90 protein-coding genes and 3 pseudogenes (2 of these 93 only partly in view) are annotated in these 115343 nt (G+C 71.0%); 50 read left to right on the top strand and 43 right to left on the bottom strand.

Annotated elements, in window-relative coordinates; all coding sequences use genetic code 11:
* From sbnB to POL72_RS45715, 8 genes and pseudogenes are all read left to right on the top strand, one after another.
* Nucleotides 1–700: the 3' portion of a 2,3-diaminopropionate biosynthesis protein SbnB gene (sbnB, locus tag POL72_RS45755; protein ID WP_272103216.1), read on the top strand. 290 nt of this gene lie to the left of the window's left edge; 700 of the gene's 990 nt are visible here — the last part of the coding sequence; its start codon lies beyond the left edge, outside the window; the stop codon is at nucleotides 698–700.
* A 46-nt stretch (nucleotides 701–746) separates the two neighbouring features.
* Nucleotides 747–2759 (top strand): annotated as a pseudogene (locus tag POL72_RS52090) (AMP-binding protein); the annotation flags it as partial.
* 214 nt (nucleotides 2760–2973) lie between these two features.
* Complete coding sequence (locus POL72_RS45740; protein ID WP_272103870.1) at nucleotides 2974–13257, top strand: non-ribosomal peptide synthetase; 10284 nt, start codon at nucleotides 2974–2976, stop codon at nucleotides 13255–13257.
* A 106-nt stretch (nucleotides 13258–13363) separates the two neighbouring features.
* On the top strand, nucleotides 13364–13954 hold the full coding sequence (locus POL72_RS45735) for a cysteine hydrolase family protein (protein WP_272103213.1): 591 nt from the start codon (nucleotides 13364–13366) through the stop codon (nucleotides 13952–13954).
* An 88-nt stretch (nucleotides 13955–14042) separates the two neighbouring features.
* Nucleotides 14043–15071: a hydrogenase expression/formation protein HypE gene (gene hypE / locus POL72_RS45730; protein WP_272103212.1), complete on the top strand. Its 1029-nt coding sequence runs from the start codon at nucleotides 14043–14045 to the stop codon at nucleotides 15069–15071.
* Entirely contained in the window at nucleotides 15043–17424 is a 2382-nt protein-coding gene (gene hypF / locus POL72_RS45725) for a carbamoyltransferase HypF (protein ID WP_272103211.1), read from the top strand. Before hypE ends, hypF begins: the two co-directional genes overlap by 29 nt.
* Nucleotides 17421–19064 carry a cyclic peptide export ABC transporter gene (locus POL72_RS45720; RefSeq protein ID WP_272103210.1) on the top strand — a complete coding sequence of 548 codons (1644 nt, stop codon included), beginning with the start codon at nucleotides 17421–17423 and terminating at the stop codon, nucleotides 19062–19064. The genes hypF and POL72_RS45720 overlap by 4 nt, the downstream gene beginning before the upstream one ends.
* A 50-nt stretch (nucleotides 19065–19114) precedes the next feature.
* Entirely contained in the window at nucleotides 19115–19753 is a 639-nt protein-coding gene (locus POL72_RS45715; RefSeq protein WP_272103209.1) for a glutathione S-transferase family protein, read from the top strand.
* Between the two features lie 65 nt (nucleotides 19754–19818).
* Here POL72_RS45715 and POL72_RS45710 read toward each other — a convergent pair whose 3' ends face one another.
* Nucleotides 19819–20379 carry a dihydrofolate reductase family protein gene (locus POL72_RS45710; RefSeq protein ID WP_272103208.1) on the bottom strand — a complete coding sequence of 187 codons (561 nt, stop codon included), beginning with the start codon at nucleotides 20377–20379 and terminating at the stop codon, nucleotides 19819–19821.
* 98 nt (nucleotides 20380–20477) lie between these two features.
* Here POL72_RS45710 and POL72_RS45705 point away from each other — a divergent pair, with 98 nt between their 5' ends.
* The gene (locus POL72_RS45705) at nucleotides 20478–21128 is read left to right on the top strand and encodes a winged helix-turn-helix transcriptional regulator (RefSeq protein WP_272103207.1); all 651 of its coding nucleotides are present in this window, start codon (nucleotides 20478–20480) and stop codon (nucleotides 21126–21128) included.
* A gap of 84 nt (nucleotides 21129–21212) precedes the next feature.
* Here POL72_RS45705 and POL72_RS45700 read toward each other — a convergent pair whose 3' ends face one another.
* On the bottom strand, nucleotides 21213–22781 hold the full coding sequence (locus POL72_RS45700; RefSeq protein ID WP_272103206.1) for a serine/threonine-protein kinase: 1569 nt from the start codon (nucleotides 22779–22781) through the stop codon (nucleotides 21213–21215).
* A gap of 252 nt (nucleotides 22782–23033) precedes the next feature.
* Complete coding sequence (gene glgX, locus POL72_RS45695) at nucleotides 23034–25358, bottom strand: glycogen debranching protein GlgX (RefSeq protein ID WP_272103205.1); 2325 nt, start codon at nucleotides 25356–25358, stop codon at nucleotides 23034–23036.
* 289 nt (nucleotides 25359–25647) lie between these two features.
* Here glgX and POL72_RS45690 point away from each other — a divergent pair, with 289 nt between their 5' ends.
* Nucleotides 25648–27300, top strand: coding sequence for a 4-alpha-glucanotransferase (locus POL72_RS45690; RefSeq protein WP_272103204.1), 1653 nt, complete (start codon nucleotides 25648–25650; stop codon nucleotides 27298–27300).
* A gap of 230 nt (nucleotides 27301–27530) precedes the next feature.
* Nucleotides 27531–28838, top strand: a complete 1308-nt coding sequence (locus POL72_RS45685) for an ammonium transporter (RefSeq protein ID WP_272103203.1) — start codon at nucleotides 27531–27533, stop codon at nucleotides 28836–28838.
* Between the two features lie 93 nt (nucleotides 28839–28931).
* On the opposite strand, the gene POL72_RS45680 is transcribed toward POL72_RS45685, so the two are convergent.
* From POL72_RS45680 to POL72_RS45630, 11 genes are all read right to left on the bottom strand, one after another.
* Nucleotides 28932–29636: a hypothetical protein gene (locus POL72_RS45680; protein WP_272103202.1), complete on the bottom strand. Its 705-nt coding sequence runs from the start codon at nucleotides 29634–29636 to the stop codon at nucleotides 28932–28934.
* Between the two features lie 120 nt (nucleotides 29637–29756).
* The gene (locus POL72_RS45675; RefSeq protein WP_272103201.1) at nucleotides 29757–30071 is read right to left on the bottom strand and encodes a hypothetical protein; all 315 of its coding nucleotides are present in this window, start codon (nucleotides 30069–30071) and stop codon (nucleotides 29757–29759) included.
* Nucleotides 30002–30469 carry a hypothetical protein gene (locus POL72_RS45670; protein WP_272103200.1) on the bottom strand — a complete coding sequence of 156 codons (468 nt, stop codon included), beginning with the start codon at nucleotides 30467–30469 and terminating at the stop codon, nucleotides 30002–30004. The genes POL72_RS45675 and POL72_RS45670 overlap by 70 nt, the downstream gene beginning before the upstream one ends.
* A 308-nt stretch (nucleotides 30470–30777) precedes the next feature.
* The gene (locus POL72_RS45665) at nucleotides 30778–32046 is read right to left on the bottom strand and encodes a hydroxymethylglutaryl-CoA reductase, degradative (RefSeq protein ID WP_272103199.1); all 1269 of its coding nucleotides are present in this window, start codon (nucleotides 32044–32046) and stop codon (nucleotides 30778–30780) included.
* Nucleotides 32047–32409: 363 nt separating this feature from the next.
* Nucleotides 32410–33516 carry a phytoene/squalene synthase family protein gene (locus tag POL72_RS45660; protein WP_272103198.1) on the bottom strand — a complete coding sequence of 369 codons (1107 nt, stop codon included), beginning with the start codon at nucleotides 33514–33516 and terminating at the stop codon, nucleotides 32410–32412.
* A gap of 579 nt (nucleotides 33517–34095) precedes the next feature.
* Entirely contained in the window at nucleotides 34096–36066 is a 1971-nt protein-coding gene (locus POL72_RS45655) for a squalene/oxidosqualene cyclase (protein ID WP_272103197.1), read from the bottom strand.
* Nucleotides 36053–37048 carry a Rieske 2Fe-2S domain-containing protein gene (locus POL72_RS45650; protein WP_272103196.1) on the bottom strand — a complete coding sequence of 332 codons (996 nt, stop codon included), beginning with the start codon at nucleotides 37046–37048 and terminating at the stop codon, nucleotides 36053–36055. Before POL72_RS45650 ends, POL72_RS45655 begins: the two co-directional genes overlap by 14 nt.
* On the bottom strand, nucleotides 37045–38172 hold the full coding sequence (locus tag POL72_RS45645; RefSeq protein ID WP_272103195.1) for a Rieske 2Fe-2S domain-containing protein: 1128 nt from the start codon (nucleotides 38170–38172) through the stop codon (nucleotides 37045–37047). The genes POL72_RS45650 and POL72_RS45645 overlap by 4 nt, the downstream gene beginning before the upstream one ends.
* Nucleotides 38169–39215 (bottom strand): NAD-dependent epimerase/dehydratase family protein, encoded by a 1047-nt coding sequence (locus tag POL72_RS45640; protein ID WP_272103194.1) that lies wholly within the window; start codon nucleotides 39213–39215, stop codon nucleotides 38169–38171. Before POL72_RS45640 ends, POL72_RS45645 begins: the two co-directional genes overlap by 4 nt.
* Nucleotides 39215–39799: a class I SAM-dependent methyltransferase gene (locus POL72_RS45635; protein WP_272103193.1), complete on the bottom strand. Its 585-nt coding sequence runs from the start codon at nucleotides 39797–39799 to the stop codon at nucleotides 39215–39217. The genes POL72_RS45640 and POL72_RS45635 overlap by 1 nt, the downstream gene beginning before the upstream one ends.
* Before the next feature lie 148 nt (nucleotides 39800–39947).
* Nucleotides 39948–40373 carry a YybH family protein gene (locus POL72_RS45630; protein ID WP_272103192.1) on the bottom strand — a complete coding sequence of 142 codons (426 nt, stop codon included), beginning with the start codon at nucleotides 40371–40373 and terminating at the stop codon, nucleotides 39948–39950.
* Between the two features lie 848 nt (nucleotides 40374–41221).
* Here POL72_RS45630 and POL72_RS45625 point away from each other — a divergent pair.
* From POL72_RS45625 to POL72_RS45610, 4 genes are all read left to right on the top strand, one after another.
* Nucleotides 41222–41830 carry a DUF6431 domain-containing protein gene (locus POL72_RS45625; protein WP_272097401.1) on the top strand — a complete coding sequence of 203 codons (609 nt, stop codon included), beginning with the start codon at nucleotides 41222–41224 and terminating at the stop codon, nucleotides 41828–41830.
* Nucleotides 41831–41956: 126 nt separating this feature from the next.
* On the top strand, nucleotides 41957–43306 hold the full coding sequence (locus POL72_RS45620; RefSeq protein ID WP_272097400.1) for a DDE-type integrase/transposase/recombinase: 1350 nt from the start codon (nucleotides 41957–41959) through the stop codon (nucleotides 43304–43306).
* Nucleotides 43303–44118 carry an ExeA family protein gene (locus POL72_RS45615; RefSeq protein ID WP_272097399.1) on the top strand — a complete coding sequence of 272 codons (816 nt, stop codon included), beginning with the start codon at nucleotides 43303–43305 and terminating at the stop codon, nucleotides 44116–44118. The genes POL72_RS45620 and POL72_RS45615 overlap by 4 nt, the downstream gene beginning before the upstream one ends.
* On the top strand, nucleotides 44115–44372 hold the full coding sequence (locus tag POL72_RS45610) for a hypothetical protein (protein WP_272097398.1): 258 nt from the start codon (nucleotides 44115–44117) through the stop codon (nucleotides 44370–44372). The genes POL72_RS45615 and POL72_RS45610 overlap by 4 nt, the downstream gene beginning before the upstream one ends.
* Here the strand turns inward: POL72_RS45610 and POL72_RS52085 are convergent.
* The 7 genes and pseudogenes from POL72_RS52085 to POL72_RS45575 all read right to left on the bottom strand — a co-directional run bounded on the left by POL72_RS52085 (nucleotide 44321) and on the right by POL72_RS45575 (nucleotide 52820).
* A complete protein-coding gene (locus POL72_RS52085) occupies nucleotides 44321–45508 on the bottom strand; it encodes an FAD-dependent oxidoreductase (RefSeq protein ID WP_373372324.1) in 1188 nt (395 codons plus the stop codon). The two genes, POL72_RS45610 and POL72_RS52085, sit on opposite strands and share 52 nt — an antisense overlap.
* A gap of 536 nt (nucleotides 45509–46044) precedes the next feature.
* Complete coding sequence (locus POL72_RS45600; RefSeq protein WP_272103190.1) at nucleotides 46045–46236, bottom strand: RsbRD N-terminal domain-containing protein; 192 nt, start codon at nucleotides 46234–46236, stop codon at nucleotides 46045–46047.
* An 841-nt stretch (nucleotides 46237–47077) separates the two neighbouring features.
* Nucleotides 47078–48600: pseudogene (gene tnpC / locus POL72_RS45590) on the bottom strand (IS66 family transposase).
* Between the two features lie 13 nt (nucleotides 48601–48613).
* Nucleotides 48614–48715 (bottom strand): annotated as a pseudogene (gene tnpB, locus POL72_RS52080) (IS66 family insertion sequence element accessory protein TnpB); the annotation flags it as partial.
* Nucleotides 48716–48735: 20 nt separating this feature from the next.
* Nucleotides 48736–48879, bottom strand: coding sequence for a hypothetical protein (locus POL72_RS45585; protein ID WP_272103189.1), 144 nt, complete (start codon nucleotides 48877–48879; stop codon nucleotides 48736–48738).
* A gap of 776 nt (nucleotides 48880–49655) precedes the next feature.
* Entirely contained in the window at nucleotides 49656–50375 is a 720-nt protein-coding gene (locus POL72_RS45580) for a serine/threonine-protein kinase (RefSeq protein WP_272103188.1), read from the bottom strand.
* Between the two features lie 264 nt (nucleotides 50376–50639).
* Nucleotides 50640–52820, bottom strand: coding sequence for a substrate-binding domain-containing protein (locus POL72_RS45575; protein WP_272103187.1), 2181 nt, complete (start codon nucleotides 52818–52820; stop codon nucleotides 50640–50642).
* A 229-nt stretch (nucleotides 52821–53049) separates the two neighbouring features.
* Between POL72_RS45575 and POL72_RS45570 the strand changes: the two genes are divergently transcribed.
* The 7 genes from POL72_RS45570 to POL72_RS45540 all read left to right on the top strand — a co-directional run bounded on the left by POL72_RS45570 (nucleotide 53050) and on the right by POL72_RS45540 (nucleotide 60719).
* Nucleotides 53050–54111, top strand: coding sequence for a hypothetical protein (locus tag POL72_RS45570; RefSeq protein WP_272103186.1), 1062 nt, complete (start codon nucleotides 53050–53052; stop codon nucleotides 54109–54111).
* A 35-nt stretch (nucleotides 54112–54146) separates the two neighbouring features.
* Nucleotides 54147–54716 (top strand): RNA polymerase sigma factor, encoded by a 570-nt coding sequence (locus POL72_RS45565; protein ID WP_272103185.1) that lies wholly within the window; start codon nucleotides 54147–54149, stop codon nucleotides 54714–54716.
* Nucleotides 54713–55474, top strand: a complete 762-nt coding sequence (locus POL72_RS45560; RefSeq protein ID WP_272103184.1) for a hypothetical protein — start codon at nucleotides 54713–54715, stop codon at nucleotides 55472–55474. Before POL72_RS45565 ends, POL72_RS45560 begins: the two co-directional genes overlap by 4 nt.
* Before the next feature lie 529 nt (nucleotides 55475–56003).
* Nucleotides 56004–57998 (top strand): hypothetical protein, encoded by a 1995-nt coding sequence (locus POL72_RS45555; RefSeq protein ID WP_272103183.1) that lies wholly within the window; start codon nucleotides 56004–56006, stop codon nucleotides 57996–57998.
* A 225-nt stretch (nucleotides 57999–58223) separates the two neighbouring features.
* Nucleotides 58224–58790 (top strand): NADPH-dependent FMN reductase, encoded by a 567-nt coding sequence (gene ssuE / locus POL72_RS45550; protein WP_272103182.1) that lies wholly within the window; start codon nucleotides 58224–58226, stop codon nucleotides 58788–58790.
* Nucleotides 58791–58801: 11 nt separating this feature from the next.
* Entirely contained in the window at nucleotides 58802–59938 is a 1137-nt protein-coding gene (locus POL72_RS45545) for a sigma 54-interacting transcriptional regulator (protein WP_272103181.1), read from the top strand.
* Nucleotides 59939–60239: 301 nt separating this feature from the next.
* The gene (locus POL72_RS45540; protein ID WP_272103180.1) at nucleotides 60240–60719 is read left to right on the top strand and encodes a hypothetical protein; all 480 of its coding nucleotides are present in this window, start codon (nucleotides 60240–60242) and stop codon (nucleotides 60717–60719) included.
* A 49-nt stretch (nucleotides 60720–60768) separates the two neighbouring features.
* Here POL72_RS45540 and POL72_RS45535 read toward each other — a convergent pair whose 3' ends face one another.
* Nucleotides 60769–61278 (bottom strand): hypothetical protein, encoded by a 510-nt coding sequence (locus tag POL72_RS45535; RefSeq protein ID WP_272103179.1) that lies wholly within the window; start codon nucleotides 61276–61278, stop codon nucleotides 60769–60771.
* A gap of 260 nt (nucleotides 61279–61538) precedes the next feature.
* On the opposite strand from POL72_RS45535, the gene trxA reads away from it, so the two are divergent.
* The gene (gene trxA / locus POL72_RS45530) at nucleotides 61539–61931 is read left to right on the top strand and encodes a thioredoxin (RefSeq protein ID WP_272103178.1); all 393 of its coding nucleotides are present in this window, start codon (nucleotides 61539–61541) and stop codon (nucleotides 61929–61931) included.
* Here trxA and POL72_RS45525 read toward each other — a convergent pair.
* The 5 genes from POL72_RS45525 to POL72_RS45505 form a co-directional block, all read right to left on the bottom strand.
* Nucleotides 61928–62344 (bottom strand): GFA family protein, encoded by a 417-nt coding sequence (locus POL72_RS45525; protein WP_272103177.1) that lies wholly within the window; start codon nucleotides 62342–62344, stop codon nucleotides 61928–61930. The genes trxA and POL72_RS45525 overlap by 4 nt on opposite strands.
* A gap of 96 nt (nucleotides 62345–62440) precedes the next feature.
* Nucleotides 62441–62833, bottom strand: coding sequence for a ribosomal maturation YjgA family protein (locus POL72_RS45520; RefSeq protein ID WP_272103176.1), 393 nt, complete (start codon nucleotides 62831–62833; stop codon nucleotides 62441–62443).
* Nucleotides 62834–63005: 172 nt separating this feature from the next.
* A complete protein-coding gene (locus POL72_RS45515; RefSeq protein ID WP_272103175.1) occupies nucleotides 63006–63551 on the bottom strand; it encodes a hypothetical protein in 546 nt (181 codons plus the stop codon).
* Nucleotides 63541–64083 carry an RNA polymerase sigma factor gene (locus POL72_RS45510; protein WP_272103174.1) on the bottom strand — a complete coding sequence of 181 codons (543 nt, stop codon included), beginning with the start codon at nucleotides 64081–64083 and terminating at the stop codon, nucleotides 63541–63543. Before POL72_RS45510 ends, POL72_RS45515 begins: the two co-directional genes overlap by 11 nt.
* Before the next feature lie 13 nt (nucleotides 64084–64096).
* Nucleotides 64097–64228: a hypothetical protein gene (locus POL72_RS45505; protein WP_272103173.1), complete on the bottom strand. Its 132-nt coding sequence runs from the start codon at nucleotides 64226–64228 to the stop codon at nucleotides 64097–64099.
* Nucleotides 64229–64463: 235 nt separating this feature from the next.
* On the opposite strand from POL72_RS45505, the gene POL72_RS45500 reads away from it, so the two are divergent.
* Nucleotides 64464–65954 (top strand): L,D-transpeptidase, encoded by a 1491-nt coding sequence (locus POL72_RS45500; RefSeq protein ID WP_272103172.1) that lies wholly within the window; start codon nucleotides 64464–64466, stop codon nucleotides 65952–65954.
* A 49-nt stretch (nucleotides 65955–66003) separates the two neighbouring features.
* Here POL72_RS45500 and POL72_RS45495 read toward each other — a convergent pair whose 3' ends face one another.
* The gene (locus tag POL72_RS45495; RefSeq protein ID WP_272103171.1) at nucleotides 66004–66879 is read right to left on the bottom strand and encodes an STAS domain-containing protein; all 876 of its coding nucleotides are present in this window, start codon (nucleotides 66877–66879) and stop codon (nucleotides 66004–66006) included.
* Between the two features lie 154 nt (nucleotides 66880–67033).
* Here POL72_RS45495 and POL72_RS45490 point away from each other — a divergent pair, with 154 nt between their 5' ends.
* Together POL72_RS45490 and POL72_RS45485 are read left to right on the top strand one after the other, a co-directional pair.
* Entirely contained in the window at nucleotides 67034–67723 is a 690-nt protein-coding gene (locus tag POL72_RS45490) for an NUDIX hydrolase (RefSeq protein WP_272103170.1), read from the top strand.
* A gap of 305 nt (nucleotides 67724–68028) precedes the next feature.
* Complete coding sequence (locus POL72_RS45485) at nucleotides 68029–68859, top strand: protein phosphatase 2C domain-containing protein (RefSeq protein ID WP_272103867.1); 831 nt, start codon at nucleotides 68029–68031, stop codon at nucleotides 68857–68859.
* Nucleotides 68860–69010: 151 nt separating this feature from the next.
* Here POL72_RS45485 and POL72_RS50820 read toward each other — a convergent pair whose 3' ends face one another.
* Nucleotides 69011–69181 (bottom strand): hypothetical protein, encoded by a 171-nt coding sequence (locus POL72_RS50820; protein ID WP_276598051.1) that lies wholly within the window; start codon nucleotides 69179–69181, stop codon nucleotides 69011–69013.
* 151 nt (nucleotides 69182–69332) lie between these two features.
* Here POL72_RS50820 and POL72_RS45480 point away from each other — a divergent pair, with 151 nt between their 5' ends.
* The 3 genes from POL72_RS45480 to POL72_RS45470 are packed head-to-tail and all read left to right on the top strand — an operon-like array spanning nucleotide 69333 to nucleotide 72873.
* A complete protein-coding gene (locus POL72_RS45480; RefSeq protein WP_276598050.1) occupies nucleotides 69333–70931 on the top strand; it encodes a hypothetical protein in 1599 nt (532 codons plus the stop codon).
* A 56-nt stretch (nucleotides 70932–70987) separates the two neighbouring features.
* Entirely contained in the window at nucleotides 70988–72034 is a 1047-nt protein-coding gene (locus POL72_RS45475; RefSeq protein WP_272103169.1) for a cysteine hydrolase family protein, read from the top strand.
* Between the two features lie 14 nt (nucleotides 72035–72048).
* Entirely contained in the window at nucleotides 72049–72873 is an 825-nt protein-coding gene (locus POL72_RS45470; RefSeq protein WP_272103168.1) for a hypothetical protein, read from the top strand.
* An 85-nt stretch (nucleotides 72874–72958) separates the two neighbouring features.
* Here POL72_RS45470 and POL72_RS45465 read toward each other — a convergent pair whose 3' ends face one another.
* Nucleotides 72959–73927 carry a hypothetical protein gene (locus tag POL72_RS45465; protein WP_272103167.1) on the bottom strand — a complete coding sequence of 323 codons (969 nt, stop codon included), beginning with the start codon at nucleotides 73925–73927 and terminating at the stop codon, nucleotides 72959–72961.
* A gap of 270 nt (nucleotides 73928–74197) precedes the next feature.
* Between POL72_RS45465 and POL72_RS45460 the strand changes: the two genes are divergently transcribed.
* The 3 genes from POL72_RS45460 to POL72_RS45450 all read left to right on the top strand — a co-directional run bounded on the left by POL72_RS45460 (nucleotide 74198) and on the right by POL72_RS45450 (nucleotide 77474).
* Nucleotides 74198–75685 carry a D-arabinono-1,4-lactone oxidase gene (locus POL72_RS45460; protein ID WP_272103166.1) on the top strand — a complete coding sequence of 496 codons (1488 nt, stop codon included), beginning with the start codon at nucleotides 74198–74200 and terminating at the stop codon, nucleotides 75683–75685.
* 168 nt (nucleotides 75686–75853) lie between these two features.
* On the top strand, nucleotides 75854–76399 hold the full coding sequence (locus POL72_RS45455; RefSeq protein WP_272103165.1) for an NUDIX hydrolase: 546 nt from the start codon (nucleotides 75854–75856) through the stop codon (nucleotides 76397–76399).
* 121 nt (nucleotides 76400–76520) lie between these two features.
* Nucleotides 76521–77474 (top strand): Uma2 family endonuclease, encoded by a 954-nt coding sequence (locus POL72_RS45450; RefSeq protein WP_272103164.1) that lies wholly within the window; start codon nucleotides 76521–76523, stop codon nucleotides 77472–77474.
* A 52-nt stretch (nucleotides 77475–77526) separates the two neighbouring features.
* Here POL72_RS45450 and arfB read toward each other — a convergent pair whose 3' ends face one another.
* Nucleotides 77527–77958 carry an alternative ribosome rescue aminoacyl-tRNA hydrolase ArfB gene (gene arfB, locus POL72_RS45445; protein ID WP_272103163.1) on the bottom strand — a complete coding sequence of 144 codons (432 nt, stop codon included), beginning with the start codon at nucleotides 77956–77958 and terminating at the stop codon, nucleotides 77527–77529.
* 128 nt (nucleotides 77959–78086) lie between these two features.
* On the opposite strand from arfB, the gene POL72_RS45440 reads away from it, so the two are divergent.
* Nucleotides 78087–79646, top strand: coding sequence for an SLC13 family permease (locus tag POL72_RS45440; RefSeq protein ID WP_272103162.1), 1560 nt, complete (start codon nucleotides 78087–78089; stop codon nucleotides 79644–79646).
* An 84-nt stretch (nucleotides 79647–79730) separates the two neighbouring features.
* On the opposite strand, the gene POL72_RS45435 is transcribed toward POL72_RS45440, so the two are convergent.
* From POL72_RS45435 to POL72_RS45415, 5 genes are all read right to left on the bottom strand, one after another.
* Entirely contained in the window at nucleotides 79731–80135 is a 405-nt protein-coding gene (locus POL72_RS45435; RefSeq protein ID WP_272103161.1) for a hypothetical protein, read from the bottom strand.
* Nucleotides 80136–80360: 225 nt separating this feature from the next.
* Nucleotides 80361–81179: an SRPBCC family protein gene (locus tag POL72_RS45430; RefSeq protein ID WP_272103160.1), complete on the bottom strand. Its 819-nt coding sequence runs from the start codon at nucleotides 81177–81179 to the stop codon at nucleotides 80361–80363.
* Nucleotides 81170–81784 (bottom strand): ArsR/SmtB family transcription factor, encoded by a 615-nt coding sequence (locus tag POL72_RS45425; RefSeq protein ID WP_272103159.1) that lies wholly within the window; start codon nucleotides 81782–81784, stop codon nucleotides 81170–81172. Before POL72_RS45425 ends, POL72_RS45430 begins: the two co-directional genes overlap by 10 nt.
* A 112-nt stretch (nucleotides 81785–81896) precedes the next feature.
* Nucleotides 81897–82721, bottom strand: a complete 825-nt coding sequence (locus POL72_RS45420) for an N-formylglutamate amidohydrolase (protein WP_272103158.1) — start codon at nucleotides 82719–82721, stop codon at nucleotides 81897–81899.
* Between the two features lie 81 nt (nucleotides 82722–82802).
* The gene (locus POL72_RS45415) at nucleotides 82803–83339 is read right to left on the bottom strand and encodes an RNA polymerase sigma factor (protein WP_272103157.1); all 537 of its coding nucleotides are present in this window, start codon (nucleotides 83337–83339) and stop codon (nucleotides 82803–82805) included.
* A 100-nt stretch (nucleotides 83340–83439) separates the two neighbouring features.
* Here POL72_RS45415 and POL72_RS45410 point away from each other — a divergent pair, with 100 nt between their 5' ends.
* Entirely contained in the window at nucleotides 83440–83811 is a 372-nt protein-coding gene (locus POL72_RS45410; protein ID WP_272103156.1) for a thioredoxin family protein, read from the top strand.
* Nucleotides 83812–83900: 89 nt separating this feature from the next.
* On the opposite strand, the gene POL72_RS45405 is transcribed toward POL72_RS45410, so the two are convergent.
* Nucleotides 83901–84296 (bottom strand): hypothetical protein, encoded by a 396-nt coding sequence (locus tag POL72_RS45405; protein WP_272103155.1) that lies wholly within the window; start codon nucleotides 84294–84296, stop codon nucleotides 83901–83903.
* A 285-nt stretch (nucleotides 84297–84581) separates the two neighbouring features.
* Between POL72_RS45405 and rarD the strand changes: the two genes are divergently transcribed.
* On the top strand, nucleotides 84582–85508 hold the full coding sequence (gene rarD / locus POL72_RS45400) for an EamA family transporter RarD (protein WP_272103154.1): 927 nt from the start codon (nucleotides 84582–84584) through the stop codon (nucleotides 85506–85508).
* Between the two features lie 81 nt (nucleotides 85509–85589).
* Here rarD and POL72_RS45395 read toward each other — a convergent pair whose 3' ends face one another.
* Entirely contained in the window at nucleotides 85590–86504 is a 915-nt protein-coding gene (locus tag POL72_RS45395) for an inositol monophosphatase family protein (RefSeq protein WP_272103153.1), read from the bottom strand.
* A 128-nt stretch (nucleotides 86505–86632) separates the two neighbouring features.
* Here POL72_RS45395 and POL72_RS45390 point away from each other — a divergent pair, with 128 nt between their 5' ends.
* Nucleotides 86633–86848 carry a hypothetical protein gene (locus tag POL72_RS45390; protein WP_272103152.1) on the top strand — a complete coding sequence of 72 codons (216 nt, stop codon included), beginning with the start codon at nucleotides 86633–86635 and terminating at the stop codon, nucleotides 86846–86848.
* A gap of 312 nt (nucleotides 86849–87160) precedes the next feature.
* Nucleotides 87161–88228: a lysylphosphatidylglycerol synthase domain-containing protein gene (locus tag POL72_RS45385; protein WP_272103151.1), complete on the top strand. Its 1068-nt coding sequence runs from the start codon at nucleotides 87161–87163 to the stop codon at nucleotides 88226–88228.
* A gap of 49 nt (nucleotides 88229–88277) precedes the next feature.
* Here the strand turns inward: POL72_RS45385 and POL72_RS45380 are convergent, their stop codons facing one another.
* Entirely contained in the window at nucleotides 88278–88556 is a 279-nt protein-coding gene (locus POL72_RS45380) for a hypothetical protein (protein WP_272103150.1), read from the bottom strand.
* A gap of 437 nt (nucleotides 88557–88993) precedes the next feature.
* Here POL72_RS45380 and POL72_RS45375 point away from each other — a divergent pair, with 437 nt between their 5' ends.
* On the top strand, nucleotides 88994–92512 hold the full coding sequence (locus POL72_RS45375; protein ID WP_272103149.1) for a CHAT domain-containing tetratricopeptide repeat protein: 3519 nt from the start codon (nucleotides 88994–88996) through the stop codon (nucleotides 92510–92512).
* A 17-nt stretch (nucleotides 92513–92529) separates the two neighbouring features.
* The gene (locus tag POL72_RS45370; protein WP_272103148.1) at nucleotides 92530–93000 is read left to right on the top strand and encodes a hypothetical protein; all 471 of its coding nucleotides are present in this window, start codon (nucleotides 92530–92532) and stop codon (nucleotides 92998–93000) included.
* A gap of 103 nt (nucleotides 93001–93103) precedes the next feature.
* Here POL72_RS45370 and POL72_RS45365 read toward each other — a convergent pair whose 3' ends face one another.
* Entirely contained in the window at nucleotides 93104–93922 is an 819-nt protein-coding gene (locus POL72_RS45365; RefSeq protein ID WP_272103147.1) for a Uma2 family endonuclease, read from the bottom strand.
* Between the two features lie 797 nt (nucleotides 93923–94719).
* Between POL72_RS45365 and pepN the strand changes: the two genes are divergently transcribed.
* Both pepN and POL72_RS45355 read left to right on the top strand, forming a co-directional pair.
* The gene (pepN, locus tag POL72_RS45360; protein ID WP_272103146.1) at nucleotides 94720–97335 is read left to right on the top strand and encodes an aminopeptidase N; all 2616 of its coding nucleotides are present in this window, start codon (nucleotides 94720–94722) and stop codon (nucleotides 97333–97335) included.
* A 35-nt stretch (nucleotides 97336–97370) separates the two neighbouring features.
* Entirely contained in the window at nucleotides 97371–98018 is a 648-nt protein-coding gene (locus tag POL72_RS45355) for a class I SAM-dependent methyltransferase (protein ID WP_272103145.1), read from the top strand.
* A gap of 275 nt (nucleotides 98019–98293) precedes the next feature.
* Here the strand turns inward: POL72_RS45355 and POL72_RS45350 are convergent, their stop codons facing one another.
* Nucleotides 98294–98893 (bottom strand): hypothetical protein, encoded by a 600-nt coding sequence (locus tag POL72_RS45350; RefSeq protein ID WP_272103144.1) that lies wholly within the window; start codon nucleotides 98891–98893, stop codon nucleotides 98294–98296.
* On the opposite strand from POL72_RS45350, the gene POL72_RS45345 reads away from it, so the two are divergent.
* From POL72_RS45345 to POL72_RS45325, 5 genes are all read left to right on the top strand, one after another.
* Nucleotides 98882–99859 (top strand): hypothetical protein, encoded by a 978-nt coding sequence (locus tag POL72_RS45345; RefSeq protein WP_272103143.1) that lies wholly within the window; start codon nucleotides 98882–98884, stop codon nucleotides 99857–99859. The two genes, POL72_RS45350 and POL72_RS45345, sit on opposite strands and share 12 nt — an antisense overlap.
* Nucleotides 99860–99893: 34 nt before the next feature.
* Nucleotides 99894–101093 carry a phosphatidylserine decarboxylase gene (locus tag POL72_RS45340; protein WP_272103142.1) on the top strand — a complete coding sequence of 400 codons (1200 nt, stop codon included), beginning with the start codon at nucleotides 99894–99896 and terminating at the stop codon, nucleotides 101091–101093.
* 237 nt (nucleotides 101094–101330) lie between these two features.
* Complete coding sequence (locus tag POL72_RS45335; protein WP_272103141.1) at nucleotides 101331–101861, top strand: hypothetical protein; 531 nt, start codon at nucleotides 101331–101333, stop codon at nucleotides 101859–101861.
* 81 nt (nucleotides 101862–101942) lie between these two features.
* Nucleotides 101943–103571: a tyrosinase family protein gene (locus POL72_RS45330; RefSeq protein WP_272103140.1), complete on the top strand. Its 1629-nt coding sequence runs from the start codon at nucleotides 101943–101945 to the stop codon at nucleotides 103569–103571.
* A 224-nt stretch (nucleotides 103572–103795) separates the two neighbouring features.
* Nucleotides 103796–104377, top strand: coding sequence for an AidA/PixA family protein (locus POL72_RS45325; protein WP_272103139.1), 582 nt, complete (start codon nucleotides 103796–103798; stop codon nucleotides 104375–104377).
* A 474-nt stretch (nucleotides 104378–104851) separates the two neighbouring features.
* Here the strand turns inward: POL72_RS45325 and POL72_RS45320 are convergent, their stop codons facing one another.
* Nucleotides 104852–105292 carry a CBS domain-containing protein gene (locus POL72_RS45320; RefSeq protein ID WP_272103138.1) on the bottom strand — a complete coding sequence of 147 codons (441 nt, stop codon included), beginning with the start codon at nucleotides 105290–105292 and terminating at the stop codon, nucleotides 104852–104854.
* 204 nt (nucleotides 105293–105496) lie between these two features.
* Between POL72_RS45320 and POL72_RS45315 the strand changes: the two genes are divergently transcribed.
* Together POL72_RS45315 and POL72_RS45310 are read left to right on the top strand one after the other, a co-directional pair.
* Nucleotides 105497–106030, top strand: a complete 534-nt coding sequence (locus POL72_RS45315; RefSeq protein WP_272103137.1) for a GNAT family N-acetyltransferase — start codon at nucleotides 105497–105499, stop codon at nucleotides 106028–106030.
* 976 nt (nucleotides 106031–107006) lie between these two features.
* On the top strand, nucleotides 107007–111029 hold the full coding sequence (locus tag POL72_RS45310) for a serine/threonine-protein kinase (protein ID WP_272103136.1): 4023 nt from the start codon (nucleotides 107007–107009) through the stop codon (nucleotides 111027–111029).
* Nucleotides 111030–111050: 21 nt separating this feature from the next.
* On the opposite strand, the gene POL72_RS45305 is transcribed toward POL72_RS45310, so the two are convergent.
* A complete protein-coding gene (locus POL72_RS45305; protein ID WP_272103135.1) occupies nucleotides 111051–113966 on the bottom strand; it encodes a PQQ-dependent sugar dehydrogenase in 2916 nt (971 codons plus the stop codon).
* A gap of 721 nt (nucleotides 113967–114687) precedes the next feature.
* On the opposite strand from POL72_RS45305, the gene POL72_RS45300 reads away from it, so the two are divergent.
* Both POL72_RS45300 and POL72_RS45295 read left to right on the top strand, forming a co-directional pair.
* A complete protein-coding gene (locus tag POL72_RS45300) occupies nucleotides 114688–115212 on the top strand; it encodes a hypothetical protein (RefSeq protein WP_044964684.1) in 525 nt (174 codons plus the stop codon).
* Nucleotides 115193–115343: the start of a hypothetical protein gene (locus POL72_RS45295; protein ID WP_272103134.1), read on the top strand. Its footprint extends 227 nt past the window's final position; the window shows 151 of its 378 coding nt (coding positions 1–151); the start codon lies at nucleotides 115193–115195; the stop codon falls past the right edge of the window. Before POL72_RS45300 ends, POL72_RS45295 begins: the two co-directional genes overlap by 20 nt.

Raw genomic sequence — 115343 nt, 5'->3', positions numbered from 1 at the left:
CTATCCGTTCGCGTGCCTCGAGGGCTCGATCATCTCGGCGGCGCGCACCGCGGCGTCGGCGGTCTCGGCCGCGGCGGCGCTCTCCGGGGGGCGGCGCGCGGGCACGCTCGGCATCGTCGGGACGGGGCTCATCGCGCGGTACGTTGTGTCCTTCCTGTCGCGCCTCGGCTGGGAGATCCCGGAGGTGCTCCTGTTCGACACGAACCCCGCGGAGCCGGAGCGGTTCCGCGAGGTCGCCTTCGCGCCGGAGCGGCGCCGCGAGGTCCATGTGGCGAAGGACCTGGAGTCGGTGGTGCGGCGGAGCGATCTCCTCGTCTTCACGACCTCGGCCGCCACGCCGCACGTCCACGATCCGGGCTGGTTCTCGCACGCTCCGGTGGTGCTGCACCTGTCCCTGCGCGACCTGTCGCCGCGCGTCGTCCTCTCCTCGTTCAACGTGGTGGACAGCGTAGAGCACGTGATGAGCGCCGGGACGTCGCTGCACCTCGCAGAGCAGGAGTCCGGCGGGCGCGAGTTCGTGACGGGGACGCTCGCCCAGGTGCTCCTCGGGCAGCGCACGGCGCCGCGGACGAAGCCGATCGTGTTCTCGCCGTTCGGCATGGGGACGCTCGACCTCGCCGTGGCGAGGTGGGCTTACGCGCGCGCCGAGGCGGCAGGCGACGTGGTGTGGATCGACCACTTCTTCGACATGACGCGCTGACGCCAGGCGGGCTTCGCAGAGGGCGACAGGGCGCTGGAGAGCTTCGATGAACGGTGATGTGTTGTTGGGCGATCTGGATCGCTGCGAGACCCTCGTGGATCTCCTCCGGCTGCGCGCGGAGGCCCAGGGCGACGCCCTCGCCTTCCGGTTCCTGACCACCGGAGACGTGGACGGCGGCTCCGAGGAGTGGACGTATCGGGATCTCCACCTCCGCGCGATGGGCATCGCCGCGTCGCTGCAGGCGGCGGGGGCCGCCGCGGACCGCGCGCTGCTCCTCTACGCGCCCGGGCTCGACTTCATCGCGGCGTTCATGGGCTGCGTCTACGCCGGGGTCGTCGCCGTCCCGACGTACCCGCCGAACCCGGCGCAGCTGGATCGCACCCTGCCGCGCCTCCGCGCGATCGCCCGCGACGCCGGCGCGAGGTTCGTGCTGACGACCGGGCTGATCGCCTCGCTCTCGGAGGCCCTGCGAGCGCAGGCGCCCGAGCTCTCGGAGCTCCGCTGGATCGCGACGGACGCGCTCGAGCCCGGGGCGGCCTCGGCGTGGCGCGCGCCGGACATCTCGGGGGAGACGCTCGCGTTCCTCCAGTACACGTCGGGCTCCACAGGGCACCCCAAGGGGGTGATGGTGAGCCACGCGAACGTGATCGCCAACGAGCGCGCCATCCGCGCCGGCTTCGAGCACGACGCGGGCTCGTCGGGCGTGGGGTGGCTGCCGCTCTTCCACGACATGGGGCTCATCGGGAACGTGCTGCAGCCGATCTTCGTCGGCTTTCCCTGCACGCACATGTCGCCGCTCGCCTTCCTGGAGAGGCCGCTCCGGTGGCTCAAGGCGATCTCCCATTTCCGCGCCACGACGAGCGGCGGGCCGAACTTCGCGTACGACCTCTGCGCGCGCAAGGCGACCCGCGAGGATCTGGCGGCGCTCGACCTGCGCTCGTGGACGGTGGCGTTCAACGGCGCGGAGCCGATCCGCGCCGAGACGCTGGACCGGTTCGCGGCGGCGTTCGCGCCCTGCGGCTTCCGCCGGGAGGCGTTCTACCCGTGCTACGGGCTCGCGGAGGCGACGCTGTTCGCCTCCGGGGGCCTCCGCGACGCGCAGCCCGCCAGCGTGAGCGTCGACGCCGGCGCGCTCGCGCGAGGGGTCTCGCTCCCGGTGGAGCCGGCCGCCGCGGGGGCGCGGCGGCTCGTGTCGTCCGGGGCGCCCCGGGCGCGCGTCGCCGTCGTGTCGCCGGAGCGCGGAGAGCGCGTCGCGGACGGGCAGATCGGCGAGATCTGGATCGCCGGCCCGAGCGTCGCGGGGGGGTACTGGGGCCGCGCCGAGGAGACGGCGCGCGCGTTCGGCGCGCGGCTCCAGGGCGACGGCGAGGCGTCGTACCTGCGGACGGGGGATCTCGGCTTCCTCTCGGGAGGCGAGCTGTTCGTCACCGGGCGCATCAAGGACCTCATCGTCATCCGGGGGCGAAACCTGTACCCCGACGACATCGAGCGGACCGTGGAGGCCGCGCACCCGCGCGTTCGCCCGGGCTGCTGCGCGGCGTTCTCGATCGAGGTCGGCGGTGAAGAGCGGCTCGGCGTCGCGGCCGAGCTCGACGGCCGCGGCGGCGACCCGCCGCCGGACGTCGTGGAGGCGCTGCGATCGGCGGTCGCAAGGGAGCACGACGTGCAGCCGCACGCGGTGCTGCTGCTCCGCCCCCGGACCCTGCCGAAGACGTCGAGCGGCAAGGTCCAGCGGCACGCGTGCGCCCAGGGCTTCCGCGAGGGGACGCTCGAGACGCTCGCGGTGTCCGTGGCGCAGCAGGCTCCGGCGCCGGCGCCCGCGGGAGCCGAGGGCGCGCGCGCGGCGGCCGATACGGCGCGGGTGCTGCGCCTCGCGCTGCGCGCGGTGCCCGCCCCGGGGAGGGTGGGCCTGCTCGTCGAGGTGGTGCGCGAGGAGCTCGCCCGGCTCGCGCGGGTGGACCTCGGGAGCGTCACCCCGACCTCGAAGCTGATGGCGCTGGGGCTCGACTCGCTCGCGAGCGTCGAGCTCCAGGCGCGCTTCGAGGAGCTGCTCGGCGCCGCGGTGCCGCCGCAGCTGCTCTGGCAGGCGACGACGGTCGAGGAGCTCTCGGCGGCGCTCTCGGCGGCGGTCGACGCGCCGGCCGCCGGGCCGGCCCCCGCGCCCGCCGCGGCGGACGGCGAGCCGGCGGAGCTCTCGTCGCACCAGCTCCGCCTGTGGTTCTTCTGCCGGTTCGCTCCGGAGAGCCCGCTCTACCACGTGGTGTTCGGCGCGGATCGTCGGGGCGCTCGACGAGGCGCGGCTCGAGGAGAGCCTCGCGGCCGTCGTCCGCCGGCACCCGGCGCTGCGCACGGTGTTCCGCGAGATCGCCGGGGAGCCCCGGCAGATCGTGCTGCCGGAGGTGGCGGTGCCCCTCGCCCGCGTGCGGGTCGACGCCGCGCGCGCCGAGGAGCGCGAGGAGCGCCTGCGCGAGCTCGCCGCGGCGTGGGGCCAGGCGCCGTTCGCGCTCGAGGAGGGGCCGCTCCTCCGGGTGTGCCTGGTCTCGCTCGGCGAGCGCCACCACGTGCTCCTCTTCGCGCAGCACCACCTCGTGACCGACGGCCGGTCGATCGAGGTGCTCGTGCGCGATCTCGCCGCGAGCTACGCCGCGCGCGGCGCCGGCCGCGCGGACGCGCCGCCGCACGCGTACGGGTACGCCGACTACGCGCGCGCGCAGCGGGCCGCGCTCGCGCGCATGGACGCGGCGCGGGCCTACTGGAAGGCGAAGCTCGAGGGGCTGCCACGGCTCGAGCTGGGCGCCGAGCGCAGGCGGGCGGCGGCGTCGCCTTTCGCGGGCGGGACGGTCCGCTTCGCGCTCTCGGCGCCGCACGTCGAGGCGGCGCTCGCCGTGGCCCGCGCAGAAAACGCGACGCTCTTCGTCGCGCTGGCCTCCGTCTACGCGGCGCTGCTCCACCGCTCGACCGGGCAGGAGGACCTCGGGATCGGCGTCGTCGTCGCCAACCGGAGCCGCCCCGAGCACCAGGGGATCGTCGGCTTCTTCGCGAACACGGTCGTCCTGCGCGTGGATCTCGGCGGAAGGCCGACGTACCGCGAGCTCGTCCGCCGCGTGCGCCGGGCGATGGCGGAGGCGATGGAGCACGCCGAGCTGCCGTTCGACGAGGTCGCGCGCGCCGCGGCCCCGGCAGCGGGGCGGGACGGGGAGCGGGACGCGCTGATCCAGGCGAGCTTCGTGCTGGAGAGCGCCTCGGAGCCGCCGGCGGAGGTCGAGGGGGCGCTGTGGCGGCCCGTGCTCTGGGCCCCCGACGGGGCCGTGGAGGGCACGGCGAAGTTCGATCTGGGGCTGAGCGTGGCGCGCCTCCACGGCGAGCTCGCCGCCGCGCTGGAGTTCCGCGCGGATCGCTTCGCGCGCGACGAGATCGAGCGCATGACGGGCCACCTCGGGGAGCTCCTTCGCTCGGCCGGGGCAGAGCCGGACCGCCCGATCGACGAGCTCCGGCTGCTCCCGCCCGAGGAGGAGCGCTACCTGATCGCGGGCTGCAACGACACGGCGGCGGCCTTCCCGCGGGACGCCTGCTTCCACGATCTCTTCAGGGAGCAGGCCTCCCGGACGCCGGCGCGGATCGCCGTCGCGTGCGGCGATCAGCGGCTCTCGTACGCGGAGCTCGACAGCGCCACCGACCGCGTGGCGCGGGCGCTCTCGGCGCGCGGCGTCGGGCCCGATCGCCTGGTCGCCCTGCTGACGCGGCGCGACCTCGACTTCATGCTGCTCGCGCTCGGCGCCTTCAAGGCGGCCGGCGCGTACGTGCCGCTCGATCCCGCGCACCCGGCGCGGCGCAACGCCGACATCCTGGCGCGCGCGGGCGGCCCTCCCCTCCTCGCCGGCGCCGCGATCCCGGGCGCGCTGCTGGACGAGATCGCCGCGGCGGGCGCCGGGGCGCTCGAGGTGCTCCCGGCCGGCGCGCTGCTCGCCGGCGCCGCGGCGGAGCGCGGGGCGCTTCCGGCCGCGCGCGCGGAGCACCTCGCCTACGTCATCTTCACGTCCGGATCGACCGGCGCGCCCAAGGGCGCGATGGTCGAGCACCGGGGGATGCTCAACCACCTCTTCGCGAAGGTGCGCTCCCTCGGGATCGGGCCCGAGGACGTCGTCGCGCAGACAGCGCCCATCACCTTCGACATCTCGGTGTGGCAGCTGCTCTCCCCGCTGCTCGCGGGCGGGACGTGCCGCCTCGTGCCGGACGAGATCGCGACGGACCCCGCGCGGCTGCTCGACGCCGTGGGGGAGCTCGGCATCACCGTCCTGGAGGTCGTGCCGTCGCTCCTGCGCGGGGCGCTCGACGAGCTCGAGGCGCGCCCGGCGTGGCGGCCGCGCCTCGACGGCCTGCGGTGGCTCGTGCTCACGGGCGAGGCGCTCCCCCCCGATCTCGCGCGCAGGTGGCTCGCGCTCTACCCGCGGATCCCGCTGATGAACGCCTACGGCCCGACGGAGTGCTCGGACGACGTCGCCCAGCACGTCATCGCCGAGCCCCCGGCGGAGGACGCGGCGTACGTGCCGATCGGCAGCGCGATCCAGAACACGCAGCTCTACGTGCTGGATCGACGGCGGCAGCCCGTGCCGCTCGGCGTCGCCGGCGAGCTGTACGTGGGCGGCGACGGGGTCGGCCGGGGGTACCTCCTCGACCCGGAGCGCACGGAGGCAGCGTTCCTTCCGGATCCGTTCTCCACAGCGGCGGGGGCGCGCCTCTACCGGACGGGCGATCTGGTGCGTCGGCTGCCCGGCGGCGAGCTCGTGTTCCTGGGGCGCATCGACCACCAGATCAAGCTCCGCGGCTTCCGCATCGAGCTCGGCGAGATCGAGGCGGTCATCGCGCGGTGCGGCGGGATCCGCGATGTCGTCGTCGTCGCGCGCGAGGACGCGCCGGGGGATCCGCGGCTCGTCGCCTACGTGGTCCCCGAAGCGCCGTCCTTCGAGCCGGGTGCCCTCAAGGACCAGCTCTCGTCGCGCCTGCCGGGCTACATGATCCCGGCCGCGTTCGTCGCGCTCGACGCCCTCCCGCTGAGCGCGAATGGCAAGGTGGACCGCAAGGCGCTGCCCGCGCCCGCGTGGAATGCCCCGGGCGAGCTCGCGGCGCAGACGGCGCCGCGCACCGGCCTGGAGCAGGCGATCGGCGAGGTGTGGCGCGCCGTCCTCGGCCTCGATCGGGTCGGCGTCCACGACGACTTCTTCGCGATGGGCGGGCACTCCCTCTCGGCCACGCGCGCGGCGGCCCGCCTGCGCGACGTGCTCGGCGTCGACGTCGGCGTCCGGTCGCTCTTCGAGGCGCCGACCATCGCCCGGCTCGCCGCGCACATCGAGCGGTCGACCCGCGGGGAGGCGCGCCGGGCGCAGGCGCCCCTCGCGCCGGCGGCGCGCTTCGGCGAGGAGGCGCCGCTGTCCTTCGCGCAGCAACGGCTGTGGTTCCTGGATCAGCTCGAGCCCGAGAGCGCCACGTACAACGTGCCCGCGGCGCTCAACCTGCGCGGCGCGCTCGACCTCACGGCGCTCGCGCGCGCGATCGCCGAGGTCGTGCGGCGGCACGAGGTGCTGCGCGCGACGATCCACGCGGTCGACGGCCGCCCCGTCCAGCGCTTCCAGGGCGCTCCGGACGCGTGGCCCCTCCCCCTCGTCGACCTCTCGGAGGTCCCCGCGCGCGATCGGGAAACGACTTTACAAAGCGACGCATCGCGAGAAGCAGCGAGGCCGTTCGACCTGGAGAAGGGGCCCCTCCTGCGCGCGACGCTCTTCCGGCTCGCGCCCGACGAGCACGTGCTGGTCGTCACCCTCCACCACATCGCCTCGGACGGGTGGTCGCTCGGCGTGCTCGCGCACGAGCTCACGGCGGCCTACGCGGCGTTCGCGAGAGGTGCGGCGCCGGCGCTCCGCCCGCTTCCGGTCCAGTACGCCGACTACGCCGCGTGGCAGCGGCAGGAGCTCACGCCGGAGGTGCTGGAGGCAGAGCGGGAGATCTGGCGCCGGCGGCTCGACGGCGCGCCGCCGCTCGACCTCCCGACGGACCGCCCCCGCCCCGCGGCGCGCTCGTCGCGCGGGCGCACGCATCGGTTCGCGCTGCCGCAGGAGCTCGCCGCGGCCCTCCGGCGCCGGAGCCAGGAGCTCGGGGCCACGCTGTTCATGACGCTCCTCGCCGCCTTCGAGGCGCTGCTCCACCGGTACAGCGGCCAGCAGGACTTCTGCGTCGGCACGCCGGTGGCCGGCCGCGGTCGGACCGAGCTCGAGCCGCTCATCGGGCTGTTCGTCAACACCCTTGTCCTGCGCGCGCGGCTCGACGGCGACCCGACCTTCGCGGAGCTCGTCGGCCGCGTGAAGGCGGACGCGCTCGAGGCGTACGCCCACCAGGATCTGCCGTTCGAGGCCGTCGTCGACGCGCTCGCCGTGGAGCGGGATCTCAGCCGGAACCCGCTGTTCCAGGTGATGTTCGCGCTCCAGAACGTGCCACCGCCCGCGCTCGCGCTGCCGGGCGTCGAGGCGTCGCCGGTCCCGCTCGACGTGGAGCGGGCGCGGTTCGATCTCACGCTCTTCCTCACCGAGTCGGGCGACGCGATCGAGGGCGCCCTCGAGTTCGATCTCGACCTGTTCGACCCCGAGACCGCCGCGCGGCTCGCGGGGCACTACGAGACGATCCTCCGCGCCGTGGCCGCGGCCCCGGAGGCGCGGGTCGCCGAGCTCCCGCTCCTCACGGCGGGCGAGCGGCGCGAGCTCCTCATCGCGTGGAACGCGACGAGCGCGCCGCCGCCGCCCGCCGCGTGCCTGCACGAGCTCTTCGACGCGCAGGCCGAGCGGTCGCCCGGGGCCGTGGCCGTGGCGTCCGAGGCCGGCGAGCTCACGTACCGCGAGCTCCGCCGCCGCGCCGACGCGCTCGCCCGGCGGCTGCGCGCGCTCGGCGTGCGGCCGGAGACGCGCGTGGGCCTGTGCGTGCGGCGGACGCTCGACATGGTCGTGGCCCTCTGGGCCATCTTCAAGGCCGGCGGCGTCCACGTGCCGCTCGACCCGGGCTACCCGCGGCAGCGGCTGCAGGTGATCCTGGAGGACGCTGCGGCGCACCTGCTCGTGACCGAGAGCGCGCTGTCGGGGCTCGTGCCGGCAGGGTCGGCCGAGGTGCTCCTGCTCGACGAGATCGTCGCGGGCGCGGAGGACGCGCAGGGCGGGGCGGGCGACGCGCTGCCGGCGGGGCGGCCGGACCAGGCGGCGTACCTCATCTACACCTCCGGCTCGACGGGCCGGCCCAAGGCCGTCGTGATCGAACACCGCCAGGCCGTCGCGCTCGCGTGGTGGGCCAGGCGGACGTTCTCGGATCACGAGCTCGCGGGCGTGCTCGCGTCCACGTCCACGTGCTTCGATCTCTCGGTCTTCGAGCTCGTCGTCCCGCTCTGCTGGGGCGGCAAGATCGTCCTCGCCGACGACGCGCTCGCGCTGCCCGCGCACCGGCGCCGCGACGAGGTCACGCTCGTCAACACGGTGCCCTCCGCCGCGGCGGCGCTCCTCGCGGTGTCGGGCATCCCCGGGTCGGTGCGGACCGTGTGCCTCGCCGGCGAGCCGCTCCGCGCTTCGCTCGCGCGCGACGTGCTCGCGCTGCCGCACGTCGAGTGGCTCCTGAACCTCTACGGCCCCAGCGAGACCACGACGTACTCGACAGGCGCGACAGTGACCGCCGCGGCGCGCCCGACGATCGGCAGGCCCATCGACCACACCCAGGTCTACGTGCTCGACGCGCGGCTGCAGCCGGTGCCCGTCGGCGTCGCCGGGGAGCTCTACATCGCCGGCGCGGGCGTCGCGCGCGGCTACCTGGGGCGCGACGAGCTGACGGCCGAGCGGTTCGTCCCCTGCCCGCTCGAGGAGGCCCACGGCGCGCGGATGTACCGCACCGGCGACCGCGCGCGCTGGCTCGCGAGCGGAGAGCTCGAGTACCTCGGGCGGCTCGATCATCAGGTGAAGATCCGCGGCTTCCGCGTCGAGCCGGCGGAGACCGAGGCCGCGCTCGCGGCGCACCCGGACGTGCGCGAGGCGCTCGTGCTCGCGCGGGACGACGGCCCCTCGGGCCGCTGGCTCGTCGCCTACCTCCTCGTCCGGCGGCCAGTGGACGCGCAGGCGCTGCGGGCGCTCGTCGCCGAGCGGCTGCCGGAGCCGTTCGTCCCGTCCGCCTTCGTCGAGCTCGACGCCTGGCCGCTCAACGCCAACGGCAAGGTGGACAGGAAGGCGCTCCCGGCGCCCAGTCGACCGGAGATCGCGCCGGAGATCGCGGGCGAGGCGCGGCGCGCGCCGGCGACGCCGACCGAGCAGGCCCTCGCGGGCGTCTGGGGCGAGGTGCTCGGCCGCGGCGGCATCGGGACGACCGACGACTTCTTCGCGCTCGGAGGGCACTCCCTCCTCGCGGTCCAGGTGATCGCGCGCGCGCGACGGCTGTTCGGCGTCGATCTGCCGCTGCGCGCCGCGTTCGACGCGCCGACGGTCGCCGCCCTCGCCGAGCGCATCGATCGGGCGAGGCTGGACGGGCGCCGCGGCGCGCCCGAGCCGCTCCGCCCGGCGCCCCGCGGCGGCGACGCGCCGCTGTCCCACGCCCAGCAGCGCCTCTGGTTCATCGAGGCGCTCCAGCCGGGCACGGCGGTCTACAACATGCCGATCGGGGTGCTGCTCCGCGGGCCGCTCGACCGCGCCGCCCTGGAGCGGAGCCTCGATCGGGTGGTCGCGCGCCACGAGGCGCTGCGCACCCGGATCGAGGCGCGCGACGGCCAGCCGTTCCAGGTCGTGCTCCCCGAGGCGCGCCTCGAGCTGCGGCTCGTCGACCTGTCCGCCGTCCCCCGGCACGAGCGGGACCGGGCGGCGCAGCGCGCCGCGGAGGAGGAGGCGCGGCGGCCGTTCGATCTCGCCTCGAGCCTGCCGATCCGCGCGGCGCTGATCCGCCTCTCCGACGAGGCGCACGTGCTGCTCGTCACGGCGCACCACATCGCCTGCGACGGCGGCTCGATCCCCGTCCTGTTCCGCGACCTGTCCGCCTTCTACGAGGCCGCGCGGGCTGGCCACGCGCCGGATCTGCCGCCCCTCCAGGTGCAGTACGCCGACGTCGCGATCTGGCAGCGCGCCCAGGCCGACGCATGGCGGGGGCAGCTCGAGTACTGGAAGCGGCAGCTGTCCGACCTGGAGCCGCTCGAGCTCCCCACCGACAGGCCGCGCGGCAGCGCCCTCTCTCACCGCGGCGACACCGTCCCGGTGAGCCTGCCCGCGCCGCTCGTCGAGGCCCTCCGCGCGCTCGGCAGGCGCGAGGGCGCGACGATGTTCATGGTGCTCCTCGCCGGCTTCGTCGCCCTCCTGCACCGCTACACGGGCCGCGCCGGCGTGGCCGTCGGCTCGCCGGTCTCCGGCCGCACGCAGGTCGAGATGGAGCCGCTCGTCGGCTTCTTCGTGAACCTGCTCGTCCTGCGCGTCCGCGTCGACGACGACCCCACGTTCGTCGAGCTCGTGCGGCGGGTCCGGCAGGCGACGCTCGAGGCCCAGGAGAACCAGGACGTCCCGTTCGAGCAGGTCGTCGACGCCCTTCAGGTCAAGCGCGACCTCGGCCGCACCCCGCTCTTCCAGGCGGCCTTCGCGTTCCAGGGCGCGCCGGAGCGCCCGCGGAGGCTCGGCGACCTCGACGCCTCGCCGTTCGAGGTCGACACGGCGACAGCGAAGTTCGACCTCCTGCTCGCGCTCGAGGAGGACGACAAGGCCGTCTCCGGCGGCATCGAGTTCAGCGCCGACCTGTTCGACAGGGCCACGATCGAGCGCTGGCGGGGCCACCTCGAGGCCCTGCTCGCGGCGAGCGCCGCGCAGCCCGAGCTGCGCGTCGGCGACCTGCCGCTGCTCGGGCGCGACGAGCGCGACCTCGTGGTGCACGCGTTCAGCGGGGGCCGATCGGCGCAGCCCGCCCCGGAGGCCGCGTGCGCGCACCGCCTGTTCGAGGCGCAGGCCAGGGAGGCGCCCGGGCGGGCCGCGCTCCTCTTCGAGGGGGCGACGGTGAGCTACGGCGAGCTCGACCGCCGGGCCAACCAGCTCGCGCACCACCTCCGCGCCCGCGGCGTGCGGCGCGGCGCGCTGGTCGGCGTGTGCCTGCCGCGCTCGCCCAACATGATCGTCGCGCTCCTCGCGGTGCTGAAGGCCGGCGGCGCGTACGTGCCGCTCGACCCGACCTACCCGCGCGATCGGCTCGCCTTCATGATCGAGGACGCGCGCCCCGCGCTGCTCATCGCCGAGCCGGAGCTCCTCGCCGCGCTGCCCGCGGCGCTGCCGCCTGTCGTGCGGCTCGGGGAGAGCGAGCCCGCCTTCCCGCACGAGCGGGCCGACGCCCCCGACGCCGGGTCGCTCCCCGAGGACCTCGCGTACGTCATCTACACCTCCGGCTCGACAGGGCGCCCGAAGGGGGTGCTCATCGAGCACCGCTCGCTCTCCGCGTTCGCCGTTGCGCAGCGCAAGCTGCTCGGCGTCGAGCCGGGGACCCGCGTCCTCCAGTTCACCCGGCTGAGCTTCGACGTCTCCGTGATGGAGATCTTCGTGCCGCTCTCCGCGGGCGGCGTCGTGTGCCTCGCGCGCGCCGAGGCGCTGATGCCCGGGCCCGGGCTCGTCGACCTCCTGCGCGAGCAGCGGATCCAGGTGGCGTCGCTGACCCCCTCGGCGCTCATGGCGGTCGGCTTCGACACGCTCCCGGACCTGCGCGTGCTGTGCGTTGCCGGCGAGGTGTGCCCCGCGGAGCTGCCGCGGCGGTGGGCGCGCGGCCGGCGGTTCGTCAACGGATACGGCCCCACCGAGGCGACGGTGCTCGCGACCGCGGCCGAGTACGCGCCCGACGTCGCGCGGCCCACGATCGGCCGCCCGCTGCCGAACACGCAGACGTACGTGCTCGACCCGCGGGGCCAGCCGGCGCCCGTCGGCATCCCCGGCGAGCTCCACATCGGCGGGATCGGCCTCGCGCGGGGCTACCTGAACCGCGACGACCTCACCGCGGCGCGCTTCGTGCGCGCGGCGTTCCCCGAGGCGCAGGGCGCGCGGCTCTACCGCACGGGCGATCTCGTGCGGTGGCTGCCGAGCGGCGAGATCGACTTCCTCGGCCGGCTCGACGAGCAGGTCAAGATCCGGGGCTTCCGGATCGAGCTCGGCGAGATCGAGGCGGTGCTCGCGTCGCACCCCGACGTGACCGAGGCGGCGGTGGTCACCCGGGAGCACGCCCCGGGCGACGTGCGGCTCGCGGCCTTCTTCATCCCGCGCGGCGGGCGCGCCGCGGCGAGCGAGGCGCTGCGCGGGTACCTGTCCGATCGGCTGCCCGACTACATGGTCCCGCCGGTCATCGCGCCGGTCGAGCGGTGGCCGCAGACCCCGAGCGGCAAGATCGATCGCCGGGCGCTCGCCGCCTCCGTGCCCGCGGCGCTCGCGGCGCTCGCGGGCGGAGCGCGCGTCCCGCCGAGGACCGGGCTCGAGCTCGAGCTCTGCGCGCTGTTCGAGGAGCTCCTCGGCGAGGGCGGCGTCGGCGTGACCGACGACTTCTTCTCGCTCGGCGGGCACTCGCTGCTCGCGGTGCGGCTCATGGCCGAGATCCGCGGGCGCTTCGGCCGCGATCTGCCGCTCACCAGCCTGTTCCGCGCGCCGACCGTGGAGGGCCTCGCGGCGCTCCTGCGCGAGGATCGGGGAGCGCCGCGGGGCCGCGCCTCCGTCGTGGTCCCGCTCCACGAAGGGGGCGCCCGCGCGCCGCTCTTCTTCGTTCACCCCATCGGCGGCAACGTCCTCTGCTACGCGGATCTCGCGCGCGAGCTCGGGCGGGATCGGCCCTTCTACGGCATCCAGGCGTTCGGGCTGGAGACCCCCCCGCGTCCGCTCGCCAGCGTCGGTGAGATGGCCGAGGCGTACTGCGAGGAGCTCCGCCGCGTCCAGCCCGAGGGGCCGTACCTGCTCGGCGGCTGGTCGATGGGCGGCGTGGTGGCGTTCGAGATGGCGCGCGTCCTCGAGCGCGGCGGGCGCAGCGTGGCCGCCGTCGTCCTCGTGGACGCGTACCTCCCCCCGTTCGACGAGCCCGGCGACGACCTCCCGCCGATCGCTCAGTTCGCCGCGGATCTCGCGCGGATCGCGGGCGCGCCGGCCGCCGCGGCGCTCGCCGGGCCGGACGGCGGCGCGGCCGACGCCGCGTGGCTGCTAGCGCGCGCGCAGGAGCTCGGCGCGCTGCCCCGCGGGACGACGCTCGGCGAGCTGGATGCCCTGCTCGACGCCTTCCAGCGGAACGCGGCGCTGCTCGCGCGCTACACCCCCGGCGAGGTCTCGGCCCGCGTGGAGCTCTTCCGCGCCGAGGCCTCGCCGCGCAGGGATCCGCGCCCCGCGTGGGCGAAGTGGGCCCCCGGCCTGCGGAGCCACGTCGCGGCCGGCGACCACTACACGCTGCTCCGCAGACCGCACGTCGGCGCGCTCGCCGAGCGCATCCGGGCCGCGCTGCTCGAGGCGGACCCCGGCGCCCCGCGCGAAGGCGCCGGAGCCGCCCGGCCGCCGGGGTGATCGGCGCTCGCGCCGCCGCGCTTCGCCGCCCTGCCGCGCTCGTTGCCAGGCAAGGGCCTTTGACTGTCTCGTCTCGAATCCATCAACCGAATCCAAGAGGATCATCATGCCCAACATCGCAGTGCTCACCAACGACCTTCAGTACGAGTTCATCGACAAGATGCCGGGAGGTCGCGAGCTCCTCTCCAGGGTGGCGCCGCAGTTCAACATGTTCCTCGGCGCCATCCGCGCCCTGGGGCACGTCGTCGTCCACCTCCAGCTCATCAACGATCCGGCCGATCCGCAGATCCAGCGCCGCTTCCGCGGGAAGGACATCCCGGCGATCAAGGGCACGCCCAACGCCGAGCTGATCAAGGACTTCGTCCATCCGTCCGACATCGTGATGGTCAAGCACCGCGACAGCGGGTTCTACGAGACGCCCCTCGACGACAAGCTGAAGGAGCTCGGCGTCAAGACGATCCTCGTCACGGGCATCCAGACCCAGATCTGCGTGCAGACCACGGCGGCGGACGGCTTCTTCCGCGGGTACAAGGTGTGGGTCCCCGAGGATGGCGTGTTCTCCCTCAAGGAGGAGGACAAGAAGCGCTCCCTCGAGTGGATGGCGTCGTACTGCGCGGCGATCGCCCCCGGCGCGGAGATCATCAAGCGCCTGCGCCAGAGCGACGACCTGCCGAGCCGGGAAGAGCTGCTCGGCTGACACGGCACGACGAGGCCGCGGAGCCGGGCGGCCTCGTCTCTTTCTCGACCCTCACCGCAGCTCTGCGGTGCCAACGCTGGAGCCTCACATGACGAAAGAACACGCGAAAGAGAACGAAGAGGTCGTCCTCGACCACGGGACGGGCGCCCGCCTGAGCCGAGAGCTCGTCGAGCGGATCGCCGCGACGCTCGGCGACACGTACATCGGCGCGATGGAGGACAGCGCGATCCTGGAGGTGCCCACCGGCCGGATCGCCGTCACCACGGACTCGTTCGTGGTCACGCCGCTGTTCTTCGGCAACGGCGATATCGGCAAGGTCGCCGTCTGCGGCACCGTCAACGATCTCGCGGTCAGCGGCGCGAGGCCCCTCTACCTGACCCTGGGCCTCATCATCGAGGCGGGCTTCCCGATCCCCTTGCTCGTCCGAGCCCTCGAGTCGGCGCGCGACGCGGCGAAGGAGGCCGGCGTGAAGATCGTCGCCGGCGACACCAAGGTCGTCGGCAAGGGCGAGGCAGACCGGCTCTTCATGAACACGGCCGGCGTGGGCGTCTTCGAGCGCCCGCCGCTCGTGAGCCGCGCCGTGCGGCCGGGGCACAAGATCATCGTGAGCGGGTATCTCGGCAACCACTCCATCCACCTGCTCTCGGTCCGCGAGGGGCTCGGCTTCGAGAAGCGGGTGCAGAGCGACTGCGCGCCGCTCAACGGGCTCATCGACGCGGTCCTCAAGGGCGTGCCCCAGGGCGCCGTGGCGGCCATCCGCGACGTGACGCGCGGCGGCCTGTGCGCCGTCCTCCACGAGTTCGCCCGCGCGTCGGGCGCCGAGCTCTCCTTCGCGCGCGCGGCGCTGCCCGTGCTGCCGGAGGCGGTCATGGCGGCCGACATGCTCGGCATCAACCTCATCCACCTCGCCAACGAGGGGTGCCTCTGCCTGTTCGTCGAGGCGGACAAGGCGGGCGACGTGCTCGGGATCCTCCGCGCGCACCCCTACGGCCGCAACGCGGCGGTCATCGGGGAGGTCAAGGCCGCGACGGAGCCCGTCGTGTCCATGACCGAGCCCGATGGGACTCAAACCCTGCTCGAGGAGCTTTATGGAGCCGAACTCCCCCGACTCTGCTGACGCGCGGCCGGTGATCGTGACCCGCCGATTCCGGGTCTCGGGCATCGTCCAGGGCGTCGGCTTCCGGCCCTTCGTGCACCGGCTCGCCCGCGCCGTCGGGGCGCGCGGCTGGGTCCTCAACGACTCCCGCGGCGTGCTGCTCGAGCTGCAGGCCGGCGACGAGGCGATCCAGGCGTTCCTGCGCGCGCTCGTCGAGTCGCCGCCGCCGCTCGCCCGGATCACGGGCGTCCGTGAGGAAGCGCTCGCCGAGCCCGCCCCCCGGTACGACGACTTCCAGATCCGCGGCAGCGTGGATCTGCGCAGCACCGACACGCTCATCCCGCCCGACTCGGACGTCTGCGCCGAGTGCCTGCGGGAGCTCAGGGACCCTTCGAACCGCCGCCACCGCTACCCGTTCATCAACTGCACGCATTGCGGGCCGCGCTACTCGATCATCTGCGACATGCCGTACGACCGGCCGCAGACAACGATGAAGAGCTTCCCGATGTGCCCCGCGTGCGCGCACGAGTACGAGGACATCGAGGATCGGCGCTACCACGCGCAGCCGAACGCGTGCCCCGCGTGCGGCCCCCGGCTCACGCTCACCGATCGGCTCGGCGCGCCGATCGAGGCGGAGGACGCGGTGCGCTTCGCCATCGAGCGGCTCCGCGAGGGCGCGCTCTTCGCTGTGAAGAGCCTCGGCGGCTTCCACCTCGTCGCGGACGCGCGCAACGAGGCGGCGGTGCGGGAGCTGCGCCGGCGCAAGCGCCGCGACGCCAAGCCGTTCGCGATCATGGTGGCCGACGCCGAGGCGGCGAGCCGCCATGTCTCGCTCAGCGACCCGGAGCGGGCGCTGCTCGAGAGCCGGCAGCGCCCCATCGTGCTCCTGCGCAGGCGGCCAGGCGCCCTGTCCGAGGCGATCGCCCCGAGGAACCCGAGCTTCGGCGTCATGCTGCCCTCGACGCCGCTGCACTACCTCCTGCTCGAGGACCCGGCGCTCGACGTCCTCGTCATGACGAGCGGGAACCTCTCCGGACACCCCATCGCGTTCGACAACGACACGGCGCTCTCGCAGCTGCGCGACATCGCGGATTACTTCGTCCTGCACGACCGCGATATCCGGACACGCGTCGACGACTCCGTCGTTCGGCTCACGGAGGCGGAGGGGCTCGACGCGCCGCTCGTCTCGTTCATCCGCCGCTCGCGCGGCTATGCGCCGTATCCGATCCACCTCCCGCAGAACGTCGGTGCGGTCGTCGCCCTGGGCGGCGAGCTGAAGACCACCGTCGCCGTCGGCAAGGACAACCAGGTCTTCATCAGCCAGCACATCGGCGATCTCAAGAACGACGCGACGTTCGGCGCGCACATCGACTGTTCGTCGCACGTCCAGCGGCTCCTGTCCGTGCAGACGGACACGGTCGCTTGCGATATGCACCCGGCGTTCCGCTCCACGCGGGCGGCGAAACGCCAGGCTGGCGCGGAGGTCGCGACGGTGCAGCACCACCACGCCCACATGGCCGCCTGCATGGCCGAGAACGGGCTGAACGAGCGGGTGATCGGCGTCATCTTCGACGGCTCCGGCTACGGCCTCGACGACAGCATCTGGGGCGGCGAGTTCCTGGTCGGCGACTACCGTGAATTCGTGCGCGCCGGCCACCTCCGGCCGATGTACCTCCTCGGCGGCGACAAGGCGGTCAAGGAGCCCATCCGCGTCGCGATCTCGCTGCTCGTGGAGACGTTCGGGGACGAGCTCGGCGGGATCCGCGTCCCGGCGCTCATGGACGTCGCGGAGGAGCGCCGCGACGTCTTCGTGAAGATGGCCCAGCGGAGGCTGAACGCGACGGCCACGACGAGCATGGGCCGGCTGTTCGACGGCGTGTCCTCGCTCCTCCGCATCTGCCACGAGGTCGAGTACGAGGCGCAGGCCGCCATCGAGATGGAGGCGCTGCTCGACAGGGACTTCCGGACCGCGCCGCCGCTCCAGTACGGGATAGACGAGCGGGACGGCCGCCTCGTGGTCGACTACCGCCCTCTCGTCCGGGATCTCCTGCGCGCGCTCGACGAGCCGGACGCCACGCCCGCGCACCTCAGCCGCCGGTTCCACTCGACGATCGTGGACGTGATCGCCGCGGTGTGCCTGCGCCTGGCCGATACGTTCGACGTGCGCCGCGTGGTCATGAGCGGCGGAGTCTTCATGAACGAGTTCGTCCTGATCAACGCGCTCCGACGCCTGAAGAGCGAGGGGCTCACCCCGTATTGCCACCGGCTGGTCCCGCCGAACGACGGCGGGATATCGCTCGGCCAGATCCTCGTCGCGGCCGCCCGCGGCCCGTCGGCGCGAGGGGAGCGCCCCACCACCACCGAGCATCCATGAAGCTCCTCGCGTTCGTCGCCGGCTACTCCCGGCGGATCCTCGTCCTCGCGATCCTCGCGGGGGCGCTCTGCGGCGCCTGCAACACGGCGCTCCTCGTGCTGATCAACGAGGCGCTGCAGCGCAAGCGCGGCGCGGTGATGTGGAGCTTCGCCGCTGTGTGCCTGCTGCTCCCGTTCGCCCGCTACCACTCGGAGATCCTGCTCACGCGCCTCAGCCAGGGGGCGCTCTTCGATCTCCGGGTGAAGATCTGCCGGAAGATCCTCGGCGCGCCCCTCCGTCAGATCGAGGAGATCGGCCCGTCACGGGCGCTGACCGCGCTCACGGACGACGTCCCCGTGATCACCACCGCGCTGATGCAGATCCCGATCGTCTGCATCAACCTGGTCATCGTGGTCGGAGGCCTGCTCTACATGGGGTGGATGTCTCCTGTCATGCTGGCCTCGGTGCTGGCGCTCATCGTCCTTGGCATCGTTGGGTATCAGCTCCCGATGAGCCGGGCGACACGGCACTTCCGCCGCGCGCGCGAGGCGACCGAGGAGCTGATGAAGACCTTCCGCGCGCTCACGCGCGGCGTGAAGGAGCTGAAGCTCCACGCGCGGCGCCGCGAGGCGTTCCTCGCGACGTCGCTCGAGGGGGAGGCCGGCGTCGTCCAGGCGAGCAACCTGCGCGGCATGGTCGCGCTCACCGCCGCGAACGGGTGGGGACAGGGGATGGTGTTCACCATCATCGGCGTGACGCTCTTCGTCGTGCCGCTCTTCCAGGAGGCGAGCGCCGAGGCGTCGATCGGCTACGCCCTCGTCCTCCTCTACCTGATGACGCCCATGCAGGTCCTCATCGGCGCGCTCCCGGCCCTGAGCCGGGCGGGCATCGCCGTGCAGAAGGTCGAGGACCTCGGCGCGAGCCTCAAGGTCGAGGCGAGCGGGGCAGAGGCAGGGGCCGCGCTCCCCGAGAGGTGGAAGCGGCTGGAGCTCGCCGGGGTCACGCACGCCTACAGGTCCGAGGGAAAGGACGACACCTTCACGCTGGGCCCCATCCACCTCAGCGTGCGGCGCGGCGAGCTGATCTTCCTCGTCGGCGGCAACGGCAGCGGCAAGACGACCCTCGCGAAGCTGATCGCGGGCCTTTACGCGCCCGAGTCGGGCCAGATCCGGCTCGACGGCGAGGCGATCACCGACCGGAACCGGCAGGCTTACCGGGAGCTCTTCTCGGTGGTGTTCTTCGATTTCCACCTGTTCGAGAGCCTGATCGGGCTCGACTCTCCCGAGCTCACCCAGCGCGCGCGGGGTTACCTCTCTCGCCTGCAGCTCGATCACAAGGTGTCTGTCGAGGGGGGCGTCCTCTCCACGACGTCGCTGTCGCAGGGGCAGAGAAAGCGCCTCGCGCTGCTCACGGCTTACCTGGAAGACCGGCCGGTCTACCTGTTCGACGAGTGGGCGGCGGACCAGGATCCGGTGTTCAAGGACGTCTTCTACCGCCAGATCCTCCCGGAGCTCCGGGCCAGCGGCAAGACGATCCTCGTCATCAGCCACGACGACAGGTACTTCGGGCTGGCGGATCGCGTCCTCAAGATGGACTTCGGCCAGCTCGTGGGCGACGCCCAGGTTACCGTGAGATCGGACGAGACATACGCCAGCGCCTGAGTTAGAAACCGGCGCGTTCGTCGTCCGACGGCGAGCCGACGGGAGGTATCATGGAACCGCTGGTGCTGTATCTTGGTACGAGGACGTATTCGACCTGGTCGCTCCGCGCCTGGCTCGCGCTGAAGCACACCGGCGCTTCGTTCACGGAGGACGTCATCGCCCTTTACCAGCCTGGGTCGCGCGAGGCGCTCCTCCGGCGCTCCCCCTCGGGGCGCGTGCCGGCGCTGCGGCACGGGGACCTCGTCCTCTGGGACTCCCTCGCGATCTGCGAGTATGTCGCCGAGCTCTTCCCCGAGGCGCGGCTGTGGCCGGGCGATCGTGCGGCGCGCGCGCTCGCCCGGTCGGTGTCGAGCGAGATGCACTCCGGGTTCACGGCGCTCCGCAACGCGATGTCCATGGATCTCCGCCGGGAGATCGCCCCGATCGCGCGCGACGCCGCGGTGGACGCGGACATCGACCGTGTGACGTCGATCTGGACCGAGTGCCGGCGGGCCCATGGCCAGAAGGGGGATTACCTCTTCGGGCATTTCACGATCGCCGATGCCATGTTCGCGCCGGTGGTCACGCGCTTCCGCACGTACGCCGTCCCGCTCGCGGGCGCCGCGGCGGCGTACGCCGAGACGATGTGGCAGCACCCTGGCCTCGCGGCGTGGGTCGCGGCTGCACAGACGGAGTCGCTGGCCGGCTAGCTGCTCCGCCCGGTTCAAGGACGGTGCCGGCAGGAGAGGCCGCGGCGCGCCTCCGTCAGGCCCTGTCACACAGTCGCTTCGTACCAGAGCACGACGTTCCCGTTGCTGAAGCTGCGCGTCTTCTTCAGCCGGAGGTCCGCCCTCTCCTTGACCCCCTCGAACAGCGTCCTTCCGCTGCCGAGGACGAGCGCGTTCACCACGATCTGGTACTCGTCGACCAGGCGCGCGTCGGTCAGCTGGGAGACGATGCTGCCGCTCCCCATCACGACCATGTTCGGCCCGGGCTCCGCCTTCAGCTTGCGCACCTCTGTCGCGAGATCGCCCTTGATGAGCCGCGTGTTGTTCCATGACACGCTGTCGAGGGTCCTGGAGAAGACCACCTTCGGCAGGCTGTTCATCCGCTCGGCGACGGCGGGGGCCGCCTCGAGCGCCGCGCGGGTGGGCCAGAAGCTCGCCATGAGCTCGTAGGTGACCCGCCCGAACACGAGCTCTCCTCCGCCGCGCGCGTTCTCCGCGGTGAACGCGCGCCACTCCGCGTCCGCTTTATGTGCCCAGCTCATGTCGCCGTGGCCGTCCGAGAAATAGCCGTCCAGCGAGATCTGGTTGAAGACGGTGAGCTTGCGCATGCTGTTCCTCCTGATGTCCGCTTCTGCGTTAGTCCTATTCTAGGACCATTTGGTCCTCTTTCGCAAGTGATGCGCAAGTGCTGTAGGATGCGGCCGCCATGACCGGTCTGAGAAGCTACGGGGATCCCTGCGGCATCGCGCGAGCGCTCGATCTCGTCGGCGAGCGGTGGGCGCTCCTCATCGTGCGTGAGCTCCTGCTCGGTCCGAAGCGGTTCACGGACCTCCGCGACGGCCTGGCCGGCGCGAGCCCCAACGTGCTGTCGCAGCGCCTCCGCGAGCTCGAGGGCGGCGGCGTCGTGCGGCGGCACAAGGTCGGCGCGCCGACCTACGAGCTCACGGACTGGGGCCGCGAGCTCCATCCGCTGCTCGTGCAGCTCGGCCGCTGGGGCGCGCGATCGCCCGTCCGGCCCGCGGGCGCCTTGAGCGTCGATGCGCTGATGATCGCGCTCGAGGCGACGTTCGTCGCGGGCGAGGCCGCCGATCTCCGCGCGACCTACGAGCTAAGGCTCGGCGAAGAGCGGTTCTCGATCGAGGTCGATCGCGCGACCATCACCATCACGCGAGGCGCTCCGCGCACGCCTGACGCCGTGATCGCGACCGACCCCGCCACGTTGCGGGCGGTCGTCTTCGGGGATCACAAGCTCGCGGACGCGCCGGTAGAGCTCCAGGGCGACAGGCGCATCGCTCGAACGTTCTTCCGCCTCTTCGCTCGGCCACGGTCGACCCCTGGCAGCGCGCCCGCTGGATGACGAGCCGGCCCGACGATCACGGCGCGCCCGAGGCCCCCGCGGGGATTCACCAGGTGGCGCCGAGGTGCCCTTCGCGGTCGACGCTCAGAAGATCGCGCTCTTCCCCGTGCCTGCGTCGGTCGTCCGCTTTCGTGAGGGCGCCTTGCCGGTGCTCACCGGCGCGCCGGACGCGCGTCCGGGGCGCGCCGCGGTCGGCCGCGGCGCGGGCACAGGAGGAGCCGAGACGGGGCGCGCCGCCGCTGACCGCGCCGTGGACGCCGGAGACATCGAGACGGGGCGCGCCGCGGCTGAAATCGGTGCAGGCTCCGGAGGCGCCGGCACGGGGGACGGCGCTGTCGCGGGCACGGCCGCGGGAACCGTCGAGGTCGTGCCCGCCCGGGGCGCCGCGGGCGCCTGCGCCACGAGAGCGCCGCGGCTGGCGGCGAGCACCTCGCCGCTCATCGCCCGCAGCCCGGCGGCGGCTTCCAGGCGCTGCGCGGGCAGCGCGGTGGTGAGCGAGAGCCCCAGCCCGAGCGCCACGACGAGGCCAGCCGCAGCGAGGTGCAGCCGGGTCCGCCGCGCCGGCGCGGCGGGCGCGGGCGCGGTCGCCGCCTCCGAAGCGCCGACCGCGGCAACGAAGGCGGAGATCATCGGCGAGATCGAGGGGAATCGCTCCGCCGGATCGAGCGCGAACGCGCGCGCGAACCACGTCTCCAGCTCCGGCGGCGCGCCGGGGCACAGCGTCGACAGCGGGGGGCGCGCGCCCGCGAGGATAGAGGAGAGCACATCGGCGATGGTGCGGCCGGCGAACGGCTGCTGGCCGGTGAGCGCCACGTGCGCGACCACGGCGAGGGCCCACATGTCGAGCTGCGGATCCGCGTGCCCGTCGCACGTGTGCTCCGGGCTGAGGTAGCCCGGCGTGCCCAGCACCACGCCCTCCGCGGTCTGGCGGGGGAAGTCGGCCGCCAGATCCTGGCGGATCCACTTGGCGATCCCGAAGTCGGCGACCTTGGCCCGCAGGCGCCCGTCGCGCCCCTCGCGGAGCAGGATGTTCGACGGCTTGATGTCGCGGTGCACGATCCCGAGGCCGTGCGCCACCGAGAGCGCCTCTCCGATCTGACGGAGGAGCGCGGCCAGCTCGGCCGCGGGCACCGGCCCGCGCTCGTGGATCAGCTGCCGGAGGGACCGGCCGCGCACGTACTCCATGACGAGGTACGGGCCTGCCTCGGCGTCCTCGCCGGCGTCGTGCACGGTGACGATGAAGTCGGTCTTCCGCCCGAGCTGGGCCGCGACCTGCGCCTCGAAGCGGAAGCGCTCCATCGCGTCGATGGCCAGGTTCTGGCGCGGGAGCACCAGGAACTTGAGCGCAACATCGAAGCGCCGGACGCTGTCGTGCGCGCACCACACCTCGCCCATCGCGCCCTGGCCGAGCGGATGCACGAGCCGGTACCGCCCCGCCACGACGCGGCCCGGAAGGAGCGCGGCGCGCGCCTCGTCCCGCCCTGCGCCGCCCGGAGCTGGAGGACCGAGCGGCGCAGGCTGCCCGCCCAGCGTCGTGGCGTCGCGCGCGGCGTCTCTCGCCGAGGAATCGGGCGGTCGACCCAGGGAGGGCGGCTGCAGCACGCCGGTGATCTTCGTGCCGCCACCGTTTCCCGGACCGGTCGATGCGTCCATGGGACAACGACCTGAGGAGAGGGGTGACGACATGCCCTCAGCGTATCGCGAATGCCGATGCCTTTGAACGGCGAAGACCCCGTCCTCCTCGCGCACGTGCGCCTGTTGGCCCACGCGGCAGCGTCGCGAGGCGCAGCGCTGCTGTACTTGTTGATGGTTGGCGCCGAGGGTACGCGCAGAGGTCCAGGGTAAGCCTTGCGAGCTTGTATGCCTGCTCGTACGACCTCAGCCAGCCGCACAGCGTCGGGACGACTACGCCCGCTGCGCCTTCACCCGCTTGACCTTCTTCTTCTCCTTGCGCTCCAGGAGCCGCAGCACCGCCACGGACCGGTCGACGAGCAGGTAGCGCTCTCCCCCTGCCCTCGCAGGCACCGTACGCGCCGGCTCCCCGGCGGTGCGGGTGTCGATGAGCACCTCCCACCGCTCGCCGAACTCGATCGCGGGCAGCACGAACTCCAGCGGCGAGTGGTTCGCGTTGATGAGCACGAGCAGCGTATCGCCGGAGATCGGCTCGCCGCGCGTCCCGAGCGCCGAGAGGGCGTCGCCCCCGAGCAGATAGCCGATCGCCCGCGCGTTCGGGTGGGTCCAGTCCTCCGGCGTCATCTCGGCGCCGTCGGGGCGGAACCACACGATGTCCTTGAGCCCGCTCCCGTGCACGTAACCGCCCGAGAAGAACATCCGCCGGCGCAGCACAGGCTGGCTCCGGCGCAGGGCGATGAGGCGGCAGGTGAACTCGAAGAGCTGCTTCCGCCGCTCGTCGAGGTCCCAGTCGTGCCAGGAGAGCTCGTTGTCCTGGCAGTAGGCGTTGTTGTTGCCGAGCTGCGTCTTTCCGATCTCGTCGCCGGCGTTGATCATCGGCACCCCCTGCGAGAGGAGGAGCGTCGCGAGGAGATTGCGCTTCTGGCGCTCGCGCAGCTCGACGACAGCGGGGTCGCTGGAAGGGCCCTCGACGCCGTGGTTGTAGCTGTGGTTGTTGTTCGTGCCGTCCCGGTTGCCCTCGCCGTTCGCCTCGTTGTGCTTCTCGTTGTACGAGACGAGATCGTTCAGCGTGAAGCCGTCGTGCGCCGTCACGAAATTGATGCTCGCGTAAGGGCGGCGCCCGCTCGACGCATACAGATCGCTCGACCCGGTGAGCCGATACCCGAGGTCGGCCGCCAGCAGATCCCCCTTCCAGAAGCGGCGCACCGAGTCGCGGTAACGGTCGTTCCACTCCGTCCAGAGGACCGGGAAGTTGGCGACCTGATAGCCACCCTCGCCCACGTCCCACGGCTCCGCGATGAGCTTCGTGCGCGAGAGGACCGGATCCTGGTGGATGATGTCGAAGAACGAGCTCAGGCGATCGAAGTCATGGTGACCGCGGGCGAGCGCCGACGCGAGATCGAAGCGGAAGCCGTCGACGTGCATCTCGGTCACCCAGTACCGCAGGCTGTCCATCACCAGCTGCAGCGTCTGGTAATGACGCGTGTTCACCGTGTTCCCGCAGCCCGTGAAGTCCATGTAGTAGCGCGGGTTGTGCGGCACGAGCCGGTAGTAGGTCCAGTTGTCGATCCCCTTCAGCGAGAGCGTCGGGCCGAGGTGGTTCCCCTCCGCGGTGTGGTTGTACACGACGTCGAGGATCACCTCGATGCCGGCGGCGTGGAGCGCCTTCACCATCGCCTTGAACTCGGTCACCTGCTGACCGAGCCGCCCGCTCGACGAATAGCGGCCCGCGGGCGCGAGGTACGCGAGCGTGTTGTAACCCCAGTAGTTGACGAGCCCGCGCTCCCAGATCTCGCGCTCGCTCGCCATCTCGTGCACGGGGAGCAGCTCGAGCGCCGTCACGCCGAGCTTCTTGAAGTGGGCGATCGCCGCCTCGGAGGCGAGCCCGGCGTAGGTGCCGCGCAGGTTCGCCGGGATGCCCGGGTGCCGCTGGGTGAAGCCCTTGACGTGGACCTCGTAGAGGATCGTGTCCTGCCAGCGCGTCGCCGGCGGCCGGTCGCCGTCCCACGCGAAGCGGTGGTCGACGACGACGGACTTCGGCGCGCCCCAGGCGCTGTCGCGGTGGCAGATCTCCAGGTCGTCGAGCGGGGCCGGCGGGGGCGGCGGCGTGGAGTCCTTCCCGCGCGCCTCGGCGGCGCGGCGATCGCTCGCCGTCTTGCGCCCGCCCTCGCCCTTCTCGGGTGCCGCGCCGTCCCGGCCCGCCTCCTTGGGCCGGCCGGCGCCGCCCTCGGGGTGCCCCCCGCGGTCGTACGCGAAGAGCGGCGCCTTCCAGTTCGGCTCGCTGGCGAGCGCGTACGCGTACGGATCGACGAGGAGCTTCGCCGGGTTGAAGCGCTGCCCGGAGCGCGGGTCGTAGGGCCCGTGCACGCGGTAGCCGTAGAGCTGGCCGGGCTTGAGCCCCGGCACGTAGCCATGGAAGACGTGGGCCGTCCGCTCGGGGAGCTCGATGCGCTCGCGCTCCACGACATCGTCGACGGCCTCGAAGAGGCAGAGCTCGACCTTGGTGGCGGACTGGGAGAACAGCGTGAAGTTGACGCCCTCGCCGTCAAAGACGGCGCCGAGTGGGGTGGGCGTGCCGGGCCATATGCGTCTGGTCATCTGAAAAACCTGTGAAGCCGCCCTATTCGCGAGATCGGCGCCGCTGTCGAGACACAAGCGCGCCCGGCCTGATTTTTCGGCCGCCGCCCCCGGGATCGCCCGGCGCCGGGCCGCTCGGCGGGCCCGCCCTCGCGCCGTGCGCGATGTCGCGGCCCCCTGTGCGAGCTCGGCAGCGGCGGCCGCGGCGGTGGCGGCGGCGCTACCGTACGGTCGCAGAAGGAGCATCCAGGGCGGCGCGACCCGCGATAGACTCCGCCCCTGAACGCCTGGAGCCAAGCGAAAAACGCCCATGTCTTCCCCCTCTGCTGAAAATCAGTCCCAGAGCACGCCGTCCCCTTCCGGTCCCGCTTCCGGCGCGCGCCGCCGCACTGCCGGCGTGACGGTGCCGCTCTTCTCCCTGCGCAGCGATCGCTCGTGGGGCATCGGTGAAATCGGCGATCTCCCCGAGTTCGCCGCGTGGATGCGCACCGCGGGCCTGCGCCTCGTGCAGCTCTTGCCGCTCGGCGAGGTGTCGGGGGGCGAGACGTCGCCGTACATGGCGCTCTCCGCGTTCGGGATCGATCCGATGTTCATCTCGCTGTCCGCCGTCCCCGAGCTCCCCGAGGAGCGGCTCGGCGAGGCGCTCGGGGACGACCTCGGGGCGCTCGATCGGGCGCGGAGCAGCGCGCGCGTCGACTACGATCTCGTCCGCCGCGTGAAGCGGCGGGCGCTGCGCTTCGCCTTCGACGTGTTCGAGCGCGAGCACCACGCGAAGCAGACGCCGCGCGCGGCCGAGCTGGCCGAGTTCGTGAAGCGGCAGTCGGACTGGCTGCCCGACTACGCGCAGTTCCGCGCGTTCAAGGACGCCTTCGAAGGCGTCGCGTGGTGGGACTGGCCCGAGGCGATCCGCGAGCGCAGGCCGGAGGCGCTCGAGTCGCTGCGGCGCGAGCGCGCGCGGGACATCCTCTATTACGAGTACGTCCAGTGGCTCGCGCACGCGCAGTGGGAGGCGGCGCGCGCGGATCTCCGGGGCAAGGGCGTCGAGATCATGGGGGATCTCCCGTTCATGGTGGCGCGCGACAGCGCCGACGTGTGGGCGCACCAGGGCGAGTTTCGGCACGACATGACGGTCGGCGCGCCGCCCGACCAGTTCGACACGGAGGGGCAGCGGTGGGGGCTCCCGCCGTACTTCTGGGCCCGGATGCGCGAGAACGACTTCGCGTGGCTCCGGCGGCGCTGCCGCTACACCGGGCTGCTCTACGACCGGTTCCGCATCGATCACCTGGTCGGCTTCTACCGGACGTACATCTTCCCGGAGCAAGGGCAGACGGCCCCGGAGGGCGAGCGGCCCAGGGCGACCTTCGATCCCGCGGAGGAGCCGGAGCAGCGCGAGCACGGCGATCGGGTCGTGCGGGCGATGCTGGCGGGGGCGGCGGAGACCGGGGCGCAGCTCGTGGCGGAGGATCTCGGCGCGGTGCCGGGGTGGGTCCGGGAGTCGCTCTCGGAGCTCGAGGTGCCCGGCTACAAGGTGCTGATCTGGGAGAAGGACGACGTCGTGTTCCGCGATCCGGCGGAGTATCCGGCGCTCTCGGTGGCCTGCTTCGGGACGCACGACACCGACTCGGTGGTGGTGTGGTGGGAGTCGCGGGACGACCGGGAGCGCGCCGGGGTCCTCGATCTGCCGCAGCTCGCGCCGCGCCGGCAAGAGCTCGGCCCGCAGTTCACGAAGGAGACCCACCGCGCGCTGCTCGACCTGATCCTCGGCTCGAAGAGCGAGCTCGTGCTGCTGCTCCTCCAGGACGTCCTCGCCACGCGCGATCGGATCAACGTCCCGGGGACCGTGGGGCCGCAGAACTGGTCGCTCCGGCTGCCGGCGCCGCCGTCTGCGCTCGATCGGGATCCCGAGGTGCGGGCCGCGCTCGATCGGGTGCGCGAGAGCGTCGAGGCCAGCGGGCGCGGATAACGCGTCATCGCCCGCCGTCTCACGCCCCCTCGGGCCCACCGGCGATATAGTCTCACCAAAAATCCGTCGATCCGCTGTAAGAGCGAGTCGGCCAGCGTGCTGACGGCGGAGGCGCCCACGCGCTGACTCGCTGCGTCGTCGGGGTATGTTTCGTGCAGTCGCGAAGTATATCCCGACGAAACATTCTGGAAAACTGCCTTCTCTTACTGTCGCGGTCGAGGAGGCCACCAGTGAACGAAATCAACGCCTCGGACACCACCTGGCTCCTGGTCTCGTCGGCAATGGTTCTGCTGATGACGCCAGCGCTGGCCCTGTTTTACGGGGGCATGGTCCGAACGAAGAACACGCTCAGCACATTCATGCACAGCTTTTTCGCCATGGGGATCGTGACCCTGGCGTGGGTAACGCTCGGGTACTCGATGGCGTTCGCCGAATCCAAGGGCGGGTTCATTGGCGGCTTCGACTACGCGTTCCTGAACGGCGTTGGCACCGAGCCGCGCGTCGGGACGACGGTGCCTCACCTCCTGTTCATGGCGTTCCAGATGATGTTTGCCATCATCACGCCGGCGCTGATCTCGGGCGCCTATGCGGAGCGCATCAAGTTCTCGTCGTATGTGGTGTTCACGCTGCTCTGGTCGCTCCTCGTCTACAGCCCGATCTGCCACTGGGTCTGGAACCCGGGCGGGTGGCTCCTCGCGCGCGGCGCGCTCGACTTCGCCGGCGGCACCGTCGTTCACCTCGCCTCGGGCGCGAGCGCGCTCGTGATCGCGATCGTGATCGGCAAGCGCAAGGGGTACCCGACGCGCAAGATCGTGCCGCACAACCTCACCATGACGCTGCTCGGCGCCGGCCTCCTGTGGTTCGGCTGGTTCGGCTTCAACGGCGGCTCCTCGCTCGCGGCGAACGGGCTCGCCTCCGTGGCGTTCGTGAACACGCACATCGCCGCGGCGATCGCGGCGCTCGCGTGGGCCCTCATCGAGGCCGTGCGCTTCGGCAAGCCGTCGCTCCTCGGCGTCGCGTCGGGGCTCGTCGCGGGCCTCGTCGCCATCACCCCGGCGGCGGGCTTCGTCGGGCCGATGGCGTCTGTCGCGATCGGGCTCGCCGCGGGCGCCGTGTGCTACGGCGCCGTGATGCTGAAGGGCAAGCTGGGTTATGACGACAGCCTGGACGCGTTCGGCATCCACGGCGTGGGCGGGCTGCTCGGCGCGCTGCTCACCGGCGTGTTCGCCTCCAAGGTGTGGAATTCGGCCGGCCAGGATGGCCTCATCAAGGGCAACTCGGCGCTGCTCACCGAGCAGGCGATCGCGGCCGCGGTCGCGGCGGCTTACGCTGGGGTGGTCACCTTCGTGCTCGTGAAGGGGATCAGCGCGGTGATGGGCTTCCGGGTCGACGAGGAGGTCGAAGACGAGGGCCTCGACGGCGCCCTCCACGGCGAGGAGGCCTACTCGCTCGGCGAGGGCGGCGCTCACGCCGTCGAGAGCGAGCCCCCGGCCGCCAGGCCGGCGGCGGCGCCGGTCCTCGTGCGCGAAAGCGCCTGATCCAGCGCAGCGGAGGCTCGCTCGCGGAGGCCGCCTGGCGGGTGCCAGGCGGCCTTCGTTGTTTTGTCCCCTGCCCTTCCCGGCAGGGAGCGGTCACCTGCAACTGAAGGCGGGCTCGCCGGTCTGCTCGCAGCCGTGGTCGCACGTGACCTTGGCGCACCCGCAGCGACGCAGCCTTCCGCGGTCGCCGTCGGCGCCGTGATCGCAGTCGTCGCTCAACGTGCGGCACTCGTCCTGGCAACGCACTTTCTGCGCGGGCGACGGCGTGCAATCGACGACCGCGGCGCCGCCGGAGGAGGCCGCGTCGCTGCACAGCTCGACGGACGCGACCTGCTCCAGCAGCGGGATGATCCCCCCGATCATGCATTGCGCGTGCGGCTCGCAGACGTGGTCCCGCAGCACCGCCAGCACGCGGACGCGCTGCCCGCTCAGCGCGCGCCAGTCCGGACCGAGCCAGCGCTCGGCGTCCTCGCGCGACAGGATCCTCCCGGCGATGAGGGGCTGTGAGCCCTTCGTCAGCGTCATCGTACCGACCCAGCGCTCACGCGCCGGCGCGTCGCCAGGGCGCTCACCCTCCGTCGGCGGAGACGCCGGCGGCGTGCCGGCGGGCGCGGCGCTCACGGCGGGCGCCGGCGCTGCGACCCGCGCCGCCGGGGCGACCCGCGCCGCCGGCGCCGTCGAGGGGGGCGCGCCCTCCGCGCAGCCCATCGCCCCGGCGCAGCACGCGCCGGCCAGCGCCCGGCGAAGCCATCGCCGCAATCCCGCGACGGGGAGCCGCGGGGCACGCACCGAGTTCATGGAAGGCACGGGTCACCTTACCACGCGTCGGCGTGGACACGCGCCAGGGCGCGCCGGCTGCGGCCGAGCGCCGGTGCGGAGTCAGCTCGCGGCGCAGCCGCTGCCGGGAGAGCTCGAGCGTCAGCTCGCGGCGCGCAGCCACTGCCGGGAGAGCTCGAGCACGCGCGCGTTCTCGGGGATGTCGAGGAAGCTCGGGCGGTGCGCCGCGGGCAGCGCCTCTGCCCGCACGAGCAGCCGCTCGCGCGCGCCGGCGATGACCGCGGACGCGCGCTCCCGGTCGCCCGCCGCGTGCAGCGCCTCTGCATGGACGAGATCCGCCAGCGTGCTCTTGTACCCCGGCGCCGGGCGATCATCCCGATCGCCACCTACCCGACGATCGAGCCGCGCCAGTACCCCGCCTGCACGAAGCTCGCGCGCGCCGCCTCGGCCATGCACAGGCCCGTCCACAGGTCCCCGTCCCTCCACGCCTCGTGGAACGCGAGCGCGATCTGCAGCCATCCGCGCGCGACGGGGTCCCGCTCCGCGACCGGCTCGGTCACCTCGCGCACCCGCCTGGTCAGCGCGTCGGCGAGCCTGAACTCGCCGAGCCGCGCCGCGTAGTAGCTCCCGGCGGCGAGCGCGAACGCCGCCGAGCCGATCCCCTCCGGGGCGAGCTCGACCGCCTGCCGTTGCGCGGAATGCGGCGGTAGCGTCGCTGCCCGTCCGGTGGACGCGGCGCATGGAACGCAGGAACTGCCAGCGCTCCGCCCTGCACCGAACGTCGCTGCGCTGCCCGCCCCCTCGCCCATCGCCTCGCTGTCCCCGAACGTCGCTGCGCTCCCTGCGCCAACCATGGCTGCGCGCGACTACCTCGGCTCGCCGGAACCTGCCGTCGCTCCGGTCGAGCGTTCCAGAGCTGACGCGCCGCTCCGCGCTAACCGTCCGGCCGACGAGCGGCGACACGGGACAGGACGAGACGCATGAGCGGATGGTTTCCTTGAGGGGGAACGTAGTTAATGCGGGGCTCCGCTCCCGTGCGGTGCCACTGATACACCACCGCGACCTGACGCGACGCTGTGAACCTGTGGCGTTTGACGGCGCGCTGAGGGCCGCGCGCCTAGAGCTGCACGAGGTGGCCCCCCAGGGTGGTGCCTGGTCTTGTTCATGTCTCGCCCTCTCCCTGCTGCACCACGCGGGCACCGTCGGCGCGCTCCGGCGCGAACCGCTTGGCCTCGCCCGACGGCGACGCCGCTGCCCCGCCGCTCCCCGCGGCCGCCAGCGCGCGCTTGCGCTCGTGGAGCCGCATGTGGCCCCGCTGGATGCCCTCGCTCGCGAGCGCGCGCAGCGCCGCTAGGTTTGAGGCGAGGCCGACGGAGGCGAGCACCACTGCGAGCTCGCGTGCGCTCTTCGCGCCGACGAGCTGCAGCGCCGCGCGCACCCCCGCGTGCACCTCGGCCAGGCCGCCCACGGTGCCGACGGCGAGCGGCAGCTCTGCGCGGCCCACGACCCCGCCGGGAATGCGCTCCCACGTGCTGAGCGGCCGGTAGCGGCCGCTCATGGCGGCGTACGCGTGCGCGCCGGCCTCGATCGCGCGGAAGTCCTGCCCAAGCGCGACCGCGGTCGCGTCGAGCCCGTTCATGAAGCCCTTATTGTGGGTGGCCGCGCGGTACGGATCGAGCTCCGCAAAGCGGATCGCCCGCGCGATGCCGCTCGCCACCTCCGCGCCGCCGAGCGCCTCGTCGGAAGCGGTCGCCGTTACCCGGACGAGGCGGCGTACGGTCAGGTTCGAAAGGATCCGGAGCCCGAGCGTCCCGCCGGCGATGCGCTGCACGAGCGGCGCCACCGCCTCCGCCACGGTGTCGACCAGGTTCGCGCCCATGGCATCGCCGACCTCCACGTAGAGGTGCACGACAAGCACGCCGAGCTCCGCCGAGAGGACGCGCGCCTCGACGTCGCGACATCCGCCGCCGCGCGCCACCATCCTCGGAATCGCCGCGTCGCCGGCCGCGAGCAGGCTCGCGCGCGCCGCTACGACCCGGCTCGCCGCCGCGTCGACGTCCGGCACGTCGTCGAGCTGGACCTGGGCTGTCATGATCGGCGGATCCGCCTCGCCGGTGAACCCGCCCGATAGGCGGACCATGCGCGCCGCGTTCGACGCGGCGGCGATGACGCTCGGCTCCTCGACGGCCATGGGCACCAGCACGTCGCGCTGGTTGACGCGGAAGTTCAGCGCCAGGCCGAGCGGAAGCGCATGCGTCGCGATAACGTTCTCGCACAGCCTGTCGGCCACCGCCGTCGGCAGCCCGCCGCCGCTCGCGAGGTGCGCTCTCGCGTCCTCGTCGAGGACGCCGAGCGCCTCAATCGCACTGAGCCGATCCTCGAGGCACCGCTTGTAGAATCCGCTGATTCGGCTGAACACATTCTGGCTCATCGTGATCCTCCGCACGTCGCCCGCGCTCGCTGGGGCCCCGCGAGCGTGCTCGTGACCGCCACCGGGTGCGCGCTGTGCTCCCGAGAGATCGTCATCACCGCCTCCGCTGGGCCGTCGGCATCGTGACCCCCTCCAGCACCGCCTTGTCCGGCTGTCCGGGAGCGGCCCCGCAAGCTGTGGAGTGAACGTGGCGCCTTCGATGCATCGATAAGTTGGTGCTCAGCGTCACTTTTCCAGAAGGGAGTTGGATTCACGTAAGTTTTTATGTCAACCAGTGCGTGCAGCGCGGCTGTACGGTGGGGCGGCCGCAACGAGGAGCTTGGCTTTCGCATCGCGTTTCGCTTTCGTAGCCCCGCCAGCCGCCTATGAGGCGGCGAACCTCCCCGCGCGCGCCTGCTCGATCAGCCAGCACACGCCGCGGTTGCTCATCACGAGCATCGTGCCACTGACGAGCAGCCGCTTCACCTCGCGCCGCGAGATCTTCGGCGCGTCGCCCGGGACGAGCACGGCCTGCGTGTGCGCGAGGTCGCGCAGCGTCGCGTAGGCGAAGAGCAGCGGGAAAACGCAGAACATTCGAATCGCCACCGCGCGACGCGGCAGGGCGAGAAGGTACAAGCGAGCCTCTTCGAGGTCGCGCCAGGCGATTTCGATCAGCTCGGTCACGGCGGCGTGATTCTGCCGCGCGAACTCGGGCGCGAGCATCGTCGCGTGGCTGCTGCCGTGGAGCTGCAGCAACTGCTCCGGCAGGTAGATCGCGTTATCGGCCGCCGCGTCCAGCGCCACGTCCTTAAGGATGTTTACCGTCTGCAGCGCCTGAGCGAACGCCCGGCAGTGGCGGCGGAGCACCGCGTACCGGCGGCGACTGACGTTCGGCGAGTGCTCGTGCCAGAGATCGGTGAGCATGTAGCCCACAGTTCCGGCCACATAGTAGCAGTATTCGCGGAACTCGTCGAGCGTCTGAACGCGGATGCCGTTCGGATAGCGCAGCACGAACCGGCTCATCCCCTCGACCATTTCGACTACCCAACGGCGCACGTGACGCTGCGTGCCCGACGGCAGCGCGCGGAACAGGGTGAAGACGTCGGGCGTGTGGCGCACGAGGCGGGCGTGCTCGGGGTTGCAGCCGAGTGCGGGGACGAGCGCGGGGAATGCGGAAGCCGCTGCCGGCCCGTCGAAGCAGTCGAGTAGCCGCTCGAGCAGCGCGGCCTTTTGGGCGGGCACGATCGTGCGCTCGTCCTCGACCGTGTCGGCGATGCGGCAGATGAGATACGCGGCCAGGACGGCGCGGCCTAGCGTACCAGGCAGGGCGCGAATGCTTAGCGCGAAGGTGCGCGACGCTGCAGGCAGGATGGCTCGGCAGAACCGCTCTGCCCTCTCGCGTTCGGCGGCGGTCGGCGGCACGTTGGGCGCGGGCGGCGGCGCCGCTCCCGCGCCGGTCACCGCCTGCTGTCTGGCCGTGCGCTCTTGCATACTCTGTTCCCCCATAGCTCGTCCTCGTGCCGTATCGTGCCCTGCCGAAACCTGCACCACCGCAATGGCGCTCGCCTGAGGCCGCGGCGGCTGGGCGCCCGCCCGTTCGTCGACCGCGCCCCGTCGCCGAGCCGGCCGCGTCATGGATGCCGAAATGACGACTGAGTCGCCGACGGCCACACGCGCGGGCGGGTTCCGCGGACACTTACGCTTCGCAAGCGCGAGTTATGCTACCCAGGACCGCCCATAGATAGCTCTTAACACACGAAACTGGTCGTGATTCCTATCTCTCCCGAAGCGATGCTGCTCGTCCACGACGGCCAGGCCGAACTGCGCAAAGGTGCTCCTCCTAGTTGAGAGCGTGGGTACCCGCAGTGACACATCCGTCCGCCCCCTGGCGTGGTGCCTCTATTGAGTCGAGCATTGGACCGCCGCGCACGCGACAGGCGGGTCGCTTCGCCAACATATCGGACATCGCACAAAGGATCGTCAGAAAACGGATCACCACAGCCTGGATCATGCGATTCGGAGGAACGCTCGCTGCAGGCCGAGGCGCAATCGACAATTCGGTCTCCAACGTCACACATGTCCCCTTCGATCTACGTAGGCGGCCAAGGCCCATAGGGGGAAGTATGTCCTGTAGAGCGGGAATTGGATGAGCGCTGTCCGGAAGAACACGCCGACGTGATCCTGCTCCGGCCATGTCCCGTCCATCGACTGGGTGCGTGCCAGGTATAGCGCCGCAGCGTCGAGAGCCGCGTGTTCGGAGGAGCCTCCTTCGATCAATGCGAGAAGTGCCCACGCGGTCTGGATGGCCTGGCTCTCCGGATGCGGCGTGTACGTGCCAGACCGGCAGCCGTCGTGATGTTCGCCCCAGCCGCCGTCCTGATTCTGCCGTGCGACAAGCCACTCGCATCCACGGGCGACGGCTTTCTCATGACCGCCCGCGCTGGCAAGACCGCGGATGCCGAAGAGCGTGCCGTAAATGAAATGCACGCCCCAGAACCCCGGCCACGAGCCGTCCCGTCGTTGCTGGCCGACGAGCCAGCCCACCGCACGCTGGACGGCCTTCTCGCTGCGCACGCGCAGGTCGGGGTCAAGGCGTCCCCGAGCCGCCCGCAGTGCGGCGATACACGACGCAGTACATTCGACGAACGAATGCTCCGTCATCGAGGCCGAGAACATCTCGGCAGGGTTCAACCACTCGAGCGTTGACTGGGTCTTCCGCGGTTCATATGTCCCGAACGCTCCGTCGGGGTTCTGACAGCGCAGGATGAACTCAGCCGCATGCGACAGCGCCTCCGCACTCAGAGCGGGCCCGAGGGCGCAAATCGCCTCGGCGGTGCAGTCGCTGACAGGCCACCCATGCCAGACCCCGGCGAAGCAGAAGCCGCCCTGTGGATCGATACGGTGGAATTCCTCAGCCTGTGGGAGCTTCTCGAAAATCTGCTGGGTTGCCAGAAAGCGCCTCCCCCTTTGCAGCGACCTCCGCGTTGCGTCGTCGTGACACGCGAACTCGAGGGCCTGAAGCGCAAACGCCGAGTCCCAGGTGGCACTTCGCGCACCGGCGATTCTCAGTCCTCTCTCGTCGTCCATCCATGTCCACATCTCATCGAACTGCGACCAGACGCGGGCAAGGTCGGTGTCGCTTGGATCGTTCAGCCAAAGGGCGATGGCGTCGATGATGCCGCTCACCGCCGAAATCGCGGTGTGCGATGTCGTACGCAGGTCGTAGCGTATGTACGCGAGCAGTCGCGCCATGGCGCGGCGCCGCAGCCAACTCGGTGCGGCGCATTCATAGAGGACGCTCAGCCGCCGCACGGCGCGGAACCGCACGGTCGGCGGTCGCCACAGATCCTCCGGGCGGCTGCGATAACGGGCGGCTGCGAAGTTGTTCTCCGTCCAGGGCCGTGCGAAGAGCTCGTGCCGCAGCTCCAGAATACGCGGCGTGAGCGGGCCTTGATGCCCCGACGCAAATACGTACGCCATGGGCGCGTAGATACGCCGCAGGTGACAGTAGAAATTCCCGGGATGAGCAAACAGCCAGCGCGGCAGTAGCCAAAGCTCGGGAAGGACCGGTGCCACCCCGTGCCATGGATACAGGTTCACGACAGCCAGCCAGAACTTGCCCCAGGCCGGGATGTCGAGCAGCCCGCCCGCACGGTCGATGAAAGCCTTGCCACGGGTGAGCAGCGGATCATCCGGGGGGACGTCGAGGAGCCGCGCCGCGACATAGACGAGCCCGGTGACGAACAGCGAGGACCGCGGCGCGCCATGAGAGCGCGCGGTCTCGACGTAAAGCCCCCAGGTGCCATCCGACAGCCGCGAGCTCTCGAACTGCCGCAGCAGCGCCTGGCGCCGCGACGACGCTATCGGAAGGCCGATCACGTGCGCGGCCAGCACGTACTGCGCGGCGATCATCGGGCACCAGATGACCTCTCCCTCCCAGCGCCCTTCCGGATGCTGCTGTGCAATCAGCGCCTGCGCGGCACGACGCATCGCGACTCCCGGCGTCGCCGCCGACACGGCATGCCGGTCAGCGTTCGCCATCTGCAACCGCCTTTCTCTCATTTTCGGTTTCTGCGTAGAACTGCGTGGCCCAGCGCCTGAAGCGAGCGATCTGACCGTCGCCCTTGCCGTAGAGCGGCGCGCTGCGGTAGATCTTGTTCTCCAGGATTGGGACGTCCTCGGTAAGAGCGGCCACACTCTGTCTGCTCAGCTGCGAGAACATCCAACGCGTGGCGAGCGGGCTCCATAGCTTCCGCATACTCATCGTCATGTGGATGTCGACGTGGTCATCGTCTATGGGCGTGAGAAGAGTCATGACTGTGAATGCGACCTTCACCACCGATTCGACGTGCACACGCGCATATGCCGTCCCCAGTCCGTAGTAGCGGATCTCCAGCGACCCGCGGGCCGCTGGCAGGAATGACGACAGGATCTTCTGCCGGTAGCGCGGAGTCATCCGAAAAGTGAGCAGCGGCCCGTCGGTCTCGACCGAATCATCGAGAGTGCGCTCGAAGGCGACTCCGTGGACGACCGTGTAATGCGCTAGGTCGACCCCGTTCTCGTTGAGTTCCTGGACGTGGGTGCGGACACGCCAACGGCCGATGACGCGCATGCGCGTCCAGTCGGCCGAATGGAGCTCGGGATGGGGCGGAACATGCCACGATGGCGCCTTTCCGTGCACATCGTGGTAGGCAAAGATGACGCCGTTGATCTCCTCGACCGTCCAGCCGGGAACCTTCGCGCACGGCACGTCGTGGGAACACCTGCCGCTCCCGTCGAATCGCCAGCCGTGGAACGGACATCGGATCGTTTCACCGACGACCGTCCCACCTATGCCCAGGTGCGCACCCAGATGGGGGCAGTGGGCGTCTAGGACATGCGCTCGGCCATCGGTCGTGCGGAACAGCACGAGCGCCTTACCAAAATACTGCAGAGGCACTACCTGCCCCACGCGCAACTCGTCAGTATAGGCAACCCGGTACCAGCCGGTTGGATAGGGAGAGAAAGGGAATCGTTGGGTCATGGCGTCTCCTCCGAGCTCTCCGTCGGCGCGGCAGCACCCGTGACATATTCTTTCCACTTCCGGATCATTAGGCGCTGGATCAGCAGAATTGCCGGACTCAGCTCGAGCGCAGGCATCGCAAAGTGGCGTTCGTATCCGCATTGCTCGGCCTCGATAGCCATCCGATCCTGTTCCAGGATCGGACGGATGGTCAGATTTTTGCCGCTCTGGATGATCAGGTTCGTCAGCCATCGCGGAGACTGGAAGGGCAGCAGCGGGAGCCGGATGGCTCCGAAGTAGAAGAGGAAGAACGCTTGCGTGGTGCGGGAATCAATGGGAAGAACAAACGCCCAGCTCTTGATCAGTCCGCGCGTGCTGGCAAAATGATGCGGGTACTCGTAGGACAGATCCGTACGATCCGTCGCGAACCGGGAGCGGTCAACGAAGTATTTGGAGAATCGCCCCTGCCCAGTCAGCGTCGCGTAGCTAATATGCGCCTTGTCGCCGATCTCCTCGCACTTGTCGATCGTCGCGCCGACGAAAGGATTGTATCTGCGATGCAGATACGCGTGCGTAAAATCGTTGATGTTCTCGGCCAAGATGGAATGATGCGCTCGGAACACCATGTCGATCCGTGCGCAGGGCCAGGGATGCTCACATTCCAACTCTGGTATCGCGGGGATCGATTGGCTTGAGGAATTTGATGCGTTTCCAGGAAAGATCCAGATCAGATCGTGCCTCTCCTGCACAGGGAACGCATCGACTCCGCACACGGGCAGTCGGCGACCGAACAGCTCGTGGCCGACACCTACCAAACGGCCGCTCTCCCCAATCCGCCAGCCGTGATAACCGCACACGAGGTCGTTCGCGTTCACATTGCCGAGGCTCAGCTTGACGGCGCGATGCGGACACCGGTCCTCCAGCGCACGGACGCGCCCGTCCTCGCCACGAAAGATGGCGATGTCCCGACCCCAGAACCGTACGCTGATCACCTGACCGGGACGAACGGCGCCGCTGCGCGCGACGGGGTACCAGTAGTCTGGATGCAGGCCGGTGGCGCGCGCCTGCTGGCGGATGAGCCGCGCTTCCTCGAACGACGGCGGCTTCGCGTGGTCGGCCAGAAGGGGCTGATAGTGGAAACTCATTCTTGCCTCCCGAGGTGGGTATCTGTCTGGTGAGCCCGCGGCAGGCGCACCGCCTCCGGTGCGAGGCCACGGCGGATGAACCAGGAGCACGCATCGGCGACTCCCGCCCGTGGATCTGATGGACGGAACCCGAGTTCGCTCACCGCCTTTATGCAGTCGACCCGGCGTGCGCTGCGCAGGAGGCTCACTGCGCCCGAGGTGAATGGGCGATCGATATCTGGCAGCATCAGGGCATCACACGCACGCGCCAGCGCTGCGATCGCCATGGGCGGGAACCGTAGCGAGGGTCTTCGACAGCCGCTCGTCTCGCTGGCCACGTCTAGGATGTCGTCGATGGTCAGGAACCCGGACGAGAAGATGTACCGTTGCCCTCTCCGGCCTTTCTCCATAGCTAATACATGCCCGTCCACGATGTCGTCGGTTGTAACGCACTCGATTCCACCCGGGATGTAGGCGCGCATCCGACCACGCATAACCTCAAGAATCGCGCGACCGAGGCGCGACGGACGGAAATCGCCAGCACCGACGACAGTCGTGGAGATCGCGATCACCACGTCGAGACCATCAACCATCGCGCGCAAAGTCTCCTGCTCCGCTGCACTCTTGGTAAGCGCGTACGGTAGCCGGCGCTCCAGGGGATCGAACGGCGTCCGCTCAGTCCCGGGCTGGTCGTCGATAATGCCGACCGTGCTCTGCGAGCTCGTCACCACCACGCGCTTGACGCCGTGGGCGAGCGCGGCCCGAACCACATGAATGGTCCCGAGGACATTCGTCTCGAAGAGCTCACGCATCACCTCGGCGCCCCGGCTGGCGACGGAGATTTTCGCTCCGCAATGAAATACGCGTTCGCACCCGCTCAGCGCAGCGCTCACCGAGGCCGGTGATCGGAGATCTCCTTCGACTCGCTCAACGGGTAGGCCGTCGAGCGCCGAAGTGTCGGCGGACGGGCGCACGAACGCGCGGACCCGGTGGCCGTCTCGGACCAAGCGTCGGACGAGATTGCCGCCGATGAAGCCGGTCGCCCCCGTGACCAGCGTTGTCATCACTGCTCTCCTTTCTCCGCAATGCCGCAGGCGATCACGAACGCGTTGGCACGGATGCCGTCGAGCAGCGCGTAGCCGCCGTCCACGAGCGTCCGACGGGTCCGCGGGATCAGCTTCGGCGAATATCGGCGAAGTCCATTGACGATTCGCTGTTCGATCAATTTCCACTTCCGCAGGATGCCGCTGTCCTCCGCAATGGCGCAAAAATGAAGCGTATCGAACCCGGTGGCATCCAGCGTCGATCGTGTCGCCGACAGCGAGCCGGGGCCGGGGATGCCGTGGAAACGGCAGAGCGGCGCGATGTGCCCGCGCTGCTCCTCGGCGTCGAGGCGGTTGCGCATGAACCAGTCATGGGCGACGTACTTTCCTCCAGATCGAAGCACACGCGCGCATTGCCCGAAGAGCGCGGCTCGATCCGGCACGTAGAACTTACCGGGCCCCAATTCCCCCGCATCCGCGAGCTTGGTTTCGCTGGAGCGGATACCCTCCGCGAGGGTTTCTCCCGGCCGGAACGACGCGAAGTGGAACGATTCTCCCCAAATCCGGGTGTATATGCTCGTGACGCGCTCGTAGCACACCGGCATGACGTGCCGGTAGTGGGCTGCGCGGGTGGCTCCGTTATGAAGAAGGTTGGCGACACGCCGCACCCGAAGGCGGGGCGTGTGCCGAAGGGCTCGAGCGCCAGGCGAAACAGCAGCCGTCATGCCCATGGAGCAGACCTTCAGATGACTTCTATGCGCACGAGCCGCGTTCGTCTACGGCCGTCCAATTGATGACGATGCACCAGGAGCCGTCCGGCTGCCGACGCATCACCGAGCTGTTGATGTGGGCCATCTGCAGCTTCGCGCCACCGGGTCGCTCCCCTTCCACCCTCCACACCGAGCTCACCAAAGCGATGTCGCCGGTCTGGTGGACTTTGGTGTCATCGATAACGAACGTCGGATTCCGGGAGAGGAATGTATTCAAGTTGTCGCGCAAGGATTCCTTACCTCGCACCTCGGGCGCGGCCTTCGCCGCCGCGACATCCAGGCTTGCCGAGGGCACGACGAGAAGCGCGTTGTCGTCGAAAAGGCTCACGAGTCCGTCGAGATCGCGTGCTTGGGCGTACGTCACAAACAGTCTGTGACAGTCTTCCGGGGAATGGGCGGTCGCATTCATTCCACTCACTCCTATTTGATTCGATCTATTGATGGCGTGCATGGGCGCACCAACCGGTGCAGACATGGTGATGCCCACGCATGAGCGGAGCGTGCGCCGGGCTGAAGTGGCCCCTGGGGTAGTGTCACAAGATTCACGTCGCGGCGTCGCAAGAATTGACCGCGAGAGGCGTAGCGAATTGAGCACTCCCAACGCACGAAGAAATTCCGACACCGTGGGACCACGGGCATCGATTCCGGAAAAGAGCCGACCCGCGAGGTCGGCCAGGGATGTATCGATGGCCCAACGCCTGACCACATTCCGCGAGATCCGCTGGACGAACCGCTCTCGCGAGAAGAAGACGTGGTACAGAACGAAATTCAATGCATTTGCGCGCTGATAGGAGCGCGCCACCGCAGCAGCGTATTCCCGCTGCGCTCGCCAGAGTGTTACTGAGCACCGTCGTTGATGCCGATGATGCGCTTGTCGAGCCAGCTCTTTGATGGCGGGGCGGCCGGCTCACCGCAGCGCACCATCGCCGAGGCGGATCATGGTCGATGGCGACGTTGTCCGGGGGCAGCAAGCTGCCAGGACCTTCTCCGGCGATGCATTGCGCCGCGTTCGATCAAATTCTCAGCGTAGCTCCTCCTGAGCACGATCGCGTCGGTCGAATGCGGGTGCACAGGAAAAGAGGGAGCGCGCATTCCCTTCGTCTCCCGAAAATTACCAGCACGACTCCTCGCCCGTCCGCGTCACGAACGGGGTAGGTCAGCGACAGGAGCGGAGCATCGGCGCGGCGCGGGCCACAAAATAGGCGACGGGAGGAGCTCGTTTGGCCGCGTGCCCCCTCCCGTCGTGCTCCGAATCGCTTGAAAGAGCGGAGCCCTCAACAGATCGTCCATCTGGACCTCGATGTCAAAGGCTGGCTCGCTTCACCGCCCACCGTAGATCGCGCGCGGCCAGCCCGCTGCCCGCGTTGCGGTGCCGCGGCTTGCCCGCTGGGGGGCGGGTTGGGGCTGTGGGGTCACGGCTCGCGGTCCCGGCAGGTACGCGGGCCGCTGGCTGCCGGCGAGCGCGGCGGGCTCGTCACGATCGAGGTGCGCCGTTATCGATGCCGCCGCTGCGGCGCGACGATCACGGTCGTACCGCGGGGCGTCGCACCGCGACGGCACTTCGCCGCGACGGCGATCGGTCTGGCCCTGCTGCTCGTCGGCATCGCCAGTGCAGCGCTCATCGAGGTGCGGCGGCGTGTCAGCCCCTGGTCTGCCAGCTTCGATGCCGACAGCTGGGCGACCGTGCGGCGCTGGTTACGCGCCATCGACCAGGGGCGCCTCTTTCCGTCAGTCCGCCCCAGTCCCCTTGCTGCTTCGCTGCGGCAGCGGGCCGAGCGGGCCGCGATGACGCTCGTCGCGATGGCGCCTTTTGCGGCCGAGGTCCTCGAGGCCGCCGTCATGGCCGGCGCCGCGCGAGCTGCGTGATGGCGAGCGGCCCGCTTCTCGGGCTCATGTCGGGCTCCACCCGGCTGGATCCTCGGTCGGCGGAGCGCCTTGCGCTTGGATGGCTGTGCGGCCGGTGCGGTGTCACCGGTCCGGAAAGGACACGACGTGCAAGACCCCCTCAAGCCGAAGGACCACGCGGAAGCGGTAGCGCTCTATCGCAGTGAGATCATCGGCTCGCTCATGCACCGCGAGCTCGACCGGGGAGAGCTCGCCGAAGCGCTCGCCGACCTGAGCAAACAGCGGTTTCGCCCACCGCGCGCCCATTCTCCGCGCACTTACTCGGTCCCCACGCTCGAGCGTTGGTACTACGCGTACAAGACCGAAGGTCTCGAAGGCTTGCGTCCCAAGCCCCGCAAGGACAAGGGACGGGCGCGCGAGCTCACCCCCGAGCAACGGCAGATGCTGCTCGACATTCGAGAAGAGCACCCGAGCGCCTCGGTCTCGCTCATCCTCGACACGCTGATCGCGGCGGGCCGGATCGACAAGGAGGCCATCTCCGCCACCACGGTGCGACGCCTGTACGCCGAACACCGCCTTGATCGCGTCGCGCTGCGCGATCGCACGGGCGGCAAGGTGCGGTTGCGCTGGCAGGCCGAGCACCCCGGCGCTCTGTGGCACGGCGACGTGTGTCATGTGTCACCGATCCTCGTTGGCGGCAGCGTGGCGCCGGTGCGGATCCACGCGCTGCTCGACGACGCCTCCCGGTACATCCTCGCGATCGAGGCGATGAGCGCCGAGCGGGAGGTCGACATGCTGGCGCTCTTCATCCGAGCACTGCGCAAACATGGCGCTCCCGACGCCCTCTACCTGGATAACGGCTCGACCTACCGCGGGCACACCTTGCACCTGGCGTGTGAGCGACTCGGCACTACCCTGATCCACGCCCGTCCGTACGACGCCCCCGCGCGCGGCAAGATGGAGCGCTTCTGGAGGACGTTGCGAGAGAGGTGCGTGGACTTCACCGGAGCGCTCGGCTCGCTGCACGACCTCAACGTCCGGCTCTACGCCTGGGTCGACGAGCACTACCACCGCACACCGCACGCGGCGCTCTTCGGCAAATCCCCCGCGCAGGTGTACGAGGGGTATCCCCACGTCACCGACAACCTCGACGAGCGGAAGCTCCGCGACGCGCTCACGACCCAGGCCCGTCGGCGCGTCCGACGCGACAGCACGCTCTCGATGGATGGAGAGGATTGGGAGACCGATCTCGGCTTCCTCGCCGGCCACCTCGTCACGGTGTCGCGGTGCCTCGTCACGCCGAACGAGCCGCCCTGGATCGAACACGAGGGCAAACGCTTCGCCCTGCACCGGGTCGATCCGGTGAAGAACGCCCGTCGCCCGCGGCCGGCCTGCAACCTTGATGTCGCGCACGAGGCGCGGGTGCCCTTCGACCCGCCGAAAACGCTTCTGGACAAGGCTCTCGGACGAACGCCCCGCGATGGCGAGGAGGAATGACCATGGACTTTTGTAGCTACTTCAGCTTCACCGCAGAGCCATTTTCAAAGGAGGTCGAAGACGGCGAGCTCTGGCTCCCTCCGTCCAAGCAGGCGATACTCGAGATGCTCATCGAAGCGGTGCACGCCAGAAAGAGCGTGCTCCTCGCTGGTGACCCAGGCGTTGGCAAGACGTGTCTCCTCCGCGCGCTCCGTCATGCCCTTTCGCCGCAGACGTTTCGCTTGACCTACTGCGCCAACGTGACGCTTGGACGCCGGGACTTCTATCGCCAGCTCTGTCTGGCGCTCGGTCTCGCGCGCTGCAGCACCGCTGGAGACGTCTTCTACGCGGTCAGCACGCACGTCGAGGAACTCGCGAAGGAACGAGTATTTCCGGTCTTCGTCCTCGATGAGGCCCATCTACTTCATCAGGATACACTCGATCATCTTCACATACTCCTTAATTACGCCTGGGATAGCCGCGCATTGCTTTCGCTCGTGTTGCTTGGCTTGCCCGAGCTCGGCGAGCGGCTCCGCGTGCGCCGCAATCGCTCCCTGTATTCGCGCCTCCATTACCGATTGACCATCGATCCGCTCACGCCGGACGATACGGCCGACTATCTGCGTGTACGTCTCAACCGAGTCGGCTGCGCGAAAGAGCTCTTCACCACCGACGCGATCGCGATGCTGCACGAGGCGGCCGCCGGCAGCCTGCGCGACACCGACCGACTCGCCACGGCCGCTCTTCGAGCCGCTGCGCGCAAGAAGCGCAAGCTCGTCGAGCGCGATGTCTTCAGCCGCATCCTGCAACTGGACGCAGAGGAGCCCGGATGAACCCCGCCCCCCTGGCCGAGGGGGACACGCGGCGCGGTGACGTCGAGGGCAGCGCAGTCGCCGCCCTCGTCGTTTCCCTCGCGCTCGCCCGCGACGCGCTCACCGCGCCCTACCCGAGCGACCCGGATCCGCTTTGCCCTCGCCTCTACGCCGTCGACGTCGTGCTCCACTACCTCGATCGGCTCGACCACGCTCTCGCTCGCTACCACGCCGTCCTCGACGGCGATGACCGCCTCCCCCTCCACACCGACTGAACGCACCGGCGCTCTGCGACCACCGCAGTCACCCCGGTGCCTCGCCTCGCTGCAATCGCGGTGAGCGGAGATCCGGGTCGACGATGGCCATCACGGAGCCGGATCTTCCGGCCATCAAGCAGCCTGCTCGGTAACAGCCAGAGCCGCGCCGGGGTCAAAGCCGCGGTGAAGATGGACATGCCAAGGAGGGCGGTCACGTGCTCGAGCGCACACGTCATTCCCTGTCCGCCGAGCGGCGTCGTCACCGCCGCTGCGTCGCCCGCAAAGAAACAACGTCCGCGAACCGGCGGGCCGTTCCAACGCGTCTCTGCGGGCATGGCGCGAACTAGGCTTCCCAAGCCGGTGAAACGCCAGGGTGGGGGGAGCATAGCGAAGGTCTCGACAAAGCGGTCTCGAAGTGCCCTCGGTCCTCCCTTGTCACTTGGTGTATTCCAGTAGACACGCTGGGATGTTTGATCCAAGCCGAAGACGGAGAAGGTCCCGGCGCTCCCAATGCGCATCACGTGGACGGTTCGCGGGTCCGCCGCTCCGACGCTTATTTCACCGCCGACAATCAAGTCGAGCGGCGCGCCAGCCACCGAGCACCGCGGCACCGGTGCACGTCCGCTGACGAGACGACGCAGCGCGGAATTCCGGCCGTCGCAGGCAATCACGATGCGCGGGCTGACCCGGCGAGGAGGCGCGCCGGCGCTGTCAATCAGCAACTCGGGCCTGTCTACGTCTATCGACCCGCTGTCGGCTGCGCGTATCTCTGCGCCTCGCACAAATCGATCACCGAGAACTGCGGCGGCATGTGTCCACAGGCGTTCGATCAGTCTTTCACTGCGATGCGCGACCGCATACGTCCCCGCCGGATACGCCACGGTCAGCCCGTCACAGCGACGCCCGTCTGCATCACAATCGACAAATCGGTAATCCGTAATCCGTCGCGTCGCGTCGTCCAAGCAGCTGATGCCCAGGCGCAACAAAAGCGACAATCCGTAGGGCTGAATCATCTCGCCATGGAATCGGCTGGAGGGCGTCTCTTCGCGCTCTATCAGCAAGACGTCGACACCTTCGCGGCGCAGGGAGGTCGCCGCGGCGACTCCCGCAATGCCTGCTCCGACGACGACGACGTCCGGCTCCGATGCGCGCACGTTTGAACCTCCGGCTCGCCCAATAGATGAGGGCCCCAAAGTGCGTCAGGCTCTCTCGCCATCGAGAAAAGGCGATCCTATGACGATATCGAACACTATGGCGCGGCCAACAAGACGTCAAGCGCCGAAACCCGTTTTCATGGTCCAACTCGTCAACATTTGATGTTCATATGCTCATCGCAAATTGCCGAACAACTGTCTCGAGCATCTGCGTCGACTGCTGGACCATCTTGTCTTCAAGCTAGTGCATCCGCTCATACCACACCGAGAGAACCGCCGGCTGTAGCCTGCTCCCGGAGACCTCGCCGTCCGCTGCCATGAGCTGGACGAGTCGCAATTTTTGGATGTTCGGGACGACCGCACATCCGTATCATTGCTGGATATATAGCCATGGTGTTCGATGCTTCAGTCGCATGGGAAGCCGTTGCGTCCGGCGGTGTGACTTGACGAGTCCTGCCATTTCGTCGTGCACAAATCGACGGCGTGGCCCTCCCCCCATCTGCCTGGACATCAGGTCGAACGAGAGTTTCAATGATTCAGTCGAGCAGGCTCGGGATTGGGTCGATCAACTCCGGCTCGCTCGGCCTGTCCGCTTCGGGCACGCCCGGATCGTCCAGCACGAGGCGGGCCCAGCGCTGAATCAGCGCTTGCTTGTAATGGTGGAGGATCGACGCGATTTGCGACGAACCCCTGTGCTCATCCTGATTCTTGTTGTGATTGGTCGCCATAGTCGAGAACTATCCGGCCTAGTCTGGAGCGTCGTGGGCGTCGCCCTATATGTCGCCGGAGCAGGCGCCGCGGCCGCAACGTCGAGGACGACGCCGGCGGCGTCGGGGCCGCCGTACGGGTCGAGGGGGACGTCGGGCGCTGGCGACTGGACACCGGCGCTTAGCGCCGGCGAGCTCAGGACCGTCGCCGTCCACCTGTGTCGAGCTCGGGCATGTCGCGGCGCTGAACGCCGGCGAGCTCGCGATCGCGCCAACGTACACGGCGCCCTAGACGATAGCGGGGCCGGGGCGTCGAGGAACACCGCGGCGGGGTCCGCACGTTCCGGCGGACCGGAAGGGCCGGCTCATGAAAGGATGCGCTGCCTGATGAAAAGAAGAGCGTGACCTGCCGCGTGCGGCGCGGTGGGCCGTGTCGTTTAGCTCGGATCCCTGGGATTTGGTGTGGGTCGGCGTGGTTTTGCTCGTACTCCTCGGCAGAGCGCCGCGGTCGTCCTCGGCATCCGGCGCCGTCGCTGAGGTGGTAGGTCGACTGTATCCCGCAAGAGGATGCCGCTCGCTTGGGGAAGCGCCATGCAGACGAGCGGCCGCGGGGTCAGGAGCGGCCGTGCGGACGTCCACTTGGTCGAGGGCGGCGCGGCCGCGTCGATGTCCACCTGGTCGAGGCGGCGCGCCGTAGCCACCCGGCCATCGCCATGGGGACGGCCCCTTGCGGTTTTCGCCGGGGGCGACGATGCTGGGCGCGGGGCGGCGTCGGCCCACGATTCATTGCGGGCACAGCGGTCCTGACAGAGGGCCCGGCGGGGCGGCATCCGCCTGCGTCGCCGGCCGAGGCTCGCGTTGTTCAGGTCGTGTCGGCGTCGCCGGCGCTCGGAGTCGCGCGCGACGATGTCGCCCAGGCGTCGGGCAGCAACTCGTCCAGCCGATCGCGCGGCCAGCCCGCCTGCAACTTGCCGATGACGTCTGTCGCCCAGGCGAGCGGGTTGACTCCGTGCATCCGACACGTGCCGAAGATCGTGTAACCGATGGCCAGGCGCTGAGCGCCCTTGTCGGAGCCCGCGGCGTGCCTGGCACGAGCCGCAGGTGCAGCTCGTGAATCCACTGATACAGCTCGTCGACAACGGGGAGCGACCGCTCCTGCCGGCGCGGCAGGCGCGCCGCCGTGGAGAGCGCCTCCTCTTTGCAGGTCGCCTCGGTTCGGTAGATGACCTTGAAGCACGAGAGCGCCACCGCCGCTCGCGTGTCGCCGCCCTTGGCCGCCTTCTCGAACTTGGCGCGGATGTGCATCCCGCAGCCGAGCCGGCGCTCCTCGGGCACGATCATCTCGCCGTCGTCGCCTCCGCGGAGCATCGCGCCATAGCCCGCGTACCCATCGCCCTGCAAGTCGCCGGTGAAGCCCTGCAGCAGCGCGGCAGGATGCTTCGCCTTCCAGTCCGGTGCGTACAGGAACGCCACGAGATCCGCGCCGACGAAGGCCCAGATGTGGCCTCGCTTCACCCCCGCCGGATGATCTCGATCCAGCACCCGCATCCCCGTGTCGTCGGCGCGCAGATAGAACGAGTCCAGCACCCGCTCCCCGAGCCTCTCGGCCACGGGCGCGAGCACATCGAGCGCGAACGCGGACCAGTCTCCCAGCGTCGACGGCGACAGCGACACGCCGAAGCGCGCGTACTGCTGCGTCTGCCGGTACAGCGGCATCGAGTCCTCGAACTTCTCGACAAGGATGCTGGCGAGCAGCCCCGGTCCCGGACGCCCTCGGTCCATCACCTTCTCGCTGTCCGCCGTCGATACGCCCTGCTCCGGGCAGCGCGGGCATGCGAGCTTCTCCCGCTTCTCCTCGATGATCTTGAACTGCGCCGGCACGAACTCGAGCGCTTCGGTCGTACGATGACCAATGCACTTCTTGTCCGAGCCGCACTGCGGGCACGTCCGCTCCGCCTCAGGGACGGGCACCACGCGCGTCTCACGCGGCAGGTGCTCGGGGAGCGGGGCGCGCCCACCCCGTCCTCGCGGTGGCTTCGGCGGCTCAGGGGGTGGCGGCACCAGCCCCTGCTCCGGCTGCGGCGGAGCGTCCGCGCCGGGCTCCGAGCCCGCCGCCCCCGGCAGCGCTTCCGCCCCGAGCTCGGCGAACATCAGCATCAGCTGCTCGGTAGAGACCTGCTGACTCTTGCGGCCGTACAGCTCGCGCAGCGCGCTCGCGAGCCTCGCCGAGAGCGCGGTGTTCTTGTCGCGCAGCTGGACCAGAAGCCCGAGCACCAGCTCGATGAGCTCCGGAAGCTGCCCGGCGGCCGCCAGCTGCTCGAGCTTGCTCCGCACGTCCGCCAGATCGGCGGGCAGACAAGACGCGCACCTGGTCACCACGCCGATTCCTGAACACGAACAGATGCCCGCAGAGCGGGTCGGCTCCGAAGCGCTGAGAGACCAAGGCCGACAGCCCATCAAAGCTCTTGCGCAGGTCTGTGGGCTCGGCTGCGATGTACACGCGCACCGACGGCGGCAGCGTCAGCACGGCGTCTCCTCGGCCGCGACCGCCAGGACCCGCTCGAGCGTGGCCGGGTCGAAGCCCGGCCGGACCCGCACCACCCGCCCGTTGGGCAGCGCGATCTCGATCGGCTCCGGCGCGATGGCCGATGCGTCCGTCACCACGTGGACCGGCAGAAAGCGCGGTGCGCGCCTCGCCGTCCAGCGCCGCGAGCCGCGCCTGGACCATCGCCAGCACCGTCTCCGGCAGCGCGTCGCCCATCCCCTCGGCCACGGCGCGGATCAGCTCCTCGAGGTAGAACGCGTGGCCGTCCGCGTGGACCACGAGGCGCGCCACGGTCTCCGCGTCCACGCCGTCGCCGAGCGCGTGGCGGACGAGGCGCTCGCAGGCCTTCCGCGGCAGCCGGGTCAGGTGGATCACGTTGAGCGCGCGCCCGCCCCAGAGCGCCGGGAACAGCTCGTGGACCTCGGGGCGCGCGAGCCCGAGCGCCAGGAACGGCCGCTCGCCGAGCGAGCCGAGCGCCGCGTCGACGAAGCGCACGGTCGGCAGAACGCCCCAGTGCAGGTCCTCGAGCACGAGCACGACGGGGTGCGCCGACGTCTCGGCGGCGAGGAAGTCCTCCCAGGCGCGGCGCATCTGCCGCCCCATGGTCTCCGTGTCCGCGCGGGCCGCAGAGAGCAGCGCGCTCTCCTCGCCCTCGAGTTCGACGCCGGCGATCTCCCCGAGGAACACCGCCACGAACGTGCTCGCCTTGCCGAGCAGCGTCCACGGAGAGCAGCCGCCGCTCGCTCGCGGTGAGCGCCTCGGGACGCTCGAGCGCGGCCCCGCGGGCCGAGGCCCCGGCGGCGCGCAGCGTGCTCAGGATCACGGCGGCGGTCGCGCCGTCGCCGATGCGCTGCTCCGGATCCTTCGCGAGCGTCAGGTGGACGACCGCGTCGAGCTAGGCGGGGACCTCGGGGCGGAGCGAGCGGATCGAGGGGACCTCGCCGAACAGGATCTTCGCGAGGATCGCGGGGATGTTCTCGCCGACGAACACGGGGGCGCCCACGAGGCACTCGAAGAGCACGCAGCCGAGGGCGAACACGTCGGCGCGCGGCGTGAGCGCGCTGTACCCGACGCGCGCCTGCTCCGGGGCCATGTAGGCCGGCGTCCCGAGGGCGACCCCGGTCAGCGTCATCGGCGTCGCGTCGAGCCGCCGCGCGATCCCGAAGTCCAGGATCTTCACCTGCTCAATCTGCCCGTCCACGAGGAACAGGTTGCTCGGCTTGAGATCGCGGTGGACGTTCTCGCGGGCGTGCGCCTCCGCCAGCGCCTCGGCGGCCTTCACGCCGAGCGTCAGCGTCTCTTCGACGGTGAGGCGGCCGCGCACGAGGCGCCGCGAGAGGTCCTCTCCTTCGAGCCATTCCATGGCGAGATAGGACCTCCCCGAGGAGGTCCTCCCGTGGGCCACGTGCCGCACGATCCCAGGGTGCGAGAGCTCCGACAGGAACCTTGCCTCCCGGTCGAACCGCGCCACGTGCACGCCCGCCCCGAGCACCACCGTGAGAGCGACGGTGGTGCCTGTCACCCGATCGAGCGCCCGATAGACCTCCCCCATACCGCCGGAGCCGGCGAGCGCGAGCAGCTCGAACCGCCCCCCGACGACGTCGCCGACGCGCATGGATCGAGTATCGCCCGGCGGCGGATCTCCTGTCCAGCGCGCGTGGAGCCGGGGAGACACGGCACATCGCTCGGCATCTCGCGAGCTCTCGCGATACCTCGCGACGCCCCGCAATGTCCCGCACATGTTGCGTGCTCGACAAGCACCGTGGGAGGCGACATGCACGTTCGAGACGTGCTCAGCCCCAGACGAGACCGGCGCCGGCGGCGCGCCGAGGGCGCGGGCCACAGCGCTGCGCGCGCGCTCAGCGCGGCGCGTGGAGCGTCACTCCGATCCTCCGCGACGCCCCATATCCGAGATCGCGTTGCGCGACGAACGCGGCGTCGCTTCAGCCACGTTATTCCGTCTCGTGCGGAGCGAGGGGACCTCGGTCGACGCGAGGTCCTCGAGCGCCGACGCCAGCGACTGGTGGCTGGACAGATCGCCCAGCTGCATATCGAGGGCGACGAGGCGCATCGCGAGCTCGGGCCGCACGCCGACGAGGCGGACGCGGGCGCCGAGCAGGGAGGCCGCGCGCTGCGTCTGCCCGAGCGCGTGGGCCACCTGGGCATCGATGCTCGGGACGCCCGTGATATCGAGCAGCACGCAGCGCGCCCCGTGTCGGCTCACCCCATCGACCACCCGCTCGAGCATCTGCCGGGCACGATCTCCATCGAGCTCGCCGACGAGCGGGACGAGCAGCACGCCGGGCATGAGCGGGATGAGCGGGCAGCCGAGCTCGCGCACCGCGGCCGAGAGGGTGCGCTCGCGCTGATAGGCCTCCTGGAGGCTCGCGTGCTGCTCGGAGAGCGACTGCACGAGCGCGTCCCGCTCGAGCGCGGCGCCGAGGAGCGCCCCCCAGATCGAGATGGTGCCCTCGTCGCCGGCGACCTCGATCGAGCTCGGGCCGACGATCGCGAGGACCCCCCAGTCGTGGTGGAGCGTGCGGATCGGCAGGAGCGTCACCATGAACGGGCCGCCGGCGGTCGAGGGCGGCAAGTGCTCTGCGAGCGGGAAATCCTCCCGCGCGCAGAGGGCGCCGAGCGGGGGAGTCGGGCTGCCATCGCGGCTGTAGGCGCCTGCGATGACGAGGCGCGCGCGGGTCGCCGGGTCTTCCCAGAGCGCGAGGCAGCCCCAGACGGCGGCGGTCGAGTCGAGCCAGGAGAGCGAGCGCGACTCTTCCTGGGTGCCGCCGAGCAGCGCGAGGCTCACCTCGTGATCGGACCGCATGAGCGCCCCGAGGTCGTCGACGAACTGCCGCTCGGTCTCGACGCGAGCCAGCATGAGCGAGAGGCGTAGCCGCTCCTGGAACTCCTCGGCTCGCGCCTCCGCGGACTCCGCTGCTTCCCTGTCCAGGCGCGCGCGGCGTCGCATTCCGGACCGGCCGAGGAGGCGGACGATCCCCATGAGGCTCTCCACGTCAGGCGTGAGGCGGACGGCCTGCTGACAGGCCTCGTCGATCTCGGCCGCGGGCGGGGGCGCGGCGCCCTCGATCGCCGCGGCATATCCCGCGATCACGGCGGAGACGCCGGGCCACACCGACGCCGGGGGCGCCTCGGGCGGGAGCGGCAGGCGGAGGAGCAGCTCGACCATCTGCCGCTCGAGGTCGTCGTCGGGCGCCGCGCGCTTCGGGTGGAGCAAGCCCTGGAGCGGGTCGCACCCGCACGTCCGCCGCCTGACGAACGTGGTCGGCGCGAGCACGGGCCCGGACGGGACGACCTGGCCCGCGACCTGCGCCAGCACGAGCTCGTACGCGAGCGCTCCGAGGGCGTCGAAGCGCTGGCGCACGGTCGTCAGCGGAGGGGCCGACCACTGCGCATCGGTGATGTCGTCGAAGCCGATGATCGCCAGATCGTCGGGGATGCGGTATCCGGCGGCCTGGAGGGCCGACATCATCCCGAGCGCGTTCTTGTCCGTGGCGACGACCGCGGCGGTGAGATCTCCCCTGCGCGCGATGAGGGCCTCTGCGGCGCGCTGGCCGCCGGAGTGCCAGTTGTTGTCGGCGTCGAAGACGAGGCCGGGATCGAAGGGGATCCCGCTCTCGATGAGCATCTCCATGTAGCCGTCGAAGCGCGCGCGGATGTCGTCCTGATCGATGCAGCCGACGAACGCGATGCGCCGATGGCCATGCTCGATCAGGTGGCGCACCGCGCTCCGGACGCCCTCGCGGTTGTCCGCCATGACGGTCGGACAGCCCGCCTCGGGGGCGCAGGAGCTGACCGTGACGAGCGGGACACGCGCCTGCGCGAGGAGCTCGATGCCATCCGTGGCGAGCACGACGATCCACCCGTCCACCTGGTCCCGGGCGAGCGAGGGCGCCTGGACGTAGGCTGGCGTGCCGCGCACCACCAAGACACGATGGCCGCGCTGCTGCGCCTCCTGATGGATCCCCCTGAGGACCGACGTGAAATAAAAGCCGTCGAGGAAGGGCGTGAGGACGCCGATGGTGGTCGGGCGGGAGTGCATGGGCTGCGGGCTCGCGAATGGATGAATACCGGATCTCCGTCTCGCTCACCGACGGCCTTCACCACCACCCGCCAGAAATTCCGGTGACTCGCGAATCGTCCGGGTGTACAGCATCGCCGATCCGTTTGGCCATCGATCGAAACATCCTCGCCGTCATGGCGCGCCCCCGTTACGAGCCCACGTCCTTCCCCGCAGAGGGATCGATCGGGCGAGAGGAAGGGAGCGGAGGGTGAGCGCGCCGGCCGTGCGTGCGCTCGTCTCGGCGCTCGGCGCCTGCGCGGCGCTCACGCCGGCCAGCGCGCGGGCCGAGTGCGATCGCGCGGCCGCGGACGTGTCGTGGGTGCGCCTCGCGGGCGCGGAGGGGCGGTGCCCGTCGGCGTCGCGGTTCCGCGCCGAGATCTCGCGGCGGCTCGGGCGGGGGCTCGTCACGATGGGCAAGGCCGCCTCGATCGAGGCCGCGGTGCAGGGGCAGCCCGGGGCCTGGTCGGCCACGATCCGGACCGAGCTGTGCGACGGCTCCCCGCCGACGGTCCGCGAGCTCTCCGACAACACTCAGAGCTGCGACGGCATCGTGGCCGCAGCGGCGGTGCACATCCTGCTCACGATCGATCCAGAGGCCGGCCTCTCCCCCCCGACCGCCGAGGCGCCGCGCTCCCCGCAGGCCGCCGAGGCGCCGCGCCCTCCGGCCCCTCCTGCGCGCCCTCCGGCGGCGGAGCGGGCGCCGGAGCCGCCGTTCCCCTGGCCGGCGGAGGCCGAGACCACGCCGCCCCCCGGGCTCTCGGTCGCCTGGCGCGGGCTCGCTTCCATGGGCATCGTCCCCTCGCCCGGGTTCGGCGTCGCCTTGTCGGGCGAATGGTCGATCCTGCCGCGGTGGACGCTCGAGACGGGCGTGCTGTGGCTCCCGGAGCAGCGCGCGGCCCAGCGGACGTTCGCCTTCGGGCTCACGGCGGGCTGGCTCGGCGCGTGCTTGGAGATGGTCCGGAGCCGCTCGGTCGCCCTCGGGCTCTGCGGCCGGGCGGTGGCGGGCGCCATCTACGCCGTCATCTACGGGGACGACGGCGTCCTCCCGACGATCCTGCCGACCGACGTCGGCTCGCGCGCGTGGCTCAGCCTCGGGGCCGGCACGCGGCTCGGCGTCCGCGTCCTCGGACCGCTGCGGCTCGAGACCGGCATCGACCTCTTCGTCCCCGTGACACGGTACGATTTCCAGCTCGAGGGCGGGCGGCCGACGGGCCTGGAGCAGGCCGCGCTCGCCGCCGCGGCGTTCGGGGGGGTCGGCCTCACGTTTTGATGAAGGATCCACGGGCTGCCGGCATTCAGTCTCCCGTGGAGCAGTGCTTACGAGCCGACGTCCTGCGCGACGCCAAGCAGCCGCCACGGAGCCTCGTCGCCCTGCACGCCGAGCACGGCAACTTCGTCTGGGCGACCCTCCAGCGGTTCGGCATCCAGCACCCTGACCTGGAGGATGCCTTCCAGGACGTCTTCGTCGTCGTCCAGCAGCGGCTCCCGTCCTTCGACTGGGCCTGCCCCATCACCACCTGGCTCTTCGCCATCTGCCGCCGCGTCGCCGCGTCGCACCGCCGCCGCGCCCACACGCGCCGCGAGCGGCTCGGCGAGGTGGTGGACGACGTGCCGGACCCCGCGCGCGGCCCGGAAGAGATCACCTCCAGCCGCGAGGCGCGGCTGCAGCTCGAGGGCATCCTCGCGGCCATGGATCTCGATCGAAGGGCCGTGTTCGTCATGTTCGAGATCGAGGAGATGCCGTGCGACGAGATCGCGCGCCTGGTCGGCGTCCCGATCGGGACCGTCTACTCGCGGCTCCACGCGGCGCGGAAGGAGTTCGCGACGCTCCTGAAGAAGTCCGAGGTCGAGCGCGCGCGCAGGGGGGCCAGATGAGCGATCCGAAGCGATGGAACCAGGAGGGAGGAGGCGCTCCGCCGGGCGCACGCGAGCTGCTCCGCGCCGCCGCGCCCATCCGCCCGATGACGTCCGCCGAGCTTACGCGCACCGCGGCCCGGGTGGCGCCGCTCGAGACGGCCGCGGGCGCGGCCGCCGGCGCCACGGTGCCGGCGTGGATCAAGGGGATCTTCCTCGCGGTGGGCATCGGGGCCGGCGGAGCAGGGCTCCACGCTGCCCTCGGCGAGGCCCCGAACGCCGCCGCGCCGATCGCGCCCCCTCCGGTGCTCACCGATCTGCCGCTGGAGCGGCTCCTCTCACGCGCGGGCGGCCGCGAGCCGGCCGGGTCGCCGGCGGCCGAGGCCCCGGTCGCCGAAGCACCGGCGGCCGAGGCGCCGCGCCCGCCCCCGTCCGCCCTCCGCCGCGAGGCGCCGCGGAGCCCCCGGCCGGCCGCGCCGGCGCCGGAGACGACCGCCTCGGCGGACGGCGACGACCTGGTCCGGGAGTCCAACCTGGTCGACGCGTCCAGAGCGGCGCTCGCGCAGGATCCGGAGGCCGCCCTCGCCGCGCTGGAGAGGCACCAGGCCGAGTTCCCGAAGGGGCGGCTGGCGGAAGAGCGGGAGTTCATCGCGATCCGCGCGCTGGTGCGCCTCGGGCGCGCCGATGAGGCGCGGGCGCGCGCGGCGGCGTTCTTCGCGCGGTATCCATCGAGCTCCTTCGCCGAGCCGCTGCGCCGCATCGTCGCCGCGGCTCGGTGATTGCTTCCACGACGACGGCTCCACCCGCGAACTCCACACGACGTTCGAGCAACCGAGCCGGATCGCCTCGCCTGTGCCAGCGGCGACGACATCGACGCTCACACGGACCACAAGAAATCGACATGAAACCGACGCAGACACGGACCGCGAAAAATTAACGCGAGTACAAACACGAGCGTTCATATCGCTTGCCCGGTACCTAAACAGTATTAACATACGCCCCACGTTCACGGGCGGCCGCGCCGAGAGGCGCCGGCGCCCTGGCGTTTCATCGAAGAACGGTGGATTCAGCGGCTCGATGAGGCCAGGCTGCCGTGGCAGCGCTGGCCGCGGCGAGGCACGCCGCCCATGCGGCGCGCGCCGAGCGTCGTCTCCTTGTGAACGACGCGCGCGCTCGCCGGCGGTCGTCCTCCTCGGGCCGCTCGTTCCATCCGCGAGCGCGCGTTCGCGCTTTCGCGCGGCTCCGCCGTTCTTCGTGGTCATCTCAGGAGGTTTCATGTCGTCGAAGCTGTCGAGTTCGAGCAGTCCGGTGCGCTCTCATTCTGATTCTGCCTCCCCCGGCGCGTGGCAGGGGGCGCGGCGCGCCGCGCTGGCCGCGCTCGCGATTCTGCCGATTTCTTGCGCGGATCTCGGGCCCACGGACGGCGCTCCTGCCGATCTCGCCGAGGGCGAGATCGCGGAGGCCGGCCAGGCGCTCTCGCTGACTTTCCCCATCAAGGAGCGGAGTTCGCTCGTCGTCACGAACACCGACATCGTCGGCGCGTTCAAGCTGAAGGACGTGCTCCAGCAGCTCATCGATCAGGCGGGCGTCAGCCTGACGCCCCTCCAGCTCTTCCGGCAGTTCATGGACACGAACCGGAAGGCCGCAGACGGGATCGGCCTCGGCCCGCACTGCGACGACGTGCTGATCCCCGGCTCGGCCGGGTCCATCAACGGGTGGCCGATCGACTGCCCCCGCGTCGTGGGCCTGGAGGCCGATAGGGATCCTTTCGCCGATGAGGAAGCCCCGAACGCCTACGTCGCCACGACCCTGTCGAACCGCTTCGACCTCGCCCCGCCGGACGGCGCCAACTGCGGTGAATACCGCGTCGTCTTCGCCAGGCGCTCCGGCATCCCGGAGGGGGCGTTCCAGATGCGCAACTTCATCATCTTCGAGGGCCGGCTGCCCAACCCGACCCCGAGCCTTGGCCGGGAAGGGTGCCGCCCGGTCGTCGACTTCTGGTACCACCTGTCGGATCCGGCGAAGAGCCTGGCGGAACGGAGGGACGATCTGCTCGCCTTCTATTTCGACGGCCTGCCCGGGGGGTTCGAGCCCGTCTTCCACATCAATCATTACGGCCAGAACGCGGGGCCGTACGGCGGCCAGATCCGGACCAACGAGTTCCTCTTCGCCCCCGCGGTCGACGGCAATGCGCCCGAGCCCTTCACGACGTGGAACCTCCGGGAGTTCAGGCTCCTCCACAGCGGCTCGGGGAGCAGCGGCACGCTGGTCGTGACCCCGTCGTTCGTGAAGGACACCCCGGCCGCGCCGCTCTTCGATCCCGCCTCGACCGACGCGCGCGCCGTCGCCTTCAGGAGCACGTCGTTCCCGGGCCTCGTGGAGCGGCTCGTCGCGGCGGACGACATCAACCGCTTCGCCTTCGAGCCGAGCTATCCGACGACGATGAACGCCGGAGAGAGCCAGATGATCGGCCTCCAGAACAACTACTTCGCGACGTTCGGCGCCGGGCCCTCGGCCCTCAGGACGAGCATCCAGAGCAAGCTCACCGCGATGGGCAGCGCGCTCACCCCGGATCAGGTCGTGGGTCGCGCGTTCTCCCTGTCGTGCAGCGGGTGCCATGAGCCGATCGGCGACGCCACGGGCTCCCCGACCGTCGGGCTCGATCTCGGCACGACCGCGACGCTGGCGAAGCTGAGGCCGTTCACGCAGACCTCCGAGCAGCTGGAGGCCGATCCGGACGAGCCGGGCGGGCAGCGCTTCAAGATCTCGGAGGCCCTCACGGGCGTGTTCATCCCGTTCCGGAAGAACGTGATGGCGGACTTCCTCCTCAACAACCCGATCCTCGGGTTCGAGAAGCCGGGCGCGTGGACGTCGGCGCAGGCCCAGCTGTCGGTCCACACGGGCCGGGTGGTGGAGGGCATCTCGTCGCTCCAGGTGAAGACGCCCGCCGCGTTCAACGCGATCGTCAGCCCGAACTTCAGCTCGGCGAACCTCGCCCCGGTGGGCAACAAGATCACGCTCGATCTCTTCGTCTCTCCCGCCCAGCCGAACCCGAGCTGGGTCGGGAACATCGAAGTGCTGATCTCGATCCCTTCGGCCGGCATCAACAACCAGTGGGCCGGCAACGTCCCGCTCACCCCGCTCACCCGGGGCCAGTTCGTGAAGATCCAGTTCGCCACGCTGCCGACGGCCACCAAGAACGCGCTGAACGCAGGGGCCAGCGACGTGAAGCTGCAGTTCAACCTCAACGTGACCAGCAACTCCGGTCCGTACTACCTCGACAACGTGCGGTTCGAGAACTGACCGCGAGCGAGCGCTCGTGCGCGTGAGAGCGAGCGTTCGCTCATGAAGAGGGCGCCGGCCCCCCACCGGCGCCCTCTTCTTCTCTTGCGCCCGGATACCGATCCTCCCACGCGCGCCCACACACGGCCCCTCCCCCGAGGCCGACCTCCAGCAACATGATCCGCCCGGACGGATAATTCATCCGTTATAGTAGACATCGCTCTCGGGCCTTGGTATGCTGTGCTCATGTCAGGCATTGCCATCATCACCGGAAGCGTCTCTGCGCGCTCGAAGACCTCGGCGCTCGCGGCCCGCATCGCGGCGCGGCTCGTGCGCGAGGGGTTTCGCGTCACCACCATCCACGTCCGCGAGCTCCCGGCCGAGGATCTCCTGCACGGGCGCTTCGACTCCCCCGCCCTGGCGGACGCGGCGCGGGTCGTCGCGGAGGCGGCCGGGGTCGTCATCGCGACACCCATTTACAAGGCCTCGTACACGGGGGCGCTCAAGGCGTTCCTCGACCTCTTGCCGCAGTTCGGGCTCGCGGGGAAGGCAGCTCTCCCCCTCGCGACGGGCGGGACGCTCGCGCACGTGCTGGCCATCGATTACGCGCTCCGTCCGGTGCTCCAGTCGCTCGGCGCGCGGCACGTCGTCGCGGGGCTGTTCCTCCTCGACAAGGCGCTGCGGCTCGGGGAGGACGGGGTGCTCGACGTCGATGACGAGCTCGGGAGCAAGCTGGAAGAGATCGTGAGGCCCTTCATCGACAGCGTGATCCGGGAAGGCCTCCCGCTGCCGGCGCGCGAGGTGGCGGCCTGAGCGGTATACCCATGCGCTTGCTCACGCTCCCCACCCCCGAATCGACGGCGGCGCCGACAGAGCGCGCCAAGGCGCTCCTCTTCGAGGATCCCAGATCGCAAGAGCTGCTCCACCGCGCGAGGCAGGTCGCGGCGGGCGACGCGGCAGCGCTCATCACCGGCGAGATCGGCACCGGCAAGGAGATCATCGCGCGGCACGTGCACGAGCTCAGCGCGCGCCGCGGCCGGCCCTTCCTCGCCGTGAGCTGCGCCGCGCTGTCGCCCGCGCTCGCGGAGAGCGAGCTCTTCGGCCACGAGCAGGGCGCGTCCCCGAAGGCGCTCACCATGAAGCACGGCCTGCTCGAGGCCGCCGAGGGCGGCACGCTCTACCTCGACGAGATCGGGGATTTCCCGCTCGGCGTGCAGGTCAAGCTGCTGCGCGCGCTGGAGGACCGCGAGGTCGTCCGGCTCGGCTCGCGGACCCCGGTGCCGGTCGACGTGCGCATCATCGCGGCCACGAACGTCCCGCTGAACGACGTTGTCGCCGTCGGCGGGTTCCGTGAGGACCTGTTCTCCAGGCTGAATGGCGCCGCGATCCCTGTCCCCGCCCTGCGCGAGCGGCCGGGGGACATCCTGCCGCTCGCCCGCTATTTCCTTGGCACGTACGGGCGCCGCCTGGGGCCCACGCCGTGCGTGCTCACGTCGTCCGCGGTGGACCGGCTGCTCGCGCACTCGTGGCCGGGCAACATCCGCGAGCTCGAGAACGTCATTCACCAGGCGCTCCTCGTCTGCCGCGCAGGCCGCGTGACAGGGAAGGATCTGCGGTTCACGAGCCTCCGGCCGAAGGCGGCCGCGATCGAGCCGCCGGGCCGCATCGACGGGCTGATGGCGACGCTCGAGAACACGATCGCCGCCCTCTTCGACGCCAGCTTCCCGAACGTGCACGAGCGGGTCGAGGAGATCGTGATCCGCACCGCCTACCGCCGCTGCGACCGCAACCTGGGGCTGACGGCGGCGCGGCTCGGCGTCAGCCGCGATCTCGTGCGCGCGCGCCTCCTGCAATCCGGCGAGATCGCGCAGCCCTCCACGCCGGAGCCCCCAGCCGCGCCGTCGAAGGCCGGCGACGCAGCACGAGCGGCGGCGACAGCACTCCCGATCTCCCTGCCCTGATCGACGCCGCCGCGTCGCTCCTCCCCGCCAAGAGGCCCGCGCCTCGCGCCGGACCAGCAAAGGTGCGAGATAGAGCGACAAGCCCCCCTACGCCCCCGGTGCGAGCGAGTCTCGCGGGCACGAGCCGACTGCGTGTCCTGAACAACAGATGCACCGATTGCGTGTCCTGCACAACAGACGCGCACGTGATGCGTGCTCCGAGCCTCGCAGAGCGCGTCGGGTCGCTCTTTTCACGTTGGCGCGCGGCGTGCGAGCCTGGGGATCGTGCAGGGCCGGACGGCAAGGCGAGGAGGGTGTTTGTATGAGCTCAATCCATCCCGGTGCGGCAACGAATGTAGTCGCAGCGTCCCTGGCGCGTCCCGCGGCGAGCGCCGGCGCGACCGTTGATCCCGGCGCAGGGGCGCCGGAGCTCTCCGGAGGGGAGCTCGAGCCGCCACCCAGCGTGACGCACGCGCTGGCCGCCACGGCGGAGTCGGAGGGCGCCGAGCGCGCCGCGTCCTGGGAGCTCTGTACCGCGATGCTCGCGATCGCCACCGGCTGGCTCGCGTGGACGCTGCCGGAGCCCAGCGCCCGCGACGTGCTGCTCGTCGCGCTCTGTCTGGCGCTCGTCACGATCGAGCGCCGCAGGGCAGGCGCGCACTTCAGGAAGGTGATCGCCGCGGCCGCGGGCGCGCGCGGCGCGACGGAGGGCGAGGCGTCGCGCGCGGCCTGGCGGCTGGACGCGGCCTTCTGCGCGGCGCGCGCCACGGGGCGAGGCGCGATGGGCAAAAGGCGCCGCTGAGCGGCCTTCCCCGCCGGAGAAGATCGGCGCGGCGGGGATCACCGGCGCATCACGAGCACGTCTCCCCTGGCGCTGACCCGCGCGCGCCTCCGGGCTCTCCCGTAGCGTCGAGCGCCGGGCCGGGCTGCCCGCACCGCGGGCGCCATCCGCCGCCCACGTCGCGCTCGCGGAACTCGGGGCGCAGCTCGCTGCGGGCGTCGGTCGCGAGCAGCTCGCACGGGTCGAAGTAGTGCGACGTCCGCGCCTGAGCGGCGATGGGCGGCAGGTCGCCGGAGAACTCCGGCACGCCGGGGCAGCGATGATGCCAGAGGGCATAACGCTCCGGGACATCGCCGAGGCAGAGCACTTCCTTGACCCCGCCGTTGCAGTTCGTGCTCACGACGAGCACCGGCGCCGGCAGCGGCGCGAAGCGGTGCACCCGGAGGACCACGTCGTGGTGGAACTCGCCCTGCTTCCAGTGGGCGAGGAGATCGAACTCGCCGTGTCGATCCCGGATCTCCTGCAGCAACGACCCGAGATCCATGGCATCGGCGAGGGATTGAACTGACGCGTTCGTCATGGCGCACTCTCCTTCGACGGTAAGCTGTGCCGATGGTGTAGCACGGCGCCCGCGCGGAGCCGGGACGCGGGGCCCCCCCTCGGTGGAGGAGCACGCTGGAGCGGCTCCGCCCGCGCCGCGACGTCGGGCGCGTACGCGTCGATCAGCTCCTCGTCGAGCCGATCGAGCCCATCGTCGCCTGCAGCGCGCCCTGAGCGCCGCCGGCGGCGCCTGGCCGCTCGCTCCACGACACGGGCGTGCCCGGAGGGTATGCTCCGCGGATGAGTACCATCGAGCTCAGCGCGGAGAATTTCGAGAAGACGGTCGAGTCGAACGGCATCGTGCTCGTCGACTGGTGGGCGCCCTGGTGCGGCCCGTGCCGGGTCTTCGGGCCCGTCTTCGAGAAGGCCTCCGAGAAGCACGCGGACATCGTGTTCGGGAAGATCAACACGGACGACCAGAAGGATCTGGCGCAGGCATTCAACATCCGCTCCATCCCGACGCTCTTCATCTTCCGCGAGAAGGTCCTCCTGTTCGCGGAGGCGGGCTCGCTGCCCGCATCGGCGCTCGATCAGGTGATCGAGAAGGTGCGCTCGCTCGACATGGACGAGGTGCGGGCGAAGATCGCCGAGGAGGAAGCGAAGGAGGCCGCCGGCGAGGACAGCGCCGGCTAGCTCTGGCTGCCGGCCTTGTCCCCGCGATAGTCCGTGGCCCCCTGGATGGGGGGCAGCCAGGGCACGCGGTGCACGGTCCAGAGCTGGAAGGACGGCGGCGGCACGTCGCCGGGCCTGTCCATCGTGCCGAGGAAGATGTCGAGTTCCCGCGCCCCGTCGCGGCGCCAGAACAGCGACGAGCCGCAGGTCGCGCAGAACTGGCGGACGGCGAAGCTGGATGAGCGATACGTTGCGGGCGCGCCCGAGAGCAGCTCGAACTGCTCGTCAGCGAAGGACGCGAAGGCCGGCATCGGCGCGCCGCTCTGGCGCCGGCACTGGCTGCAATAGCAAACATTGACGCTCACCGGCGCCCCGCGCGCGCGGTAGCGGATCGCGCCGCACAAACAGCCGCCGGTGTGGTGAGCCTCGGACATGGCCATCGCCTCCTGGTTCCTGGATCTCGCGATCGCCAGCCTGGCCCCTCACTGCATGCGCGGCAACCGGCGCGCGCGCTCGGCGCGGCGCTGGCCTCACGCGGGGGTCCGGAGCGGCCGGCAGAGCCCGTAACCCAGGACGCAGCCGAGGCCATACAGCGCGAAGTCCGCCGGATCGAAGCCGCCGTTCGCGCCGAGCAGGAGCCGCCCCGGGGTGGTGCTGCGCGCGGCCCACAGCCACGGCGCCTGGCTCAGCTGGAGCAGCTCGATCACGCAGGTCGCGGCGAGGACCGAGAGCGCCAACCGATGCGTGCGCGCGGAGATCCACACGATCTGCGCCGCGGCGATCCACACGACCTCGTAGAGCACCGCGCCGGCGCTGTTGCGCAGCCAGGCTGGGCCGCCGTGGAACCGGGTGATCAAGCCGACCGGGATGACCGCAACGATCAGGAGGGCCAGCGCGAGGCGCTTGCGAGCGGCTTCCGGCATGCGCAGAGCCTACAGCGGTTTCCGCCCCCCTCTGCACCATGCCGAGCAGAGCGGCGGTCACCCGCACAGGAGACGGGCCCAGATCGGCGTTTTCGGCGCGGAAGCGCACTCCGGTGCGCTGAGCACCGAAAACGCCGAGGTGGGCCCGTATCCGAAGCGGGTGACCGTCGCTCTAGCGCGCAGGGCGGAGGGCGAGGGACGCGGTGCCGGTGAGCAGCCCCGCCGCGAGGGCGACGACGCCGCCGAAGCCGACGCAGGCGCAGCCGAGCGCGCCCGTCAGGGCGGCGACGCCGCACGCCGAGGCCCACGACGCCCCGAGCCGCTCCGAGCGGCGCAGCACCCGCGCGAGCAGCACGCCGGCGGCGACCCCGCCCGCCAGGCATGCAGGGACGCAGATGGATACGCACCCTTCCGGCGTGCACAGGTGACCGTAGATGCGCGCCGCGTGAGCCGCTGCGAAGGGCACGAGCCCCGCCGCGACGCCCGGGAGCACGCCTCGCCCGAGGTGCTGCCCGCGCCACGAGAGCAGCGCCGCCGCGACGTAGAGCGCCGCGCCGAGGATCGCGGTGGTGACCGGACGGTCGCTCATCAGCGCCGCCACGAGCCCCACGGCGATCGTCGGTGTCGCTGCCCAGGCGGCCCTCCTCGCCCTCCCCCGCTCGTACGCGCGATAGGCCCTCTCCTTCAGGCTCAGGCCGGCGAGCGCCTCACGTTCCATAGATCCTCCTCCACGCCTCCCGCAGGCGAGCAAATGCGCGCTCGCGGCGCTTGCGGAGCGCCGCGCCCGACACCGAAGGATCGCGCTCGCCCTCCAGCAGGGTCGCCCTCAGCGTCTCGCGATCCGCCTCGGCCAGCGTGCCGAGCACCTCGCGCGCCGCGTCGTCCAGATCCCTGGCGATCGCCGCCTCTTCCGGCGTCGGCGCGTCCGCCGCGATCGATGGGACATGCCCGTCCGGCGCCTCCCTCGACCGGGACCGCCGCCGCCGCGTCGTGCGGCACTCCCACGTCGCGATGGCGAGCGCCCAGGTCAGCGCGTCCCCGTCGGGATCGAACGAGCTGGCGCGGTCGAACACCTTCAAGAGCGCCTGCTGGGCCGCGTCCTCCGCGTCCGCTCCGCCCCCGAGCATGCGGCGGCAGAACGCGCCGATCGCCGGCAAGAGCGCGGCATAGACAGGCTCGAACGCCGCGCGATCGCCGTCGGCGAGGCGCCTCATCGACGCGTTGAGCAGCGATCGCGCGCGCGGTTCCAAGGGCGCTGGGTCCTCAGCCGCAGGGGCAGTCCGGACACGGGCAATCCGCGCACGGACAGCCGCCCTTGAGCTGCGTTCCAGCATAGGCCACCGCCGGGATTCCGAGGACGGCCGCGATCAGGGTCACCTTGAGCCAACGACGCATGGGATCTCTCCTTGTCTTCTCTGGCCGGCTGTCCTCGCCGACCTTCCTCGGCTCTAGGCGCGAGCGGGGCGAGCGTGACACCCGCGGCGATCGAAATCCGGCGGCCCGGCGCCATGGCCGCAGATCGCCGCACGAGCGACGACCTCCTCTCCGCTCGCGTCGCGGCGCGAGCGCCTTCGTCCAGCCTGGCACGTCGTTCCGACGGGCGGGCTCGGCGTGCTAGGGTCTCGTGCCTATGCCTGGCCGCTCGTGGTTCGTTGCCCTCGGCGCCCTCTGGCTCGGGTGCACGCCGTCGCGGCAAGACGCCGGCTCGCGCGCCGACGCGGCCGCGAGCGCGGGCGTGGCGGTCGCGGAGCCCTCGCCCACCAGCGCGCCCGCCCCGCGCCCCGCCGCGCCGGAGGCGCTGGCCGCCTCGACCTCGTCCGCGCCGGTCCCGGAGGTGGAGGCGGCGCGGGCGCGATCCGCGCGCGTGTACTCGAAGGGCCGCGAGGTGTGGATCCGGTCCGCGCCGCGGCCCAAGGCCCAGTGGATCGGCATGCTCTCGATCGGCGGCTCGGTCCGCCTGAAGAGCGTCGAGCCCCTCCGCGGCGCCGACGGCTGCCCGGCGTTCTACGCCGTGGAGCCGCGCGGTTACGTGTGCGTCGACGGCGAGCGCGCCACCCTGGACACCGCCGATCCCGTGCGCCAGGCGCTGATCCCCCATGCCCCGCTCGCCGATCGGCCGCTCCCGTACCGCTACGGCGAGTCGCTCGGCCTCAAGCGCCTCCTGCGCGTGGACGGCTTCGACGCGCCTGCGTGGCCCGAGGGGACCCACGATCTGCGGCACATGCAGGTCCGCCCGCGCTCGTCGGTCGCCTGGACCGAGGAGGTCGAGGCCGGCGGGACGACATGGCTCTGGGCATCGGATCTGACGTTCGTACCGAAGGACAAGGTCAAGCCGTACGAGCCCACCACCTTCGAGGGGGTGTACCTCGGCGCCGAGGCGCGCCTGCCGATGGCCTTCTTTCGCCGCAAGGCGCGCCCGAAGCACCGCCTCACGGAGGGAGGCCAGCCCGCGAAGACGGACGCCGTGTGGGACCGCCTCGCCCGGGTCGGGCTGACGGGCCGATCGAAGCGGGTCGGCGAGCTGACGTACCTCGAGACCCGGGACGACGGGCACTGGGTGCTCGAGCGAGACGCGGTGGTCGTCCGGCCGCGGAGGGCGCGGAACCCGTGGGGCCGCCCGATCCAGCTCGGCGGCGAGCCGCCCTCGGCGCCGGCCAACGGGCCCAGGAACACGTGGGTCGAGATCGCCGCCCTCGACGGCTGGCTCATCGCCTACGAGGACGACCGCCCCGTGTTCGCGACGCTCATCTCGGCCGGGCGCAACGGGGCCGAGGAGCCGGAGAAGATCGAGCCGTTCGTGCCGCCTTCCACGACCCCGCTCGGCCAGTACAGCATCGGCCGCAAATGGGTGACGAAGACGCTCATCACGCCCCACGTCGACGCGGACGACTGGATCGAGGCGGAGGTGCCGTGGAGCCAGCACTTCTTCAGCAAGTACCTCCTTCACGCGGCCTACTGGCACGACCGCTGGGGCGAAGGGCAGAGCGGCGGGTGCGTGAACCTCTCGCCGGTCGACGCGAAATGGCTCTTCCACTGGACCGAGCCCTCCGTGCCCGATGAGTGGTACGCGGTCCAGGCCACGCGCGACGACCCGTCCACGCGCGTCGTGATCCATCGCTGAGCCGCCGCCCGGCGCGGGGGTGCGCCCACGTCGCGCCTGCCGGAGCCCGCTATTTCGCCGGCGCGCTGCCCGCCGCGGCTCGCTCGACCCCCTCGCCCGCCGCGGCCATGCGCCGCATGCAGAGCTTGAGTCCGGCGCGGAGGTTGCCGACGGTCGTGACGCCGGAGAGGTCGAGTCCGAGCGCGATCATCGTCTGCGCTACGTTCGCCCGGATCCCCGTGATGATCCCCTCCGCGCCGAGGAGCCGGATGGCCTTGATCATCTCGATGAGGTACCCGGCGGTCTGCGTGTCGACCGCGTCGACGCCGGTGAGATCGAGGATCGCGTACCGCGCATCCTTGTTCACGATCGCCGAGAGCAGGTTGTCCATCGCCTCGGAGATCCTCAGGCTGTCCACCACGCCCACCATGGGGAGGGTCAGCACCTTGTCCCAGACCTCGATGATGGGCGTCGAGAGATCGCGGATGACCTCCTGCTGCGTCTCGATGAGCTCGATCTTCGCCCGGAGCTCCTGCTCACGCCGCTTCGCCGCGGAGCCGTCCAGGCTGAGGGTGATCATGCCGTCGGGCTCCCCGTTGCCATCGCGCACGGGGACGTGCCATGACTCCCAGGAGGCGCCGTATGCGTCGTAGACGTTGTATGCGCCTTTGCCCGCGAGCGCCTGCCGGTTGGTCTCCAGGGTCTCCGGCTCGTTCGCGAAGAGCTCGAGCACGTTCGCTCCGAGGAGCTGCCCCGGCTTCACGCCGACGGCCTCGAGCCCCTTGCCGTCGTGAAACGTGAAGACGCCCGCGCGGTCGTACCTGCACACGGTGATCGGAACGTGGTCGAGGATCGCGCGGAGGAGCAGCTGCGCCTCACGGAGCTTCGCCTCGAGCTCCTCCCGCGTCTCCGCCCCCGCCGCGCCCGACTCCGCGTCCCCCTTCATGGGAGCCTTCTACCGCGCACGCGCGCTGGCCGTCGAGGGGCTGTCGGTCGGTCGATGACGTTTCCCCCGCGCCGAGGAGCCGAGCCCCGCGACGCGGGTTGACATGGTGTCCGATCGACACCAAGATTCATGTGCAAATTACACGGAGAGTCGAATGTCCGTCTCCTACGAGCACCCGCGGCCGGCGCTGACGGTGGATTGTGTCGTGTTCGGCCTCGATGAGGCGGATCTCAAGGTCCTCCTCATCCGGCGGGAGCTCGATCCGTTCCGCGGCAGGTGGGCGCTCCCGGGCGGGTTCGTGCGCGTCGAGGAGGCGCTCGACGACGCCGCGCGGCGGGAGCTCGCGGAGGAGACAGGGCTCTCCGGCGTGTTCCTGGAGCAGCTCTACACGTTCGGCGCCCTCGGGCGCGACCCGCGCGAGCGCGTGGTCTCGGTGGCGTACTACGCGCTGGTGAAGCTCGGGGATCACCGGGTCAAGGCCGCGACCGACGCGCGCGAGGCGGCGTGGTTCGCGGTGGACGACACCCCGGCGCTCGCCTTCGATCACGACGAGATCCTCGCGGTCGCGCTGGAGCGGCTCAAGGGCAAGGTCCGATACCGGCCGATCGGGTTCGAGCTCCTGCCGCCGAAGTTCACGCTGTCGCAGCTCCAGCGGCTCTACGAGGCGATCCTCGAGCGCCCGCTCGACAAGCGCAATTTCCGGAAGAAGGCGCTCGGCACCGGGCTGCTCGTGGAGCTCGACGAGGTCGAGCAGGACGTCGCGCACCGCGCGGCGCGGCTCTACCGGTTCGACCGCCGGAAGTACGAGCGGCTCGAGAAGGACGGCTTCAGCTTCGAGATCTGAAGCGGGCGCCGGCTCGTGCGTCGGCGACGCGCTCGAACGCCTCCGGAAGCGCGGCCGGAACGCCGGCGACCGGGTTGACAATGTGTACCATGAACACTAAGCTTGGTGTGTAGGATACACGAACGATCGGGTGCTCGCCTGGCGCGGGCGCCGACGGTCGGCGTTGACCGCCGAGCAGACGATGGAGCTCCGGCGCCGGGAGGACCGCGCGCCCCGGCCTCCGTCTGCCCGGGTCCGGCCGCAGCGCGCCCTCGCCGGGCGCAGAAGGGAACTCCATGCTTCGGGACGTCGCTTTCTTGGCTGACATGGGAGGGGGCTCGGCCTTCGAGGTCGCCGGAGGGACGGTGACCGGGACCGATCACCTCGCCGCGGGGCGGCCCAACCAGGACGCCTATGCCTTCCGGGCCGAGGGCGGCTCTCTCGTCGCCGTGGTCTGCGACGGCTGCGGCAGCGGCGCGCGCAGCGAGGTGGGCGCGGCGCTCGGGGCGCGGATCGTGACCGAGCAGGTGCTCGGCGCGCTCCGGAACGGTGGAGACCTCGATTCGGCCGCGACGTGGGAAGAGGTGCGGCGCGGGGCGCTCGCGCCGCTCCGCGATGTGGCCGCCGGCATGGGCGGCAGCTTCGCCGAGGTCGTGTCGACCTTCTTCCTCTTCACCGTGGTCGGCCTCGCGATCTCCGGCGACAGGGCGTGCGCGTTCTCCCTCGGCGACGGCCTCATCGCGCTCGGCGACGAGCTCCTGCGGCTCGGCCCCTTCCCGAGGGACGAGCCCCCCTACCTCGCGTATGGCCTGCTCGATCGGCCGCCCGGCGGCGAGGCGCCGCGCTTCACCGTGCACCGCGCCTTCCCGTCGAGCGCGCTCCAGACTGCCCTTCTCGGGACCGACGGCGCGATCGATCTGCTGGAGTCGTCGTCACGGCAGATCCCGGGGGGCGGCGAGGTCGGCCCGCTGTCGAGGTTCTGGGAGGACGACCGGTATTTCCGGAACCCAGACGCCGTGAGGCGGCGGCTCGCGCTCATCAACCGATCCGTGGCGCGGCCCGTGTGGAAGGAAGAGCGGATGGAGCGCGAAGGCGGGCTGCTCCGCGACGACACGACGGTGATCGTCGTGAGGAGGGCGCAGGGCGCCCGCGATTGAGGCGCGGCCCTGCGCGGAGGCGCAGGAGTCGCGGAGGGAAACGACAGGGCGACTGCGCTCGATTGCGCTCGACTGCAATCGAATGCATTCGATTGCGCTCGATTGCATTCGATTGCGTCCGAAGGAGGCAACGGTGGACGTGGTTCTTGGTTCAAAGCGGGTTCGGCTCGACCCTCGGTCCTCGATCGGCAAAGGCGGGGAGGCCGACGTGTTCGACCTCGGCGACGGCCGCGCGCTCAAGGTCTGGAAGACGCCCGATCACCCGGATTATGCCGGGCAGGACGCCGAGCAGCGCGCCGCCCAGGCCCGCATCGAGCGCCACCAGGACAAGCTGCGCGCGTTCCCGCCGGCCCTGCCCGATCAGGTGATCGCGCCCCTCGAGCTCGCGACCGACAGGAGCAGGAAGCGCATCGTGGGCTACGCCATGCGCCTCGTGCGCCGCGGAGCCGCTCCTGCGCTACGGCGAGCCGTCGATGCGCCACGGCGGGCTGTCGTCGGCCGCGGTCTCCGAGGTGCTCGCGCGGCTCCACCGGGCCGTCGCGGCGATCCACGACGGGGGCGTCGTGATCGGCGACTTCAACGATCTCAACGTGCTCGTCGCCGGCGGCGAGGTGTTCGTCATCGACGCCGACAGCTTCCAGTTCGGCCCGTATCTCTGCCAGGTGTTCACCGAGCGCTTCGTCGATCCGCTGCTCTGCGACCCCTCTCTCCCGCGCCCGCTCCTGTCGAGGCCGTATTCGCAGGAGTCCGACTGGTACGCGTTCGCCGTGATGGTCATGCAGAGCCTGCTCTGCGTGGGGCCTTATGGCGGCGTCTTCCGGCCGCGGTCCGCGTCGGCGCGGGTGCCCGAGAGCGCGAGGCCGCTGCGCCGCATCACCGTGTTCGACCGCGAGGTGCGGTATCCGAAGCCGGCCATCCCGTACCGCGTCCTGCCGGACGATCTCCTGGACGCGCTCTACCGCATCTTCGTCGAGGACCGGCGCGGCGTGTTCCCGCGCCGGCTGCTCGACGCCCTCGCCTGGACGAGGTGCCCTTCGTGCGGCGTCGAGCACGCGCGCCCGGCCTGCCCGGCCTGCGCCGGCGCCGCGCCGGCCGCCGTGAAGGAGTCGACGATCGTCCACGGCGAGGTGCTGGCGACGCGGATCCTCACCACACGCGGGGTGATCCTGGCCGCGGCCCTCGGCCCGGGCGGGCTCTCGTATCTCGTGAACGAGGGCGGCCGCTTCCTGCGGGAGGATCGGTCCGTCGTGATGTCCGGCGCGCCGCACCCCGCGACGCGCTTCGCGGTGCACGGGAGAGCCACCTTGATCGGCCGGGGCGGCGATCTCGTGGTGCTCTCGCCGGGGGCCGCGCCCGAGCGGATCCAGGTGGACTGCGTCGGGACGAGGCCGATCTTCGACGTCAACGCGCGCGCCCGTTACTGGACGCGCGGCGGGCAGCTCCTGCGCAGCGGGAGGCCGGGCGCCGCCGCCCTCTCGGGCGAGGCGGACGCCGTCCCGATGGGCGAGGTCCTCGCCGGGCAAACGCTGTTCTGGGTGGGCCAGAGCTTCGGGCTCGGCTTCTACCGCGCCGGGAACGTCTCGATAGCGTTCGTCTTCGACGCCGAGCGGCCCGGCCTCAAGGACACGGTCAAGCTGCCTTTCCCGGGCGGCAAGCTCACCGCGGCGACCTGCGTCTTCGACGCCGGCCCGAGCTCTCCGTCCCACGAAGGCCGCGGGCGCTCCCGCGCCGGGCGCGCATGGCTGTTCCTCGCCGCCGAGCAGGCCGGCCGGACCGTGCACCGGTGCGTCGTCGTGAGCGAGGACGGCGCGGTCGAGGCGGTCGCCGACGGCGACGGGGAAGGCGGCTCGTGGCTCGGCGCGCTGACCGGCAAATGCGCGGCCTCGGGGTTCCTGCTCTCGGCGACCGACAGCGGCGTCGTCCGGGTCGAGGTCCGCGGGGGCGCGCTCGTCGAGACGCGGCAGTTCCCCGGCACCGAGCCGTTCGTCACCCAGGCTTCCCGGCTGCTCGTCGGGCCAGAGGGCCTGTTCGTCGTCGACGCACAGGCGATCACGTTGCTTCGCATCTCATGAATCCACGCTGAGCTGACGGCCCGCGCTCGCGGGCCGATCGAGAGGAGAGAGAGACCATGAAATCGACAGAGCTCCCCCTGCCCGCCTTCTATGACGCCAAGAACGCCGAGCGGTGGGGCTATCACCCCAATGAAGAGGCGCTGCACGGCGCCGCCGCCGCGTGGCGGAAGGCGCACGGCGTGAAGCCGTCGGCCGCGGACGCGCAGAACGTCCACGTCCTGCTCATCGACGTCCAGAAGGACTTCTGCTTCCCGCAGGGCTCGCTCTACGTCGCCGGCAGGAGCGGCACGGGCGCGGTCGACGACAGCCGCCGCATCGCCGAGTTCATCTACAGGAACCTCGCGTCCATCACGAACATCACGGTCACGATGGACACCCACTTCGCGTACCAGATCTTCTTCCCGGCCTTCTGGGTGGATCGCGAGGACCGCCCGCTGACCGCGCACCGCGAGATCACGACGGCGCAGATCGACGCGGGGGAGGTGCGGCCCAACCCCGCGGTGGCGAAGTGGCTCTGCGGCGGGAGCTACCCGTGGCTCATGAAGCAGGTCCGGTATTACTGCGAGGAGCTCGAGAAGGCTGGGAAATACAAGCTCTACCTGTGGCCGCCGCACTGCATCCTCGGGAGCGACGGCCACGCGCTCGCGGGCGTCGTGCACGAGGCGCGGATGTTCCACGCGTTCGCGCGCGGGGTGCAGTCGTGGGTCGAGGTCAAGGGCGGCAACCCGCTCACCGAGAACTACTCGGTGATGCAGCCCGAGGTGCTGACGCGGCACGACGGCCAGCCGCTCGCGCAGCGGAGCACGGGCTTCCTGAGGACGCTGCTCCACGCCGACGCGGTGATCATCGCCGGCCAGGCCGCGAGCCACTGCGTCCGCAGCTCGATCGAGGACATCTTGACGGAGATCGCGCTCACCGACCGCGCGCTCGCCAAGAAGATCTACGTGATGACCGACTGCATGTCGCCGGTCACCGTGCCCGACGGCAAGGGGGGCTTCGCCGTCGATTTCACCGCCGAGGCGGACAAGGCGCTCGCCCGCTTCGCCGCCGCCGGGATGAACCTCGTGAAGAGCACCGACCCGATTCCGTGTCTGGGCGCATGACCGTGGAGGATCCGATGAGCAAGAACAAGGAGAACGACAACGGAACGAGCCGCGATGGCTCGCTCGACATCGAGCAGCTCTTCGAGGCAGCGCGGGACGACGGCGCGCTCTCGCCCGAGGCGATGCAGGCGCTGCACATCACCGACCTGGGCGCGCAGATCCAGGCCGGCTTCGGCGTGCAGGTGGACGACGTCGCGTCGTCGGAGGTGGTGCTGGTCACGGTGATGCCCGACGACTCGGGATCGATCAAATTCGCCGGCAACGCCCCGGCGGTGAGGGACGGGCACAACCTGGTCGTGGGCGCCCTCGCCGACTCCAGGCAGCGCGACTCCATCCTGGCGCACAACCGTTACCTGAACGGGGCGGTGCTGTATCCATACTGCCCGATCGCCCAGGCCGTGAAGATGGACACGAAGAACTACGATCCCATGCTCGGCACGCCCCTCTACGATCAGACGGTGGTATTGCTCGGAACGGTGATCGCGAAGGCGCAGGAGTTCGCGCTGAGCGGCGTCCCGGCGCGCACCGTCACGCTGATCATCTCGGACGGCGCCGACGCGGGCTCGACGTGGGCCAAGGCCAAGGACGTGTGCGCCCTCGTCCGTGACATGCGGCGGGCCGAGGCCCACATCGTGGCGGCGATCGGCATCGACGACGGAAACACCGATTTCCGCGCCGTCTTTCGCGACATGGGGATCGAGGACCGCTGGATCCTGACGCCGAAGAGCGACGCGGCGGACGTCCGCAAGGCGTTCGCGCTGTTCTCTCAGTCGGCGGTGCGCGCCAGCCAGGGCGGCGCGTCGTTCTCGAAGACGGCCGCCGGCGGCTTCGGAGGGTGAAGCGCGCACCCCGGGCTCGCCGCACGCCCCCCTGCGCCGCGGCGAGCCCTCCACACCTCCCGGCGGATCCAGCGGAGGACCCGGATCAGGCCGCGGCCTCCCAGGGGACGACACCGTAACGGCGGCGCAGCTCGTCGAGATCCACCGCCATGTCGGACCAGAAGTCCCAGTCGTCCATCAGGTCGATGCTCATCTTCGTTCCGCGAACGAACGATCGCACGAGCTCGTCGGCGAGCCCGGGCGTCGCGAGCATCCCCTGCTGCGACGGCGCCAGCACGGTGAGCTGGATGCCCTGCTGGAGCTGCACCAGCAGGAACACGAGGATACCGAACGGGTTCTCGCGGCGATACCCCGCCTGAAACGCGATCGTCATCGCCTCTCCGCGCAGGTCGGTGCCGTAACCGGCGAGGATGTGGCTCAGGTCGTGGGTGAGCACGCCCTCGGGCACGCCGCGCTTCTCGCCGGGGAACGAGAAGCCGTTCTCTCGATAGAAGGTGAAGAGCGCCTTGCCGAGGGTGCCCTCTCTGTACGCCTCGAGCGAGCGGTAGCGCGCGGCGACTGGCTCGTTCTCCAGGATGCCCGCGAAGCTCGCGACGTTCCTTGCGAGCCCGTAGAGGCCGCCCTCATCGAGCATGCGCCGCACGTTCTTGCCGAGCAGCGAGCTCCGGCTGATGTCGATGCGCAGCAGGAGCAGCCGCCGCTCGTAGAGGTGGTGGAGCTGGCGGACCGCGTTCGGCCGCGCCCCGAGCGCCGCGGCGAAGCGCTCGACCTCGAGCAGCTCGCGCTCCTCGACGCGCTCGCCGCACAGGGTCATGGCGCAGAGACCGTTGACGAGCTGCTCGCGCAGAAGAGGGTCCTCGACGGCGCGCGCGAGCTCGTCGGGCGCTATCGGGGCGAGCGCGTCGATGTCGAAGTCGGTGTGGAGGAGGTGCCGCTGCACCGCGCCCATCGCGTCGCGCCGCGACCCGTCGAGGGGGCTGGCCGAGGTAAGGACGACCTTGATGGCACGCAGGCCCGCGTGCGCCTGTTCTTGGCTCGGGATGAGGTAGGTCATGCCGGGGAGGATGATGCCGAGCGCGCGTCCCGTCCTTGACCGGCGACGCCAATGTCTTGACCGAGCGCGCCGCCTGGCCGAGGAGCAGGGTCCGCGGCGGCTCGACGCCGCGGTGGCTCGACTCCGATCCACCTGCCATGCGCTGCGCGAACAGCGTCCGGGACATAGCCCGTCTCGATCTCCCGCTGTGCCCAAGGTTCTCGCTGGCCGGCCGCTCGCCGCTCAACTATTTGCGGGTGGGTGAGCCCGAGGGCGCCTCGCGGAGGTCTCATGCAGCCGAGATTCGTTGAAGGACACCAGAAACGTCTCGAAAACATCAAGCTTCCGAGCGCGATCACACAGGGCATCAGGAGGTTCTTCGCGACGTCCAATGCGCTTCGTCCGGATGGAACCTGGCGGAACTGGGGAGCCAACCATCGGTGCAAACCCGAGAGCTTCCATGAGCCCGGGTCGATCGACGAGCTCGTGGCGATCGTCGACGGCGCGAGGGCCAGGTCCAAGAAGATCCGGATCGTCGGCGCGGGACATTCCTGGTCCGACATCGTGTGCACGGACGAATGGATGGTCAGCCTCGCGCGCATCAACAAGCTGATCGAGCTCGATCGGAAGAACAAGACCGTCACCGTCCAGGCAGGGATGCGCGTCGCGGACCTCATCGATCACCTCGACGCCGCCGGCCTCGCGCTCGTCAACCTGGGAGAGGTCGACGCGCAGCACATCGGAGGCGTCATCGCGACCGCGACGCACGGCTCCGGAAGAACCGGCTCGTTCTCCAGCGCCGTGCTCTCCGCGAAGCTCTTGCTGTCGTCTGGCAAGGTCATCGAGATATCCAGCGCGCGCAACGCACAGTACCTCGATGCGGTCAGGACCAACCTTGGCTGCCTCGGGATCGTGGTCGAGGCGACGCTCGCGGTCCGCGAGTCGTTCAACGTGCTGAAGCACCAGAAGGTCTTCGAGACGAAGGCGGCGATCGCGAACGCCCCCCGCTTTCTCTCGCTCTCCGACCCGTACGCGATGAACAAGGTGTTCTTCTTCCCGTACGGCAGGCAGCACATCTACGCCGCGAAGGCGGAGGAGCTGTCGGAGCCGTCCCTCTGGGACAGGCTGCGCAACCCGGTCCTCGCCGTGGGCGACAGGCTCACGTTGAGCGTCTTGATGAACGCCGCGCGGCTGGTCCCGATCGACCTGAAGCCGCGCTTTTTGAAGGCGGCGCTGGCCGCGGTGAGCACGAGCTCCTACCAGGTCGGAAAATCGTACGATCTCCTGCTCTTCGCTCACGATCCTCGCTTCAAGGTCGTCGCTGGCCACATCGAGTCCGAGATCGCGATCCCGATCGAGGGCCTGGGGCCGGCGATCGCCTCGCTGTTCGAGCTCATGGAGCGGAGGACGTTCAAGATCAACGGGTACATCCTGGCGCGGACGGTCACCAAGGAGACGGCGTGGATGAGCCCCGCTTACGGTCGCGACTCGGTGTTCCTGACCTTCGCGCACTTCCCTTCCGAGGCGGAAGATTGGAAGGCGATCTTCGCCGAGGTCGAGGCCTTCATGATCGAGCGCCATCAAGGCCGGCCGCACTGGGGGAAGATCAATTTCACGAATCGAGAGTACGCAGAGAAGGCATATCCTCGGTACGCCGACTTCGCCGGCATCCGGAAGGAGCTGGACCCGATCGGCATGTTCGCAAACGACTTCATCCGGCGGCACTTCACCGTCGCGAGCGAGGCCGTTCCCATGAGCGCCCGGCCGGCCCCCCTCTGAGCGAGGGCGCCGGGGCCCCGGACGGGCTCATGCGACAGGGGCCCTCGCGCTCGCCCTCTTGATGTCCGCTGTCGCGCCTGGTAGCCGTGCTCGCCGTGCGGCCGTCCGTGCTCCTCGCCCCTCCGAGCGGCGGCGCCGGAGCGGTCGCGGCTGCGAGGTGGGTTGGTCATGACGGTCGTGCGGTGGAAGGCATTGGAGCGGCGCGTGGTCCAGCACTCGCCGTGGCGGAGGATCGAGGACGTCACGTTCGAGCTCCCGGACGGGCAGGTCCGCACGTTCTCGCTCAAGAAAGAAGGGCGAGTCGTCTGCGTCCTCGCGATCTCCCGCGAGAAGAGGGTGATCCTGGCGCGCCAGTACAGGCCGGGGCCCGATCGGATCCTCGACGAGCTCCCAGGGGGCGGCGTCGAGCCCGGCGAGGCCCCGGAGGAGGCGGCGGCGCGCGAGCTTCTCGAGGAGACGGGGTATGTCGCCGGGCGGCTCGTGCCGCTCGGCCGCCCGCTGGAGTGCGCTTACTCGACCATCGAACGACACGCGTTCCTGGCTGTGGATTGCGTGCGCGAAGGGGCGCAAGCGCTGGATGAGACGGAGTTCATCGACGTGGTCGAGAAACCGATCGAGGACTTCGTGGAGCAGCTCAGGGAGGGCGCCTGCACCGACCCTGAGGTCGGGTGGATGGGGCTTTACGAGCTGGGCTGTCTGAGGGCGAGCGCCTGAGCCTCGCCGCGGGGCCGCGCGGCGGAAGCGCGCACGCCGGCGCCGCGATGCCCGCCGGTCGCTGGCTGCGCAATGGGCGCCGCGATGCCCGCCGGTCGCTGGCTGCGCTATGGTGGAGCGCATGCGCAGGCACGATCACGTCCTCGTCGCTCCCGGTGCCGGCGCCTCCGGTCGCACGGTCCACGCGCCTCCGGCCGGCAGGGCGCGCCCGCACGTGCCGCACGTGGACGACCGGCTGGCGCCGCCCGAGACGCGGGTGGAGTACATCCACGGCGGCGAGGTCTACGCCGCCCCGGCCGATCCGCCGCACGCGACGCAGCATTTCGATCTGACCTACGTCCTCGGCGCCCATGTCGCCGAGGGCTACCGGGGCGCCGTGGACATGCTGACCCGGACCGACCTCGGCAGCGATTATGCGGCCGACGCCAGCATCTTCGCGCAGAAGCTCGATCGCGCGGGCCGCCGGCGGCTGGAGGAGCTGGCGTTCGAGGTCAGCGACAAGCAGGCCCTCGCCGTTCCGACCACCAAGGCGCGCCTGCTGATCGCTCGCGGCGTGCGGCGGGTGTTCTGCATCCTGGTGAAGCAGCGCCGGGTGATGGAGTGGTCGCGCGAGACCGACGGCTGGCGCCCGCTGCCCAAGGATGCGGTCATCGAGGATCCCTGCCTCGTGCGCCCGCTGCCGATCCAGGCGCTCCTCGAGGCCGCGTCCTCGGACGACGCCGTGGCCCGCGCGCTACTCGACAAGCGCGTGCCCGCGCTCGAGGCAGCGCTCGCGGAGGGCGAGGCGCGCGGCGAGGCGCGCGGTGAAGCCCGCGGCGAGGCGCGCGGTGAAGCCCGCGGCGAGGCGCGCGGTGAAGCCCGCGGCGAGGCGCGCGGTGAAGCCCGCGGCGAGATCAGGATGGCGCAGGAGGCCATCCTCACGGTGCTGAAGTCGCGCGGGATCGCCACGCCGGCCGAGATGGCCCGCGCGATCGCCGGCTGCGACGATCTGAGCAAGCTGCGGCGATGGCTCACCCGCGCGGCGACCGCGACGACCGCCGCCGAGGTCGTCGCCGGCTCCCGGCGCAAGCGCTGAGCGAGGGCCGCCGCGGCGAGGGCGCGCCGGGCGCCCTCCCCCGCGCGCCCCGTCACTCGTGATCGCCCCCGCCACGGCGCACGTGCTTCTTCTCGCCCGTGCGCCGCTTCTCGTCGAGCCGCCGCGCCTTCGACGCACGCGTCGGCCGCGTCGGCCTTCGCCGCACCGGCACCTCGAGCGCGCGCAGGATCAGCGCGCGCAGCTTCTCGCGCGCGTCGTCCAGGTTGCGCAGCTGGTCGCGGGTCAGCTGGCTCACGATGAACAGCCGCCCCTCGGCGTCGAGCCGGCCGCGCGCCAGCTCGCGCAGCCTCGCCTTGGCGTCATCGGCGAGCTCCGGCCACGCGCCGAAGTCGAAGCGCAGCTCCACCTTGGAGGCGACCTTGTTGACGTTCTGACCGCCGGGCCCCGACGCGCGCACGGCGCTCCAGCTGAGGAGCGCGGCCGGAGCGGTCAGCGCATCGTTGACGACGAGGGGATCGGACACGGCGGCTCTCCTGCCCTGCGGGCGGCGCGAGCGCCCTGCGGAGCGCCTGACGCCTAGCACGCGCCCGCCGCGCCCGCCGCGCTGCGCGCGCTCTGCCGGGGAGGAGGCGCGTGTGCGATAGAGTCGCCATGCAGTGCCCCCCCGATCCCGCCGCCGCGCCGCCGGGCGCCCCTCACCGAGGCCGACCGCCGCCTGCGCGGCTCAGCATGCTGCGCTGCCTCGGCGTCGCTTCCGGTCCAGCCGCCGCCCTCGCGATCGCGCTCGTCCCGAGCGGGCTCCACGCCGTCCCCGGCTTTGGCCACCGCCCTGCGTACGCGGCCGCGGTCGCTGCGTGGATGGCGCTGTGGTGGCTCTTCGAGGTGCTGCCCGTCGCGCTCACCGCCTGCTTGCCGCTCGTGCTCTTCCCGCTGCTCGGCGTCTTCGGCCGCGGGCTCGCGGGCGACGCGGCCCGCGCCGCCGCCCCGTTCGTCGACGCGTACATCTTCCTCTTCCTCGGCGGCATGGCGATCGGCGCCGCCATGGAGCAGTGGAGCCTTCACCGCCGGGTGGCGCTCCACATCATGCGGGCGGTCGGCACGGACCCGAAGCGGCTCCTGCTCGGCATGCTGGTCGCGACGAGCGCCATCTCGCTCTGGATCTCCAACACCGCGACCGCCGTGATGATGGTCCCGATCGGGCTCGCCCTGCTCGCGCAGCTGGAGTCGGCCGCCGGGGGGCGCAGGCTCACGCACTACGGGACGGCGATCATGCTGGCGGTGGCCTACGCCTCCAACGTCGGCGGGATCGGCACGAAGATCGGCACCGGCACGAACTCCATCTTCTGCGGCTTCCTCGCCGACAAGCTGGGCCACGATCTCGGTTTTCTTCGGTACATGGCGATCGCCCTGCCGTTCGTGGTCCTCTTCGTCCCGCTGCTCTGGCTCGCCCTGTGGCGCGTGGGCAAGCGGGACGGGCTCGGCCCCGGCCACGCGCGCGACGCGCTCGACCGCGAGCTCGCGGCCATGGGCCCGATGAGCCGCGGCGAGAAGACCGTCGCCGCCATCTTCGCGGCGTCCAGCGCGCTCTGGATCCTCGGCGATCCGCTGCGCGCCGCGCTCGCGCCCCCTCTCCAGGCCGCGCTCAGGGGCCTCGGCGCCGCGCTCGGCTCGAGCGCCGCGGCCGGATTCAAGGTGCAGGGCAAGCACTACGAGGCGACCGTGGCCGTGCTGGCGGCGCTCGGCCTGCTCGCCCTGCGCGCCCTCTCCCTCGCCTCCCTGCGCCGGATGCCCTGGGGCACGCTCGCCTTGCTCGGCGGCAGCTTCGCGATGGCGGCCGGCATCGAGGGCGGCGGGCTCTCGGCGTGGATGGCCGCGAAGCTCGCGGTCGTCGCCGAGGCGCCGCTGCTCGCGCAGCTCGGGCTCGCCAGCGCCGGCACGATCGCCCTGTCGGCGCTGGCCTCCAACACCGCCACGGTGAACGTGGCGCTCAACGTGCTCCCGCAGGACCTCGGCGTGCTGTTCGCGGCCACGATCGCCGCGTCCTGCGACTTCATGCTGCCGGCGGGCACGCCGCCCAACGCCATCGTGTTCGGCAGCGGGTACGTGCGGCTCCCGGTGATGATCCGGACAGGCTTCCTGCTCGACGTAGCCGCCGCCGCGCTCATCACGGTCTACGTGCACGGCTACGCGCGGCACCTCATCGGCGGCTGAGCGCAGGGGCGCAGCGGCGTCCGGCGCGCCGTCGCCGGCCTGGTCGCCCGCGTCTCGCGGCCGGGGCCGGCGCCCGGGCGCGGCTCAGGAGACCTTGCGCCGCGCCGACTCCCACCCGCGCCGCACGGCGCTCTTGGCCTCGTCCCAGGTGCGCCCGCTCTTGAGGTCGTTCCACTCCTCCTTGAGCTTGCTCTCGACCCGATCGTCCCAGTCGGTGTGGTCGCTGTAATGGCTCGCCGCGCCCCAGCCGTAGCGCAGCCCCGGCTCGACCTGGTTCCAGTCGGTGTTCGGCGCGTAGCGCGGCGGGATCGGCTGCTTGCCGAGCGCCTGCTTCACCGTATCGCCGACGTCCTGGTTGAGCTCCTGCCCCTTGGTGTCGGTGAAGTCCGCCTTGGTCTGCTCCCAGTCGCGGCGCAGCGCCTCCTTCACGCGATCCCAGCCGGACGTCTTGTGATCATCCCACCACCTCGGATTGACTGCATGGTTCATCGGTACCTCCATCGACTCCGTTGAACGAGCGCCGGCGCGAGGGCCGATCGCTGCGGTGAGCCCGGCGATACACGAACGGTGCCGCCCCGAGCCTTCGCCGGAAACCGATGTGAATCGTGCTGTTCTCAGCGACGTGTGCGGTCTCGGATTGACCCTCTCCGCCGCCCCAGGCGGAGGCTCGCCTGCGTCAGCCCGCCACACATGAGACAAGGTGCCTCGGAGGTATCAACCGGGCGCGCGCACTGGAAAGCGCTCGGCCATCCACGCCTGCCACGCGGGCTCGTCGCGCGCCGCCGCGGCGGGCGCCCTGTCGCCGTACAGGTACAGCCGGATCGGCAGCAAGATCTGCCCGGCCATGGGGAGGGCGAACAGGTGAGCGATGCCCGGCGCCGGCGCATCGAGCCGGAGGAGCAGCTCCGGGTGCTCGCGCGGGCCGACGCGCTCGACCACCCCGGCGAACGGCGGCGCGCCGGCGGCGGAGCTCACCCGCTGGCCCTCCGCGGCACCGGCGAGCCCGAGCGGGCCGATCAGCGCGTCCCATGTCGCGGATCGAGGCTCGGATCCGGCGCCCATCAGCTGGAACGCCGCGCAGGGCTGGCCGCGGAAATGCGACAGATAGAGCCGAAGGATGCGGAAGAAGGCCGCCCAGCCGTGCATGTGGCCCTCGAACTGGTTGTCCCAGTCGTCGGTGCTCGCGAACCAGCTGTGCACCACGCGCACGACGCACGTCCCGCCGGACCGCGCCTCCACGATCCACTCCGTGGCGACCTTGGGGCCGCCTGGTCCCATGTCCTCCGGAGCCTCGGCGGAGAACCGGCGAGGCGGCTCCCAGGCCGTGATGGTCGCGACCGCATCCATGCTCGTGCCCGGGCCGAAGTGAGAGACGGTCGTGCCGCCTTCGCGCTCCTCGACCTCGCTCGGCACGAACCACGACGAGATCCCGGGCCCGGTCGCGATGGCGCTCCACACCTCTTCGGGGCTGCCGGGGACCTCGACTTCGGCCTCGACGCTGCGACGGCCGGACGCGTCTTTTCTCACGGGCATGATGACTCCTTTCGTGGTGCTTCGTTCGGTGTGGGTGTGGGGTGAGCGACGATCACCAGGCGGTGCGATCGCCCGCCTGGCGCCGAATCATCGTGGTAACGCGCGACGAGCGCCGTCACCGCGCGGGTGAGCTCGCCGGTGAAGGCGGCGCGCTCCGCCGGGGAACGGAAGCGGACCTCGGCGTCGATCGACAGCGACGCGAGGCGCTTGTCGGCCTCCCGCGAACGCCGAAGGAGATCGCTGACCTCGCGCACGACGCGCGCGCCCAGGGCGATGAGGTAGGTGGCGGAGAGGCGGTCCGAGGCGCGCTCCGGGTCTGCGGCGACAGGCCCGAGCGCGCCGGGCGACACGACGTAGGAAGCCGCGCTCGCGACCAGCAGGCGCTCTGTCAGCCCACCCCACTTGCGCGTCCCGGCCATGCGCACGAGCCCGTGCGCCTCGAGGGCGCGCAGGTGGTAGTTGATCTTCTGGCGCGCGATCCCGAGGCGCGTGGCCAGCGTCGCGGCGGAGGCGGGCGCCGAGAGCTCCGAGAGCAGCCGGCTCCTGACAGGCTCGAGCGCTGCCGCTGCCGCGGCCGGATCCTCGATGACGTCGACGTCGAGCACATCGCCGTGGGTATCATTGACAGTTTTTTTTGTCAATGACGCCAGGCCGTACTTTCCCCGCCACGGCGAGGGACGCGATCCCCTCGCCGTCGGGCGCCGAGCCCCGCCTACGTCACCCGCCGGCGGCGGCGTCCGGGGGGAGAGCGTTCAGATCGCCACTTGCCTCGATGGCCCGGTAGATCGCCGCGAGGCGCTGCGCCCAGACCTCCACGCCCTCATCGCTGATCAGGCCATCCTGGCGGATCTCGAGGAGCACGCAGGGCAGGCCGCGGGCCTCGCCGTGCGTGGGGATCCCGTAGTCACCGCCCTCGGTCACGCGGTAGGGCTCGTTGTCGCCGACGCAGAGCCCAGGCTCGCGCCGCAGCGCCTCGAGGAACGGCGCGGCGAGCCTGCGGTCGCGCCCGTAGAGGACGGCCGCGTGCCACGGCCGCTCCTGGCCGGGCATCGCGGGCGTGAAGCTGTGGATGCTGAGGATCGCGGTGCGCTTCCGGCGTTCCCGCCGCGCGTCGAGGAGCGCGGTGATCGCATGGTGGTAGGGCCAGAAGCACGCGTCGGCGCGGGCGCTGGCCTCCGCGGCGTCGATGGCGTTGCCGGGGATGGGCACGCCGCAGCTGATCTCGGGGATGGACGTCGGGGAGCCCAGCGGCCGGTTGCAGTCGATGACGAGGCGCGAGTAGCCGGAGAGCACGAGCGGCGCGTCGAGGAGCGCGGACATGCGGCGCGAGAGGCGCGCCGCGCCGATGTCCCAGCCGGTGTGCTCGCGGAGCGCCTCGTGCTGCCTGCCCAGCTCGGGGAGGCTCCTCGGAACCGCGTTGGACGCGTGGTCGCAGAGCAGGACCGCGCTGGAGCGGCCCTCGGGGTTCACCACCTCGAACGCGGGCGGCTCATCGGGCGCGAGGAGGCGCAGGGCTGGCGAAGCGGACGAAGAAGAGCTCATGACGTCTCGGCCAAGACATAGCAGACACCGGCGCGCCCGCGCCGCGCGCGCTCTCGCGAGGGCGCGCGGCGGCACGCGGGCTCAGTGCGGCGACGTCATGCACGCGCGCAGCGCGAGCTTGGCCCGGTGCAGGAGCACCGCGACGTGGCCGGCCGAGATGCCCAGCGCGCGCGCCACGTCCTCTCCGGGTTGCTCCTCGAGCATGCGCAGCGTCACGACGGCCTTCTGGATCTCGCAGAGCTCCTCGACGCACGCGCGCAGGCGGACGTGCTCCTCGGCCCGCGCGATCGCCTCGTCGGTCGCCGGGACGTCCCCCACGGCCTCCGGGTGCGCGTCCACGTCGTCGTGCGGCCGGGCGCGGAAGTGACGGCGGCGCCGGTTGCGCGCGGCGTTCCGCACCGTCCCGGCGAGCACGCCGCCCCACGCGCCGACGTCCTCCGGGAGCGCGCCTCGCTGGGCGAGCGTGAGCAGCGTGCAGAGGCCCTCCTGCACGCAGTCGACAGCGTCTTCCGGCGTCACCCCCTCCGCGCGCGCCAGCGCCGCGAGCGCCGCACGTTCGGAGCGCACAAGGTGCGACACATGGTTCAGGATGTCGTCCGCGTCCTTGATGGCGTCCATGGTCCAGGAGGTCAGGTGTCGAGCCGCGCCCACATTACAACGGGTGACCGCTGTAATGGATGCCGCCCTCGAGACCTGCCAGGGCATGGAGGTTCACGCCATGTCCACGAAGGCTGTCCGCGAGATCGATGAGGCGAGCTTCGACGCCGAGGTGCTGGAGGCCGGGGTGCCCGTCCTCGTCGAGCTCACCGCGCAGTGGTGCCCCCCGTGCCGCGCCCTCGCGCCCATCCTGCACAAGCTGGCGGAGGAAGGCGCGGGGCGCCTGAAGGTGGTGGCGGTCGACGGCGATCGGTGCCCGGCGATCGCCCGCCGCCTCGGCATCCGCGCGTTTCCGACCGTCGTCGCGTTCGCCGGGGGCAAGGAGGTGGCCCGTCACGTGGGGCTGACCACGAAGGACAAGCTCCTCCGGCTGATCGAAGGGAGCGGGCTCCCCGGCGGGGCGGGGAGGGACCGGGCGCCCTCGCCGCCGTGAGGGCCGCGTGATCGGGCGCCTCCGCCGGCGTGCGGCAGAGATCGGCGCGCGGAGCTCCTACGCGCGCCGATCTCGGGCTCGCCCGTGGCCTATCGTCGTGGCCTATCGTGACGCCGGTGCGTATCGCGCTGCCCCTCGGCGGGGAAGGTGACCTTGCGCGTCGTCGCTTCGGACGCGGAGACATCGAACGGCCCCACCGGCAGCGGCTCGCTGACCGCCTTGCCGTTCTCATCGACGAGCGAGATCGTCCCGACATACTTGTCGGCGGCGACCTGCACGCTCGCGTCGAATCGATCGCAGGGGACCACCTGCCGCGTGACCTCGTTGTTCTTCGTGTTGATGAGGACCAGCTCGACCGCTTGCGCGCCGCGCGCCTTGCACTGCGCGGCGTCGGTCTTGTCCCCGATGGACCACTGGACAGTGGCGAACCCCATCTCTTCAGGGTGCGCGCCTCCAGGCTCCGTCTCGCCGGTCGTTCTTTCCATGCACGCGACCATCATCACTGCACATAGCCCTGCCAGACCGTAGACACTTCGCATACCTACCTCGCTGTGCTCGGTGCGGACTCCAGCGCCGCGCCCCGCGTCCAGCAACGCGAGTGCCATGCGACCTCCCGGCGAGCCTGCGAGCCCGGCCCTCTCCGCAGGGCTTGAAATGGCCGAGCAGGTTCGCCATGTTCGCCGTCCGATCGAACGCGAGCGGCGCCCCGCAGCGGCGGCGCCGGGCGACGGGCGGCGTCGAGCGACGCCCGCCGAGGAAGCACGACCCCGATGCGCACGCCCGAAGATGCTCGCGACAGCCCCCGGGAGGCCGCGTGGGGCGTGGCCTACGGGATCGCGGCCTACAGCTCCTGGGGCGTCGTCCCTGTCTTCTGGAAGCAGCTCCGTCACGTCGGCGCGGTCGAGCTCCTGGCCCATCGCACCGTGTGGAGCCTGCTCTCGTTCGTGGCGCTCACGCTGGCCGCGGGGCAGGGCCGCGCGCTCGGCGCGGCCCTGCGCGACCGGCGCGTCGTCGCGGCGATGGCGGTGACCGGCGCGCTCGTGTCGGCGAACTGGGTCCTCTTCATCTACGCCGTCGCGGTGGGGCGCGTGCTCGACGCCAGCCTCGGCTACTTCATCAACCCGCTGCTCAGCGTGCTCCTCGGCATGCTCTTCCTGCGCGAGCGGCTGCGGCCCGCCCAGTGGCTCGCGCTCGGCCTCGCCGCCTCGGGCGTCGTGTACCTGGCGGTGCGCGCCGGCTCGATCCCCTGGATCGCCCTGGGCCTGGCGAGCACGTTCGCGGTGTACGGCCTGCTGCGGAAGGTCGTCGCCGTCGGCTCGCTCCCCGGCTCCACCCTGGAGACGTCGTTCATCGCCCCGCTCGGCGCGGCCTACCTGGCCGCCCTCCACGCCGAGGGCGCCGGCGCCGCGGGCCACGCCGATCTGCGGACCCACGTTCTCCTCGCCGCGACGGGCATCATCACGGCCCTGCCGCTCGTCTGGTTCACGAACGCGGCGCGCCGCCTGTCGCTGACCACCGTCGGCTTCCTCCAGTACCTCGCGCCGAGCGGCCAGTTCCTGCTGGCCGTGCTGGTCTATGGCGAGCCGTTCACGGCGGCCCAGGCCGTGAGCTTCGCCTTCATCTGGACCGGGCTCGCGGTGTTCAGCGCCGACGCCGTGCTGCGCGCGCGCCGTACGGGAAGGACGAGCCCATCCTGAGCGCGCCGAAGGCGACGCAGGAGGACGTTGAAGCGCCGAGACGCCAAGCGAGAGACGCGCTGTCGTGGCGGATTGGCACCTTCAACGTTTTTGCTCGAGCACGCTGACGCCTGGCAGGCCTTCGCCTTCGGACGGGCATGACCCGTCGCCGTGGCCGTCGCCTCCGGCGCAGAGCACCCGCCGGACCCGTTCGGCGATGTCCCGGGTCCGGGCGACGATCGTCACCCGGCTCTCGCTGGTCACCGCATAGCTCGTCCCGTCGAGGTGCTCGACAACGCCGTTCACCTCGCGGAGGATCAGGGATCCTGGGGCGTGGTCCCAGGGCAGCACGCGATAGTAGACGTAGAAGTCCTTCTCGCCTCGCGCGACGCTCGTGTAGTCGACGCACGCGCTGCCCGCGTTGCTCGCGTCGCCCGCGTCGCTCGTGACCGGCAGCCGGCCCCGCGCGCGGGCCTCCACCGTCGCGCGCACCTCGCTCGGCATGTACCGCGCGTAGATCGTGCCCGCCAGCTCCTCCGCGCTGGCCGCAGGATCGGCGCGGAGGCGCGCGCCGTTCAGAAAGGCGCCAGCCCCCTGCTCCGCGAAGAACGTCTGCCCCCGCGCCGGCAGGTGGATCCAGGCCGCGCGCGCCCTGGCGGCCCTCACCAGCGTCACCATGATCCCGAAGCGGTCGTTGCCTTCGACGAAATTGCGCGTCCCGTCGAGCGGATCGACGAGCCAGATCCAGCCGTCGCCGCCGAGCGCGTCGAGCACCCGCGGGTCGGCGTGAGCCGCCTCCTCGCCGACCATCGCCGACCCCGGCAGGAGCGCGCGCAGGCCCTCGGTCAGGCGCCGCTCCACCGCGAGATCCACCGTCGTCACGACGTCGCCGGGGTCAGCGACCGTCGCCTTCGACGTCACGTCGCCCGGCGCCAGGCGGCGCCAGAACGGCAGCATGTGCTCGCTCGCGACCTCCTCCAGGAAGGCGCCCACGCGGGCCACGTCGGGGATCGGCATCGCGGCAAGATACCTCTGCTGGTACCGTCCCCTCCAGGCAAAGCCGCGCGAGTCGACCTGCTCGATGCCCTCGCCAACGACCCTGCGCTCCACATGACCATGGAGCTCGCCCGGGCGACATCCAGCTCGTGCACAACCACACGCTGCTCCACGATCGCACGGCCTTCGCGGACTGGCCCGAGCCGGATCGCAAGCGGCACCTGCTCCGCCTCTGGCTCGCTCCGCCCGGGGCGCGGCCGCTGCCGCCGGTGTTCCGCGAGCGCTACGGCTCGCTGACCCCCGGCGACCGCGGGGGCATCGTCATGCCCGGCACGCGGCTCCACGTCCCGCTCGATCCGGCGTGAGCGGCCGCGCCCACGAGCGCCGGGGCGCTCACCGCGGCTCGTCCGGAGGTCCCCACTGAGCTCCTGCTCGCCGAGGGGCTCGACACCTCACCGCCCCGTGCGCGCGCTGCATGCCCATGGCGCGCGCTCCGCGAGGCAGCTCACCGCCGCGTGCGCGCGCTGCATGCCATGGCGCGCGCTCCGCAAGGCAGCCCACCGCCGCGTGCGCGCGCTGCATGCCCATGACGCGCGCTCCGCGAGGCAGCTCACCGCCGCGTGCGCACGCTGCACCCACACGTCACCGGCACGCTCCTCGCAGCGCACCACCTTCCCATGGCTCCCTTGCCTCCGGCCCGAGCGGCAGAGGAATGCGCCGGCGGCGATCCCAGGCCCGCGCCCGGCGGCGGGGCGCGCGTCGATGCCCCGCCGCCCGCCGCCCCGGACGCGCCCGCCGCCCGCCGCGCGCGGCGAAAGGCGCTGCTCCACGCGGCGCTCGGCGGCCTCGGCCTGGCCGCCCTGGCCGCGCTCATCCGCCACGTCGGCGCGGCGGAGATGCTCGCCGCGGTGACCCGCGCCGCGCCGTTCGTGCCTTTCCTGATCGCGCTGGAGGCGGCGCGCGTCGGCTGCGAGGCGCTCGCGACCGGCATTCTCTGCGCGCCGCGGCGCATCCCGGCCGCGGAGCTCCTTCGCATCCACGCCGTCACCTACCCCGTCATCACGCTGATGCCGGCCGGCCGCCCAGCGGGCGAGGCGGTCAAGGCCGCGCTGCTCTCCCCTCACGTCGGCGCCCCGCGCGCGGCCGCGATCGCCACGGCGAACCAGTCGCTCGCGCTCCTGTCCTCGGCCCCGCTGTCGCTCCTCGCGGCCATCGCCCTCTTCCACCTCGGCGGCGGCGCCTCCCCGCTCGCCCTCGGCGTGCTCGCGCACGCCGCCCTCCTCGTCGCGAGCGGCCTCGGCGTCGCCTTCGCCGCGCGGCAGCGCACCGCCTCGGCGTGGATCACCCGGCGGTTCGCCCGGGCCGGCCAGCTCGCCGCCGCCTTCCAGGAGGCCGTCCACGAGCGCCCGCCCGTCCCGGCCTGGCCGTTCGCCGCCTGCCTTGCGGGCCGCGCGCTCCAGGCAGTGCAGTACGGCGTGCTGCTCGCCGTCGTCGGCGCCGAGAGCGGCCCCCTCCGCGCGCTCGCCGCGTACGGCGTGGGCGCCGCCGGCACGGCGGCCGGCGACCTCATCCCGGGTCAGGTCGGCGCCACGGATGGGGCCTTCGCGCTCGCCGCCTCGCTGCTCGGCCTCACCGAGAGCTCCGCCATCGCGATCTCGCTGCTCGTCCACCTCCTCCAGGCGGCCTTCGCGCTCGCAGGGATCGCCGCCGCGCTCGTGTGGCGCCGCAGCCCCCCGGCGCCCTGAGCCGAGCTCGGCTGGGGCCAGGGGAGTCGCGCGCGCCTCGGGCGTGCGCTCAGCCGCGCTCGCGCTTGAGGCGCTCCAGCTCGGCCAGGGCCTCGGCCAGCCGCCGCTCGGCCTCGTCGGCGCGCTGCCGCTCCTCGTCGGCGCGCTGCCGCTCTTCGTCGAGACTCATCTCGGTCTCCTCGATGCGCGCCTCGGAGATGTCGAACTTCGACGGGAGCGTGTCGAGGACGCGCTGCCGCTCCTCCGGCGCCATGCGGTCCCAGAGCTCCTGCGGAGGGGCCCGCGGATCGTCGGGGTCGATCACCCAGGACGTGGGCGCGCGCTGCATGGTCCGAGCATAGCGGGCCCACGCGTACGCGACCACCCACGAGCCTGATCGGCCCACGCTCGAGCCAGCCACACCCTGGAAACACGCCGCCGTTCAGAGAACCGCCGCTCGCCGGCTTCCGTCCTGCTGCGCCACACTGCCGCGCGTGCTCGATCATCGGTGGAGGCCGCAGAACCGACACGTGCGCGTCCGAGGACGCCTCCGGTGCCGACGCGAAGGCCCGCAGGAGGGGCTCCTCCATCATCCATCAAGGGCCGAGAATCCACCGGGCGCGCGAGGATCCACGATGTCGTGCTGAGATCGTCGATCCGACGCGAATTTCAGGATAGGGTGCAATGGTCATTGGCTGCGCGCGGTGCCCCGGTCCGTGGCGGTGGCCGGGGGAAGAGGCGCAGGCCGAGAGGGAGCGGTCGATGAGGGAGCGGGCGTAGGGCAGGATGGCGACGCTGTGCATCCGGCATGTCGCGGCAAGCGATCCGCCGCAGTTCGAGGTCGCGCAGCCCGCTGGGCGCTCGGCGCAACCCGTTGCGGTGGTCTCGCCGGCGGGGTTTCCGGTGGAGGGACGGCCGAACAGCGATCTCCTCGGGGAGCTGCAATGGTACCTTGAGGGCTTCCTCGACTATCCGTTCTCGCCGGAGACGGAGCACGCGGAGCGGGTCCTCGCGGCGCTTCGCGCGTGGGGCCAGCAGGCGTTCCAGGCGCTGTTCGCTCGCGCCGATGCGGGCGGGATGCTCGCCGCGGCGTCAGGGGGGAGATATCACGAGTTGCTGCTCCAGATCTGGAGCGACGACCCGAAGGTGCTCGCCTGGCCCTGGGAGGCGCTCCGGGATCTGCAGGGCCGCGCGCTGTCGCCGGCGTGTCGGATCGAGCGACGGCTCAACTGGGCTCAGGATCCGCCCCCGGTGCCGGCAGAGCTGCCGAGGGAAGGCGTGAACATCCTGCTGGTGATCGCCCGGCCCTACGAGGCGGACGTCCGGTTTCGATCGATCGCCCGGCCGCTGGTGGAGCTGATCGAGAAGCAGGGCCTGCCGGCGCGCGTGCATGTGCTCCGGCCGCCGACGCTGGATCGGCTCCGGGAGCACCTGCGGGAGCGGCCCAACCACTACCATGTTGTGCACTTCGATGGGCACGGGTCCTATGGCCCTCGGGAGGCGCCGACGGGCCCGCACACCTACGGAGCGCCGGAGGGGCGGCTGATCTTCGAGGACGATCACGGGAAGCAGGCGCCGGTCACGGCGGAGGTGCTCAGCAACCTGCTCCAGGAGCACCACGTCCCGGCGATGGTCCTGAACGCATGCCAGTCCGCGAAGCTGGATGAGAAGGCGGAGCATCGGTTCGCGTCCGTGGCGACCGCGCTGATCAACGCGGGGACGCGCAGCGTGGTGGCGATGTCCTACTCGCTGTACGTGAGCGGGGCAGAGCAATTCCTCCCCGCGTTCTACCGGCGGCTGTTCGAGACGGGCACGTTCGTCGAAGCCGCCCGCGCCGGGCGCCAGCAGATGTTCTCCGCTCGGGGGCGCGTCTGCGCGTGCGGGCGATTCGACCTCGAGGACTGGCTCGTGCCGGTCGTCTACCAGCAGGACACCGAAGCGCTGGCCTTCGCTGCGGCGGCCCAGCCGCCGGCATCGGCGCCGAGGCGCCTCCCCGAGGAGGCGATCGAAAGAGAGAACCCGTATGGGTTCATCGGGCGCGACGGGGCGCTCCTCGAGCTCGAGCGCGCGCTCCGGCGTCCGGCGCCGGCCATCGTGATCCACGGGCTGGGCGGGGTCGGCAAGACGACGCTGGCGCGCGGCCTTGTCGCATGGCTCAACGCGACCGAGGGGCTCGGCGACGACGAGTGCCGCTGGCTCTCGTTCCATGACATCCGGAGCGCCGAGTATGTATTCAACCAGCTTGGCGGACCTGTCCTTGGCGACGCGTTCCTTGCCTTGCGCGACATGGAGCAGAAGATCGAGGCGCTGGTCCGGTTTTACAAGAAGCACCGCTTCCTCCTCGTGTGGGATAACTTCGAGGTGGTCGCCGGCTCTCCGGAGTCCCCGACCACGTCCACGATGTCGGAGGGCGATCGGCAGCATCTGCGATCATTCCTGCAGCGGCTCCGCGGGGCGCCGACCAAGGTGCTGATCACGAGCCGGAGCGAGGAGGCGTGGTTGGGGCCGGAGCAGCGGCGGAAGATCTCGATCGGCGGGCTGCACGGGGAGGAGCGGTGGGCTTACTGCGAGGCCATCCTGGCGGATCTTGGGATCTCGGTCGACCGGACGGACAAGGATCTGGTCGCGCTGATGGACCTGCTCGGAGGGCATCCGCTCGCGATGCGGGCGATCCTGCCGCGGCTCGAGGGAGCGAGAGCCGGGGAGATCGCCAAGGCGCTCCGATCGAACCTGGCGGCGCTGGGGGAGGGAGGGGACGAGGCGTTGAAGAAGCTCCACGCCACGCTGCGGTTCGTGGAGGCAGGATTGCCGGAGGACCTGAGGCCCCTCCTCTTCCCGCTCGGGCTGCATGAGCGGTACGTGGACGGCGACTACCTCGCCGCCATGGCGTTGCGGGTGGATGTTGCCTGGACGAGGGAGCGGATCGACATGTTCCTCGGCACGCTGGTCCACGCGGGGCTGCTCCGCGACGTCGGACAGGCAGCGTATGAGATGCATCCGGCGCTCACCGGGTTCTTGCGATCGGGAGCGGCGTCCACGATGGCCGATCCGTCACGCGACGGATGGCGCCGCGCCTTCGTGGAGGTGATGGGCAGGCTGGCTGATGCGCTGGCTCCTCTGGAGCTGCATGAGCAGCGTGTGACCTTCCATGTCCATTCCGTCAATTTCTATAGCGCCTTGGTGGAAGCAGAGCGACTTGGTACGATTGCAGATCAGGCGGCCCTGACGCAAAGCCTTGCAGCGTATGCACGAAATGCGCGAAGCTTCGCGGAGGCCGAGCAGCTCTTCCAGCGGCTCGCAGAGCTTCATAGAGATTCCGGACACAGTGCGGGCGAAGCGGTGGCGTATCACCAGCTCGGGATGGTCGCGCAGGAGCGCCGGGACTTTGCGGCGGCCGAGGGATGGTATCGCAAGTCGCTCGCCATCTTCGAGAAGCTGGGCGACGAGCACGGTGCGGCGGGCACATATCACCAGCTCGGGACCATCGCGGAGGAGCACCGGGACTTTGCGGCGGCCGAGGGATGGTATCGCAAGTCGCTCGCCATCTTCGAGAAGCACGGCAACGAGCACGGTGCGGCGGGCACATATCACCATCTCGGGATCGTCGCGCAGGAGCGCCGGGACTTTGCGGCGGCCGAGGGATGGTATCGCAAGTCGCTCGCGATCAAAGAGAAGCACGGTGACGAGCACCGCGCGGCGAGCACGTATCACCAGCTCGGGATCGTCGCGGAGGAGCGCCGGGACTTTGCGGCGGCCGAGGGATGGTATCGCAAGTCGCTCGCGATCAAGGAGAAGCACGACAACGAGCACCATGCGGCGAGCACATGTCACCATCTCGGGATGGTCGCGGAGGAGCGCCGGGACTTTGCGGCGGCCGAGGGATGGTATCGCAAGTCGCTCGCTATCTTCGAGAAGCACGGCGACGAGCACGGTGCGGCGAGCACATATCACCATCTCGGGATCGTCGCGCAGGAGCGCCGGGACTTTGCGGCGGCCGAGGGATGGTATCGCAAGTCGCTCGCGATCGAGGAGAAGCAGGGCAACGAGCACGGTGCGGCGAGCACCTATGGCCAACTCGGGATCATTGCGGGTCTCCAGAGCAGCTTTCAGGAGGCCGGTCGATGGCTGATAAGGTCCATCCAGACGTTCGCCATGTGCCACGACCCTGAAAATGCTGGCAAGGCTCTGTCGATATTCCGACGCATCTACGACCGTGCCCCCGCCACCGAGCAGGCAACCCTGAAGCAAATCTGGGAGGCTAGCGGCCTGGGTGAGCTTCCACCTCCTCCTGACCCCTCCTCGTGATCCACTGGAGCCCATCCATGAACGACCGACTCGCCACCCTCGACGACGCCACCGCGACGCGCCTCCTCACCACCATCGCCACCCCGCGCCTGCGCGACGGCACCCTCGCCACCGAGCTCACGCCGGACCTGCGTGCCGCCCTGGAGACGACCTACGGCGTCGCCGCGGCCCCCGCCTCCGAGGGCGACCTTGCCCGCCTGGTGCTCCAGCTCCTGGCGACCGATCCCGCAATGCAGCCCGTCATCGCCGCCCTGCTCGACGGCCCCCAGCCAGAACACTTCGGCCCGCCCAGAGCGCCGGCGAAGACCGGCAGATCCATCGGCGTGCTCGTCGCAGCGCTCCTGCTGCTGCAAACCCACGTACGCTTCGAGCGGGACCCGAGCGGGACCTGGAAGGTGCTGGTCGAAAAGCAGCCGACCAGCGAACAACTCCTCGGGCCGATCGTCCAGAAGATCCTCGCGCTTCCTGCGGCGAGAAAGGCGCCCTGATCCCTGTCGCAGGCGGCGCGCCTCGCGGGTAGCGCCCGGTGCTCCGATCCGGCCCGGAGATTCATCAAGCCGAACTGGTGCCGCGCAGGCGCTCCGCGCGACCTCAGCCGCGCTCGCGCCTGAACCGCTCCAACTCGGCCAGGGCCTCGGCCAGCCTCCATTCGGCCTCCTCGGCGCGCTGCCGCGTGTCCTCGATCCGCCGCTCCGCCTCATCGAGCCGCTGCTCCGCCTCTTCACGCAGCCCCATCAGGTCGTTCACCATCGCACCGAGCCTTGCGAGCACCTCGCGCGGCTCCGGCAGCCGGGCCAGCGCGTGGTAGAAGCACAGCCGGTCGCCCTCCACGCCCAGGTCCAGGTCGAGCACGGCGCTCGTGAGCAGGCCCGCCCGCCGGGCGATCGGCTCGTAGCGCGCGCTGCCCTGGGCGAGGCGGAAGCCGCGCAGCCGGCGGCGCCGGCGGTCGAAGACGAAGTACTCGGGGATCCCGAGCGACGCGTAGCGGGCGGCGAGGTTCTCGAGCTCCTCCTTGCTCCGCTCGTTCCAGAGGATCTCCAGCGCCAGCTCGACCCCCTTGCCCTCGGCGCTCACGGACCAGCAGGCGCGTTCCTTCACGTCGACGTCGCGCACGGCGATGAGATCCGGCGCGACCATGCGCCCTGCCGGGTAGTAGACAGGCAGCTCGCACGCGAGGTACACGCGCTTGCCGATGCTCTGGAAGAACCCGCTCAGCGTGTCCCGGGCCGCCACCTTGGCGTTGAAGTGGAAGTCGCCCTCGGGCGGGCTCACCTCGGAGATCTCGAGCTCCGACGGGAGCGCATCGACGACGCGCTGCCGCTCCTCGGGGGTCATCTTGTCCCAGATCTCCTGCGGCGGGGCCCGCGGATCGTCGGGGTCGATCACCCAGGATACCGGCGCGCGCTCCACGGTCCGAGCATAGCGAGCCCGCGCACGCGCCACCACGGCACACGCGCCCGGCCCGGCACCCGCCCGGGCTCGGCCCGTCGGGGGCGTTCCTGGACCGCGCCGAGCAGCGCCGCCTCTCCCGCTCGCGCGGCTGGCGCCTCAGGCCGTGCCGAGCAGCACCGCGCTCCCTGCGCGCGGCATTGCGCCCGGCGGGGTCCGCACCCCCGCTTGCGCTCTGCACTGCGTCCCGGGAGGGGTCCGGCGCGCCGGCCAACGCTCTGCATTGCGGTCTGGAGGGGTCCGGCACCCCGGCCAACGCTCTGCATTGCGGTCTGGAGGGGTCCGGACCCCCTTCTGGCACAAAATAGAGAGTGTTCAGGGGCTCTTTGGCACAGAATTTCGTCGAAGAATGCGTTTTCTGGCACAATCTTGCCCTGAAAATCGCTCCACCGAGCGTTCTCGAGGGGTCCGGCCCCCAGTGTGTCGCAATGCATTGCGTTTGTGCCGGTGCCGGATCCCCCTCCCATGGCACAGAACAGCGCCGTTCTGGCACAGAACCAGGACTTCCGCTCCCTCCAGAGGCCGCCCGCGGCGTCGGTGCCCCAACCTGGGTCGGCTCCCCAACCTGGGTCGGCTCCCCAACCTGGGTCGGTGCCCAACCTCCAACCTGGGTCGGCTCCCTCGGCTTCCTCGCCCCGCCGTCCCCTCGCCCGGCCGGCCGGCAACCGCCTCCCTCCCGCGCCTCGCGGCGGGGCGGCGCTCGCGACCGCGGCAGATCGCTGGCCACCCTCCGGCGGTTCGTCCTACGGTGTGCAGTCATGACGGAGACGACCGGCGGCCCTGGAAGGGACGTGCTCACCCAGACAGAGGCCGAGGAGCGCGCCGCGCGCATCGGCAATGCGCGCTACGAGCTCTCCCTCGACCTCTCGCGCGACGCCCGCGGTTACCGCGGCGAGGCGGTCGCGTACTTCGACGTCCGCGGCCACGGCGACACGTTCATCGACTTCCGCGGCCGGCGCATCGAGCGGCTCGAGATCAACGGCGTCGAGGTCGAGCCCGCGTGGTCCGACTGCCGCATCGTCCTCCCGGGGAGGCTGCTCGCCCCGGAGACGCGCGTGCGCGTCGTCTACGAGAACGACTACGATCACACCGGCGACGGCTTCCATCACTTCCGCGACCCGGAGGACGGCGAGGACTACCTCTACTCGGACCTCGAGCCGTTCAGCGCGCACCGCGTGTTCCCCTGCTTCGATCAGCCGGACATCAAGGCGAGCTACAGGCTCTCCGTCACCGCGCCCGAGGACTGGGAGGTCATCGGCAACGCCCGCGTCAGCCGCACGTTCGGCGCGGGCCTCGGCCGTATGACGCGGGTGTTCGAGGAGACGACCCGGTTCAGCACCTACGTCTTCGCGCTGATCGCCGGCCCGTACAGCGGCGTCCGCGACGAGCACCGCGGGATCCCCCTCGGGCTCTACTGCCGCAGGTCGCTCGCGAGGCACCTCGACGCCGAGGAGCTCTTCACGATCACGAAGCAGGGCTTCGACTTCTACCCGGAGTTCTTCGACTACCCCTACCCCTTCAGCAAGTACGACCAGGTCTTCGTCCCGGAGTTCAACGCCGGGGCCATGGAGAACGTCGGCGCCGTGACCCACAGCGAGCGCATGATCTTCCGGGACCCGCCGACGGACCACCAGCGCCTCACGCGCGCGGAGGTGCTCCTCCACGAGATGGCCCACATGTGGTTCGGCAACCTCGTGACCATGCGGTGGTGGAACGATCTCTGGCTGAACGAGAGCTTCGCCACGTACATGGCCTTCCTCGCGATGGACCAGGCGACCCGGTTCAAGCCGGCCGCGTGGAAGGCGTTCAACGTCATGAAGAGCTGGGCCTACCGGCAGGACCAGCTCGTGACGACGCACCCCATCGCCGGGGAGCTCGCCGACACGGAGCAGACGTTCCTCAACTTCGACGGCATCACGTACGGTAAGGGCGCCGCCGCGATGAAGCAGCTCGTCGCGGCGATCGGCCTCCCGGCCTTCCGCGAGGGGATGCGCCGGTACTTCAAGCGCTACCAGTACGGCAACGCGACGCTGCGCGAGTTCCTGTCCGCGCTGGAGGAGGGCTCGGGCCGCGACCTCGGCGCGTGGTCGCGCCTCTGGCTGGAGAAGGCGTCCCTCAACACGCTGACAACCGAGTGGGAGCCCGAGGGCGACCGCATCGGCCGGCTCCGCGTGCTGCAGACGGCGCCGGCCGACTACCCGATCCTCCGGCCGCACCGCATCGACGTCGCGCTGGCGCGCGAGGAGGACGGCGCGCTCGTCGTCGACTCCGTCCCCGCGGAGATCGACGGCGCGGCGACCGAGATCGCCGCCGCGCGGGGGCAGCGGGCGCCGCTCCTCGTGTTCCCCAACCACAACGATCTCACGTTCGCGAAGATCGCGCTCGACCCGGCCTCGCTCGCGTTCGTGCGCGAGCACATGGGCCGCGTGGAGGATCCGCTCCTGCGCCAGCTGCTCTGGTCGTCGCTCTGGAGCATGGTGCGCGACCAGAAGCTCGCCTCCCCCGCGTACCTCGCGCTGGTGAGGGACAAGCTGCCCGCCGAGCCGGACCTCTCGCTCGTCGACCCGGTGCTCACGAACGCGGCGACGGCGCTCGCGCGCTACGTGCCGGATCCGCTGCGCGAGGCCGAGGCGAGCGCGTTCACGGGCCTCGCCCTCGCGGCCCTGCGGGCGGCCCCCCGCGGCGACGCCCAGATCGTGTGGGCGCGGGCGCTCTTCAACGCGGCGTACTCCGCGCCGGACCTCGCGCTGGCCGCGCGCCTCGCGGACGGCGAGATCGAGGTGGAGGGCCTCGAGATTGACCAGGAGATGCGCTGGACGGTCGCCGTGAAGTGGATCGCGCGCGGCATGAAGGGCGCGGAGGAGCGGCTCGCGGCCGAGCGCGAGCGCGACCCGTCCGATCGCGGCCAGCGCGCCGCGCTGCGCGCCGAGACGGCGCGGCCGGATCCGGCGGCGAAGGCCGCGGCGTGGGCGCGCTTCCACGAGGACGGGTACGGCTCGCTGCACCTCACCGGCGCGGCCATGTCGGGCTTCAACTGGTCGTTCCAGCGCGCGCTGCTCGATCCGTACGCGCAGGCGTTCTTCGAGCGGGTGCAGCAGGTCTTCGAGACGCGGACGCACGAGTTCGCGTCCGCGTACTTCACCCATCTGTTCCCCTCGTACCGCGTCGATCGGGACCTCCTCGCCCGCGCGGAGGCGCGGACCGCAGCGCTCGGGCGGGCCCCGGACGGCGCGCCGGCGACGCCGCGGCTGCCGATGCTGGTCCGGATGCTCCGCGAGGCGAGCGACGACCTCGTGCGGGCGCTCGCCTGCCGGGAGGTCGCGGCGGCGAGCGCCGAGGGGCACCGCCCGGGGGGCGGGGGCGCCCTCGGCTGAGCGAGGAACCCAGGAGAGCGGCGCTCGAGGCGACGATGATCGTGCAGCTCGGCAAGACGTCCCTCACGTGGACGCGCGCGGACCTCGAGGCGAAGCTCGCCGGCCACGCGCGCGTCCTCATCGACGTCGGTACGGGCGACGGCCGCTTCGTGTACCGCTCGGCCGGCGCCCACCCCGACACGTACTGCATCGGCGTCGATCCCGCGGGGGAGCGGATGCGCGAGGTGTCGTGGCGCGCCAGCCGCAAGGTCGCCCGAGGCGGCCGGCCGAACGCGCTCTTCGTCGTCGCGTCCGTGCAAGCGCTGCCGGCGGAGCTCACCGGGCTCGCCCACACCCTCACGCTCAATTTCCCCTGGGCCTCGCTGCTCTCGGCCCTCGTGCTGCCCGAGGCGCCGGTGATCGAGGCGCTGCGCCAGCTCGTCCGGCCGGGCGGAGAGCTCATCGCGCTGCTCAACCAGAGCGTCTTCGACGACCGGCCCTACGCGGCGCGGCTCGGGCTCCCCGAGCTCTCGGAAGCGTGGGTCGACGACACGCTGCGCCCCGCCTACCGCGCCGCGGGCTTCGAGATCCGGACGAGCGAGCTCGTCGAGGGGGATATGCCGCACCAGACCAGCTGGGGACAGCACCTCACGCTCGCGTCGGGCCGGAGGACGCGCCTGCTCACGGCCGAGGCGATAGGCTGAGCACCGGCAGCCGTTCACCGGCTCGAACTCGCGGAGCAGCCGCCTGCGCTCGATGAACGAGCTGGTGCGCATCTGCCCCCATCGAGTCGCCGTACCCGCCGGAGCTCAGGTTGGCGCCTTGGTGGTCGATGTGGACCACCGGCCCGAGCTCCGGTGATCCATCGAAGTAGAACGCGCGCAGCGGCTTCGCGCGTCGCCTCGTCGTCGATCCTGGTCAGGTCCGACAAGAAGCAAGAGGCGTCCTCGGGCGGCCCGGCTGACGCCGGCGCCCGTGGTCACTGCGGTGCTGCGATCGTGATCGAGGGATCGAACCAGTAGTTACCGATATACTCTCCGCCGATCGAGCAATAGAACTCGAGGCCGTACTGCAGCACGCCCGCGGTGGCGAGCGCCGGAACGAGGATGTACGGGTTGCGCTTCACGGGCGAAGTCAGGCTCGCGTCGTGGCGGGTGACCAGGTAATTGGTGTTGTCATTCTCCGGCGCCCACGGAGAGTTCGAACCGGTGACATAGTCATAACCATACGAGTTGACGCGAGTGTCCCGGAAGCTGATGTCTCCGATAACCGCATCCCCGCCGGTGAGGTCATCGAGGGTAATCGGATTGGACTGCCAGGTCATTGCGACGAAACCCACCGGGGCGCAAGCCACGCCGATGTTGGAGTTCGAGTCCTGGACGGAGATGAGGACCTCCTCGTTGAAGTACACAGTCACGGGAGTGTCCCCGCTCTGGTTGGTGTAGGTATTGGGGTCGTTTCCTCTCCCGTACTTGAGAGGAGGGTGCGGCCCAGGATAATTCTGGGGATTGCCAAACTGGCCTCCAGGATTCTGCTTGAGAGCATTGCTATCGATCAGAAAAATGATGTGCATTGTCATGTTGTTCTCTTCTATTCCTGGGGGTTCACCGCGCAGACCTGGTACGCAGGCGCGGCGCCGACGCCCGCGGCGCGGCAGAGCCCTGATCCCAATACGGATCGCACCAAGAACCACGCGATCCCCGGGGATATCCGGAAGGTGAACGATCTCATGCGCCAGCAGCTGCAAGGCTTCAGCTCTGTCTGGGCGAACTACCAGCTCATCGGCGTGCAGGCCGACGTGACCGACTGCGAGATCACCGGCGCCCCTCCCCCGAAGGCGAACCCCACCGACTCGGATGCCACAAAAATGGCCGCAGGGCTGGCCTGCATCAGCGCGCAGGACGGCAGCGCGGCCAAGTGCCTGCAGGATAATGCCAATTACTACATGGCCAATCTGTTCGTCGAGACGGACCCGTTCCTCAACAACTTCAGCGGCCCAGGCTTCGGCGGCAACACGTTCGGGAACTGCGACAACACCGTGTACAACAAAACAACGTACGACATGGGAGGCTGCAAGGGATGCCACGGCGTCGCGCAGACCGCGTTCGGGACTGATTTCAGCTTCCTTCTCGACTTCGGCAACGGCAAGCCGGGTGTGGCACCGGATACGCTCCAGCCGCCGTATGCCGACCTCCAAGGGTTGAGGGTCTCGTCGAGCAAGGCCAGCGCCACGCCCGTACCAGGCTCCGGGCAGGTGTGTGCGTCCTTGACCGACTCCTTGATCGACCCCTCGACCGACAAGTGCCTCGACTACTGTAGACACCAGTGCGAGGCGAAGGCTTGCATCGCTTATAACGCCAGCAAGGGGGGTTGCGAGCTCTTCACCCCGGACGTGCCGATGTCGTCGCTGTCGCTGGCTGACGCTCAGGGGTACTTCGCCCTCCTCGCGCCGGGGACGATCCGCCCTCCCACGATCAAGACCGGACAGCCGCAGAAGGCGGTCTTCCCCGGGGGGTATCTCCATCGCTCCAGTCGCAAACACTGAGTCCAACCTCGATAACGTTCCCAAGGAGCCAGCCATGGCGATCCAGCAGACCAATCAGCAGATTCCGCTCACGCCCGCGATGCGTCAATTGATCGACGAGCTCAAGCGCCTCATGGCCAACCCCGTGGTCGAGGCCGCGTTCAACGAGGCCGTCGCGCACGTGAAGCCCTTCGTGGAGGACGGCTCGAAGAACCCGTGGGTCGGAGCGACCGCCGAGTACTTCGTGCGCTACTTCGAGCAGTGGTTCACCTTTCTGCCCGAGCCCACGGGAGGCCTGGGGAAGATCGTACCTTTCACCTACTTCTACCTCGACAACAAGTCCGCGTTCGCCTTCCTGAACACGTTCAAGAGCCGCACGACGAGCGACGAGTACACGACCGAGATCTTCAACTGGACCGTCAAATTCATCAAGGAGCGGGGGCGGTTCATGGACTCTCCGGAGTCGCTCAAGTTCATCGAGGCCTGGCTGAAGGATCCCGGGACTCACATCGAGGACTTCATCGTCCCCGAGGGTGGCTTCAAGTCCTTCAACGAGTTCTTCACGCGCAGGCTCAACCCCGCGAGGAATCCCCGGCCCATCGCGGCGCCTGACGACGGTTCGGTGCTCGTGGCGTCCGCCGACTCGGAGATCAACTTCATCCTCTCGGACCTCACGCTCACGAAGAAGCTCGACGTGAAGTCACGTCAGCTCAACATCACGCAGCTCCTGAACGGGTCGAAGTACGCAGCGAAGTTCGAGGGCGGCACGGCCGTCTCCTGCGTCCTCATGCCCCCCAACTACCATCGCTACCACGCTCCTGCCTCCGGCCGGATCGTCGAGGGGGTGGAGGTGCCTGGAATCTACAATGGCATCATGGACGGGGATCACTGGTTCAACACCATCTTCAACGTCGGCGAGAGCACGACGGACTTCAGCATCTTCGAGGACTTTCATCGCTCCTACTTCGTCATCAAGACCGAAAAGCACGGGTACATCGCCGTCATCCCGGTCGGCCTGAACACGATCAGCGCGATGTACCCGTCGCTCGTCAACAACCGGTCGACCCTGGTCCCGGTCGGAGGCGAGCCGGTCCCGGTCAAGAAGGGCGACGAGCTCGGGCACTTCGCGTACGGCGGCTCTCTGAACATCCTGCTCTTCCAGAAAGGCGTGTTCAACGCCGTTTCGGTCCTGATGGGGAGCCGCCTTGGCGCTCTGGGCACGCCATCCATCCCCGAGGCATTCCCAAGGACCTGAGGAGTCTGGGGGGCTGCGCTCTCACGACGGCACACGTGAGACAAACGAACTCCGGCGCGGCCCCAGGGCGGCTTCGGGGCTGTCGAGCAGGACCTCGAAGGTCGAGGGCGTCTGAGCACGTTCTTTGCGCTTTGCGGGACGCGCCGCAGCGCACGGCGAAGCCCTCGCGCTCGACTCGCACCGGAAGGCCGCCCCGCGACGCCGGACCATCCGCGAAGCACCACCGGGAGACCCACGATGGCGATCAAGGAGACACCGAGCCTCACGGATTCCTCGCCCCCGGGGTGCACCTGCGGGCGCGCTGCCCCTTCGCCGCGCTCGTCCGGCGCCTCCACGCTGGCCAGGCGCGCCGGCCAGCACCTCCCGCTCTTACCGGCCATCGCGCTGGTGCTGCTCCCGAAGTGCCCTTTGTGCGTGGCGGCCTATCTCGGGATCTTGGGCTCGCTCGGCGCCAGCGCCTGGCTGCGCGACGCATGGGGGCTGCCGCTCGGCGCCGGGCTGCTCGCCTTCGCGCTCGGCGCGCTCGTGCTGCGCGCACTGGCGAGCCAGGACTACCGCCCCATGCTCGCAGGCCTCGCCGGCGCGTCGGCCGTGCTCGGGGGCAAGTTCTGGCTCGACGCGCCGCCTCTCCTCTACGCGGGCGCTCTGCTCCTCATCGGCGCCTCGCTCTGGAGCGTACGCCTCGCCTCCCGGACGAAGGGGCCGTCCCCCTCACGAGATCGTGCGGCGGAGGGAGCGCAGGGCTCGTCGCTGCCTTCGCCGCCGTGAGGCACGGAGCGCGCGGAGAGCCCCGCGCCGCTCCGATACCGTACAGATTAGGCTCGCTCTGACAGAAGAAAAGGCGCTGACATGACCACAGGGATACGGCAGTCCATCTATGTCCTCCAGCAAGAATACGCCAAGGGAAACACGAAACCCCTTGAAGACGTGCTCTATGCCTGGAGGGGCATCCAGCGGCTCGACCCGCGTGAATGGAACTCGTTCTTCGCCTTGGGGGGCCTCCACGGAGAGCCTTTCCTGCTGCGACGCGCGGTCGATCGACTGCCGCCGGAGGATACATACGCCTACTGGGGAGGGTACTGCAACCACGGCAACATCCTGTTCCCGACCTGGCACAGAGCATACCTTTACTGCATGGAAAAGGCGCTGCAAACCATCGTACCGGGCGTGATGCTGCCTTTCTGGGACGAGACGGACGACTATTCTCTCCATCAGGGCGTCCCGGCCATTTTTACCCAGCCGACGGTCGACCTCCCGAGCTACGGCCTGATGGGTATCCCCAACCCGCTGCGGTCGTTCACCCTGCCCATCTCGGTCTCCGACAACTACTGGGGGGACCAGAACGCAAATGCCGACGAGGCGCACCCGTACTACAAGCGGGCCGGCTACACGACCGTGCGGTACCCGCTCTCAGGGCTGGTGGGCAACTTCGGGGACTCCGAGCTGACGTACGCCCACAACCAGAAGTATCCCGACCAGAACACGAACGACACGCTGCTCAACAACAACATCATGGCCTGGTTGAACGGCCCCGAGCCCACGGTTCCACCTCCTCCCGAGGGCGCCAACCTCTACGCATCGTACAGGGGGTGTCTATTCGCGCCGAACTACACGGTCTTCTCCAATACGACCTCGGCGGCCGCCTGGAACGCGGATATCCCACCCCATCAGCCCATGGTGGTAGCGCTGGAGGAGCCCCACAACGACCTCCACCTGGCCGTCGGCGGGTTCGACGCGCCGCAGATAGCTCCTGGTGGCACGGGGCTGGTCAGCGGCTCGAACGGGGACATGGGAGAGAACAACACGTCCTCCTTCGATCCGATCTTCTTCTTTCACCACTGCAACATCGACCGCATGTTCTGGCTCTGGCAGAAGCTGCATGGCCAAACCACGACGCTGGAGGTCTCCGACGACATGACAGACTACCCGGGCACCAGCTCGAACGACCTGCAAGGGCCGACCCCCGGCGTCCCGCCCGGCGCTCAGCTGACCCTCGATGGAACCGCGCTCAAACCGTTCAAGAGCCCGCTCACGAGCAAGCCCTACGTCAGCACGGACTGCGTGGACATCGAGAACCAGCTCGGCTACACCTATGGGCCAGGCTCATTCGACGATCTATCGCTCAATGACCAGGCCCGCGCGGCAGCGGTAAAGCCCGGGTTCAGCGCCAAGAAGCTCATGGTGAGGGGCATCGATCGCGCCCTGTTCCAGGGGTCGTTCCTGCTGACGGCGCACGCGACCGTGGCGAGCGACGGCGGCAAGACCAAGGAATACTACCTGGGCTACCACTCTGTCTTGAGCCGTTATAGCGTGAGCAACTGCGCGAACTGCCGCACTCACCTCGAGGTCATCGCCCACTTCTCCCTGAAGAACATGCCGGAGGACGAGGTCGATCGCGCGATCTTCACCGTGAAGGTTCACCATCGCGGGTCGGTGCTCCCTGCCGGCTTGAAGACCGTTCTCAAGATCCGCGGCTGACGGTCGGCGCCGGCGCTCATGGTGAGGATGGGCGCCCGCGCCGGCGTCAATCCGCGGCGCCCCCGCGTCGGTGATAGCCCGCCCGCGGCGCGACGGCGAGGGCGCGCTCACGGCTCGACGATGGCGCTGTCCTGGCCGCCCGCCGGGAGTCTCAACCCGGGGCCGGCAGGCAGCGCGGCGCGGGATCTCGGGTTCGCGAGAATCGAACATGCATGGAGGACCCAGTGCGCAATCATTCTGATGACATCAACAAGGATGCTACCGAGACGGTCGATCTCACGATCGTCGTCGACACAATCTCGCTCTCCAGCGAGCCAAGCTCGACGCCCGATAACCCGGCGGGGTGCGACCATCGTTACGCGTTCATGATCACTGACGCGAAACACGCTGTGGGCGGCAATGGGACCGCCGATCTGAACCTGCAGGCAGCGACCGGCGACACGCTCCGGATCTGGGCGAGCTCCATGAGCCACCAGGTCGAGGAGGAGGTCTTCATCTACGACTTCGTGCACTGGGATCCGGAGGGCCAGACCAGCACAGTCGGCGTCCTGAGCACGGACGGGATGAGATACCGGTCGTTCCCCAAGATTGTGAATGTGCCGCAGGATGGGCAGGACAACCACGAGCCGCCCAAGGTTTCGGCCAGATCGATAGACGTCAACTGCGCCGAGATCGACGTCAACAACTACGGCACGGAGTGGTTCATGGTGAGGTTCGTGGTGTACGGCCCGCTGCCGGACGGGGAAGGTGCTCGGCCGGTGAAAGGATACTACCAATGGGATCCTTCGATCACGGTCAATCATTGACGGTCCCCTCCAGCGAATAACACCCGCGGATGGCAGGCGACCGGTGCAGCGGGCTGTGCTCGCTCGAAATGCAGGGCAGCAGCGGCCAGGGCGACTCGGGCGTCGGGGGCGCTCGCGGCAGCCATCGACGGCCGGCCGGGCAAACATCGCCCCGCAGGCGCAATCCACGCGCCGACATGAGGCTGCCGTTCTAGACGACCCTGGACGACCGGGTTGGCCTCGAGGATGAGCGGGAACGAGGTGGGCCTCGCTGCTCTCGGCGCTCGTGCTGCACGAGTCGCCGGTGCTCGAGGCGCGATCGGCGGCGGAGCGCCGGGGTGAAGGCGCCGCGAGGCGCGCCGGCGCCGCGACACGCTCGGTCGCCGCGGCGCGCGCGGCCGCCGCGGCGGGCGATGCGCGGGGCGAGGGCGAACGTCGCGGGTTCGTCGCCCGCGCCGCGCGCCGCCGCGAAGCTCGGACCATCGCCCGGCGAGCCTATCGCGTGCTCTCGTGCTGCACCGCCTCCCGCTCGGTCACCCGGCGGACGGTCTGCGCGGTGTGCCTGTCATCCTCGCTCTGCGCGATGTCCGACAGGCTGATGATGCCGACCAGGCGGCCGTCCGCCTCGGTGCACAGGACGCGCGACTTGTGGTGCTGCCCCATCAGCTGCTCCGCGCGCTGCACGTCGTCGTCGGGCCGGCACGCGACCACCCCGCGCGTCATGACGTCGCCCGCCTTCGTGCTCAGCGGTCTGCTGTGGGCCAGCACCCGGATGGCGAGGTCGCGGTCCGTCAGCGCCCCCAGCACCCTCCCGGCGCTGTCGCAGACAGGAAGGAAGCCGACGTTCGCGTCGCGCATCTTGCACGCGGCCGTCTGGATGGTGTCGTCGGCCAGGACGCTCTGGATGTCTTGCTTCATGATCTCCTTGCACAGCATGGTTCCCTCCTTCGGTTCCTTTTGCAGCGCCCGGTAGCGTCACAGCGCACAAAAGGACCTTAGGGGACCATCGCCGGCGAGGGATGGAGCATCATGATGAATGCGGCGTCGGGCACCGCTTGATCGCGCCTCCGGCCGGCGAGCGCGCCGGGCGGCGCCCTGGCGGAGCGCCGCGGCGCCAGCCAAGCTGAGGTGCGAGACACCATGTCAGAGCGGATCACAGGGGCGGTCATCCGCCGGGCGCAGCCGGCAGACGCGGCCGTCATCGCGCGCATCGAGGTCGACTCCTGGCAGGCGGCCTACCTGGGCCTGATCCCGGCGGCCGATCTCAACGCCCTCTCCGTGCCGGCGCGCGAGGCGAGCTGGCAGCGCATCCTCAGCCGCGACCCCGCGACCGGGACGCGGACCTGGATGCTCTGCGCCGAGGGCGCCGGGCTCGGCTTCGCGAGCGCCGGGCCGACGCGCGACGACGACGGCCCAGGTGACGTCGGCGAGCTCTACACGATCTACCTCCTGCCCGCCGCGTGGGGGCGCGGGCTCGGCGCCGCGCTGCTCGACACGACGCAGGCCGACCTGGCCCGGCGCCGCCACAGGACCATGACGATCTGGGTCCTCGAGGGGAACACCCGCGCGCGCCACTTCTACGAGCTCTCCGGCTTCACCCGCGACGGCGCGCGGCGGTGGGCGCGGGTCGGCGCCGGCAGCCTCCCGGAGATCCGCTACCGGCGAGCGCTGTAGCGCGCCCCGGATGCCGGATGCCACGCCGAGGGCGGCGCCGGCGCGCGGACCAGCGACCAGCGACGCCCTGGGCCCCAGCGCGCCGGCGCTAGCCGAAGCGCACGACGATGCTGCTGTAGCCGCCCCGCGGGTCGTACTGGGAGGTGATCTTTCCCCAGGGATACTCGTACGGCGGCGCGCCGGGATCGACGCCAGCCAGGCGTCGTGGCTTGCCTTGCGCTCCGCCTCCTCCTTCTCGGACCAGTCGTTCCAGAACGCCTTCGACTCGGCGCCGACCTCGAACAGCTCGACCCACGCGATCTTGCCGCTGCAGAAGTGCAGCGTGATGCGGAAGGTCCGGAAGCCGATGCGCTGGCGCGACGTCCGGTATCCGCTCCACGGCTGCGTCTCGCTCAGGGCGTTGGCCATCCGCGCGAGCGGCGACGACAAGAACTGCGCTTCCGAGTACGAGGGTCCGATGCGAAGCCCGGATGTGAGCTCGATCTCGCCCGTCTGTCGATGGATCATCCAGCCCTCCGACCGCTCGGAGCAGCATACACCACGGCTCGCGGATCGGCGCGGCTCAGCCGAGCCCCGCCGACGTCCGCGCGCGACAGTCACGCGAAGACCCGATACCACGTCTCCGAAGGTGGGTGTTCGACGGAGATTCACCCCCTGCCGTTCGCGCGCGCGGCTTCTCGGAGGACAAGAGCCGCGGTCCCTCCCACGGAGCGCGACGGAGGCCGCCGCTGTCCTCCAGTGTCGACACGACGCCCACGATGTCGCGGGTGACCGAGCAAACCGAGAAGACAGAGCAAACCGAGCAGACCGAGCACGCACTTTCGCTATGGGCATAAGGCGGTGTGGCGCAATGCGGTTTTCCTGCTCGTGGCAACCCCGATAACCGGTAATATCGGTCACGGATCGCGCCGGGCCCCACCCGAGGTCATCCGAGGTCTTCTTGCCGCGTTGCCCTTCCTGCCATCGCCGACTCGCAGTGCTCACCTCCTGCCCGACGGACGGAGCCACGGCGCCGTCCCGCCCAGCGCCGGTCGATCTCGGCGCCGAGACGCCGCCGTCCGTCGCGGGCTTCCTCGTCGGCCCGCCGCTCGCGGCAGGCGCCTTCTCGGTCATCTGGGCCGCGACGCGCGCGGAGGACGGCGCCCCCGCCGTGCTCAAGGTCAGCACGGCCCACTCGCTGCTCGCGCGCGAGCGGTTCCGCAGCGAGGCGTGGGCGCTCGAGCAGCTCGGCCCCCCGGCCTCGCCTCGCCTGCTCCAGAACGGCGTGCTCGAGGACGGCCGCGCGTACATCGCGATGGAGCGCCTCCGCGGCGAGACGCTGGCGGCCCACCTCGAGGGCCTGCCCGCCGCGCCCGACCTGCGCTCCGCCCTCGACGTCGCGCTCGGCGTGCTGAGCTGCCTCCAGGTGGTGCACGAGCGCGGCCTGGTCCACCTGGATCTCGCGCCCGAGAACGTCTTCCTCGAGCCCGACGGCGGCGTGCGGCTCCTCGACTTCGGCCTCACGCAGCGCGTGCGCGGCGTCGTCTGCCACCCGGCGGACAGCGCGCTCACCACGCTGGGCGCCATGCTCGGGACGCCCGAGTACGCCGCGCCCGAGCGGCTCCGGGGCGAGCCGCTCGACGCGCGCGCGGACCTCTACGCCTTCGGCGCGCTCCTCTTCGAGCTGCTCACGCTGCGCCCTCCGTTCGCGGGCGATCGCGCGAACGTCACGCAGGGGCACCTCGGCCGGCTCCCCCCGAGGCCGAGCGAGATCGCCCCGGTCCCTCCGTCCATCGAGGCCCTCGTCCTCGCCTGCCTCGCCAAGGAGCGCGCGCTCCGCCCGGCGGACGCCGCGGGCCTGCGGGCCGCGCTCGCGTCGGCGGGCGCCGAGGCGCTCGCCCTGGCCGGCGGCGCCGCCGGCGCCGCGGCGACCGCGGGAGACGATGTCGCCACGGGCTCCACGGACCGGCACGACACGGTGGTGCTCGCCCTGGAGGCCCGCGGCGCCGAGGCCGAGGTCCGCGCCGCCGTGGCCCGCCACGACGGGCACCTCGCGCGGCAGCGCGGCTACCGCTTCGTCGCGATCTTCCCCGGCCCGAAAGAGGCGGCCGCGGAGCGCGCGCTCCTCGCGGGGCGGGAGATCGTCGCTTCGGTCGGCGCGCCCCTCGCGATCCACATCGCGCCGTTGAAGCTCCGCCGTGACGCCGAGAGCGTGCACGCCGCCGGGATCGCCGTGGAGCGGCCCGAGTCGTGGCTCCCCGCGGATTCGTGGCGGGGCATCGCGCTCAGCGCCGAGCTCGTCACCGCGCATCCCGGGTTCGATGTCGTCGCGGCGAGCGAGGACGGCCGCTACTTCTTCGCCCCGGACGCGCCCCCGCCCTCGGGCCATCGCGGCGCCGCGCGCGCCGCGCCGCCGCTCGTCGGGCGCGGCGACGTTCAGGGCGCCGTCGAGGAGAGCCGCGAGCGCGCGCTCGCGGGCCTCGGGCCCGGCCTGTGCGCGCTGATCGGCGAGCGCGGCGTCGGCAAGTCGCGGCTCGCCGAGGAGATCGCCGAGAGCAGCCGCCGCGCCCACCCGGGCGCGCTCGTGATCTCGCTGCGCGCCGAGCCGGAGCTCGGCGCGCGGCCCGGGGGCGGCTTCGGCCAGACCGCGGCCGCCTTGCTCGCCGAGGTGCTCGGCGCGAGGGACGGCGCCCCCGCGGCGCCCGACGACCCGCGCGCGTTCTGCGTCGAGCGGCTCGGAGAGCCGCTCGGCGGCGAGGTGTGGCCGGCCGTGGCCGCGATCCTCGGCTGGACGGGCGGCTCCGCAGGCCAGCCGCCGCCGCGCCGCGGGAGCGTGATCCGGGCGCTCGCAGAGGCGCTCCGCCGCCGGGGGATGGAGCGGCCCGTCGTCGTGATCGTCGACGACGCGCACCTCGCCGACGGCGCCACGCTCGACGCGCTCGACCTCGCGACGCGGCGCGAGGCGTCGGTCGCGCTCTGGGTGCTGCTCGCCGGCGCGCCGGCGCGCTGCTCGCCGACGCCGCGGCGCCACGCGCTGAGCGCCCGCGGCCACGCGCGCGATCACGTCGCGCTCCCGCCGCTCGACGACGCCGCCGGGCTCCTGCTCTGCGCGGAGCTCCTCCGGCCCGCGGAGCCTCCGCCGAGCGCGACGCTCCGGCGCATCTGCGCGTGGGCCGGCTACAACCCGCGCGGCCTCGTGGAGCTCACCCGGGCGATCAAGCGGGCGGGCCTCGTGCGGCTGCGGGCGAGATCGAGCGGCCACCAGCTCGCGACCGCCGAGCTGGAGAGGCTCCCGCCGTCGCCCGCGTGGCAGTGGTTCGCCGCGCGGCAGCTCGAGGCGCTCCCGCCGGAGCTCGCCGCCTGCGCGAGGCTCTGCGCGGTGCTCGGCTTCGAGGTCTCGGAGGACGTGGCGGCGAGCGTGCAACGCGCGTTCGAACGCGAGGGCGCGCCGGCGTACGTCGACCACGTCGACGTCTCGAGCGCCCTGCGCGCGCTGGTGGCGCGAGGGCTCCTCGTGCCCCGCGGCGCGCACGACGCCGCGCCGCGCGAGGGCGCCCTCTGCGGCGGCGCCAGCTACGCCTTCCGGAGCGCGCTCTTGCAGGAGGCCATCTACGCGCTGCTCCCGGAGGAGGAGCGCGCGGCGATGCACCGGCACGCGCTCGCCGTCTGGGAGCTCAGGGCCGAGGCCCGGCCGAGGGCGCCGGAGCTGCTCGAGCCGATCGCGCGCCACGCCGCGGCCGCCGGGGCGCGCGCGCGCGCGGCGCACGCGTACCTGCTCCTCGGCGATCTCCAGCGCGACCGGCACAACAACGCGGTGGCAGAGAGCCATTACGCGTCCGCGCTCCTCTGGGCCGACGGCGACGATCAGCGCCAGCGGTACCTCGCGCTCCTCGGCCGCGCGCGCGTGCGCTACCGCGTCCTGCGCACCGGCGAGGCGCTCGACGATCTCCGCTCCGCGGGGGCGCTCGCCCGGACGATGAAGGACCCGCGGATGATCGCGGAGGCGCTGCTCGAGGAGGCGACCGCGCTCGACTGGGCCGGCTCCTGGGAAGAGTCGGCGGCGCGCGTCGAGGAGGTGATCCCGCTGCTCGACGTCCGCGAGGGCCGCGCCGACGCCGCGCTCGCCGCGCGCTTCGAGGTCGCGGCAGGCCGCTCGGCGTTCCGCAAGGGCAACCTGGACGACGCGCTCGAGCGGCTCACGCAGGGCGTGGAGCGCGTCCGCGAGGCCGATCACGACACGCACGTGACGGGGCTCACGCTGCTGGCCTGCGTGCTCGCACGGTCCGGCCAGCTCGAGGAGGCGGAGCGGCGCTTCGACGACGCCGTGCGCAGCTGTGAGGAGCGCGGCGACCGGGGCCACCTCTGCGCGGCGCTCGTCCGCCGCGCGGAGCTCTGGCCGGCGCTCGACGCCCCGGATCGCGCGATGGCGGACCTCCGGCGCGCGGTCCAGCTGGCCCGCGAGGAGGCGAGCACCCTGGCGGAGCGCGACGCGACGATCAAGCTCGCGGAGCTGCTCTACCTCTGGGGGCACGAGGACGAGGCGCTGCCCCTGGTGCGGCAGGCGCGCTCGCTCGACGAGCAGCTCAAGGACAGGCCGGCCTACAGGAGCGCGCTCCTGCTCGCGCGGATCCATGCGATGCGCGACGAGCACGCGGACGCGAGCCGGCAGCTCCGGTGGCTGAGGGCGCAGGGGGCGATCGCGGATCTGCCGCCGTACGCCCAGGCCCTCCTCGGCGTCATGCAGCTCGCCGTGAAGGATCCGAGGTCCGGCATGGAGAGCCCGCGCACGCGGGCGACGGTGCGCGAGGAGGGGGAGCCGCCCGGCGAGCTGGGCGGCGGCCTCAGCGCCGATCAGCGGGTCGAGCTCCTCTACTGGCGGGCGCGCGCCCTGCTCGACGCCGGCCGCCCCGAGGATCTGGCGCTGCTCCTCGCGCGCACCGCGCCGCTGCTCGCCGAGAGCCGGGCCTGGCGCCCGCGCTTCGCGAAGCTCCGGGCGGGCGACGGGCAGCTCGCGGGATAGCGCCGCTCGGGCGCGGGGCCTTCACCTCGGATCGACGCGGAACACCTCGCCGGTCAGCATGACGACATAGAGCTCGCCGGCGGCGTCCTCGCCGAACGAGGCCGCGGGCAGGCGCGACTCGAGGTCCGCCGTGATCTCGACGTGATCCCGCACCCGCGAGCCGTCCCACCGCAGCGTCCAGAAGCGGTGCGTCCCGTAGTCGCCGTAAACGTACCTTCCCCGGAGGCACGGGATCGCTGACCCGCGGTAGACGTAGCCGCCCGTGATCGAGCCGCCCTCCCCGCTCGAGTGGCTGTGCTCCACGGCGGGCGCGACGCCGACGCGGGAGCACCCGGCGGCGACGCAGTGGTCACCCTCCATCGCCGGCCACCCGTAATTGCGCCGCCCGGTGCGCGCGGGCTCGATGTCGAGCTCTTCCCACGCGTTCTGTCCCACGTCGGCGATGTAGAGATCCCCGGTGCTCCGGTCGAAGCTGATGCGCCATGGATTGCGCAGGCCGTAGTCCCAGACGAGCGGGTTCACGCCCGCGCCGGAGAGGTTGCCTGAAGGGCCGAGCCCGCTGTCCACGTCGATCCGCAGGATCTTGCCGAGCGGAGACGAGAGGTCCTTGGCCGGAGAGGCCGAATACGGCGTGACAGCCGAGTCGCCCACGGACGCGTAGAGGTAGCCGTCGGGGCCGAACGCGAGCGTGCCGCCCACGTGGTTCCAGCCGCCGTGATTCGCGTCAAGGAGCGTCCGGACAGGCACGCTCCCCGCCGACGTGTCCGCGACATCGGGGTTCGAGGCCGAGCGGCGGAACTCGGCGATCGTGACGTTGCCCCTCGGCGCGGCGGTGTAGAAGAGCCAGAACCTGCCGTTGCTCGCGTAGCCCGGGTGAAACGCCATCCCGAGCAGCCCGCCTTCCGCGGTCGGGCTGGGCGCGCACACGAGCGGGTTCGCGCTCGCCGGCCGCGCCGGCGGGCACGAGGCGCCGCCCCGGAGTTCGAGGAACGGGGTGGACCGGAGGACACCGTCCTTGATCAGGCGGACGATGCCGTCCTTTTCGAGGACGAACATCCTCGATCGGTCGCCCGGCGGGCTGGCGAGGAAGACGGGGGTCGCCAGGCCGGCCGCGACCTGCGTGAGCTTCAGGCGCGGCACCCCGGCGCACGCGGCGCCGGAGCCGCCGCTGCTGGCGCCGGAGCCGCCGCTGCTGGCGCCGGAGCCGCCGCTGCTGGCGCCGGAGCCGCCGCTGCTGGCGCCGGAGCCGGAGCTCGCGCTCGTGCTGCTGACGCCAACGCTCGCGCCGCCTGCGCCGCTGCCTGCGCTGCCGCCGCCGCTCCCTGCCTCGGGCGGCGGCCCGAGGTCCTCGATCCAGGAGCGGACAGCCGCGAGGCCCGCCGCGTCGGCGGCGTCCGACGCGATCGGGGGCATCTGGGCCCTGGAGCCGCGGTTCTCCATCCGGCGCACGACGGCGCTCGACTCGGGATCTCCCGGCGTGATCCGGTAGAGCGCGCCGGGCTCCCAGAAGCTGGGCGTCACGCGCACGCCGGTCGTGTACGTATCGGTGCTCTCCACCGTGGTGTTCGCCGCGAGGAGGCGTGTCCGCAGGGTCGCGACGCCTGTGCTGTTGTGGCAATTGCCGCAGTTCGCATGGAGATAGCCGAGCGCGGCGGCCGCCCGGGCGTCGCCCGGCGGGCGCACCCCTCCCCGCATCGGGACGGTGAGCCACCCGGCGTCGCTCAGGGACGCGATCGTCTCGCCCGGTCCATCGTGGCTCAGCTGCAGCGCGCTGAAGCCGAGGACGCGCTCCGGGAGCTTGCCGTGGCACTCCCAGCAGTCCGCGGTCCGGGGGATGTCGTGCGCGGTCCCGCGCGCGTCCTCGACGCCCTCCTCGACGAGGAACGCGTCGTTCCTCGCAGGATCCCACGCGTACGCGGCGAACAGCCAGTCATCGATGCCCGGCCCGAACCGGTGGATGAACCGCGTCTCCACGGCCACGCCCTCCGCGCGGAACTCCTTCCAGAAGCGCGCGCCGACGGGCAGCGACCAGTGATCCATGTCGCTCGTGTCGACGGTGGAGCAGGGCGGCAGGTACACGAAGCGCCGCTTCGCGGCCCCGTCCGACCAGAGCTCGTAAGCAGGACGAAACTCGCGCGTGCCCGCCGCCCGCGATCGGGTCGTGATGTCGGCGTAGAGCCCGGTCTCGGAGAGCCGCGCGGGCGGCAGCGGATCGGGCGGCAGCGCGGCCGCGCCGGCGCACGGATCGCCCGCCGCGCTCGACGCGCCCGTCGAGCTCGACGCGGCGGCGCTCGACACGGCGGCGCTCGACACGGCGGCGCTCGACGCGGCGGCGCTCGACACGGCGGCGCTCGACGTGCCGACCGTCGCGCCCGTGCAGGGAGCGCAGCGCGGCCCTCCGCAGTCGAGGCCCACCTCGAGGCCGTTCATCACCCCGTCCGAGCAGGTCACGTAACAGACGTCGAGCCTGGGGCGCTCCTGCGCGCTGCCGATCTCGCTGCTCCTCAGGTAGGTCGTGTGGGCGCGCTCCTCGTCGCCCTCGGCGAGCAGCACGCCGTCGTTCCGCGCCGTCCCGAGCGCCCACGACTGCACGAGCGCCGACACGTCCGCCGCCCGAGCGCCGACGCCCGCCTCGGCCGCGATGGTCGCCGCGCTCTCGCCTTCAAAGCCGCTGTCCCCGAGGCTCGACCAGGTGACGGTGCGCTCGTCCCACGGGATCGTGACGCGGTGTACGCTCACAGCGCTGCTCTCCACCGCGTACGTCTGATGGAAGACCAGCGAGGCAGAGAGGACCGTCGCGCCGACCGGCACGGGAGAGAGCCCGAAGTACACGACAGACCGGCGGCGGCCGGCGCCCGCGGCCCACCCCGTCGAGAGGTTCGGAGATGCGGAGTCGTTCCACCCCGGAGCGTTTTGCCACAGTGTCGCATCTCTCACCGTGCCGAGAGCTCCACGCTGGATGGTGACGCACACCGCACCATCGCTCGAGAGCGCTGCTGGGGCCGCTCCGAGCGCCACCGAATCGCCCTCTCCGACACCGTGACTCGCGCCGGCGGGGCGCCCGGGCTCGCCCTCCGTCCCGGGCGCGGTGCTGCAGCCGATGGCCGCTGCCGCCGCGGCGGCGCCGGCCAGGACGCCGCGCACCACGAGAAAAGGGAGGCCCGTCATCGCCGCCAAGCGATGCGGGCGGCGGCGCGACAGCCCGAGTGGCCAGGGCGGCCCGAGCGAGAAGCGTCGTTGTTTCATTCAGCAATACCCTCCTTGCAGGGTCGCCCGGCGGGATCTTTCCCTCAGGTGAAGGCGTATGTGCGCGAGGGGCGCGGTGGCCGCACCGGATCCATGGACACACCTGGGCGCCGATGGACGCCACGTTCGTCATCGACGAGCAGGATCAACGAGCATGCCACTCCGCCGCGGACAACGCGTCGCGTTATGCCCTGGTGCGAAGTGCGCCGCCGCTCGAACTGCGAAGCGCATCACATTCCGAGGTGAGAACCGCATCACATCGGAAGCTCAATGGCGAAGGCGGAGCTCGCTCCGGGCGCCCTCTCCGTTCCGCGCTCGCCCTCACGGGAATCACGAGAGCCACGAGAGAAGCCGCGCCGCCCGCGGAACTAGTGGTTGGATCCTGCGCCAGGGCGGCGTAACATAACAGATTGTGTCATCCCCCGAACCGACGCAGAGCGCCTCGCTATTCCTCTGCATCACCTTCTTTCCGAGCGAGCGCCTGGCGACGGCGGTGCTGCGGCTGGTGTCCAGCTTCTGCGGCGCCGTGCTGGACGACGCGAATGTGAGCTCGCGGTTCTACATGGCCGCGCACGAGCTCGCCGAGAACATCACGAAATACTCCACCGGCCCTCGCGTCAGCCTCGAGCTCGCGCTGGAGGAGGACGAGAGGTCGCACATCATGAAGATCCGCGCGCGCAACGAGGCGTCGCCGGAGCGGCTGCGAGAGGTCGAGAAGCGGCTGCTCGACCTGAAGACGGCGAGCGACCCGCTGAAGCACTACGACGACCTCATCACGGAGACAGCGATGGTCGAGGGCGTCTCCGGCCTGGGCCTCGCGCGCGTCCGCGCCGAGGGAGGGCTCGACGTCGACTACAAGATCGAGGGCAACGAGCTCACGATCATCGCGCACGCGCCGCTCGAGCGGTGGAGGATGAATGGACAGCCTAAGGGTTGATCGCGTCACCACGGACAGCTTCGGCATCGAGCCGGCGCTGCTCGGCGATCGCCTGAGTATCAAGCTCACCGGGACGGGCGACATGGCGGCGGCCGCGCCGCTCGGCGCCTATTGCAAGGAGGTCCAGCACG

This window comes from Sorangium aterium (assembly GCF_028368935.1).
Lineage (GTDB): Bacteria > Myxococcota_A > Polyangia > Polyangiales > Polyangiaceae > Sorangium > Sorangium atrum.
Note: the sequence above shows the minus strand (reverse complement) of the source record. Positions and strands in the feature narration are given on the sequence as shown.

Bases quoted from the DNA above. Each gene is read 5' to 3' on its own strand.
- POL72_RS45580 (WP_272103188.1), bottom strand. From the start codon at position 50,375: ATGCGCGTCGGCGACGTCGTCGGGGGGCGGTTCGAGCTGCTCGCGCTC.
- POL72_RS45455 (WP_272103165.1), top strand. From the start codon at position 75,854: ATGACGGTCGTGCGGTGGAAGGCATTGGAGCGGCGCGTGGTCCAGCAC.
- POL72_RS45405 (WP_272103155.1), bottom strand. From the start codon at position 84,296: ATGGAAAGAACGACCGGCGAGACGGAGCCTGGAGGCGCGCACCCTGAA.
- POL72_RS45335 (WP_272103141.1), top strand. From the start codon at position 101,331: ATGGCGATCAAGGAGACACCGAGCCTCACGGATTCCTCGCCCCCGGGG.
- POL72_RS45475 (WP_272103169.1), top strand. From the start codon at position 70,988: ATGAAATCGACAGAGCTCCCCCTGCCCGCCTTCTATGACGCCAAGAAC.
- POL72_RS45395 (WP_272103153.1), bottom strand. From the start codon at position 86,504: ATGCCGATCCCCGACGTGGCCCGCGTGGGCGCCTTCCTGGAGGAGGTC.
- POL72_RS45650 (WP_272103196.1), bottom strand. From the start codon at position 37,048: ATGACCCAACGATTCCCTTTCTCTCCCTATCCAACCGGCTGGTACCGG.
- POL72_RS45370 (WP_272103148.1), top strand. From the start codon at position 92,530: ATGAACGACCGACTCGCCACCCTCGACGACGCCACCGCGACGCGCCTC.
- POL72_RS45350 (WP_272103144.1), bottom strand. From the start codon at position 98,893: ATGACAATGCACATCATTTTTCTGATCGATAGCAATGCTCTCAAGCAG.
- POL72_RS45485 (WP_272103867.1), top strand. From the start codon at position 68,029: ATGGGAGGGGGCTCGGCCTTCGAGGTCGCCGGAGGGACGGTGACCGGG.
- POL72_RS45435 (WP_272103161.1), bottom strand. From the start codon at position 80,135: ATGAACCATGCAGTCAATCCGAGGTGGTGGGATGATCACAAGACGTCC.
- ssuE (WP_272103182.1), top strand. From the start codon at position 58,224: ATGTCAGGCATTGCCATCATCACCGGAAGCGTCTCTGCGCGCTCGAAG.
- POL72_RS45525 (WP_272103177.1), bottom strand. From the start codon at position 62,344: ATGTCCGAGGCTCACCACACCGGCGGCTGTTTGTGCGGCGCGATCCGC.
- POL72_RS45355 (WP_272103145.1), top strand. From the start codon at position 97,371: ATGATCGTGCAGCTCGGCAAGACGTCCCTCACGTGGACGCGCGCGGAC.
- POL72_RS45440 (WP_272103162.1), top strand. From the start codon at position 78,087: ATGCAGTGCCCCCCCGATCCCGCCGCCGCGCCGCCGGGCGCCCCTCAC.
- POL72_RS45420 (WP_272103158.1), bottom strand. From the start codon at position 82,721: ATGAGCTCTTCTTCGTCCGCTTCGCCAGCCCTGCGCCTCCTCGCGCCC.
- hypE (WP_272103212.1), top strand. From the start codon at position 14,043: ATGACGAAAGAACACGCGAAAGAGAACGAAGAGGTCGTCCTCGACCAC.
- POL72_RS45480 (WP_276598050.1), top strand. From the start codon at position 69,333: ATGCGCCACGGCGGGCTGTCGTCGGCCGCGGTCTCCGAGGTGCTCGCG.
- POL72_RS45495 (WP_272103171.1), bottom strand. From the start codon at position 66,879: ATGAAGGGGGACGCGGAGTCGGGCGCGGCGGGGGCGGAGACGCGGGAG.
- POL72_RS45715 (WP_272103209.1), top strand. From the start codon at position 19,115: ATGGAACCGCTGGTGCTGTATCTTGGTACGAGGACGTATTCGACCTGG.
- POL72_RS45520 (WP_272103176.1), bottom strand. From the start codon at position 62,833: ATGCCGGAAGCCGCTCGCAAGCGCCTCGCGCTGGCCCTCCTGATCGTT.
- POL72_RS45540 (WP_272103180.1), top strand. From the start codon at position 60,240: ATGAGCTCAATCCATCCCGGTGCGGCAACGAATGTAGTCGCAGCGTCC.
- POL72_RS45385 (WP_272103151.1), top strand. From the start codon at position 87,161: ATGGCTCCCTTGCCTCCGGCCCGAGCGGCAGAGGAATGCGCCGGCGGC.
- POL72_RS45380 (WP_272103150.1), bottom strand. From the start codon at position 88,556: ATGCAGCGCGCGCCCACGTCCTGGGTGATCGACCCCGACGATCCGCGG.
- POL72_RS45375 (WP_272103149.1), top strand. From the start codon at position 88,994: ATGGCGACGCTGTGCATCCGGCATGTCGCGGCAAGCGATCCGCCGCAG.
- POL72_RS45645 (WP_272103195.1), bottom strand. From the start codon at position 38,172: ATGAGTTTCCACTATCAGCCCCTTCTGGCCGACCACGCGAAGCCGCCG.
- POL72_RS45680 (WP_272103202.1), bottom strand. From the start codon at position 29,636: ATGAACTCGGTGCGTGCCCCGCGGCTCCCCGTCGCGGGATTGCGGCGA.
- POL72_RS45655 (WP_272103197.1), bottom strand. From the start codon at position 36,066: ATGGCGAACGCTGACCGGCATGCCGTGTCGGCGGCGACGCCGGGAGTC.
- POL72_RS45560 (WP_272103184.1), top strand. From the start codon at position 54,713: ATGAGCGATCCGAAGCGATGGAACCAGGAGGGAGGAGGCGCTCCGCCG.
- POL72_RS45635 (WP_272103193.1), bottom strand. From the start codon at position 39,799: ATGCCGGTGTGCTACGAGCGCGTCACGAGCATATACACCCGGATTTGG.
- POL72_RS45330 (WP_272103140.1), top strand. From the start codon at position 101,943: ATGACCACAGGGATACGGCAGTCCATCTATGTCCTCCAGCAAGAATAC.
- POL72_RS45720 (WP_272103210.1), top strand. From the start codon at position 17,421: ATGAAGCTCCTCGCGTTCGTCGCCGGCTACTCCCGGCGGATCCTCGTC.
- POL72_RS45505 (WP_272103173.1), bottom strand. From the start codon at position 64,228: ATGCGTCGTTGGCTCAAGGTGACCCTGATCGCGGCCGTCCTCGGAATC.
- POL72_RS45545 (WP_272103181.1), top strand. From the start codon at position 58,802: ATGCGCTTGCTCACGCTCCCCACCCCCGAATCGACGGCGGCGCCGACA.
- POL72_RS45600 (WP_272103190.1), bottom strand. From the start codon at position 46,236: ATGGCGACCAATCACAACAAGAATCAGGATGAGCACAGGGGTTCGTCG.
- POL72_RS45460 (WP_272103166.1), top strand. From the start codon at position 74,198: ATGCAGCCGAGATTCGTTGAAGGACACCAGAAACGTCTCGAAAACATC.
- POL72_RS45450 (WP_272103164.1), top strand. From the start codon at position 76,521: ATGCGCAGGCACGATCACGTCCTCGTCGCTCCCGGTGCCGGCGCCTCC.
- POL72_RS45340 (WP_272103142.1), top strand. From the start codon at position 99,894: ATGGCGATCCAGCAGACCAATCAGCAGATTCCGCTCACGCCCGCGATG.
- POL72_RS45610 (WP_272097398.1), top strand. From the start codon at position 44,115: ATGAACCCCGCCCCCCTGGCCGAGGGGGACACGCGGCGCGGTGACGTC.
- POL72_RS45640 (WP_272103194.1), bottom strand. From the start codon at position 39,215: ATGACAACGCTGGTCACGGGGGCGACCGGCTTCATCGGCGGCAATCTC.
- POL72_RS45415 (WP_272103157.1), bottom strand. From the start codon at position 83,339: ATGGACGCCATCAAGGACGCGGACGACATCCTGAACCATGTGTCGCAC.
- POL72_RS45430 (WP_272103160.1), bottom strand. From the start codon at position 81,179: ATGCCCGTGAGAAAAGACGCGTCCGGCCGTCGCAGCGTCGAGGCCGAA.
- POL72_RS45320 (WP_272103138.1), bottom strand. From the start codon at position 105,292: ATGCTGTGCAAGGAGATCATGAAGCAAGACATCCAGAGCGTCCTGGCC.
- trxA (WP_272103178.1), top strand. From the start codon at position 61,539: ATGAGTACCATCGAGCTCAGCGCGGAGAATTTCGAGAAGACGGTCGAG.
- POL72_RS45735 (WP_272103213.1), top strand. From the start codon at position 13,364: ATGCCCAACATCGCAGTGCTCACCAACGACCTTCAGTACGAGTTCATC.
- POL72_RS45315 (WP_272103137.1), top strand. From the start codon at position 105,497: ATGTCAGAGCGGATCACAGGGGCGGTCATCCGCCGGGCGCAGCCGGCA.
- POL72_RS45575 (WP_272103187.1), bottom strand. From the start codon at position 52,820: ATGCACTCCCGCCCGACCACCATCGGCGTCCTCACGCCCTTCCTCGAC.
- POL72_RS45690 (WP_272103204.1), top strand. From the start codon at position 25,648: ATGTCTTCCCCCTCTGCTGAAAATCAGTCCCAGAGCACGCCGTCCCCT.
- glgX (WP_272103205.1), bottom strand. From the start codon at position 25,358: ATGACCAGACGCATATGGCCCGGCACGCCCACCCCACTCGGCGCCGTC.
- POL72_RS45410 (WP_272103156.1), top strand. From the start codon at position 83,440: ATGTCCACGAAGGCTGTCCGCGAGATCGATGAGGCGAGCTTCGACGCC.
- POL72_RS45470 (WP_272103168.1), top strand. From the start codon at position 72,049: ATGAGCAAGAACAAGGAGAACGACAACGGAACGAGCCGCGATGGCTCG.
- POL72_RS45705 (WP_272103207.1), top strand. From the start codon at position 20,478: ATGACCGGTCTGAGAAGCTACGGGGATCCCTGCGGCATCGCGCGAGCG.
- hypF (WP_272103211.1), top strand. From the start codon at position 15,043: ATGGAGCCGAACTCCCCCGACTCTGCTGACGCGCGGCCGGTGATCGTG.
- POL72_RS45710 (WP_272103208.1), bottom strand. From the start codon at position 20,379: ATGCGCAAGCTCACCGTCTTCAACCAGATCTCGCTGGACGGCTATTTC.
- POL72_RS45630 (WP_272103192.1), bottom strand. From the start codon at position 40,373: ATGAATGCGACCGCCCATTCCCCGGAAGACTGTCACAGACTGTTTGTG.
- rarD (WP_272103154.1), top strand. From the start codon at position 84,582: ATGCGCACGCCCGAAGATGCTCGCGACAGCCCCCGGGAGGCCGCGTGG.
- POL72_RS45490 (WP_272103170.1), top strand. From the start codon at position 67,034: ATGTCCGTCTCCTACGAGCACCCGCGGCCGGCGCTGACGGTGGATTGT.
- pepN (WP_272103146.1), top strand. From the start codon at position 94,720: ATGACGGAGACGACCGGCGGCCCTGGAAGGGACGTGCTCACCCAGACA.
- POL72_RS45700 (WP_272103206.1), bottom strand. From the start codon at position 22,781: ATGGACGCATCGACCGGTCCGGGAAACGGTGGCGGCACGAAGATCACC.
- POL72_RS45515 (WP_272103175.1), bottom strand. From the start codon at position 63,551: ATGGAACGTGAGGCGCTCGCCGGCCTGAGCCTGAAGGAGAGGGCCTAT.
- POL72_RS45535 (WP_272103179.1), bottom strand. From the start codon at position 61,278: ATGACGAACGCGTCAGTTCAATCCCTCGCCGATGCCATGGATCTCGGG.
- POL72_RS45465 (WP_272103167.1), bottom strand. From the start codon at position 73,927: ATGACCTACCTCATCCCGAGCCAAGAACAGGCGCACGCGGGCCTGCGT.
- POL72_RS45670 (WP_272103200.1), bottom strand. From the start codon at position 30,469: ATGGTTGGCGCAGGGAGCGCAGCGACGTTCGGGGACAGCGAGGCGATG.
- POL72_RS45500 (WP_272103172.1), top strand. From the start codon at position 64,464: ATGCCTGGCCGCTCGTGGTTCGTTGCCCTCGGCGCCCTCTGGCTCGGG.
- POL72_RS45660 (WP_272103198.1), bottom strand. From the start codon at position 33,516: ATGCAAGAGCGCACGGCCAGACAGCAGGCGGTGACCGGCGCGGGAGCG.
- POL72_RS45665 (WP_272103199.1), bottom strand. From the start codon at position 32,046: ATGAGCCAGAATGTGTTCAGCCGAATCAGCGGATTCTACAAGCGGTGC.
- POL72_RS45615 (WP_272097399.1), top strand. From the start codon at position 43,303: ATGACCATGGACTTTTGTAGCTACTTCAGCTTCACCGCAGAGCCATTT.